Origin of the sequence: Metapseudomonas boanensis (genome assembly GCF_018704125.1) — a bacterium.
GTDB classification, from domain to species: Bacteria; Pseudomonadota; Gammaproteobacteria; order Pseudomonadales; family Pseudomonadaceae; genus Metapseudomonas; species Metapseudomonas boanensis.
Window position 1 is genome coordinate 55953 of record NZ_JAGTIS010000002.1, and the last position, 114106, is coordinate 170058.

Below are 114106 nucleotides of genomic sequence, written 5' to 3' on the forward strand. Positions count from 1 at the left end.
CGCGGTCATACAGGTGGAGGATGAACACCGGGGTGTCCGGCGCCGCGCGGTTGATCTCTTCCAGGGTCGGCATGCGCTTCTCGGCGAACTGGAATTCGTTCCAGCCGCCTACCACCCGTACCCATTGCGGGCTGGGGGTGCGCTCGGCCTGGTCTTTCAGCATGCGCAGGGCATCGGCAAGGGAGGGCACGCCTTCCCAGCGCAGCTCCAGGTTGTAGTTGAGGCCACCGCGGATCAGGTGCAGGTGCGAGTCGTTGAGGCCGGGAATGACGGTGCGCTGCTTGAGGTCGATGAGCTGGGTGGCGTCGCCGCGCAGGGCCATGGCTTCGGCGTCGGTGCCGACGGCGAGGAACTTGCCGTCCTTGATGGCCACCGCACTGGCGGTGGGCTTCTCGCGGTCGACCGTGTGCAGGCGGCCGTTGAACAGAATCAGGTCAGCGGTCATGGAACCCCCTTGGGTGCTGGCATGGGCGGAGCCGGTGCTACCGGCGAAAGGCAGTGCGGACCAGAGCGCGCCGGCGGCGCCGAGCACGCTGCTGGCGGCGAGGAACTGGCGGCGGCTGTTGCTGGATGGGTCTTCGCTCATGGCCCCTCCGTGGATCAGCGTTGACTGAGCCAGCCGGCGAAGAAGCGGGTCACCGGCGGCATGAAAAGATAGACAACCAGCAGCACGATGCTGGCGGTGATCACCGCGTTGCTCGGCACATAGCCACCCAGCCAGGGCAGCAGCCGAAACAGCGGCTGCCAGAGCAGCGGTACCAGCAGGGCCAGCGGCAGGATCACGAGAAAGGTGACGCAGGCCTGCTTCCAGCGCGGTGGTTGGAGTGTGTCGACCGGCGTAAACCAGAACTCCGCGTCGTCGTGGACCAGCGGGTGGTCACCCTCCTCCAGCAACGGCTGCACTTCCTCGATCAACACAGCACGTTCAGCCGAGTCAATCCACGCTTGCAACTGCGCGGCCTGGGCAAATCGCACCACAGTAGTGAACGTCACTCCCCCGCCGTCCGGACGGATCACATTCACACCCAGGTGACCAGGTTGGAGCCGTGCCGCCTTGACTGCCTTACGCAGCCAAGATTCGTACTTCGGCAGCGAACCGCCGCGAACCTTGTGCTGGATCACCAGAGTCACCACGCTGTTCAGGTCGATGGCTTCAGTGCTCATAGGCGCCCCATAGGCTTGTTCGTCGATGCCGCCAACTATGGCCCCCTCTGTCGCCCCAGGATTGGACGCATGTGCTGCAGCGGCACGCCCCATGTAAACACGCGTTAACCAGGATTAACCCGCATTAACTGGCCACCCGCGGCGCCTCCCCCAAAGATCTGCTCCAGGCAGTCGGAACCGGGAGAGAATGAGCATGCTGCAATCCAAGATCATGACCGCGATATCCGCTGCGGCACCAATCCAGCGGTATCTTGCGCCATGGCAACTTGAGCGTGCCCTGACGCTGTTGCTGGAGCATCTGGACAGCGGCATTGATGTGACCACCTTGGCCGCCGCGTGCCGTCTCTCGCGAAGCGACTTCAGCCGCAAATTCAAGGTCAGCACCGGGCATTCGCCGCAAGCCTGGCTGCGCGTGCAACGGGTCGAAAAAGCCAAACGCCTGCTGGCTGAGGCGCGTCTGCCGCTGGCAGAAATCGGATTGGAATGCGGGTTCTGCGACCAGGCCCACTTCTGCCGAATCTTCAGCCGCCTGGAAGGCATCACGCCACAGGGCTGGCGGCGCCTGGCGAGCTGAGCACATAAGCGCGGCAGGCGCAGCACGTGCTCACCCTCGGCGCGAAGCGGCTCGCGGCTGGAGGCCCACACGTCGCCACAACCGGCAGTGACGCTCTTGGAACAGATAGCGGCTAGTCACGGAGAGCACCTCCAACGGCCCCCGAAACATCAAGCGCCAGAACATCGAGATACGGCACTATCGCCGCCATTCTCATCGAATTGTCTTTCCTGCAATCACTCGCTTGCTGTCCCTGACCGGAATAGGCCACCCACTCCTGTCAAGCGCCAATCAACTCACCCCAGTCGAGGGTGAATAGAACGTTTGCACTCTTGTCTGTGAGGAGTGTCGAGCACATCTGTCCAAGAAATGCCTGGCCATAGGAATACATAGTTTCGGCGTACCGTCGGCCCTGCAGCCGGCGATCCCTCGCGCAAGAAATGCGCATATCACCCAAGGAGATACGCCCATGGCCACCGCTTCTGCCGTTCCCGGCAAGACCCTGTTGAATCCCACCGACCACACCCTGATCATGATCGACCATCAGTCGCAGATGTCCTTCGCGACCAAGTCGATCGACGCAGTGACCCTGCGCAACAACGCTGCGCTGGTATCCAAGGCAGCCAAGGAATTCGGTGTTTCCACCATCCTGACTACCGTCGCCGAGAAGAGCTTCTCGGGCCCGATCTTCGATGAGATCAAGTCGGTTTTCCCGGATCACCACATCATCGATCGCACCAGCATGAACACCTGGGAAGACCCGCGCATCGCCGTCGAAGTGAACCGTTTCGGCAAGCAGAAGATTGTGCTGGCCGGCCTGTGGACCTCCGTATGCATCGTCGGCCCGGCGCTTTCCGCCCTGGACCAGGGCTTCGAGGTCTACGTGATCGCCGACGCCTGCGGTGATGTTTCCACCGAAGCCCACGAGATGGCCATGCAGCGCATGATCCAGCTCGGCGCGCGCCCCATGACCTCGCTGCAATACCTGCTTGAGCTGCAACGCGACTGGGCCCGTGGCGAAACCTACGACCAGACTGTAAAGACCTCCATCGAGCACGGCGGCGCCTATGGTCTCGGCCTGATCTATGCCAAGGCCATGTTCAACGCCAGCGAAGGCCACTGAGCCCGAGCGGGGAGCGGCCTTGCCGCTCCCTAATTCGGCTGGCCTGCCCCAGTGGCCGTACGCCGTTCCGGCGATGCCTTCCACAGCCACGCCAGTTCCACCAGCAGCGCCAATCCAATCGCGCCGCCAGCAACTGCGAACAGCGGACCGTAGTACCCTTGGCTGGCGCTGAACATTGCCGAATAGGCGTAACCCGCGATGGCCTGGAAGCTGGCAAAGGCCACCGTGGCACGGCTCCAGGTGGTGTTCTCCACCACGTGCCCGGGGACCAGTTGATGTAGAGGAACCGGCCTGTCTGCGGGCCTCCATGGAAGATGGTCCGACTATCCTCGGACCAGCCCGCCGGCATCTCTTCAACGTCTGGGCTATGCCGGCGCACGCATGAACTGAATCATGCGTTCACGCAGCCAACGCTCGGCCGGATCGTTGTCATGAGCAGCACTCCAAACCATCGACAATTCTGCCGGCCTGATCTCCAAGGGTGCATCCTCGGCACGCAAGCAACTGTCCTCCACCAAGTTGCAGGCAGCGTAATCGGGCACCGTGGCGATCATTTCGGTATTGCGCAGCAGTGCACGCAAACTGCCGAACTGGGGCACGGCGAGCACCACGCGGCGGCAGCGGCCGATACGCTCCAGATCGAGGTCGATAGCGCCGTTCAGATCGCCGGAGAACGACACCATTACATGAGGCCGCGCGCAGTACTCCTCTAGGGTGAGCGGTCCGGGACGGTTGTCGGCGCGAAGTACCTTTACGTCGATATCACGCAATTTGCGGCGTTTGGCGTTGGCCGGCAGATCGGTGGTGTAGCTCACCCCGGCGGTGATCTCGCCTGAGGACAACAATGACGGCATCAGCAGGTAGTTGGCGCGGCGCACCACGACGACAATGTTCGGCGCCTCCTCCTGCAACTTCGCTAGCAGCGCCGGGAATAGACCGAACTCGGCATCGTCGGACAGACCGAGGCGGAAGATGTTGTTGCTGCTAGCCGGGTCGAAGGTCCTGGCCCGACTCACCGCACAGGAAATCACATCCATCGCCGGACGCAGTTCTTCCAGTATGTGCAGCGCCCGCGACGTAGGTTCCATGCTCCGCCCGCTGCGCACCAGCAACGGGTCGTCGAACAGATCGCGCAGGCGGCCCAGCGCGGCGCTGACGGTGGACTGGGTGATGAAGAGCTTCTCGCCGACGCGGGTCAGGTTCCGCTCGATCATCAGCGACTCGAAGATCACCAACAGGTTCATGTCCAGGCGACGCAGGTCATTTCGGTTCATGGTCCATCGCTCCCAAGGCTGACACATCAATCGAACACATTTGCGGCCGCCTTTCCTGTACAGGTGTGCTCGACCAACGCAGGTGCTCTTTGGGTCCTCCTACAGTGGGAGGGTGGCTTCGCCGCTTACTCAGCCATGCGCCGGGTAATCGGTGTAGCCACGATGGTCTCCACCGAAAAAGCTCGCTGGGTCTGACGTGTTGAGGGGCAAGCCCTCGCGCAGACGGCGGGGCAGGTCCGGGTTGGCGATGAACGGCCGGCCGAAGCGATCAGGTCCGCCCGACCACGAGTGAGCGTCTCTTCCGCGCTCTTTGCGTTGTAGCCGCTAGCCAGGGAGCCGCCGATGACCAGCGCGCGCCGTGCAGATCGCAGTGGAATGCTCAGGTCAGGCATGGTTTTGTTCTCCAGTTGGGAGGCAATCTATGCTTGACTCTGTCGAGTGATAATCCGGCCGGATTGGTTAATTTCGTTGCGAAGGACGCAAAGGTTAATCATGGACAGTTTTGCTGCGCTCAAAGCATTCGCCGCCACCGTGGAGGCAGGCGGCTTCGCGTCGGCCGGCCGGCAGATGGGCGTGGCGACCTCGTCCGTCACCCGGCAGGTGGATGCCCTGGAGCAACACTTGGGCACGCGGCTGCTCAATCGCTCGACTCGACGGGTCACGCTCACGGCCGCGGGGGAAAGCTATTACGAGCACGCGGTGCGTCTGCTGGCGGACCTGGAAAGCGCCAACCTGGAGGTCAGCGAGGCGGAAGGTCCGCCTCGCGGTCGACTCCGCGTCAGCCTGCCGGTTGCCTTCGGGCAGTTGCATATCGCACCCGGCCTGCACGCCTTCAATGAGCACTACCCCGGCATCACCCTGGACCTGGTGCTGTCTGACGATGTGGCTGACCTGGTGGAACAGCGGCTCGACCTCGCCATTCGCCTGGGCGGCGTGGACTCCCCCCATGTCGTGGCCCGGCGGATGGCACCCCATCGCCGCTTGCTCTGCGCCAGCCCGGAATACCTACGCCGCCATGGCTCTCCCAGTTCCCCGGCGGACCTCGCGCACCATGCCTGCCTGACATTTGCCTTCGCGCGCGGCAGCCGGCTGTGGCAGTTCAGCGGACACAGCGAAGAAAGCGTGCATGTGAGTGGCCCACTGCGGGCCAACAACTCGCAAGTGCTGCGCGAAGCTGCACTCAACGGCATGGGCCTGGTCCTGATGCCCAGTTGGCTCCTGGGGGAGGACATCGTGGCCGGCAGGCTGCAGGTGGTTCTTCCGCAATGGAAGGCCGGGCTCGACAGGGAAGATGGAGGCGTGCACGCCCTGTACCTGCCCAACCGGCGTAATTCGAAGAAAGTCCGCGCATTCATCGATTTCTTCACCGAACGCTTCGGCAATCCGCCCTACTGGGACCATTCAAGCCCCTGATAAAGCCCGCCGAGCCGCGGACTGAAGCGTCCTCGGCAATGCAGTGGTTGCCGGACAGAGCCACAGGCACCGACTTGTACTGCCCGCCTGGCATCCTCGATCCCGTCATTTTTCACCTCACCCAGTCATTGCTGCCCGCCCTGAGGATGCCCGATAAGGCGAACCAGCTTTTCGTCAACCAAGTGGGGCTCGCGTTGTGCACGCACATCAGTTCGCAACACGGAAATGTAGGCACCTGGCAGGAGCCGGTCAGGGAACTTTCCGCGGTGCAGGTGAAATGCGCCAAAGGGCTTATTGCCAACCGCTTGGCCGATAGCCTCTCGGTTGCCGAACTGGCGCAGGAATGCTCGCTCTCCCGCGGCTCCTTCACTCGCGCTTTCAAGCAAAGCACTGGAATGACACCTCCTGAATGGCTGCTGAAAATGCGCGTTGAAAAAGCCAGGCAATCGATGTTGCACACACGGCTCAACGTGTCGCAGATCGGCCTGGACTGCGGCTTTGCAAACCAGTCCCATTTCTCCAGAGTCTTCCAAGGAATTGCCCGCACCTCCCCGTCCAAGTGGAGGCGCTTTCACGGGTCGGGAGATCAGGACGGACAGTGGCACTGTTCGTTCAATCGAGCACACAGGTACAAGAAACGGACAGAGGCATGACTCATCGTGGTTCCTGCCCACCAACCTTGGAAGATCTCGCCATGTCCCTCTCCTCGACCGACTGGGCCCTGCTGTTCCTGCGCGTGTCCGGCTGCCTGCTTCTGCTCTGGGTTCATGGTCTGCCCAAACTGCTGAACTTCAGCCGGGAGCTGACTGTGATCGAAGACCCGCTCCACCTCGGCGCCTGGACAACGCTGGGCCTGGCGATCTTTGCCGAAGTGCTGTGCCCGCTGCCGATCATCCTCGGCGTGCTGACGCGACTGGCGTGCCTCCCGATCCTGGCAGTGCTGCTGGTTTCGCTGATCCTCGTGCATCCGGAATGGAGCCTAGCCGAAGGGCAGTTCGCCTGGTTGCTGTTGATCATATTCGTCACCGTGCTCATCGCCGGTCCGGGTAACTTGTCCCTCTACGGAAGGTTGCCAGGGCGGAGACCAGCGCCTGCATGGCTCACCTGAGTGCTCAGCCCATGGCCCGACTCGTGTTCCGGAGCCACTCTACCCCGCTGAAACACCTCGCACTGCTGGTGCCCTTGATGGGAATGGCCGATGTCGAAGCGGAGCCCGCCGCCGATGCACTGGCCGATCCGAGTTGGTCGCTGCTCGGTCGCAACTATTTCCTGCATAACGACTTCCGCAGCGATTCGTCCAGCGGTCAAAACTATCGGCAGGAGTGGGCGCAGGGATTCATCGGAGAGTTTCGCTCCGGCTATACGCCTGGCGCCATCGGGTTGGGAACCGATGTCCACGGCTTTCTCGGTATCAAGCTCGATGGCGGCCGCGGTCACGCCGGTACTGGGCTGCTGCCCCGTGGCGACGATGGCCGCAGCGCCGATGACTTCTCCAGCGCCGGCGCCAGCTTGAAGCTTCGGATGGGCAGAAGCCAGTTGAGATATGGCGAAATGACAGTCGAAACGCCGGTGTTCGACACGGGGGACAAGCGCTTGCAGCCCGAGTACGCCACAGGCTTTCTGCTAGACAGCGCCGAGGTGGAGGACCTGCACACCCAGGCCGGGCACTTCACCTCCTTCAAGAACCAGGATTCGAGCTCAGGGCATGGCGACTTCAGCGGCTACGGCGCGACCACGAGTGGCAGCAGCATCAGCCTGGCCGGCGTCGACTTCGCGCCGCCAGGCCGCTTCAGCGGCGCACTCTACGGGGCGCAACTGGACGACACTTGGCGCCAGGGCTACCTCAATCTGCGCCTGCAACAGTCCCCCCTGCTGCTCGACGCCAACCTGTATCGGACGCGCGACCAGGGCGCCGCAAACGCTGGCGCCATCGACACCCTGGCCTACAGCCTATCGGTCAAATACCTTGCCGGCGCCCAGGCCGTCACTCTCGCCTACCAACACATCGACGGAGACACGCCTTTCGATTTCGTCGGTGGCGACTCCATTTACCTGGCCAACTCTGTCAAGTATGCCGACTTCAACGGCCCCAACGAACGCTCCTGTCAGGTCCGTTACGATCTTGACATGGCCATGCTGGGCATCCCTGGCCTGACCTTCATGACCCGCTATGTCAGTGGCCGTGACATCGACGGCACCAGCGCCCCGGCCGGCGGCGCCTACAACCCCTTCGATCCGGTCACCGGCCGTTTCGTGCCCCAGCAAGGCCGCGATGGCAAACACTGGGAGAGGGACATCGACCTGCACTATCAAGTCATGTCCGGCGTGGCCAAGGACCTCTCGATCAAGCTGTCTCACGTCAGCCACCGGGGCAACTCGGCCCAGGCCGGCGACGACATTGACCGTCTGTACCTGATCCTGGAATACCCGCTCAAAGACTGGCTATAGCGGTTCGCGAATTGGAGTATTTAGCTGAATGACTCAACTGCAGCTTCCCTGAGCGCCCGCGCCACCTTTGCCGGCGGCCCCTGGACTACCACGACATCTTCGATCCGCTGATCGTCGAGAAGCACTAGACCCGTTGGGCCGGCCTGGTCGAGTCAGTGATGATGCGCTGCTGAAACTGTTCGGCAGCTCGCGGCCGGTAGCAGCACCGTCCAGGACAGATTGCGTGAAGTTGTCAGAATATATTGTCTGGAAAACGCGCTGTTTCAGCGGGGTTGAGCCGACATTGTCAGAATATATTTTGCGCACGTGTAAGCCGGACACGTCTGAAGCCCACGAAAATCAGCCCCTCGATTGTCAAAATGTATTGTTAACAACCACAGCGGCGATCATGCCGGGTCAGATCAGCGTCTTCAGGCTGGACTCCGGCTTGCAGAGCAGCCAATCGTGAAGCAGTGAGCGCAGTTCCTCGAACTTCACCGGCTTGGCCAGGTAGTCACTCATCCCGGCCGCCAGGCAGCGCTCGCGGTCGCCGCTATGACTATGGGCGGTAATCGCCAGCACGGGCATATCGGCGCCGCCAGGCAGGGCACGTAATGCCCGGCAGGTAGCGAATCCATCCATCACCGGCATCTGGCAATCCAGCAGCACGGCATCGATCTGTTCGTGGCGCAGCAGCTCGAGGGCTTCGGCACCGTTGTCGGCTGTGCGCACCTTGTAGCCGAGCTTGAGCAGCATGCCGCGGGTCACCAGCTGGTTGATGGCATTGTCTTCCACCACCAGAACGGTGCAGTCCTCGGGCCTGAGCAACGCCTGCCCACCACTACGACGCGCCAAAGCCCCTCGCAACTGAGCCGGCATCGCCAAGGTCAGCCCGACGAAGAAACGACTCCCCCAACCGGGCTGCGACTCGTGATCGAGTGTGCCGCCGAGCAGTTCCACCAGCTGCCGGCTGAGCGCCAGACCAATGCCCAGACCGCCGTATGCGCGGGTCATGGAACTGTCCAACTGGAAGAAGTGATGGTAAAGCAGACCATCGGGTGGGGTGGTGAAGCCGACGCCGGTATCCTGCACTTCGATACGCAGGGCCTGGCTACCGCCTTCCGCGGCAGGGCCGCCGATACGGAGCGTCACACTGCCGGAACGGGTGAACTTGATCGCGTTATCCAGCAGGTAGCCCAGTGCCTGGCTGAGTTTGCCGGCATCCCCCTCCAGCGTGTCGGGCAAGCTCTCGTCCAGGTCGAGGATGAAGGCCAGTCCCTTCTCTTCGGCGCGGGGCGCGTACTGGACATACAACCCTTCGGCCAGGCCGCGCAGGCTGAACGGTTCGCGCTTGGGATAGAGCTTGCCGGCCTGCAGCTCAGTCATCGCGAGAATGTCGTTGACCAGGCGCATCATGTCGCGCGCCGAACCTGCGGCGGTGCGCTGGTACTGCTCCAGCTCCGGGTCAAGGTCAACGGTCTGCATCAGTTCCAGGGAACCAATCACCCCGTTCATCGGCGTTCGCAGTTCATGGGTGACCGTTGCGAGGAACTCGTCCTTCAGGCGGTTGCTGTTTGCCAGTTCCTGGTTGAGCGCCTCGAGTTTGCGCCCTGCCTCCTGGAGGATGCGCGCGCGCTCCTCCTTCATGGCGTTGATGCGGTCGGCCAGTGCCAGGGAGAGCAGACCCACTTCGAGTGCAGAACCGATTTGACTCGCGTACATGGTGATGAAGACATTGGGCAGGTAGCCCAGGACCATCAGCGTGTTGATCGCCCCACCCAGCAGGAAGGCGCTCCAGGCGATGATGAAATAGCGCGCCACGCGCATGCCCCGCAGCCAGGCAAGGACACCGGCACTGAAGATCACCACGGTGAAGATCAGCGCGAGCGAGGTGGCCAGGCGCAGGGCCAAGGCGTAACTGGCGGTCAGGGACAGCAGCATGGCCAGCGCGCCGAGCAGCATGAGGCCGAGCAGGCTGCGATCCATCCAGGGACTGTGGTCGGAGGTATGCAGGAAGCTACGGGCGAACTGGCAGCCAAAAAGCACTGCGGAACCGATCAGGAAAGGCGTCGCCGCGTTGGCCCACCAGGGATTATCGGGCCAGAAGTACTCTATCCCGGCGCCATTCACCGAGACCTGGTAGAAGCCGAAGGAGGCGATGTAGAGGATGTAGTGGAGGTAGCTGGTATCGCGGACGCTGAGGTAGATGAACAGGTTGTAGATCATCATCACCAGCAGCACGCCGTAGATGATTCCCAGCACGTAGATGCGTCCGGGTTGCTCCTCCAGGTAGGCCTTGGGCGACCAGATCGCCAGCGGTGCCTGGATCGAGCCCTGGCTCTGCAGCCGCAGGTACACCCGCTGGACGTCATTGGGCTGGAGGCTCAGGCTGAACAGGTAGTTGTTCTGCAGGATCTGCCGACTCGAGAAGGGCAAGGCATCACCGGTCCGCTGGGCAAGCTTGAAACCGCCCTGGCCGTCAGGCAGGTAGAGATCAAGGTTGTCCAGCGGGGGATAGGCCAGTTCCAGCAACCAGGTCTGCTGGCCACCCTGGGTAATTGGGCGGTAGGCCAGGTCGATGCGCAGCCAGAAGACGGAGCGCGAATAGCCGGCATTGAGTACGGGTTTGTCGTGTCGGCGGAAGCTGCTTTCCAGGGCCGGCGACGAAATGTCGTCGATGCCCGCGTCACCGCGTACGTCCTCGAACACATCCATGTGCTGCCCCAGAGGCAGGTAACGCGTCTGCTCATCGAACTCGACCGCGCGGGCCAGGCTCGTGATCAGGCAAAAAAAAGCGAAGAGGACGATCCGCATGGGGCCCCACAGTGACCCAATGGCCCGCGTCGCGGAGTAGCCCCTCCCGAAATGACGCGCCTGCCCGAGTCAGATTGATCGAAATGCAGCCACTCTAGCACAGCCGGGCACAGCCGTGATGCGCATATTGCCATCATCAGAAACCGCTCTATCCAGGGCTTTACAGCCAAAACATGAGTCTTCCCAAGGGTCCGACAGGTGGCATGGCGCGGCCATCAGCAAGGGTCGCTGAGCAGTTCTCCGGGCCCGGATTAATGGTAAGCTCGGCGACCATGAAAACGTCCAATTCCCGCCCCGTTGTCCTCTGCCTTTCCGGTCACGATCCCAGTGGGGGTGCCGGCCTCCAGGCAGATATCGAAGCCCTGATCGCGCAAGGCTGTCACGCCGCCCCGACGGTGACCGCCCTGACTGTGCAGGACACCGTCAATGTCTCGGACTTTCGCGTGCTGGACCGTGACTGGGTGCTTGCCCAGGCCCGGGCCGTGATCGCCGATCTGCCGATCGCTGCCGTCAAGCTGGGCATGCTCGGCTCGGTGGAGATGGTCGAGACCGTTCTCGAGATCATGCAATCGCTGCCTGGCGTACCGCTGGTCTGCGACCCGGTGCTGCGTGCCGGCGGCGGCGGTGCACTGGGCAAGGACGAAGTGGGCTACGCGATCCGCGAGCGCCTGCTGCCGGTGGCGACCATCGCCACCCCCAACCTACCGGAAGCGCAGATCCTCGCCGAACTTCCCAACGGCACCGCCGACCAGTGCGCGGAAAAGCTCTTACCCTATTGCCGCAACCTGCTGATCACCGGCGGGCATGGTGATGAGGACGAAGTGCATAACCGCCTCTACTCGAGGGACGGCAGCCGCCACAGCTTCACCTGCCAGCGCCTGCCCGGCAGCTATCACGGCTCCGGCTGCACCCTGGCCAGCACCCTCGCCGGTCGCCTGGCCTTGGGCGAAGACCTGCCCAGCGCCGTTCGCTCCGCCCTGGATTACACTTGGCGCACCCTGCGCGATGCCGAACAACCCGGCCACGGCCAGTACGTGCCGCGCCGCCTCCCGCTGGACTTCTGCTCATGAAACTACGCGGTCTCTATGCCATCACCGATAGCCAACTGCTTGCAGGTGGCAGGTTGCTGCCGTACGTCGAAGCAGCCCTGAACGGAGGCGCACGCCTGCTGCAGTATCGCGACAAATCCAACGATGACGCCCGTCGCCTGCGTGAGGCAGAAGCCTTGAATGAACTCTGCACGCGCTATGGCGCTGCGCTGATCATCAATGACGATGCCGAACTCGCCGCGCGCCTGGGGGTGGGCCTGCACCTGGGCCAGAACGACGGCTCTCTCGCCGCAGCCCGGGCCCTGCTTGGACGCGAAGCGATCATCGGCGGAACCTGCCATGCCAGCCTTGAGCTTGCCACCGATGCCGTTCGCGAAGGCGCCAGCTATATCGCCTTCGGCCGCTTCTTCAATTCACTCACGAAACCGGGGGCGCCAGCCGCTACGCTCGACCTGCTGGAAGCCGCCAGGCTGCGTTTCCACCAGCCGATCGTCGCCATCGGCGGAGTGACCCTCGACAACGCCCCCGAACTGATCGCCCGCGGCGCCAGCATGATTGCTGTAATCCACGCCCTGTTCGGCGCCACCTCCCCTGCGGAGGTCGAACAACGCGCCCGCGCCTTCAGCGCCCTGTTCGACGCCGCCTGACTTTTCGTTTCTCAGTTTCAGATAGAGAGCCCTGCCATGTCCCGTTCCGAAACCCTGTTCGCCAACGCCCAGAAACATATCCCCGGCGGCGTAAACTCGCCGGTCCGCGCCTTCAAGAGCGTCGGCGGCACGCCGCTGTTCTTCAAGCACGCAGTTGGCGCCTACGTGACGGACGAGGACGACAAGCGCTATGTCGACTACGTCGGTTCCTGGGGTCCGATGATCCTCGGCCACAGCCACCCGGACGTCCTCGATGCAGTACGCAAGCAACTGGAACACGGCCTCTCCTACGGCGCGCCGACTGCCCTGGAAGTGGAAATGGCCGACCTGGTCTGCTCCCTGGTGCCCTCCATGGAAATGGTGCGCATGGTCAGCTCCGGCACCGAAGCCACCATGAGCGCCATCCGCCTGGCCCGTGGTTTCACCGGCCGAGACAGCATCATCAAGTTCGAGGGCTGCTACCACGGGCACTCCGACAGCCTGCTGGTGAAAGCCGGTTCCGGCGCGCTCACGCAGGGCATTCCGAGCTCCGCTGGCGTACCCGCCGCCTTTGCCAAGCACACCCTGACCCTACCGTTCAACGACATCGACGCAGTCGAGAAAATGCTCGGTGAAGTTGGGCATGACGTGGCCTGCATCATCGTCGAACCGGTTGCCGGCAACATGAATTGCGTCCCGCCGGCACCGGGATTCCTGGAGGGCCTGCGTCGCCTTTGCGACCAGCATGGCGTGGTGCTGATTTTCGACGAAGTGATGACTGGTTTCCGCGTCGCCCTCGGCGGTGCCCAAGCCCATTACAGCATCACCCCGGACCTCTCCACCTTCGGCAAGATCATCGGTGGCGGCATGCCGGTTGGCTGCTTCGGCGGCAAGCGCGAAATCATGTCGTGCATCGCCCCGCTGGGCCCGGTCTACCAGGCCGGCACCCTGTCGGGTAACCCGCTGGCCATGGCCGCCGGCCTGACCACCCTGAAGCTGATCAGCCGCCCCGGCTTCCATGCCGAGCTGACCGACTACACCACCCGCATGCTCGACGGCCTGCAGCAGCGCGCCGATGCCGCCGGCATCCCCTTCGTCACTACCCAGGCGGGCGGCATGTTCGGCCTCTACTTTAGCGGCGCCGATGATATCGTCACCTTCCAGGATGTGATGGCCAGCGATGCCGAACGCTTCAAGCGCTTCTTCCACCTGATGCTGGAAGGTGGCGTCTACCTGGCGCCGAGCGCCTATGAAGCCGGCTTCACTTCCATCGCCCACGGCGATACCGAGTTGGCAATCACCCTGGACGCCGCCGAACGTGCCTTCGCGAAATTGAAGCAAGCCTGATGCGATTCAGCACCACCCTGACCGGTGGTGCCTCTCCCGGGCCCGCGCGGCACGACACCTGGGACTGCTGGCCTGGCCGTTTGTGCATTTCAAGCGACAAGTTCCAGACGTGATGCATGTAAAGGCTTTGTAAGATCACCGTGCCTTATTTCATAATGTGACGGCCGGCGCGTTTCGCCGGTCGGGCTATTAGCCCGCACTGCTTCCGAGGCATCGTGACTTCCATGAACCGCACCGGCCGCGCCCTGATTCTGGGCTGCCTGTTGCCACTCCTGCCCCTGTCGGCGTTCGCCGGCGGCAACTCTCTGCTGATCCCCGCCACCGGACGCTGCAATCTGAACAGCCTGCCGGAAAACCTCTCGGAAGCCCTTACAGCCTGCCAACAGGCAGCCCGCGGGGGCGATGCAGAGGCACAGTTCGAACTCGGTGAGTTCTACTACGATGGCAAGCGCGCACCGCGCGACCTGGCCAAGTCCCTCCAGTGGTTCGAGCAAGCTTCCCTGCAAGGTCATGCCCAAGCCCAATTGCGTCTGGGCAGCATGTTCTTCCGGGGCGAAGGCGTGCCCGCCAACAATGTTCAGGCCTATATCGTGCTGAAAATGGCTTCAGTGAACGGGTCGGACGAAGCGATGGACGCCGCCGACCTGGTGGCCGCGCAGATGGGGACAGAGGAACTGGAAATCGCGACTCAGGTGCTTGGACAGATTTTCCGCAACTATCTGCTGGAACTGCAGGCCTCTGACGGTAGTTCGCCGTTCGCACCACTCCCCTGAATCGGCAAAGCACCTCCGCCTGACCGTCGGAGGGCGCTACTTCTCCGGCATCGGCATAGGGAAGGGCATGACATTGCTGCCGCCTTTCGCCTCGCTGATCTTCGGCGTACCGAGACGCTCGACTTCGTCGATCCGAATGATGGAATGCATCGGCAGGAAGCTGCGAATTACGCCCTCGAACTGCGCCTTGAGCTTTTCTTCGCTAGGGTCGACCACCACCTGGGTGCGCTCGCCAAAGACAAACTCCTCCACCTCCAGGAACCCCCACAGATCGCTCTGGTAGATCTGCTTGGCGTACATCTCGTACACCTGGCCCTGGTTCAGGAAGATCACCTTGTAGATCGGATCGGACTTGCTCATGGGTAGGCGATGACAGCAACAGACAATCGGGGGCGCGAATCATAGCACAGCCACTGGACAAGCAGCGCTAGGAACACCCCGGCGGGCCGACTATAATGCGCGGTTCTTCGAACCACCCGACGAAAGTGCATGGCCAAGAAGCTCTATATCGAAACCCACGGCTGCCAGATGAACGAGTACGACTCGTCCCGCATGGTCGACCTGCTCGGCGAGCACCAGGCGCTGGAAGTAACCGAACGCCCTGAAGAAGCCGACGTGATTCTGCTCAATACCTGCTCGATCCGCGAAAAAGCGCAGGAAAAGGTATTCTCGCAGCTGGGCCGCTGGCGTGAGCTGAAACAGCAGAACCCACAGCTGGTCATCGGTGTGGGGGGATGCGTGGCCAGCCAGGAAGGCGCTGCCATTCGCGATCGCGCGCCTTACGTCGATGTGGTGTTCGGCCCGCAAACCCTACACCGTCTTCCGGAAATGATCGACGCCGCGCGTAACACCCGCACGCCGCAGGTGGACATTTCCTTCCCCGAGATCGAGAAATTCGACCGCCTGCCCGAACCTCGCGTTGACGGCCCCAGCGCCTTCGTCTCGGTCATGGAAGGCTGCAGCAAGTACTGCACCTTCTGCGTGGTGCCCTACACCCGCGGCGAAGAAGTCAGCCGCCCCTTCGACGACGTGATCGCCGAAGTCATCCACCTGGCCGAGAACGGCGTGCGCGAAGTGACCCTGCTGGGGCAGAACGTCAACGGTTATCGCGGCCTGACCCATGACGGCCGAATCGCCGACTTCGCCGAACTGATCCGCGTGGTGGCTGCAGTCGACGGCATCGAGCGCATCCGCTACACGACGTCGCACCCGCTGGAGTTCTCCGACGCACTGATCCAGGCCCACGCCGAAGTGCCGGAGCTGGTCAAGTTCGTCCACCTGCCGGTGCAGGCGGGCTCTGACCGCATCCTGGCCGCAATGAAGCGCAACCACACCGCGCTGGAGTACAAGTCGCGTATCCGTAAGCTGAAAGCGGCGGTGCCCGATATCTGCATCAGCTCCGACTTCATCGTTGGTTTCCCCGGCGAGACTGACAAAGACTTCGAGCAGACGATGAAACTGGTGGAAGACGTCGGCTTCGACTTCTCCTTCTCCTTCGTCTACAGCTCGCGTCCCGGCACCCCGGCCGCCGACCTGCCCGACGACACGCCGGAAGAAGTGAAGAAGCAGCGCCTGCAGATCCTCCAGACCCGCATCCACCAGCAAGGCTTCGAAATCAGCCGACGAATGGTCGGCAGCATCCAGCGCATCCTCGTCAGCGACTTCTCCAAGAAGGACCCGGGCATGCTCCAGGGCCGCACCGAGAACAACCGCATCGTCAACTTCCGCAGCGCCAACCCGCGCCTGATCGGCCAGTTCGTCGACGTGCGCATCGACGACGCACTGCCGCATTCCCTGCGCGGCAGCCTGCTCGACGAAAATCCGTACTGATCTCCAGGGCCCAAGCTTTTACAGTTGGGCCCCTAGGGGTATTCTTGTCTTCATCCTTCCTGACGCCCAAGGGCGCACATACGACATTGAACGCCACCCTGGATCTGCATCGCTTTAACCTGGAACCCTTTGAAGCCCGCCGCTTCGCCAACCTTTGCGGGCAGTTCGATGAGCACCTGCGCCTGATCGAGCAGCGCATGAACATCGAAATCCGCAACCGTGGAAACCAGTTCGAACTGGTCGGCGATGCACAACATGCGCGCGCCACGGAAAACCTTCTGCGCCGCCTCTACCGTGAAACCGAAGCCATCGAACTGTCGCCCGATCTGGTGCACCTGTTCCTGCGCGAGACCGGCATGGACGAGGTCGCCAATCCGAAGACAGAGAGCATCACGCTGCGCACCCGCAAGGGCAACATCCGCCCACGCGGCGCCAACCAGCTGGGCTACGTGAAGTCGATCCTCGACCACGACATCAACTTCGGCATCGGCCCGGCGGGTACCGGCAAGACCTACCTGGCCGTCGCCTGCGCCGTCGACGCCCTGGAGCGCGAGCAAGTCCGCCGCATCCTTCTGGTACGCCCGGCGGTCGAGGCTGGCGAGAAGCTGGGCTTCCTCCCCGGCGACCTGTCGCAGAAGATCGATCCCTACCTGCGCCCGCTCTACGATGCGCTATACGAGATGCTCGGCTTCGAGCAGGTGGCCAAGCTGATCGAAAAGCAGGTCATCGAAGTCGCCCCGCTGGCCTACATGCGCGGTCGCACCCTTAACAACAGCTTCATTATTCTCGACGAAAGTCAGAACACCACCCTCGAGCAGATGAAGATGTTCCTGACCCGCATCGGTTTCGGCTCCACTGCCGTCATCACTGGCGACATCACTCAGATCGACCTGCCGCGCGGCACGCGCTCAGGCCTCACTCATGTGATCGACGTGCTGCGCGATGTGCCGGGCATCAGTTTCACCCACTTCAAGTCGCATGACGTCGTGCGCCACCCACTGGTGCAGCGCATCGTGGAAGCCTACGACCGCTTCGACAACCGCCAGCAGGCCGCCAAGGCCAAGCCGGCTGATAACGACCCTGGCGCGATCGACAACGATGCTTGAACTTGACCTGCAACTTGCCAGCGAGGCCCAGGGCCTGCCGAGCGAGGCGGACTTCCGTCGCTGGTGCGAATTGGCATTGCGCCAGCGCAGCGCCGACTCCGAACTTACCATCCGCCTGGTCGACGAACCCGAGGGGCGCGAGCTGAATCGCACCTGGCGGCACAAAGATTACGCAACCAACGTCCTATCCTTCCCCGCCGAGGTCCCCGAAGGGCCGGGCGGCGAACCGCTGCTGGATATCCCGCTACTGGGAGACCTTGTGATCTGCGCGCCTGTCGTGGCTCGCGAAGCCTCTGAACAAGGCAAGGCTCCGGAAGCTCACTGGGCGCACCTGGTGATCCACGGCTGCCTGCACCTGCTTGGCTATGACCACATCGAGGACGCGGAAGCCGAAGAAATGGAAGCACTGGAACGGGAATTGCTGGCAGAACTTGGCCACCCCGACCCTTACCGCGATGACGAAGACCAATAAGAAGTACCGAGCAAAGGACATATGAGCGAAGATCGATCGAGCAACGGGCACAGGTCCTGGCTGGAAAAGCTGACCCAGGCCTTTGCCCATGAGCCGAAGAATCGCCAGGAGCTCCTTGAGCTGCTGCGCGAAGCCCACCAGAACAAACTGCTCGACAGCGAGGCGCTGTCGATCGTCGAAGGGGCCATTCAGGTGGCTGACCTGCAAGTTCGCGACATCATGGTGCCGCGTTCCCAGATGATCAGCATCAAGGCCAACCAGACGCCGCGCGACTTCCTCCCCGCCATCATCGACGCCGCGCACTCCCGCTACCCGGTGGTCGGCGAAAGCCTCGACGACGTCATGGGCATCCTGCTGGCCAAGGACCTGCTGCCGCTGATCCTCCATGACGCCAACCACGCCTTCAACATCAAGGAACTGCTGCGCCCGGCCACATTCGTACCCGAGTCGAAGCGCCTCAATGTGCTGCTGCGCGAATTTCGCGCGAACCACAACCATATGGCCATCGTCATCGACGAGTACGGCGGCGTTGCCGGCCTGGTGACCATTGAAGACGTGCTCGAGCAGATCGTTGGCGATATTGAAGACGAACACGACGTCGAGGAAGACAGCTACATCAAGCCATTGCCCAGCGGCGACTTCATCGTCAAGGCACTGACCCCGGTGGATGCCTTCAACGAATTCTTCGAGACCGCATTCTCTGAAGACGAGTTCGACACTGTGGGCGGCCTGGTCATGGGGGCCTTCGGCCACCTGCCCAAGCGCAACGAAACCACACAGATCGGTGACTTCCGCTTTCGCGTACTGAACGCCGACAGCCGTCGTATCCACCTGCTGCGCATGTCCCCCCTGGCCCGGTGATCACTTGTTGCCCTGACCTTTCGCGTACCTGGCGACGCGAAAGGTAACAAGCAACCCCGGGCCCCTCCCCTGCAAAGGGTCAGCTGTGGATAATCGCAGCCCGGGCCGCGCACCAATCGCCCAACTGCCACGCTATACCAGCTCCCTATCCGCCCAAGGAACGAGCATGAACTGGATCACTCGCCCCGGCTGGCCCGGTAACCTCCTGGCCCTGGCCGCCGGCGCGCTGACGCCCCTGGCGTTCGCCCCCTTCGATATCTGGCCGCTGGCAATACTCTCCCTGGCCCTGTTCTACCTCGGCCTGCGCGACCTGGCGCCCAAGGCTGCCTTCTGGCGTGGCTGGTGCTACGGCTTCGGCCTGTTCCTTGCCGGCACCAGCTGGATTTACGTCAGCATCCACGACTACGGTGCCGCATCGGTACCACTGGCCACATTCCTGACCATCGGCTTCTGCGCGGGCGTCGCCCTGTTCTTTGCCCTGCCCGCCCTGCTCTGGGCACGCTGGCTGCGTCGTAGCGAAGCAGCACTGGCCGACACACTGGCTTTTGCCGCGCTGTGGCTGGCCCAGGAGGCATTCCGAGGCTGGTTCCTCACCGGCTTCCCCTGGCTATATTCCGGATATAGCCAACTGAATGGCCCACTCGCCGGCCTGGCCCCAATCGGCGGTGTCTGGTTGGTCTCATTCAGCCTGGCGCTGAGCGCCGCCCTGCTGGTGAACCTGGCACGGCTGCGTAGCCGTCCAGCCTTCCTCGCTGCGGGTATCGCCCTGCTGATCGGCCCCTGGGCCATTGGCCTGACACTGAAAGGACACGCCTGGACGCAGCCTATCGGTGCACCACTCAAGGTCGCAGCCATGCAAGGCAACGTCGAACAGAACCTCAAATGGGACCCAGAACAGCTCAATGCCCAGCTGGCCCTTTACCGCGACATGACCTTCAGCGCCGCCAAGGCCGACCTGATCGTCTGGCCGGAAACGGCAGTCCCGGTGCTCAAGGAGTTCGTCGACGGCTACCTCGGCGTCATGAGCCGCTTCGCCAATGATCGCCAAGCCGCCCTGATCACCGGCGTACCGATCCGGCAAAACAATGCGCAGGGTGAAAAGCGCTACTACAACGGCATTACGGTGATAGGCCAGGGTGAAGGGACCTACCTGAAGCAGAAGCTCGTACCGTTCGGCGAGTACGTACCGCTCCAGGAAGTGCTGCGTGGTCTGATCGCCTTCTTCGACCTGCCAATGTCCGATTTCGCGCGAGGTGACTCCAACCAGCCGCCCTTGATGGCCAAGGGCTACCGGATCGCCCCATACATCTGCTACGAAGTGGTGTACCCGGAATTCGCCGCAAACCTCGCCGCCAACAGCGACATCCTCCTGACCGTAAGCAACGACACCTGGTTCGGCACCTCCATCGGCCCCCTGCAGCACCTGCAGATGGCCCAGATGCGTGCACTGGAAGCCGGCCGCTGGATGATCCGAGCCACCAACAATGGCGTCACCGTGCTCATCGACCCGTTTGGCAAGATCACCGAAGGTATCCCGCAGTTCCAGCAAGGCGTGCTCTATGGCGAAGTGCTACCCATGCAGGGCCTTACACCTTACCTGCAATGGCGGGCATGGCCGTTGGTCATCCTCTGCAGCCTGCTGTTCGCATGGGCCCTGCTGGCCAGTCGCATCGCCAAGACGGTCTGAATCAGCACATGTGTTTCCTTGTCACCCCCACAAGGAAACATCGCCCAGCTCATTCATAGGCCAGCGGATAGGCGATCAAGCCAATCGCCTCGTTAAGCAATTGACCACTCTGCCAAACTGCCTTGCCCTCTGGCAGCCAGCCACCCAAAGGCCTGCCGTTAGGTACCCCCAGATAGCCCACGGGCGCTGCCACCACCTCAAATCCGGCACGCTCGAAACTCCATCGCGCCCTGGGCATATGCGCTGCCTGGGTCACCAACACCACTCTCCGAACCCCCTGCGGAAACAGGATTCGTGCCGACATCCCAGCATTCTCCCAAGTCGTGCGGCTTTCGCTTTCCTGCCAACGCACCTCGAGGCCATAGTCCCGCTTCAGAACCTCGGCCATGATCTGCGCCTCACTTGGCGGCTCACCAAAATGCAGCCCACCACTGGTCAATAAGGGCAAGCCGCTTACCCGCGCCAGGCGCGCCGCATAACGCAGCCGCTCCATTGCTGTCATGGACGGTTGATCGCCGCCCCATGCAGGATCGCCCCGCTCGCGACCGGCCCCGAGCACCACAATGGCATCCACACGCTTACGGAGCTCCGGCCACTGCCTTTCATCCAGAGGCGCCTCATGCTCGAGCGCTTGGGCAGCCCATTCCACAACCACTGGAAGGCTCATCAACCAAAGCCCGCCAATACCCAGCACGAAACACAGCAACGAGGCACGCGGCATTCGCCGGCGCAACCACCAGGCCAACAATAACAGCAGCAGAAAGCCGCCGGGCGGCAGGCACAGTTGTTTGAGGATGTAACGAATCGGCATGGGCACCTCCCAAGTGCCCGGAGCCTAGCGGGGATTGGATGTCCGGAAAAGCTGGGAGCCACAGGACAGGCAGGCCGGAATGCCTTGGCCACGTTGCCAGGTAGCCGGAGCACCGCACATGGCACAGCACAATTGCTGGCGATGTTTGAGCGCAACCCTGACCTTCGCCATCAGCGGCTTGGAGCCTTCCCGCTCAAGCTTGGCATTACGCCTTGGCAACGCCTCGATCTGCGCAATCTCCGCCGCTGCCGCGTGCCAGCCACGCAGCCAGTGCAGGTCCCGGTCCAGATAGGCCTGAATCAACTCCAGTTCGGCAGGAGTCAGCCCCCGGAGCTCCAACTCGTGCGGCTGCTCGTCGCGCAGGCGAATTGCCGTATCCGCCTCGTCCAACGCCAACGCCAAGCGATGCAACAGTCGTTCATACAACCCCTTCCCTGACTCACTACGCCGCAACTCAGCCATCCAGCACCTCGAATCACGCAAATACTTACCTTGCTTAGAAAAAGCTTAGCGTTCACGGCTTGGCCGGCGACCGCCTGCGACAAACGGCTCAGCCATTCGCCCGGCCAGCGTGGCGTGCAATCAGGGTTTCCCTCGGCAGACGGGGGTCATGTATGCTACGACGCTTGAATTTTCATTTCCGAGCAAGCCTGGAGGCTGCGTCAACCGCCCAGTCGGCCCAACTCCCAGGAACACTCCATCTCTTAGCGCCAGAGCCATGCACGAACAGTATCAGCCCCGCGAAATCGAAGCCGCCGCGCAAGCCCACTGGGATGCGCATAAATCCTTTGAAGTAAGCGAACAGCCCGGCAAGGACACTTTCTACTGCCTGTCGATGTTCCCCTACCCGAGCGGCAAGCTACACATGGGGCACGTGCGCAATTACACCATCGGTGACGTAATCGCCCGCTACCAGCGCATGCAGGGCAAGAACGTCCTGCAACCAATGGGCTGGGACGCTTTCGGCATGCCGGCTGAGAACGCAGCGATGAAGAACAACGTCGCGCCAGCCAAGTGGACCTACGAGAACATCGATTACATGAAGTCCCAGCTGAAAAGCCTGGGCCTGGCGATCGACTGGTCCCGCGAAGTCACCACGTGCAAGCCCGACTACTACCGCTGGGAACAATGGCTGTTCACCAAGCTGTTCGAGAAAGGCGTGATTTACCGTAAGAACGGCACCGTCAACTGGGACCCGGCAGACCAGACCGTACTGGCCAACGAGCAGGTCATCGACGGTCGCGGCTGGCGCTCCGGCGCGCTGGTAGAGAAGCGCGAGATCCCGATGTACTACTTCAAGATCACCGCTTATGCGGATGAGCTCTTGAGCAGCCTGGACGACCTGGACGGCTGGCCCGAGCAGGTCAAGACCATGCAGCGCAACTGGATCGGCAAATCCCGCGGCATGGAAGTCAGCTTCCCCTATGACCTGGGCAGCATCGGCCAGGCGGGCGCACTGAAGGTTTTCACCACCCGTCCGGACACCCTGCTGGGCGCCACCTATGTCGCGGTCGCAGCTGAGCATCCACTGGCCGCCCTGGCCGTGCAGCAACTGCCGACTGACAAGGCCGCCGAGCTGCAGACCTTCATCGACGAATGCAAACGCGGCGGCGTAGCCGAAGCCGACATCGCCACCCAGGAGAAGAAGGGCCTGCCCACTCCCTTGTTCGTCGAACACCCGCTGACTGGTGAAAAGCTGCCGGTATGGGTCGCCAACTACGTACTGATGAACTACGGCGAAGGCGCGGTGATGGCCGTACCGGCCCACGACGAGCGCGACTTCGCCTTCGCCCACAAATACGACCTGCCGATCAAACCCGTGATCCGCACCGCCGCAGGCGACGAAACCCCGGCCCCCTGGCAGGACGCCTATGGCGAGTACGGCCAGCTGATCAACTCCGGCGAATTCGACGGCCTGGACTTCCAGGGCGCCTTTGATGCCATCGAAGTGGCCCTGCAGAAGAAAGGCCTCGGCCAGGCCCGTACCCAGTTCCGACTGCGTGACTGGGGCATCAGCCGCCAGCGCTATTGGGGTTGCCCGATCCCGATCATCCACTGCCCGAGCTGCGGCGACGTACCGGTACCGGAAGACCAACTGCCGGTCATCCTGCCGGAAGACGTAGTCCCGGACGGTGCCGGCAGCCCGCTGGCGAAGATGCCCGAGTTCTACGAATGCCAATGCCCGAAATGCGGTACCGCGGCCAAGCGTGAAACCGACACCATGGACACCTTCGTCGAGTCGTCCTGGTACTTCGCCCGCTATGCCTCGCCGAACTACGACCAGGGCATGGTCGACCCGGCGGCGGCCAATCACTGGCTGCCGGTCGACCAGTACATCGGCGGCATCGAACACGCCATCCTGCACCTGCTATACGCGCGCTTCTTCCATAAGCTGATGCGTGACGAGGGACTGGTGAGCTCGGACGAACCCTTCAAGAACCTGCTGACCCAGGGAATGGTAGTCGCCGAGACTTACTACCGCACCGCCTCCAACGGCGGCAAGGATTGGTTCAACCCAGCCGATGTCGAAGTTGAGCGCGATGCCAAGGCCAAAGTGATTGGCGCACGCTTGAAGACCGACGGCCTGCCGGTGGAAATCGGCGGCACCGAGAAGATGTCCAAGTCGAAGAACAACGGCGTCGACCCGCAAGCCATGATCGATGCCTACGGTGCCGACACCTGCCGCCTGTTCATGATGTTCGCCTCGCCGCCGGACATGAGCCTGGAATGGTCCGACTCCGGCGTCGAAGGTGCGAGCCGCTTCCTGCGCCGGGTCTGGCGATTGGCCCAGGCCCACGTCAGTGCCGGTCTGCCAGGTGAGCTGGACCGCAGCGCCCTGGACGACGGCCAGAAGGCCGTCCACCGCGCGATCCACCTGGCCATCAAGCAGGCCAGCCAGGATATTGGCCAGCATCACAAGTTCAACACCGCCATCGCCGCAGTGATGACCCTGATGAACGTGTTGGAAAAAGCACCGCAGGCCAGCGCCGAAGACCGCGCCCTGCTGCAGGAAGGACTGGAAACCGTCGCCCTGCTGCTCGCCCCGATCACCCCGCACATCAGCCATGAACTGTGGCGTGAACTGGGCCATGCCGACGCGGTCATCGATGCCACCTGGCCTGCCGTCGACGAAGCCGCCCTGGTACAGGACAGCCTGCAACTGGTGGTTCAGGTCAACGGCAAGCTGCGTGGTCATATCGAAGTCCCGGCCGATGCCAACCGCGAAGCCGTCGAGGCCACAGCACGCGAGAACGAGAACGTACTGCGCTTCACCGAGGGACTGACCATTCGCAAGGTGATCGTGGTGCCCGGCAAACTGGTCAACATAGTCGCCAACTGATCGAAGCCGGCGTCCTCCTGGATGGGGTGGCGCCGGAATGCTCGCCAAGGGGAAAGCAAACGATGATGAAACGGAATCTGTTGGTCCTGGGCCTTGCCATGCTGCTGAGCGCCTGCGGCTTTCATTTGCGCGGCACCGGCGATGCCACGTTCGCTCTGCAAGAGCTGGATGTGACCGCGCGCAACCAGTATGGCGAAACCGTCAAGCAGGTCCGCGAGCAGCTGGAAAACAGCAACGTCAAGGTCCATGCCGGCGCGCCATACACCTTGGTATTGGCTCGCGAGGACCAAGGCCAACGCACCGCCTCCTATACCCAAAGCGTGCGCAGCGCAGAGTATGAGCTGACCCAGACGCTCGACTACGAAATCCGTGGCGCCAACAACCTACTGTTGATGAACGACCGACTGACCGTGCAGAAGTACTACGTGCACGATGGTAACAACCTGGTCGGTTCCGACCAGGAAGCCGCCCAGCTTCGTCAGGAAATGCGCCGCGAAGTGGTCCAGCAGCTGGTCATGCGCCTGCAGTTGGTCTCCCCCGCGCAGCTGGACCAGTTGCAACAGACAGCAGAAGCCAAGGCCAAGGCGGAAGCCGAAGCGATGGAAGCTGCGCGCCAGTCCCGACAGGTACAGCAACCGCAGCAATCGCCGCTGCAACTACCCATTCAATGAGTCCCAAGGGGCCGCACCAGCGGCCCCTATTGTTTCCAGCCTATGAAACTCAACGCCGCACAACTGGCTAAACATCTGCAAGGCCCGCTGGCACCGGTCTACGTGGTCAGCGGCGATGAACCGCTGCTCTGCCAGGAGGCCTGCGACGCGATCCGGGCCTGCGTCCGCGCGCGGGACTTCAGCGAACGGCAGGTGTTCAACGCCGAAACCAATTTCGACTGGGGCCTGCTCCTGGAAGCGGGAGCCAGCCTCTCGCTGTTCGCCGAGAAGCGGCTGCTGGAAGTCCGCCTACCCTCCGGCAAACCTGGTGACAAAGGCGCGACGGCCTTGCTGGAATACCTGTCGCGACCGCCCGAAGACACGGTGTTGCTGCTCAGTCTGCCCAAGCTCGATGGCAGCACGCAGAAGACCAAATGGGCCAAAGCGTTGATCGACAGCGCGGACGCTCAGTTCATCCAGGTCTGGCCGATTGAAACGCAGCAACTGCCCCAGTGGATCCGCCAGCGCCTGTCGCAGGCAGGCCTGGCCGCCAACCAGGAAGCGGTGGACCTGATCGCCGCGCGCGTCGAGGGCAACCTGCTGGCCGCAGCCCAGGAGATCGAAAAGCTCAAGCTGCTGGCCGAGGGTGGCCAGGTGGATGCCGCCACTGTACAGGCGGCGGTTGCCGACAGCGCTCGCTTCGACGTATTCGGGCTGATCGACGCCGCCATGAATGGCGAAGCGGCCCATACCTTGCGCACCCTTGAAGGGCTGCGTGGCGAAGGCGTCGAGCCGCCTGTCATCCTCTGGGCCCTGGCCCGCGAGCTTCGGCTGCTGGCCGGCCTTGCCCAGCAGTTCAGCCAAGGCGTGCCGCTGGAAAAGGCCTTCGCCTCCGCGCGTCCACCGGTCTGGGACAAGCGACGGCCCTTGGTGACTCGCGCGCTACAACGACACCCAGCGTCCCGCTGGAACCAGTTGCTGCAGGATGCCCAGCGGATCGACGCCCAGATCAAGGGCCAGGCACAGGGTGACCCTTGGAACGGCTTGGCGCGCCTAGCCCTGCTGCTGGCCGGGCAAAAATTGCCGCTGCCCCCTGAATAGCTGGACATTTTTTGATCAATCAATGAAGATGCGCACGCCTGCACCAACGCGGGCGTCGTTCGAGGAATCAACCATGGCCAAGAAACGCAAAGCCGCCTCCAACCGGGCGAAATCCCTGGTAGCCCAGCCACTCTTCCGCTGCCGCCAGGAAAAGCCACTCAAAGGCAAAGGCAGCTACCGCCGCGAAGCCTCCCACAGCTGGGAGGCTTCGTCGCTTCTGGCCGCCTAAAACTGGCCGGACGTGCTAAGGTCGCGGCTCACTGTGCCTGCTTTGAGACCTCCGCATGTTCGACGCCCCAGCCCCCGGCCCGATTCTCCGCAGCCTGGCCGCGGCCTCCGCCCTTACGCTGCTGTCCTCTTGCGCCGACGCCCCGACGCCTGCGCCATCCGCCGCCACCCCGGCCAGCCAACCGGCACCCACGCAACAACCGATCAAGGCTCCAGCAGCCACTGCCGCCAGTTTCGAAGAGTGGCGCTCCCGTTTCAGAAGTGAAGCACTTGCCGCCGGAGTCACCCCGACGACCTTCGATCGCGCGTTCGCTGGCGTAATCCCTGATCCTGCGGTAATCGCCGCCGACCGGAGCCAGCCAGAATTCACCCGTCCCGTCTGGGAGTACCTGGAAGGCGCCATGTCGCCATATCGGGTGCGCAAGGGTCAGTCACTGCTCGCAGAACACAGCACCACCCTCGATGGCATCGAGCAACGCTTCGGCGTCGATCGCGAAGTGCTGGTCGCCATCTGGGGCATGGAGAGCAGCTTTGGCCAGTTCATGGGCGACAAATCCGTGATCCGCTCGCTGGCGACCCTGGCCTACGAAGGTCGCCGACCAGCATTCGCCCACAGCCAGCTGCTGGCTGCGCTGCAAATCCTCCAGCATGGCGACATCCAGCCCATGGGCATGCTTGGCTCCTGGGCCGGCGCCATGGGCCAGACCCAGTTCATCCCCACCACCTACAACAGTCACGCCGTCGACTTCGACGGCGACGGCCGACGCGATATCTGGAACTCGTCGGCCGATGCTCTCGCCTCCGCAGCCCACTACCTGCAAGCTTCAGGCTGGCAGAAAGACCAGCCTTGGGGGATGCAGGTGCAATTGCCGCTGGGCTTCGACTATGCCCTGGCCGATGCGGACACCCGCAAACCGCTAGCACAATGGCAGGCCTTGGGCGTGCAGACTGGACCACTCGCACCTGGCCTCGGCGACGAGCCCGCCACCCTGCTGCTGCCCGCCGGCCACCGCGGCCCGGCGTTCCTGACGCTGAACAACTTCCGCGCCATCCTCAAGTACAACAACTCAACGTCCTACGCACTGGCAGTCAGCCTGCTCGGCGAACGTTTCGACGGTCGCGGCGAGCTGAAAGGCAGCTGGCCGCGAGATGAACGCCCGCTCAGCCGCAGTGAGCGCGTGGAGCTGCAGGAGTCGCTTACTTCCGCAGGCTTCGATCCGGGCGCAGCGGACGGCATTATCGGTGCCAATAGTCGCAGGGCGATCCGCGGTTACCAGCAGCGCCTCGGCTGGCCTGCGGACGGGTTCCCGACCCAGAAGCTGCTGGATCAGTTGCGCAGCGGCCACTGAGTCAGCGAGCGCGCATCACCGTAGGCGTGGATGGATAGGTTTGCGGCCGGTCACCCGGCCGCGCGTCACTCATAGCTGAGGACAAGGTTCGCTGTAGTGGAAAGGTTGCCGGAGGAAACGTGCTCGCCCAGCTTGTAGTAGCGAGCGATCAGGGGGATGTGCAAAGCCCCGTCCTGTGTCGAGACAGTGTGCAGGACTCGTTTGGACAGCGGCACGACCTCCATGCCCCCCGGGCCATCGCGATATAACCTGACACCGACATCGGTTGCCATGCCGGGCCCCGAGTCGTTTGCCATTACATCAGCAACCGCGCTTGGATGAAGCGCATCGATCTGGTAGCTGAGGCGGATACCGGGATCGCACTTCAAGGCAGCCTCGAACTGCTTGCCCGGCAGTTCCCTGCCGGAATGCAACTCCCCTACCGTAACGCTGGGTAGTTGCACCACCAGGTTCGGTGTTTCCAACTGGCAGGCCAGAGTGCCGGAATCGATGGTCCCGTGTACATTGAGCTCAGCAACATCCAGGTCGATGTAGCGTATGGTCACCGTCCCATTGAAGGTGTGGGTGCCCGGGTCCACAGGGCCGGTCTTTACCAGGCGTACCCACCAGCTGCTGGACTTCAAGTGATAGCTGAAGGCGTTGACCGTCCAGTTGATGCTGGTTGGCGGATCAAGGTCCATGTGATTGGTGGTGCAAACGCCCTCATTGCACCAGAGCGCCTGGATGCCGACCCCGGGCACATTGGTGGCGAGCACCGAACCCTCGCGATTACCAGGCACGCCCTGGACCACTGCGCCGAAGTTGCCTGAGTGACGTCCAGAAACGTTGCCGCCGCCACTGCATTTGATATGCGGGCCAGAAGCGATCTTCCAACCGCTGTCGAACAACTCGCTTCCCAAGGGGGCATCACGAGGCACCATCAGGGTATTGTCGATGGAGATGCTGGACTGCGACTTCGCATAGCCGTCCTCGAACTTGCAGCCTGCCCATGCAGCTGGCGCTCCCAGCAGCAACAGCAATGGCCAGAGAATCCTGTGCAATATGTACGCTCTCTCCCGGGCGCCCCGGCTGGTCAGAAAGTGGAGTTTGTGGCTCACAATGCTCGGCGGAACGCACAACCCGAACAAGGTAAAAAGAGCCACCAGGTGCGTAGGAATTTTCCCGGAGACAGCAGCCCTCCCAACAATCTGCATGAAGTTACCCTCGCCGGCGCAACAAGGCACTCACACACAAGCAGGGGTTGCGCAGATACCAATAAGCGGATTTTTGGGTTCAGGAGCAGGTGTCATGGCAGCGGCGTTGCACTGTGCTAGACCCTGTCAGAAACGCAATGGCCGCCAGTGAGGCCAGCCATTGTGTGGTGGTGTAACGCGATCAGTTGAACTTCTGGCCGTGAGGCTGCTGATCGACCCGCCAGGACGGGCGCACCAACTGGCTGGAGACAAGGTCATGGGTAGCCGGTCTCGGGGCGACCGCCCCAGGGCCGCAGCGAACGGGTTGAGCTGCAGGAATCCTTGACCGCGACTGGTTACAACCCGGACGCCCCGGACGGCATCATCGGTGCCAACCCCCACCAGGCGATCCGCAGTTACCAGCAGCGCCAACGCCTGCGGACCACGAATGGTCCGCAGCTCGGGGAAGACCAAGGACGTGCCGGGGCCGAGAACGTCGCCCGACCTCTTTGCAAGCGCCTGCCGCTCCCGCTCGCAGACCGCTGCCAGCTCGAGCAGACACCTTTTGTGATACACTGCGCCGCCCTCCCTTGCCCCTACGGCAGCCAACGAAGCCTCTAGCGGAGCCAGATTTCCGATGTCCGATACAGACTCGTCCAAACCCGTCGCCAGCGGCGAAAAGTTCCGTACTGCTCAGGGCATCACCGCGATCAAGGATGGCCAGAAGCGCCGCGCCTCTGCCGAACCCCAGGTATTTGAGCCCAAGCCCAAGTGGCTGCGGGTGAAGGCACCGGGAGGCAGCCGTTTCGACGCGGTCAAGCGCAATGTCGGCGAACATCGCCTGAGCACCGTGTGCCAGGAATCGCACTGCCCGAACATGGGGGAGTGTTGGTCCAACGGCACCGCCACCATCATGTTGATGGGCTCGGTATGCACCCGAGCCTGCCGCTTCTGCGCCGTGGACACTGGCAACCCCAACGGCTGGCTGGACCAAGAAGAACCGCAGAACACTGCCAAGTCGGTCGAGCTGATGGCGTTGCGCTATATCGTGCTGACATCGGTGGATCGCGACGACCTGGACGATGGCGGCGCTGGCCACTACGCCGCCTGTGTGCGCGCCATCAAGGAGCGTACGCCGCAGGTGGTTGTGGAAGCCCTGACTCCGGACTTCAACGGCGACCACGAGGCCATTGAACGGGTAGTGGACTCCGGACTGCAGGTGTTCGCTCAGAACGTGGAGACGGTCAAGCGCCTGACCCATGTGGTGCGCGACCCGCGCGCCGGCTACGAGAAGACCCTGCGCGTACTGGAGCATGCCAAGCGCCACCGCCCGGACGTGCTGACCAAGACCAGCCTGATGCTGGGGCTAGGCGAATCCGACGAGGAAGTCATCGAAACCATGGACGATCTGCGCGCCATCGGCGTGGACATCCTCACGCTCGGCCAGTACTTGCAGCCCACCCGCAACCACCTGCCAGTCAAGCGCTGGGTCAGCCCGGAGGAATTCAACCGCTTCCGCGATATCGGCCTGCAGAAAGGTTTCATGGAAGTCGCCGCCGGCCCGCTGGTACGCTCCAGCTACAGGGCCGACAGGGTGTTCGAGAAAAACAACCTGGGCCTAGCGGCACCCGTGCCGGTACCGGGCCAGCCCCTCGATCCAAGCATCATTCCGGCACTCAACCTGGGTTGAGCAGGTACCCCCTCTCCCGAAGGGAGAGGGGCAATCCCGCCGCCGCTTCCTCGGGAGCTCTACGCCTGACCTACTGCTCGTAGCCCAGCCGCCGGCGCAGGGCCTGCTCCAGAAGCTGCGCCACCTCATCGAGCCGCGGCGGTGTCTCGAGGAAGTCTTTGAGCTGCACCATCTTCAGCCCAGCGTAGCCGCAAGGGTTGATCCGCCAGAAGGGTGACATGTCCATATCCACGTTGAGCGCCAGCCCGTGGAAGGAGCAGCCCCGGCTGACCCGCAGCCCTAGCGAGGCGATCTTGTCGCCTTCGACATAGACGCCGGGAGCATCCGCCTTGGGCGCAGCCTTGACGCCATAGGCAGCCAGCACATCAACCAGGCTCTGCTCCATGGCCGTCACCAGCTCGCGCACGCCCAGCCCCAGGCGGCGCAGGTCCAGCATCAGATAGGCCACCAGCTGGCCGGGGCCATGGTAGGTAACCTGGCCGCCACGCTCGACCTGGATCACCGGGATGTCTCCCGGCGCCAGCAGATGCTCGGCCTTGCCGGCTTGGCCCTGGGTGAACACACGAGGGTGCTGCAGCAGCCAGATTTCGTCAGGCGTCTGTTGGTTGCGCTCGACGGTCAGGCGGCGCATCGCCTCTAGGGTCGGCAGGTAGTCCACCACCCCTAGATGACGCACGATGAGCTCGGCTGGCGCCACTAGAGCACCATGTGCACACGTCCGGTGGCGCGCAGGTCACTATGAATGGACTGCAATTGCTCGACACCGGTGGCGGTGATCAACACCTGGACGGAGAGGAACCGGCCATTGCGGCTGTCGCGCACCACCAGGGTGGTGGAGTCGAAATCCGGGGCATGGCGCTGGATCACCTCGATTACCAGGTCGGCAAAGCCGTCGCCGGCATCGCCGATCACCTTGATCGGGTAACGTTCGCAGGGAAATTCGATTTTCGGGGCTTGTACGTCGGAGCTATCGGTCATGGCGGCGGCGGACTCGTGATCCGCGATGCGGACGCCCCGCGCAGGATAAGGCGCAGGGCGTCGGCTCAGTAGGTCAATTGAACAGGCCGAAGAAGAACAGGCGAATGCTATCCCACAGACGCCGGAAGAAGCCACCCTCCTCAACGGTTTCCAATGCGATCAGGTCCGCGCTGTGCACAACCTGGTCATCCATCTTGACCTCGACCTTGCCGATCACGTCGCCTTGCTTGATGGGCGCGATGAGCTGCGGGGTGAGGGCCATGCTGGCTTGCAGCTTCTTGGCTTGACCTTTGGGCAGTGTCAGGGTCAGGTCCTGGGCCAAACCGGCCTTCACTTCGCGGTTCGCTCCCTTCCATACCTGGGCTTTGGCCAGTTCAGCGCCTTTCTGGTAGAAGGTCTGGGTTTCGAAGAAGCGGAAACCATAGGTCAGCAGCTTCTGGGTTTCCGCGGCGCGGGCTTGCTCGCTGTTGGTGCCGAACACCACGGCGATCAGACGCATGTTGTCGCGCACAGCAGAGGCCACCAGGCAATAGCCAGCCTCATCGGTATGGCCGGTTTTCAGGCCATCGACAGTCTTGTCACGCCACAGCAGCAGGTTGCGGTTCGGCTGCTTGATGTTGTTCCAGAAGAATTCCTTCTGCGAGTAGATGGCGTAGTGAGCCGGATCCTCATAGATGATCGCCCGACCGAGGCGAGCCATGTCGTGGGCACTGGAGTAGTGCTCCGGGTCTGGCAGGCCCGTGGCGTTCATGAAGTGGCTGTTGGTCATTCCGAGCTTTTCAGCCGTGGTGTTCATCATGTCGGCGAAGGCATCTTCGCTGCCGGCGATGTGCTCAGCCACCGCGACGCTGGCATCGTTGCCCGACTGGATGATGATGCCGTGCAGCAGGTCGCTCATGGAGACCTGAGTGTTGACTTGAACGAACATGCGCGAGCCACCGGTGCGCCAAGCGTGTTCGCTGATGGTGACCGGATCGTTCTCACCGACCTGGCCCTTGCGGATCTCGACGGTGGCGATGTACGCAGTCATCAGCTTGGTCAGGCTGGCCGGCGGCAGACGCTGGTCACCGTTGTTCTCCACCAGCACCTGGCCACTCTGCGCATCCATCAGCACATAGGACTTGGCGGCCAGTTGTGGCGGCGAAGGGATAATCTGCTGGGCTGCCTGGGACACCGGCACGGCAATGAGCAGGGCGGCTGGCAGTAGAAGGCGTTTAGCGAAGCTGATGATGTTCATCCGTCTCTCTGAAGTTGCTAATGGTCTAACAGGCCCTTGCGGGCAAGGTTTGGGAAGCCGTCAGTCCGGCTTCACCAGGGTTGGCTGGCCAAGATTGGCCAGACGCACGCTGTCCTGAAGTTGCTTGGCCTCACCCTGAGTGCCGATCGGCCCCAGGCGAACCCGATGCAGGATCTGCTGGTTCCGCACGACCGAGCTGATGAACACCGGGGCACTCACCGTCTCGCTCAGCTTGGCCTTGAGGAGTTCCGCAGCGTCCGGATTGGCGAAGGCGCCCACTTGGAGAAACAGGCCAGACGCTGCGAGTGAATCGTTTTTTTTTGCATCGATCTGCACCGGCAGCACGGCGGCGGCATGCTGCTGCGGGGGCGGCGTGTACTGCTCGATTGCCGCGGTGGCCAGCGGTTGCACCGCCGGTTGCGGCTGCGCCTTGGCAACGGTCTTGGGCTGTGCCAGCACCATGGGGACCGGACGCCCCTGCTGAGCCCACCACTGGTGGGGATCGATGCCTTCGACCTTGACCCGTGCCGTGCCGGTTTCGGCATAGCCGAGTTTCTTCGCCGCAGCGAAGGAAAGGTCGATGATGCGATCGGAGTAGAACGGACCGCGATCGTTGACCCGCAGGATCACGTTGCGGCCATTGTCCAGGTTGGTGACGCGGACATAACTCGGCAGCGGCAGGGTCTTGTGTGCCGCCGTCATCCCATAGAGGTCGTACGACTCGCCGTTGGCGGTTGCCTGGCCATGGAACTTGGTGCCGTACCAAGACGCGGTACCGACTGCCTGGTAGCGGCGCGCGTCGTTCATCGGGTAGTAGGTCTTACCGAGCACGGTATAGGGGTTGGCCTTGACCGCGCCATAGTGCGGCATGGGCACAGCATCGGGAATGCGCGAGACGTCGACATCCCACCAGGGCGCTCCGTCCCTGTGCGGTCGTGAATAGTCGCCGGGACCGGAAATCGGTCCGCCGGGTTGCACAGGTTGCGGCGCACGGCTGCTGGAACAACTGGCCAGCAGCATCACCAGCGCGCCGTAGACGGCAACTTTTATTGGTTGTGGCATCGGTTAACGCCCGCCCCTTGCGTTGACCAGCAATTCAGAAAGTTGATGCACGGCCATGGCGTACATCACGCTGCGATTGTAGCGGGTGATGACGTAGAAGTTCGGCAATCCCATCCAATACTCCGCCCCCTCGTCGCCTTCCAGCTTGAAGGCCGTAACCGGCACATCATCGCGCACGGCATCGCCACTTGCCCAGCCCAGCGCCCTAAGATCGCCGACGTCCTTCACCGGGTCCAGCCCTTGGGTCAACCCCTCGTCGACTCGTTCGCCCCGAACCTGGGCGCGGCTGACGACCGGTCCACCGGCCACCCAGCCGTGCTGCTTGAAATAGCTGGCGACGCTGCCGATGGCATCCACCGGGTTCTTCCAGATGTCGATGTGGCCATCGCCATCGAAATCCACTGCGTAGGCGCGAAAACTGCTCGGCATGAACTGCGGCAGGCCCATGGCTCCGGCATAAGACCCCTTGAGCAGCAATGGATCGACCTGCTCTTCGCGGGCCAGCAGGAGGAACTCCTTGAGCTGCTTGCGGAAGAAATCTGCGCGCGGCGGGTAATCGAAACCCAGCGTGGATAGAGCATCGATCACCCGGAAGCTGCCGGTATTGCCGCCATAAAAGGTTTCGACGCCAATGATGGCGACGATCACCTGGGCCGGCACGCCGTACTCCCTCTCGGCTCGAGCCAGCGCCTCGGCATGCTGGCTCCAGAAGGCCACGCCTTTCTGGATGCGCGCCTCGGTGATGAAGATCGGCCGGTATTCCTTCCAGGGCTTGACCCGTTCAGCGGGGCGCGAGATGGCGTCGAGGATCGACTGCTTGCGCTCTACTTCACGGAACAGGTCCATCAGTTGCTCACCAGCGAAGCCGTAGTCGCGCGTCATCTCAGCGACGAACTCGGCCACTTGCGGGGCTCCCTCGTAATCCCCCGACAGCGCTGGCGCAGCAGCGCCTAGTAGACTGGCCAAAGTGGCCCCGGAAACAACTCGCTGCATCCACTTTTGCAGTGCGTTCAAATCATTCACTCGTATCAAACCTGGGCGATCCACTTGCGATGGGTATGGATCGCCATCAAAACCCCAAACCCTGACAGCAGCGTCACCAGGTGAGTTCCGCCGTAACTGATAAAGGGAAGGGGCACCCCCACCACCGGCAGCAGGCCGCTGACCATGCCGATATTGACGAACACGTACACGAAAAAGGTCATGGTCAGGCTTCCTGCCATCAGCTTGCCGAACAGGGTCTGGGCCTGGGCAGTAATCACCAGGCCACGGCCGATAAGCAGCAGGTAAACCAGGAGCAGCAGGCAGACGCCCACCAAGCCGAACTCTTCGCTGAGGACGGCAATGATAAAGTCCGTGTGGCTTTCGGGCAAAAAATCCAGATGCGACTGGGTGCCCAGCAGCCAACCCTTGCCAAATACGCCGCCGGAACCGATCGCTGCCTTGGACTGAATGATGTTCCAGCCGGTGCCCAGCGGGTCACTCTCCGGATCGAGGAACGTCAACACCCGCTGCTTCTGGTAGTCATGCAGGACGAAGTACCACATCCCCACGGCCACGGGCACCAGGGCAGCCACCGCGCCGGCGATCCAGCGCCACTGCAACCCGGCCATGAACAACACGAAGGCCCCCGAGGCGAGGATCAGCAGGGCGGTACCCAGGTCAGGCTGCTTGAGGATCAGGACGAAGGGCACGAGGATCAGCACCAGGCTGACCGCGATATGCTTTAGCTTGGGCGGCAGATTGTGCCTGGACAGGTACCAGGCGATGGTCGCCGGCATGATGATCTTCATGAACTCGGACGGCTGGAAGCGGATCACGCCGGGGATATTGATCCAGCGAGTGGCTCCCATCGCCGTATGGCCCATGATCTCGACCACCAGCAGCAGACTGACGCCCACAGCGTAGGCAAGCGGCACCCAGCGCGCCATGAAGCGTGGTTCGAACTGGGCGATCACGATCATCGCGGCCAAGCCAAGGCCGAATGAACTGGCCTGCTTGGCCAGTAGGTCCCAATGCTTGCCACTGGCAGAGTACAGGACGAACAGGCTGCCAGAGGCAAGCACCAGCAGGATCAACAACAGCCAGCCATCGATATGCAGGCGCTGCAGGAGGGTGGCGCGCCGTTTGAGAACGTCCTCCTGGGAAATGGTGCGATCGAAATTGCTGTTCATCGATTGACGCTCTGCTGGTCCGCCAACGGCTGCGGCGGGCGGAACTCGGGTTTCAACTGGCCATCCTCACCCAGCAACCAGGCGTCCATCACTTGCTTGACCACCGGCGCGGCAACGCCCGAACCGGACTCGCCATTCTCGACCATCACAGCTACGGCGATCTTCGGGTCCTCGGCTGGCGCGAATGCCACGAACAAGGCATGGTCGCGATGTCGCTCCTGGAGTTTGTTGCGATCGTACTTCTCGCCCTGCTTGATCGCCACCACCTGGGCTGTGCCACTCTTGCCGGCGATGCGGTACACCGACGTTGCGCCGACCTTGTGCGCCGTGCCGCGCGCGCCATGCACCACCTGCTCCATGCCGACGCGCCCGTAATCCCAGTATTTCGGATCACGCAGGGTGATGTCGGGCATTGGACTCGGGTCCACGGGCGGCTGGCCCTCGATGGTCTTGGCCAGGTGCGGACGGATCCACTTGCCACGATTGGCCATCAGCGCAGCAGCCTGAGCCAGTTGCAGCGGTGTGGACTGCATGTAGCCCTGGCCGATGCCGAGGATCAGCGTCTCGCCGGGGTACCAGGCCTGACGATAGCGCGCACGCTTCCACTCGCGGGAGGGCATCAAGCCACTGGACTCCTCGAACATGTCCAGGGCGACCCTCTGGCCAAAGCCAAAGCGACTCATGTAATCATGCAGGCGATCAATGCCCATCTTGTGGGCAAGATCGTAGAAATAGGTGTCATTGGAACGCATGATCGCCGTCTCCATGTTCACCCAGCCGTCCCCGGAACGGTTCCAGTTCCGGTATTTGTGCTTGTAGTTGGGCAATTGGTAGAAGCCTGGGTCGAACACCCTCGTGGACGGAGTGACGACACCTGCATCCAGACCGGCAACCGCCACCATAGGTTTGATGGTGGAGCCTGGCGGATAGAGCCCCCGCAGAACGCGGTTATAGAGCGGACGATCGATGGAATCACGTAGCTCGGCATAGGCCTTGAAGCTGATGCCGGTGACAAAGGGGTTCGGATCAAAGCTAGGCTGGCTGACCATGGCCAGTACATCGCCGGTAGCCGGTTCGATGGCAACGATGGCGCCACGACGCCCGCCCAAGGCCTGTTCGGCGGCCTCCTGCAGGCGCACGTCCATGGTCAGCACCAGATCCTTGCCGGGCTTCGGGTCAGTGCGCTTGAGTACCCGCAGCACGCGACCACGCGCATTGGTCTCGACCTCTTCGTAGCCCACCTCGCCGTGCAGCACATCTTCGTAGAAGCGCTCGATCCCGGTCTTGCCGATGTGGTGAGTGCCGCTGTAGTTGACCGGATCGAGCTGCTTCAACTCTTTTTCGTTGATCCGTCCGACATAGCCCACTGAATGGGCGAAGTGCTCGCCTTGCGGGTAATGGCGCACCAGTTGCGCCACCACCTCGACGCCCGGCAGTCGGAACTGGTTCACCGCAACCCGGGCGATCTGCTCCTCCGACAACTCGAAGAGGATCGGCACCGGCTCGAACGGCCGGCGCCCTTGGCGCATGCGCTTCTCGAAGAGCGCGCGATCATCCGGCGTCAGCTCCAGCACTTCCACGATCACGTCCAGCGTCTTCTGCCAGTCGCCAGACCGTTCCCGGGTGACACTAAGACTGAAGCTTGGCCGGTTATCGGCGACGATCACTCCATTTCTGTCGAAGATCAGTCCGCGCGTCGGCGGAATCGGCTGTACATGGACGCGATTATTCTCTGATAGCGTCGAGTGGTACTCGTACTGAATCACCTGCAGGTAATACATGCGAGCAATCAGGACGCACGTCAACAGCAACACCGCCACCGCGCCCACGATCACACGCTGACGCACCAGGCGGGCGTCCTTTTCGTGGTCTTTCAGACGGATCGGTTGCGGCATGGGGACTGCTTACTTGTGGTAAGGGTGGCCAGACAACACGGTCCAGGCACGGTAGATCTGCTCGCCAATGAGGATTCGCACCAACGGATGCGGCAAGGTCAGCGGCGACAGCGACCAGCGCTGCTCGCTGCGCGCACAAACCTCCGGCGCCAGCCCCTCGGGGCCGCCGACCATCAGGTTGACGGTGCGCGCATCCAGGCGCCAGCGATCCAGCTCCGCCGCCAACTGCTCAGTGCTCCAGGGTCGACCTTCGACCTCCAGGGTCACCACGCGTTCCCCCGGCTGCACCTTGGACAGCATCGCCTCGCCCTCCTGGCGAATCAGGCGGGCCACGTCGGCGTTCTTGCCACGGGTACCCAATGGAATTTCGACCAGCTCAAGGGACAGTTCGGACGGCAGGCGCTTGACGTACTCTTGCCAGCCTTCTTCGACCCAACGCGGCATGCGCGTGCCGACGGCAATCAGTCGTAGACGCAAGGGAAGCCCCGCTTATTCGTGGCTGTGATGGGCCCGGCTCTGCTCGGCGCCCTGCCAGAGGCGCTCCAGATCGTAGAACTGGCGAGTGGCCACCTGCATCACGTGAACCACGACATCACCCAGGTCCAGCAGTGCCCACTCACCGCCGTCCAGACCTTCGCTGCCCAGCGGACGCACGCCCTGCTCCTTGACCTTTTCCAGCACGCTTTCGGCCAGGGATTTCACATGACGACTGGAAGTACCGCTGGCGATCACCATGAAATCGGTGATGCTGGTCTTGCCACGCACGTCGATGGTGGTGATTTCTTGCCCTTTCAGGTCTTCCAGGGCCGCGATGGCGACCTTGACGAGTTCTTCATTTTGCATCGGTTCACTACCTCATGAATCAGTTCGGCGCACGGTAAAGGCCGTGCGCATGGATATAGGCCAACACGGAATCGGGCACGAGGAAACGCACCGAGCGTCCCTCCGCCAGAGATTGGCGAATCTGGGTGGCGGACACCGCCAGCGGTGTCTGCCAGACAAAGGCGATCTGTCCGGATGCGCCCTGGATGGATTGCGGATCGGCCGCACTGCGAGCAGCCAAGAGGTCGCGCAGCGCTTCAGGGGCCTCACTGTCGGCATCCGGACGCTGCAGGACCAGGATGTGGCAGTACTCCAGCAGCTCGTTCCAGCGGTGCCAGGTCGGCAGGCCACAGAACGCGTCCCAGCCCACCAGCAGGAAGAGCTGGTCATCGGCCGCCAGTTCCGAACGCACGGACTCCAGCGTGTCGATGGTCCAGGAAGGGCGATCACGCTTGAGCTCGCGGTCGTCGACCAGCAACGGCGGGACACCCTCAACGGCCAGTCGCACCATTTCCAGGCGATCCTTTGCCGAGACCTGCGGTGTATCTCGGTGTGGCGGCCGCGCGCTGGGCACCAGGCGCAACTCGTCGAAGGCAAATTGCTCGGCCACTTCAAGGGCACCTCGCAGGTGACCTATGTGCACGGGATCGAATGTGCCGCCGAAGAGGCCAATGCGCTTGCCCATCAGGTGCGTACGTGACCGTCGCCGAAGACCACGTACTTCTCGCTGGTCAGCCCGTCCAGGCCAACCGGTCCACGGGCGTGCAGCTTGTCGGTGGAGATGCCGATCTCCGCACCCAGGCCGTACTCGAAACCATCGGCGAAGCGGGTCGAGGCGTTCACCATCACGGAACTGGAGTCCACTTCGGTAAGGAATCGCCGCGCATCGCTGAAGTTCTCAGTGATGATCGCGTCGGTATGCTGCGAGCCGTAGGTATTGATGTGCAAGATGGCCTCGTCGAGACTGTCGACGATCTTGATCGACAGGATCGGCGCATTGTACTCGGTGCGCCAATCTTCTTCGGTGGCTTCCAGCACCGCATTGCCCAGCAGCGCACGGGTGCGCGGGCAGCCACGCAATTCCACGTTCTTGTCACGGTAGATAGCGGCCAGCGGCGGCAGTACGCGCTCGGCAATACCTGCGTGCACCAGCAGGGTTTCCATGGTGTTGCACGGGGCGTAGCGCTGGGTCTTGGCGTTGTCCGCAACACGGATGGCCTTGTCGAGGTCGGCGGCGACGTCGATGTAGACGTGGCAGATGCCATCCAGGTGCTTGATCACCGGCACCTTGGCCTCGCGGCTGATACGCTCGATCAGGCCCTTGCCGCCACGCGGTACGATCACGTCAACGAACTCCGGCATGCTGATCAGCGCACCAACCGCAGCACGGTCGGTGGTTTCCACCACCTGGACCAGCTCCGCCGGCAGACCGGCATCCGCCAAGCCCTTCTGGATGCAGCGGGCGATAGCCTGATTGGAGTGAATAGCCTCGGAGCCACCGCGCAGGATGGTGGCGTTGCCGGACTTCAGACAGAGGCTCGCCGCGTCGATGGTCACATTGGGACGCGACTCGTAGATGATCCCGATCACGCCCAGCGGCACGCGCATCTTGCCGACCTGGATGCCGGACGGCAGGTACCGCATGTCGCGGATTTCACCGATGGGATCCGGCAAGCTGGCGACCTGGCGCAGACCCTCGATCATGTCGTCGATGCGCGCAGGGGTCAGGGCCAGGCGGTCAAGCATGGCTGGCTCAAGGCCATTAGTGCGGCCATTGGCCAGATCCTGCTCGTTGGCGGAGGTCAGCTCGGCACGAGCGCTGTCCAGGGCATCGGCGGCCGCCAGCAGGGCGCGATTCTTCTGGGCAGTGCTGGCGCGTGCGGCCACGCGCGAGGCGGCGCGCGCAGCGCGGCCCAGGCGGGTCATGTAATCGAGAACGGACTCGGTCATGGTCTCGGGATTCTGAAAGACAGGAAAGCGGCCGATTATAGCTGTCGCGCCGCCCCACGCCCAGCGGCGTCGGGCAGATGGTCGATGAGCCGTCGTCGCCCCCCCCCCTGGCCGGCGAGCGCCGGGCGGAACGGTGACAGGACGCCATGGACCCAACGGCCGAACGTCGTGGCAAAGGGCCGCTCGGCCAGTTGGTGGCGATACCAGACGTAGCCGGTGTAATGCGCACTGGGCGTGATGTGAGCGCTGTCGGCGCGGACCGTTCGGGACATGGAAGCGGGCTCTTGTTGTTTTGCCTGATGTTTCCGAAACGTGGCGTCAGCTTCGGATCAGCATGGCTTCCGTATAATCGCCAGCCTATGCCTACCAGGAACCCTGCGACAGCCCCATGCCCCGCGATCCCATCCTAAGTTTGCCTTGGCCCGGCGCCCGCCCGCTGCCGGATGCCTTCTTCGACCGTGACGCGCAACAGGTCGCTCGCGAGCTTTTGGGCAAGGTCATCCGCCACCGTGTCGATGGCTGGTGGCTAAGCGCACGCATCATCGAAACCGAAGCCTATTACCTGGTAGACAAGGGCAGCCACGCCTCCCTTGGCTACACCAATAAACGGCGCGCATTGTTCCTCGATGGCGGCCACATCTACATGTACTACGCACGCGGTGGCGACTCCCTGAACTTCAGCGCCCACGGCGCCGGCAACGCCGTACTGATCAAATCCGCCCATCCATGGGTAGATGACGTAGCCCCTGGCGAAGCCCTGGCCGCCATGCAGCGCAATAATCCAGATGCCCGCGGCCTGCCGCGCTCGCCCCAACGCCTGTGCGCCGGACAGACGCTGCTTTGCAAGGCCATGGCCCTGAAGGTGCCAGACTGGGATGGCCAGCGGTTCGATTGGCAACGGCTGTTCGTCGAAGATGTCGGCGAACGCCCTGCCCGGATCATCCAAACCGCTCGCCTGGGTATCCCCCATGGGCGCGACGAGCACCTGCCTTACCGATTCGTCGATGCCGACTATGCTCGCCACTGCACGCGAAACCCGCTGCGCCGTGGCCAGGTCGAAGGACGCGACTTTCATCTGATCGAGGACATGTCCCCATGACCCAATGGTACGACCAGGTCACCGCCTGGCTAGGCGCCAATCCGGAGTGGCTCGGCTTGGCCATCTTCCTGATCGCTTGCATCGAATGTCTGGCCGTGGCCGGCATCGTGGTGCCTGGCGTCGCCCTGCTCTTCGCCGTCGGGGTGATGGCCGGCAGCGGTGCACTGGAACTCTGGGAGACGCTGCTACTGGCCTACACCGGCGGCCTGGTGGGTGACCTGATTTCCTATGGCATCGGCCGGCGCTTCCATCAGAACATCCGGGGCCTGCCACTGCTGCGCGACCACCCGGAATGGATCGGCAGCGCCGAAACCTACTTCCAGCGCTATGGCGTTGCCAGCCTCCTGCTGGGCCGCTACATCGGCCCACTTCGCCCGATGCTGCCCATGGTGGCGGGGATGCTGGACATGCCCCTGCCACGCTTCATCGCTGTGAGTATGCTCGCTGCCGCCGGATGGGCCGTGGCATACCTGCTGCCGGGCTGGGCTACTGGCGCAGCATTGCGGCTGCCGCTGCCCGAGGGTTTCTGGGGCGAAGCCGCCGTAGTGCTGGCGGCAATGGCCATCGTGCTTGGCCTGATCATCCAGGCCACCCTGCTGGAGAGACGCTGGGCCAACCCGATGGCGGCTGGCCTCTGCCTCGCGGCACTGGCCGCCCTGCTGCTCGGTTGGCCACACCTGCAAGGCTTCGACCAAGGACTCATGGCCCTTGTCCAGGATCAACGAACCGCCAAGCTCGACCATTTCATGGTGCTGATTACCCGACTCGGCGATTTCCAGACCCAATTGCTGGTCGGCGCCGCATTGGGCGCGCTCCTGCTGATTGCCCGCCAGTGGCGCGCGGCCGGTTTCGCGATTGCCACGCTGGCCGCAACCGGCTTGGCCAACTCGGCGCTCAAGCACTTTTTCGCCCGCGCCCGCCCGGACATCCTCATGGAACCGCTGACCAGCTACAGCTTTCCGAGCGGCCACAGTTCGGCGGCCTTCGCCTTCTTCCTGGTGCTGGGCATCCTGGCTGGCCGTGGCCAGCCAGGGCGCTTGCGGCTGACCTGGCTGTTGCTGGCCTGCCTGCCGGCGCTGGCGATTGCGCTCTCGCGGGTGTACCTCGGAGTGCATTGGCCGAGCGACGTTCTCGCTGGCAGCTTACTGGCTGCCTGCATCTGTGCCGCCTGTCTGGTGGTGATGCAGCGTGCAGCCCCACTTTCGGCGATGGCGCCGCAAGTCTGGCTGCTGGTGTTGTCAGCATGCCTGGCATTGTTTGGGGGCATTGCCACCTGGGCGTTGCCGACGGCCATTGCGCGGTATAGCTACTGAGAGTTTTTTTGCGGAACATGGGGCCCGTGCGGGACAGGCAAGCCTGTCCGCTGCCCCTCTGTCAGCTGAGGGACTGGAGCCGCGGAGCCCTAGGCAATCGACTCCCCTTGCAGCTCATCGAGCATCCCCTGCAAAAACGCCAGGCGCTGCAACGGATCGCCCATCCCCAACAACTGCAGCTTCTCCTTGAGGCTGAACGGCAGCAGGTAGGCCAACTGGTTGGCCAGCGCCTGCTGCCCCTGCACCACCCCACCCATACCCAGGCTCTGCACCATCGGATGCTCGGCCAGAACATCGAGCAACGCCGCAAGGTCGGCATGCTCCGGCAAGAGCGACTGCTCACCGCTGTCCTCCAACCACTCAACCTCGGCCAGCGTCAGTTGATCACGCAGCACCTGGGCCGAATTGACATGAAAGCGCCGGCCGCCCTCCACGCGAATACCCAACAAGCCATTGGGCTGCTGCTGCCAGTCACGGATCAGCGCCTCACAGCCGATGGCGGCGAAACGGCTGGCCGCATCGCCCACCTCCTGGCCTTCGAGGATGGCCACCACGCCAAACCCCTCCCCCTGCTTCATGCAGCGCCCAATCATGTCGAGGTAGCGCGCCTCGAATATCTGCAGGTCCAGAGTGCAACCCGGAAAGAGCACGGTATTGAGCGGAAACAACGGCAGCTTCATTCACGAACCTCAAGCAATCAGCGCCACGGCGAGTGGCAACAACACCGCAGTGGCCACACCCATCAAGCTCATGGCCAATGCTGCAAACGCCCCACACTCCTCACCGACCTGCAAGGCCCGGGCGGTGCCCACCGCGTGGGCGGTGAGCCCTAGGGCCATGCCCTGCGCGGCGGGATGGTGCACGCCGAAGCGGCGCAACAGCTCGGGCCCGAGGATGGCGCCGAAAACGCCCGTGATCAGCACGAATACCGCCGCCAGCGCGGCCACACCACCCAGTTGTTCGGCCACCAGCATGGCAATGGGCGAGGTCACCGATTTCGGCAGCAGCGTCATCAGTACCATGTGTTCGGCGCCGAACCACCAGCCCAACAGTGCTACCGACAGCGTAGCGAACAGCCCGCCGAACACCAATGTCAGGAGTGTCGGCCAGAACAGCTGGCGAATTCTCCGCAGGTTGAGATAAAGCGGTACAGCCAGGGCGACCGTGGCCGGCCCCAGGAACAGGGTCAGCAATTCGGTGCTCTTGCGGTATTCCTGGTAGCTGATGCCGCAGGCCAGCAGTACACCAATCAGCAGCAACATCGACAGCAGCACCGGCTGCAGAAACACCCAGCGAGTCTTCTCATAGGCCGCCAGCGCCAGTTGGTAGGCGCCAAGGGTGATGCCGAAGCCAAACAGCGGGTGCTGCACCACCGCCTGGATGGCTGCTTGCCAATCGAATGTCATGCCTCCTCCTTGCGCCGAGCCTGCCGGTCGATGAGTTTCTGCATCAACCAACCACAAAAGATGAAGGCCAGCAGCAACGACAGCACCAAGGTACCGACGATCGCCCAGAAATCGGCCCAGATGGCTCCGGCATATGCCATCACGCCTACCGCTGGCGGCACCAGCAGCAAGGGCAGGTAGCGCAGCAGGCTGCTGGCGGCGACACTGAGCGGTTCGCCGACTTCACCGCGCGCAAGCAGGTAGAGGAACAGCAGCACCAGGCCGATGATCGGCCCCGGCAGCATGTGCAGGAACAGGGCATTGAGCCCGCTACCGATCAGCTGGAACAGCACCAGCCAGGTCAGTCCGCGCAACAGCATGACAATCTCCAGGAGTCAGGCCCGGCCGAGACAGGCGTGACCGGGGCAGCGCCATTATAGGCGCGCAACCCCGCGCTATAACCCGTCATTCGCAAGGGACATGGCCGCTTGACCAGCCTGATGAGCCGTGATGATGTAGGCTCCCTACACGCGTTACACCCAAAAAGAACTAAAACAACGCATCCATGGAGGATGATGTATGCCGCTTGTACCTGTCGCAGAATTGAAGACCTACATTGGCAAGGACCTGGGCCACTCCGAATGGGTGACCATCGACCAGCAGCGCATCAACCAGTTCGCCGAATGCACCGGTGACCACCAGTTCATCCACGTCGACCCCGAACGCGCCAAGCAAACGCCTTTCGGCTCTACCATCGCCCATGGCTTTCTCAGCCTCTCGCTTATCCCCATGCTGATCGAGAACCTGCTGGTCATGCCGGAAGGCCTGAAGATGGCTGTGAACTATGGTCTGGACAGTGTGCGATTCATCCAGCCGGTGAAGGTCGACTCCCGGGTCCGCCTCTCGTTGAAAGTGATCGACGTGAATGAAAAGAATCCGGGGCAATGGCTGATCAAGGCCCTCGCCACCCTGGAGATCGAAGGGCAGCAGAAGCCTGCCTATATTGCAGAGTCCCTCAGCCTCTGCTTTGTCTGATGCCGTGCGGCCGAGAGCATGGCGATTGCCCTCGGCCCAGACGCTCCCTGACGATGGGACGCCCTTGTCTCATCGCCCCCTGTTCCAGCTTCAGGCTGACCCCTCTCCTTTTGGGAGGCGCAAGGGTGAATGAAGGCGGGCAAACGTGCCGCCCGCCAAGCAGATGAAATTGCTCCCACCGGTTTCGTGCGCCCCATAGCACTTCTCGCAGCCTCGTGGCCCTCCTCCAAAAATCCCCGCAATCGCCCGCTTTTTTGCGCCACACTGATACCAGACTCTCCAACAAGGCTCCTAAATGAAGCATCTGCTCCCCCTATCCCTCGCCCTGCTGCTGGCGGCTTGCGGCGAAGGGGAACCCCTGACCCCTCCGGATGCCCGTCTGCCGGATGGCTCGCACTACCGCGGGGAGCTGGTCGACGGTCTGCTGCAAGGTCCTGGCCGCCTGGACTACAGTAATGGCACCTGGTTCCAGGGCCAGTTCAAGGATGGCCAACCCGAAGGCCAGGGCGAGTGGCACGGCCCCAATGGCATGGTCTATGTCGGTGAGTTCAAGGCCGGACTGTTCCATGGTCGCGGGCTGCTGACCTATGGCGATGGCACCAGCTACAAAGGCCGCTTCAAGGGTAACCAGTTCAATGGCGAGGGCACGCTGCACCAAGGCGGCATGACCTACCGCGGCGAGTTCCGCAACGACAAGTACCACGGGCTGGGCATGCTCGAATGGCCAGACGGCAGCCTCTATCAGGGCGGCTTCGCAGCCGGCCAGCCGGACGGCGAAGGTGTACGTACCGACAGCGCCGGCAACCGCTTCAGCGGCCAGTTCCGCAAAGGTCAACTGCAGGGCCCAGGCAGCTATCAGGGCGAAGACGGCTCCCACTACGTGGGCGGGTTCAAGGACAGCGTGTTCGACGGCAAGGGACGCTTCTCCAGCGCCGAAGGCGATGTCTGGAGCGGTACGTTCAGGCAGGGCGCGCTGGCCGGCGAAGGGGAGTTCCTGGGGGCCGACGGCAGCCACTACCAGGGCCAGTTCAAGGACTGGCGCTATCAGGGCAAAGGCCAGCTTCGAGAGGCTGACGGTAGCCACTATCAAGGCCATTTCAGCGGCGGACTGTACGCCGGCCGCGGCAACCTGACCCTGCCCGACGGCCGCAGCGAAGCCGGCATCTGGCACGAGGGCGTGAGAATCCGTGATGATCAGGGCAAGGCGCTGCCGACTCCACTGGAAGTGGGTCTCCTCACCCAGGGCATGCTGCTCGACCAGGCCATCGCCAGCCTGCCCGCCTCCACTCCGGAGGTCGAGCTCTATTCCCTGAGCCTGGCCGGCGACGGTCGCCAGAGCGTGTTCCTACGCGAGGCGGACTACGTTTCCCGGCTGCTTGCCGAGCGTTTCGGCGCCCATGGCCAAATCACCCTCGTCAACCACCGCGAGCACATGGCCGACCGCCCCCTGGCCACCCGTGAGAGCCTGACCCGCGCCGTGCAGGCGATAGCCGAACGCAGCGGGCCGGAAGACCTGGTGTTCATCTACCTCACCAGCCATGGCTCGCCACAACATGAACTGGCCCTGGAACAGCCTGGCCTCGAGCTCGCCCCACTGCCGGCCCACGAGCTGGCCAACCTGCTGGCGCCACTGCGCGAGCGGACCAAGGTGCTGGTGATTTCCGCCTGCTACTCCGGTGGCTTCATCCCCGCAGTGAAGGATGACAACACCCTGGTAATGACTGCCGCCCGTGCCGACCGTGTCTCCTTCGGCTGCTCCGAGGAGAACGACTTCACCTACTTCGGCCGCGCCCTGTTCGCCGAAGCCTTCAAGGAAACCGATGACCTTGAACGGGCCTTCGACATCGCCAAAGCGAAAGTGGCCGAGCGCGAGCAGGCCGATGACTTCGAGGCCTCGGAGCCGCAGATCTGGGCGCCCAAGTCCGTGATCACCCGTTGGCGCACGCTTCGCGAGCATCAGGCCAAGGCCGCACTGACTGCGCAACGCAACGTGAATTCCGACAAAACCGAGCACAGCCACTAAGCTGGAATTGTATCAGCGGAGAAACAGCATGCATTTGACGCCCCAGCACATCCTGCTCGCCGGCGCCACTGGTCTCACTGGCGAACACCTGCTCGACCGCCTGCTCAGCGAACCCACGGTAGTGCGGGTGGTGGCGCCGACGCGTCGGCCGCTGGCCGAACACCCGCACCTGACCAATCCCGTGGGTCCGATCCCCGAGCTGCTCACGCAACTCCACGGCCCACTGGACACTGCCTTCTGCTGCCTCGGCAGCACGATTCGCCAGGCTGGGTCACAGGAAGCCTTCCGTGCCGTCGACCATGACCTGGTCCTGGCCGTCGCCCAACGCGCCCGCGAACTGGGTGCGCGGCACTTCATCGTGGTCAGCGCCCTGGGCGCCAACCCAAAGTCCCAAGTGTTCTACAACCGGGTCAAGGGCGAGATGGAAGAAGGGCTGAAGGCCCAGGACTGGCCACAACTGACCATTGCCCGCCCCTCGCTGCTGCTCGGCCCGCGCAGTGATTTCCGCGTCAGCGAACGCCTGGCAGCGCCGCTGATGCGCTGGGTACCAGGCAAATACCGCGGCATCTATGCCTGCACCCTTGCCCGCGCGCTCTGGCGGCTGGCACTGGAAGAGGACAGCGGGGTACGCATCGTCGAATCCGATGACTTGCGCCGGCTCGGTCGCTGACCGCCCAGCTTCGCGGCGACACCCGGGGCTGGGCAGGCAGAAGTTCAGCGGTTAGCCTTACCGACCTTCCAGTCGATGCGAAGCTTCTGCCATGCGTACCCTCACCACCCTCTTGGGCAACAGCCAGAAACTCGACGGCGGCGCCATGTTCGGCAATGCTCCCCGCGCCCTCTGGGAGCGCTGGATGGCGCCGGACGCCGAACACCGCATCGACCTCGGCTGCCGTGCCCTGCTGGTACAGGACGGCGGGCGAAACATACTTGTGGAAACTGGTATCGGCGCCTTCTTCTCCCCGGAGCTGAAGCAACGCTTCGGTGTCCAGGAGGAGCACCATGTGCTCCTCGACAGCCTCGCGCAATTGGGCCTCAGTGATGCCGACATCGACGTCGTGCTGCTCACCCACCTGCATTTCGACCATGCAGGCGGCCTGCTCGCCCCCTGGGCGCCCGGCCAACCGCCGCGCCTGCTGTTCCCCAACGCCTGTTTCGTCACTGGCCGTCGCCAATGGCAGCGCGCCTGCCAGCCTCACGCGCGTGATCGTGCCTCCTACATCCCGGAATTACTGGAGCTGCTCGAAGCCAGCGGTCGCCTCGAACTGGTGGATGAAGGCTCCAGCAGCCCAAGCCTTGGTGACGGCTGGCGCCTGCACTGGAGCGACGGCCACACCCCCGGCCAGTTGCTTCCGGAGGTCGACATGCCCGACGGCCCGGTGCTGTTCAGCGGTGACCTCATCCCCGGCTCACCCTGGGTGCACTTGCCCATCACCATGGGCTACGACCGCTTCCCCGAAGGCCTGATCGAAGAGAAGGAAGCCCTGCTCGCCGATCTGCTGGCACGCAACGGCCGACTCGTCTTCACCCACGACCCGGCCATCGCCATGGGCCGTGTGGTGCGCGATGCCAAGGGCCGCTATGGCCTGGTCGACAATTTTGCCGACGTGCGCGGGCTGACCGGCTGAACAGCTTGACGCACAGTGCCGGGTAAACAAGGATTCCGCTTTTGCCAAGGAGACCGACAGCATGAGCCTCGAATCGGTGCGCACCTTCTTCGCCCGGAAGGCCCCGGAAATCGACATCATCGAACTGCAGACCAGCACCGCCACCGTGGCCCTCGCCGCCGAGGCGCATGGTGTCGAGCCCGGTCGCATTGCCAAGACGCTGGCCTTCCGCGTCGGCGAACAGGCGGTACTAGTGGTGGCCCGGGGCGACGCGCGAATCGACAACCGCAAGTTCAAGGAAGCCTTTGGCGGCAAGGCCAAGATGCTCGATGCCGAGACGGTGGAGGCGCTGACCAGCCATCCGGTTGGCGGGGTATGCCCCTTCGGACTGGCAACGCCGCTGCCGGTGTATTGCGATCGATCCTTGCAGGCTTTTGACGAGGTGGTGCCCGCTGCCGGTGCCGTCCACAGTGCTGTGCGCATCACACCGCAGCACATGGCCGAGCTGGTCGAGGCGCAGTGGGTGGATGTGTGTCAGGAGCCTGGTTGACGTAGGCGACACAAGCCACAGCACTCAGAGCTCAAGGCCAACGAGCAGTCCGCAGGATGGCCGGGCGGCGCCAGGCTTGGTCAACGATTTTGCCCCCGCCGGACAAACGCACCGCGGCAAGGTCCAGCACCCAGCTTCCCCCAGCGCCAGCCCCCCGAACCTGGAGAATTTCCCCACTAACGGGCCCGTTTGGCACTGGCCTGCAAGCGCTCGTAATGCTTCAGCACGCTGGGCACATAGCGCTGGGTTTCCGGATAGGGCGGAATCGCACGGCCAGCGCTGTGAACCGCCGCAGGCCCCGCGTTGTAAGCCGCCAGGGCAAGAGACAGATCGTTGTTGAACTGTCTCATCAGGCGTTTGAGGTAGCGTGCACCGCCCCGTATGTTCTGCGCGGGGTCGAAAACATTTTTCACACCCATGTTGCGCGCGGTATCCGGCATCAACTGCATCAACCCGGCAGCACCGCGCGGCGAGACGGCTGAGGGATTGTAGTTGGATTCGGTCTTGATCACCGCATGCAGCAGGTCCGCAGGCAGACCGTACTCGAAGGCGGCCTGGGCCACCATCAGCCTGTAGCGCCGCCCCGATACCGCCGCGCGTGGCTGCGAGACCTTCCTGGCGGGCTCGCGAGCGACCCGCGCAGGGTTCAGGCCAGATCGGTGGATGGTGGTCAGCGTGACCCGGCCGCCCACCGTATCCACGCGATAGATGTCTGCCTGAGTGGCCAGTGGTGCCAGCATGGCAAACAGGCACAACGCCCTCGTAGCGAAGGTTTGCATGGTCGACCCTCCCCTTTCGGGTCCGCAGTCCCATGAATGCTTCGGTGCAACTCAATAAGCAAAGCACATGCCGGATCACCGGCCAGCCCTTGATCGGGCAGCAAGCCCGGGTCCTGCCTGGACGGCACCAGACGCCCGCTGAATGGATGCTCGAGCATCCAGTAGCAGCGAAGTGCACTGACCAAAGCTAGCCTTGGATCAAGGGGACGTAGCTCAGCTGGGAGAGCGCGGCGTTCGCATCGCCGAGGTCGGGAGTTCGATCCTCCTCGTCTCCACCAGATTCACGCTGTCGAGCAGCGCTCAATAGCCGCCGGAAACACCCAGATTGACGCCCAGCTCGGCCGCCACGGCGAACGGCAACAGCAGGGTATCCAGCAGCGCACTGGCGGGCAGGTCCAGACCCGGATAGCGGGGGGGCTCGACGCCGAAGCGGTCCATCGGGCAGCAACCGCCATTCAGCGAATACCAATCCAGCCGGGTGCCGGAATAGATAATCGGTGCACCCGGCTTAGCCGCATTCAAAGTGGTGACGCTGGCGCAGCCCTGAACGACGAGCGCCAGCAGCAAGGCCAGCAGCGGCCTATTCATCAATGCCCAGATGGTGCTCGCCCCAACGCGGCAGCATGTCCTGCGGGATGTCCAGCAGGTTGAGGATTCGCGCCACCACGAAGTCCACCAAGTCATCGATGGTCTGCGGCTGGTGATAGAAACCGGGCGACGCCGGCACGATCACTGCCCCCAGGTTCGACAGCTTCAACATGTTCTCCAGATGGATGCTGGAGTACGGCGCCTCGCGCGGCACCAGGATCAACTGGCGGCGCTCCTTCAGCGCCACGTCGGCGGCACGCTCGATCAGGTTGTTGCAGGCACCGGTCGCGATGGCCGAGAGAGTCCCGGTAGAACAGGGCACGACGACCATCGCACCCGGCGCACCGGAGCCGGAGGCAACCGGGGCCATCCAGTCCTCCTTGCCGTAGACGCGGATCTGCCCTGGTGCGGCGCCCGTGTATTCGCTCAGGAATACCTGCATCGCCTGGGGCTTGGCCGGCAGGGTGACATCTGTCTCGGTGGCCATCACCAACTGGGCGGCCTTGGAGATCATGAAGTGCACCTCGCGGTCCTCCTGCACCAGACAGTCCAGCAGGCGCAGGCCATATTGCGCGCCCGAGGCGCCGGTCATCGCCAGGGTGACGCGTGCGGGTCCGCTCATCGGCCGTCTCCTCAGTCTTCCAGGGCCTTGGCCAGTTTGCCGTGCAGGCCGCCGAAGCCGCCGTTGCTCATGATCACCACCTGGGTCCCTGGGCGGGCCAGCACCTTCACTTCGTTAATGATGCTTTCCAGCGAGGTGCAGACCTGCGACGGCACCGGGCAGGCCATTGCCGTGGCGGCCAGGTCCCAGCCGAGGTTCGGAGGCGCATACCAGAACACCTGATCGGCCAGCTTCACCGACTCCGGCAGGCCATCCCGGTGGGCGCCAAGTTTCATGGAGTTGGAGCGCGGCTCGATCACTGCGATAACCGGCGCATCGCCTACGCGCTTGCGCAGCCCGTCAAGGGTCGTGGCGATGGCAGTCGGGTGATGAGCGAAGTCGTCGTAGATGGTTATGCCCTTCACTTCGGCAACCTTCTCCATGCGCCGCTTCACGCTTTTGAAGGCGCTCAGGGCGGCGACACCCAGCTCCGGCACCACCCCCACATGGCGAGCGGCGGCCAGGGTCGCCAGGGCATTGGCGACGTTGTGCTGGCCGGTCAGCTCCCACTCGACTGTCCCGGCCGAGGCGCCCTCGAACGACACTTCGAAACGCGAGCCGTCTTCAGCAAGCAGGCGCGCCTGCCACTGGCCGCCTTCGCCGGTAGTTTGCACGGGGGTCCAGCAGCCCATTTCCAGCACCCGCGCAATAGCGGTCTCGGAGGTAGGATGGATGATCAGGCCTTGGCCCGGAATGGTGCGCACCAGATGGTGGAACTGCCGCTCGATGGCCGCGAGATCGGGGAAGATATCTGCGTGGTCGAACTCGAGATTGTTGAGGATCGCAGTGCGTGGGCGGTAATGGACGAACTTCGAACGCTTGTCGAAGAAGGCGCTGTCGTATTCATCAGCCTCGACTACGAAGAACGGCGTGCCGCCCAGGCGTGCCGACACCCCGAAGTTCTGTGGCACACCGCCAATGAGGAAGCCCGGGCTCATGCCCGCATGCTCCAGCACCCAGGCCAGCATGCTCGTGGTAGTGGTCTTGCCGTGGGTGCCGGCAACGGCCAGCACCCAGCGGCCTTGCAAAACGTGGTCGGCCAGCCATTGCGGGCCGGAAACGTAAGGCAGACCTTTATTCAGCACATATTCCACCGCCGGGTTGCCGCGAGACAGGGCGTTGCCGATCACCACCAGGTCGGGTGCCGGCGTGAGCTGTGCCGGATCATAGCCCTGCATCAACTCGATGCCCTGAGCCTCCAGCTGGGTGCTCATGGGCGGGTAGACGTTGGCGTCGGAACCGGTGACGCGATGGCCAAGCTCTTTGGCCAGCACCGCCAGCGACCCCATGAAGGTGCCGCAGATGCCGAGGATATGGATATGCATGAATGACCTCTGAATCGGGCCACCAGGCCCGTAAAAAACTTGTCGCAGGTTAGCACAGCGGCCTGCCTGGCCCTATTGCCCCGTACGCAACCGGGTTTGCTTGCCGAGGGTGCGAATTCATTCGAAAACCGGGCCGAAGGGCCATCCTTTTGGGGGGCGCGGCGAGTCCCTTGGCGAATGATTTCGTCCCCACAGTCGAATGCCACGGCATCGGAGCCGTGGAGCGAGAACCTGGTTTGACAATCAGGACGCAGGGAGTTCGCCCAAGGTCAATCTCGCCAGGATCAAGATGACTCAGGGCCACGAAACCATGACTGCCTCATGCCACTTTCCGTTCGCTCTGGAGGGTGGTTCGAAGCGATGCATCCGAGGACCGCTGATACGCATAAAACGATGCTATCTGATCATTTTTTGCGCACCCGCTATGCGGCAACATGGAATGGCATACCGTATTACGGAACCCCTAAACACCTTCATCTAGAGAATCCCATGAGCTTCGAAATTCGCAAAATCGTCACCTGTATCGAAGAGACCTTCATTGAAGGTGGCAAGGCTGCTGCAAAGCCGGTAACCATGACTGGCGTGGCTGTGGTGCTCCGCAATCCATGGCATGGAAGAGGATTCGTCGAGGACCTCAAACCTGAAGTCAGGGCACACTGCTCCGAACTTGGCGCCCTGATGGTCGAGCGTCTCTGCGCTGCCATCGGTGGTGCTGGCCGGATTGAGGCTTATGGAAAGGCCGCAGTAGTCGGCGAAGAGGGCGAAATCGAACATGCCTCGGCGGTGATCCATACCCTACGCTTCGGCAATCACTATCGTGAAGCTGTCGATGCCAAAAGCTATCTGGTTTTCACCAACAAGCGCGGCGGCGCTGGGACGTCGATCCAGATTCCAATGATGCACAAGGATGACGAAGGCCTTCGCTCGCACTACCTGACCCTGGAAATGCAGATAGAAGATGCGCCCCGGGCGAACGAGATTGTCGCTGTCCTCGGCGCGGCCAATGGAGGACGCATGCATTCGCGCATCGGCAACCGCTACCTGGACCTGCAAGAAATTCAGGCGGAGCAGGCACACAAGTAGTTCTGCCTGGCGACACCCAGGTTATGACTTTCTCCCCCTCGAGCGTCGAGTCACTACCATTCACGGACATTCTGCAGCGCCGACACCAGCCGGTGTTGCCTCCCGTGCAGTCCGCAACTGATTGGGATGCCAGGGCGACTCACTCGATTCAAACAAGGTGCCTGCGTCGAGTCATGGTTGAATGGAAATGCCAGATGAAGGGGACATTCCGCTCATTTCGCGCTCCTCATCTGATGGCTAGACGCGAATTGACGAAAACGCTCGGTGGGCAAGCCTTCGAATACCTCCGCGGGAGTGCCTTGGGCATCGATGCGACCGTCCTGCATAAAGATCACTCGATTGGAAACGTGCCGGGCAAATCCCATCTCATGGGTGACAACCAACATGGTGCAGCCCTCGGACAATCGCACGTGGCTTCCACAGTGCAGACGCTGATCGCTACTACCTCGCCCAGACCTTCCTGTTCGCAGGTGATGATCCCTACGCGGATGGGTAGGCGCGTGTTGATCGGGGGGGTTAAACTGGCGCCTGTCTCACCCTGCTAGCTTCGTTAGGAATCCTTGTGTCCCACTCTGCCGACGACCACTCATCCCTGGCCGCCTTTGCCCTTGAAAGCCCGTCCCCTCTGTATGCAAGAGTCAAAGAGATCATCCTGCAGCAGATCCGGACCGGCGTCTGGGGCCCCAATTCCAAGCTGCCTTCCGAGAGCGAGTTGCTCAATCTGCTCGGGGTGAGTCGGATGACCATCAACCGGGCCCTGCGCGAGCTGACCATCGAAGGCGTGCTAGTACGCCTGCAAGGAGTGGGTACCTTCGTCGCAGAACCGAAAGGCCACGCAGCACTTTTCGAAATCCACAACATCGCTGAAGAGATTGCCGCCCGAGGCCACACGCATCGTTGCCAGGTGATACTGCTCGAAGCCTTGCCGGAAAACTCGCAGCCGGCGATGCCGTTCACTCTGGAAGGCGTCAAGCAGATCTTCCATTCGCTGGTTGTGCACTACGAGAATGAAATCCCCGTGCAGATCGAGGAGCGGTTCGTCAACGCCGCAATCGCGCCCCAGTATCTGCAGCAGGACTTCACCCGTATTACCCCTTATGCCTACCTGGTCCAGCTTGCTCCGCTGACCGAAGGCGAGCATGTGGTGGAGGCGATCCATGCCACGCCCGCCGAATGCAAACTGCTGCGGATCAAGCGCAATGAGCCGTGCCTGCTGATTCGCCGACGCAGCTGGTCAGCTAAAGGTCAAGTCGGCAGCGCACGGCTGGTATACCCAGGTTCGCGCTATCGCCTTGAAGGCCGCTTCGGCCAGTAACAGTCCGTCGGCGCCCCTGGATGAGGGCACCTGAACCATGAGCCGGTAGCCGCCGTCAGACAGCGTGCTTGTCCTCACCAAGCTGTTACCGGCGCGTTACTCAACGCGCAAGACTGTTACTTTTTTTCGACCCCATTTCCCTCGTTGTCCTTTCCTGCCTTGAAAGGCGCGCTCTCCGGCGCCTGCTCTTTCTATTCGCAACCATTTGAAATTATGTGGGTTTACCGCTCATAGCGGAACTCTTCGCAGAGCATTGCTTAGGGATTGGCTCTTTTTTTGCCTCTACTTGTCTATACAGGTTGATATATGGTTATCTGTATAAGACATGACATACCGAGGCGAGCTGACTGGAAGCCCGACCGGACGTTGTCGACATGAGTTCCCGGAACAACAACCCCAGCTTCCGGTAAGTCAGTGAGCGGCTTGAGCCCACGCCCTTGCCGCAGTGATCGCATGAAGGAGTCCACCTTGAACAAGCCAACCCGTTTCCGTGATGTCGAAATCCGCGCCCCGCGTGGCAACCAGCTGAACGCCAAAAGCTGGCTGACCGAAGCGCCGCTGCGCATGTTGATGAACAACCTCGACCCCGAGGTCGCGGAAAACCCGAAGGAACTGGTGGTCTACGGCGGCATCGGCCGTGCCGCGCGCAACTGGGAGTGCTACGACAAGATCGTCGAGACCCTGAAAGAACTGAACGAGGACGAGACCCTGCTGGTGCAGTCCGGCAAGCCGGTCGGTGTGTTCAAGACCCACGCCAACGCCCCGCGCGTGCTGATCGCCAACTCCAACCTGGTGCCGCACTGGGCCAACTGGGAACACTTCAACGAACTGGATGCCAAGGGCCTGGCCATGTACGGCCAAATGACCGCCGGCAGCTGGATCTACATCGGCAGCCAGGGCATCGTCCAGGGCACCTATGAAACCTTCGTCGAAGCCGGCCGCCAGCACTACGACGGCAACCTCAAGGGCAAGTGGGTGCTGACCGCCGGCCTCGGCGGTATGGGCGGCGCCCAGCCGCTGGCCGCGACCCTGGCCGGCGCCTGCTCGCTGAACATCGAATGCCAGCAGAGCCGTATCGATTTCCGCCTGAGCAGCCGCTACGTCGACGAGCAGGCCAAGGACCTGGACGACGCCCTGGCGCGCATCGAGAAGTACACCGCCGAAGGCAAGGCCATCTCCATCGCCCTGCTGGGCAACGCCGCGGAAATCCTGCCGGAGCTGATCAAGCGTGGCGTCCGCCCGGACATGGTCACCGACCAGACCAGCGCCCACGACCCGCTCAACGGCTACCTGCCGGCCGGCTGGACCTGGGAACAGTACCGCGACCGCGCGCAGACCGAGCCGGCGGCGGTGGTCAAGGCCGCCAAGCAGTCCATGGCCGTGCACGTGCAGGCCATGCTGGACTTCCAGAAGCAAGGCATCCCGACCTTCGACTACGGCAACAACATCCGTCAGATGGCCAAGGAAGAAGGCGTGGCCAATGCCTTCGACTTCCCCGGCTTCGTGCCAGCCTACATCCGCCCGCTGTTCTGCCGCGGCATCGGGCCGTTCCGCTGGGCCGCGCTGTCCGGCGACCCGCAGGACATCTACAAGACCGACGCCAAGGTCAAGGAACTGATCCCGGACGACGCCCACCTGCACAACTGGCTGGATATGGCGCGCGAGCGCATCAGCTTCCAGGGCCTGCCGGCACGCATCTGCTGGGTCGGCCTGGGCCAGCGCGCCAAGCTCGGCCTGGCCTTCAACGAAATGGTCCGCCGCGGCGAGCTGTCCGCACCCATCGTGATCGGTCGCGACCACCTGGACTCCGGCTCGGTCTCCAGCCCCAACCGCGAGACCGAAGCCATGCAGGACGGTTCCGATGCCGTCTCCGACTGGCCGCTGCTCAACGCCCTGCTGAACACCGCCAGCGGCGCCACCTGGGTCTCGCTGCACCACGGCGGCGGCGTGGGGATGGGCTTCTCCCAGCACTCCGGCATGGTGATCGTTTGTGACGGTACCGACGAAGCGGCTGAGCGAATCGCCCGCGTGCTGACCAACGACCCTGGCACCGGCGTGATGCGCCATGCCGACGCCGGATACCAGATCGCCATCGATTGCGCCAAGGAACAAGGCCTGAACCTGCCGATGATCACTGGCAAACGCTGAGACCTGACACCATGACAAACCCAAACAACAAATCCGCCGCGCAACCATTGCGCGGGGTTCGAGTGCTCGACCTCAGCCGTGTACTGGCTGGCCCGCATTGCACTGCGATGCTGGCCGACCTGGGCGCGGAGGTCATCAAGTTCGAGGTTCCCGGGCATGGCGACGACAGTCGCCACCTGGGCCCCTTCGGCGACGATGGCGAGAGCGTTTACTTCGGCCTGATCAATCGCGGTAAGCGCAGTGTGGAGCTGGACTTCAAGGCACCAGCCGATCTGGAGCGCTTCTATCAACTGGTGGCAGACGCCGACGTGGTCGTCGAGAACTTCCGCCCTGGCGTGACCCAGCGTCTGGGTATCGATTTCGAGTCCCTGAAAGCACACAACCCGAAGCTAATCTACGCCAGCATTTCCGGTTTCGGCCAGAATGGGCCGCTGTCCAATCGACCCGCCTATGACATCGTCGCCCAGGCCATGTCCGGGCTGATGAGCGTGACCGGCTTCCCGGAAACCGGCCCGACCCGCAGTGGCGAAGCTCTGGGCGATCTGTGCGCTGGTGTCTATGCCGCCTGGGCGATCAGCTCGGCGCTCTTTGCCCGAGAACGCCAAGGCGAAGGAGCCCAGTACATCGACGTTGCCATGTTCGATGTACTGGTCAGCCTGCAGATGACCGGTCTCTCCAACCTGTTCGCCAAGGGCACCGCACCCGGCCTGGTGGGTAATCGTCACCCGGTCTCGACCCCGTTCGACACCTACAAGGCCGCCGATGGCCTGGTCGTGATCGCCGTTGCAAGCGACAAGCTGTTCCGCCGTTTCTGCGAAAGCATGGAGCGCGCCGAACTGGCGGATGACCCTCGTTTCGCCGACGACACCTCACGCACTGTCAACGAATGCTCGTTGCGTGCGGAAATCGAGGATTGGACCAGTTCCCGCTCCGTCGAGCACATCTGCGATCTGCTGCTGGACGCCGGGGTGCCCTCATCCCCCGTCTGGAACCTCGCGCAAGCAACGGGTTGCGAACAGGCCAAATCCCGCCAGTTACTCGTCCAACCCAACGACGACCGTCCACCGCTCGTCCCCCAACCGGTCTTCTTCAACGGCACCAAGCCCAATGCCGCGTTGCGTGCACCTCGTCTTGGCGAGGCGAATTCCCTTTTTGGCCTGAACCATCACGGAGACACCCATGAAATTTGAGCTTGATTCTACTGAACTGGCCGTCGTCGAGTCCGCCGAGCGTGTCTCGCGCGACGTGCTCCAGGCTAACGCCCAACGCTATGACGAAGCCGAAGCGTTCTGCGGGGACAGTCTGAAAGCCTTGGGTGAGCTGGGCTTCATGGGCATCAACCTGCCCGAGACCTACGGTGGCTTTGGTGTTGGCAGCCTGGCGATGAGCCGGGTAGTCGAAGCAGTCGCGGCAGCTTGCGCCTCTACAGCATCGGCCCTCACCGCGCATTTCCTCGCCACCGACTCCATCCTCATCGGCGGCACCGAAGCGCAACGCCAGGAATGGCTGCCACGCGCCGCCACCGGCGAGCTGCTGGGCGCCTTCGGCCTCACCGAACCGGCCGCAGGTTCCAACCCCGCCGACATGCGTACCCGCGCAGTGCGCGAGAACAGCGGTTGGCGCATTCGCGGTAGTAAGCACTACATCACCAACGCTCGCGAAGCCGACTTCATCGTCCTGTACGCCAAGACCGACGCCGATGCCGGGCACCGTGGCATCAGCGCCTTCATGATCCCGAGAGGGACCGAGGGCGTGACCTTTTCCAACCCAGAGAAGACCATGGGTCTGCGCGCCAGCACGATCTATGAACTGGCGCTGGATTGCTGGCTGCCAGAGTCGGCGCTGCTGGGCGATGAGGGGCAAGGCTTCCGCACTGCCATGGAGGTTCTGGACCGCGGCCGGGTCGAGGTTGCAGCCATGTCCCTGGGCATCGCCCGCGCGGCCATGGAGTACAGCCTCAAGTGGGTCGACGAGCGTCAGATCGGTCCCAAACCGTTGTCGGCCTATCAGGGCACCCAATGGCGCCTGGCCGACATGTACACCCAGCTCGAAGCTGCGCGCCTGCTCACGATGCAGGCGGCAGCACGCCGTGACAGCGGTGAACGCTTCAGCCTCGAATCGGCCACCGCCAAACTCTTCGCGGCCGAAGCAGCCGGTTTCATCACCGACGCCGCACTCCAACTGCACGGCGGCTACGGCTACATCCGTGACCTGCCGCTGGAGCGCTTCGTTCGCGATGCCCGCATCCTGCGAATTTTCGAAGGCACCTCCGAGGTCCAGAAAATCATCATCTCTCGCGCCGTACTGGACGCCGCCCGCAAGTAAGCGGAGGCAACCTGGGCGGCTCGTGTCGTCCAGGTCTGTAGGGAATAGCTGTGCATAACAACAATACTGGCGCCATGAACAATGGCGCCGCACGAGGAGAACCTCATGGCTGGTAAGTCCCTTATAGAAACTCGCTCCATTGACTACATCCCCGAACGTGAGCGTCACGGTCGGTTATTCAGTCAGTTCACCCTGTGGTTCGGCGCCAACCTGCAAATCACCGCGATCGTGACAGGGGCCTTGGCGGTGGTGCTGGGCGGCGATGTGTTCTGGTCCCTGATTGGCCTGCTGATCGGCCAGGTATTCGGCGGTATCGTCATGGCCCTGCACGGCGCACAAGGGCCGAAACTCGGCCTGCCGCAGATGATCTCGAGTCGAGTGCAGTTCGGGGTGCTCGGCGCGGTGATACCCCTGGTGCTGGTTTGCCTCATGTACATCGGCTTCAACGCCACCGGCACTGTGCTCGCCGGCCAGGCGATCGGACAGATGGCCAACGTCAGTGATACGGCAGGCATCCTCATCTTTGCCGGCGTGATCGTCGTGCTAACGGTGTGCGGATATCGAGTGATCCACCTGCTAGGCCGCGCTGCCAGCATCCTCGGCATCGTAGCCTTCGCCTACCTGTTCGTGCGCCTGCTCTCGGTCAACGACATCGGTACCCTGCTGGATAACCGGCACTTCAGCTGGAGCACCTTCCTCCTGGCCGTGTCCCTATCGGCATCCTGGCAAATCGCCTTCGGGCCCTATGTTGCGGACTACTCGCGCTATCTGCCGAGCAACACTTCGCCGTTCAAGACCTTCCTCGCCGTAGGCCTGGGCTCAATCATCGGCTCCCAGACTTCGATGGTGCTCGGCGTCTTCGCCGCCGCGCTGGCCGGCAAGGAATTCTCCGGCCATGAAGTGGCCTACATCGTCGGTCTGGGTGCCAGTGGCGTGATGGCTGGTCTGCTGTTCTTCAGCGTGGTTTTCGGCAAGGTGACCATCTCCACCTTGAACGCCTATGGCAGCTTCATGTGCCTCGCCACCATCATCAGTGGCTTCCGCGGCAACCTGACCATCTCCCATGTCCAGCGCTTGCTCTTCGTGCTGTGCATCGTCGGGATATCCACAGCCCTGGCGCTAATCGGCCAGCACTCGTTTCTCAGCGCGTTCAAATCGTTTCTACTCTTCCTGCTGGCCTTCTTCACGCCTTGGAGTGCCATCAACCTGGTCGATTACTACTTCATCACCAAGGAACGCTATGACATTCCAGCGCTGTCGGACCCTGATGGTCGTTATGGTCGCTGGAACTGGATCGGCATTGGCGTCTACGTGTTCGGCGTGATCGTCCAGATGCCGTTCATCGCGACCGGATTCTATACCGGCCCGCTGGTGGCGCACCTGGGTGAAACCGACATCTCGTGGCTAGTGGGGCTGATCATTCCCGCGCTCGTCTACTACCCCCTGGCCCGTCACGGCTTTCGCGGCGCGCCAACACACCTGGTTTCCCCCGGCGATGCCCTCTCCCAGGGACATCGCTAGGGTCTGCGATCGAAATCAGGCAACCGGTGAATCACCTCAACGCCGCCCCGTTCCGGGGCGGCAAACCCTGCCCAGGTTCACAGCCCCATCAACCGGCGCGCCCCAATGAGTCCTGAGCGGGAGGCTATTGCGCACTCAAGAAGAGAAGCTGGACAAACTACACCGATCCCGCTCAACAGCCCTCTGGGCATCCGGCACTTCAATTGAGCGCATGCACTTTCACCTTTAGTACTTCACCGGCTCAACTGAAAATAGCGTAAAAAGCCATGAACCATACCCAGAACTCACACGATCGATTCAATACGCCAGATCGCCTGCGTAAAGCAGCGCTGGATCTATTCATCGACAATGGCTACCAATCGACAAGTTTGCGCGATCTGGCTGCGCACCTTGGCATTCATGCTGGCTCTCTATACCACCACATTGAAAGCAAGCAGAGTCTGTTGTTTGAAATCATAGAAGAATGCATGAGCGACTTGGTCAGTGCCATCAACTCCAATCTGAAACGAGCCAGGGACAACAAGACAAAGCTGCGAGCATTCATCAGAACTTTTATTGAATTTCAAATTAACGAAAAAAAGAAAGTACTCCTGATGCTTCGCGAAAGAAGCAACCTTTCTTTTGAACAACGACAGGTGGTCTCAGCACTAAGAAATGAATATACCAACTGCCTCAAGCACATAATTAAATTCGAGACCAAAGAGACGTCGCACAACGATATAGAATCGAAGTTTCTAGCAAACGGAATAATTGGAATGTTGGAAGGCATTCCGATGTGGGATGAAAGTGACCAGCCCCTACCAACCCAACAAATTGTGGAGCAACTGACCGAAATCATTGTGAGATCTGTTTTTAATCGCTCCTAGCTCAGCATCCACGTCCAGATTTGAACCAACCCTATATACTGCTGCCAAAATTATCGGCAGGAGGCTCTCCGATTCGGCGCTCCTTGCTGACGCAAAGCTCGAAAACCAGACCCTCGAAATACCCTTGAGGCCGTTCTTCACTGGCAACACCTTTTCCAGTCCGGAGCCCGTCACTTCAATAATGCGTGATGGCTACCGAGTCTTTTCCCTGGCGTACGTTGCCATCCAGGCGGCGATAGATGGCCAGGGCATTGTGTTGGGGCAATGCTCGATGATTGCGCATGACCTTGCTGCCGGGCGCCTGATAATGCCGTTTCCGCGGGCACTGCCGCTGCCAACATCGTACTTTCTCATTGGTTCGAAAAGCGCCTTCGGCAAGGAGCACTGCCGCGACTTCCATCGCTGGCTGGTAACCCGCGGACGCGAACAAACAGCCATCAATGCACGCCTATTGGGGTTGCCCAAGTGAATCGATAGCCACAAGCTTTACCTGGGCGGTCAGCTCCGATTCGACCGTACCATCTCGAAAAAGGTCTCGATAATCCGCCGCGAACCCTGCTCGCGCAGGCACACCAGCGTCTCGGTCATGCGCTGCAGGCAGTCGCGGATCGGAAGCACGTGGACGTTCGCACTGACACCTACTTCCGCGCCGGAGACGAACCCGACGCCCAGGCCAGCCGCCACCATCTCGAAGGTGGCCTCGCGCCCCTCCACTTCGATCGCCGGGCGAATCTGCAGGCCAGACCGCTGCATCTCCTCTTCGAGTATCTGTCGGGTCATGGAGCCCCGTTCGCGCAGCACCATGGGCATCTCGGCAAGGTCGGCCAGGACGATCGACTCGCGCTCCGCCCAAGGGTGCGAGCGGGCGACGAAGGCCACCATCGGGCTGCTGCTGAGCACATGAGTAATCAGGCTGTCGTCCTCCACTACCCGGCCCAGCAGGGCGAAGTCGGCCTTGTACTCCTGCAGCCGGCGCAGCGACTCGTCGCTGTTGCCCGTCACCAGGCTGACGCGGATGCCCGGATAGCGATCGCAGAAGCGCGCGATATGCGCCAACAGGTGCACGGGCGAGTCCACCGCCAGGGTCAGGGTGCCGGTTTCCAGCGCCCGGGAGGTCGTCAGCAGTTCCTGCGCCTCGGCCTCGGCGGCGAACAGACGCAGGGTGATGGTCAGGAGGCGTTCGCCCAAGTCGGTCAGCTGCACCGAACGCTTGTTGCGGTGGAACAGCAGGATGCCGAAACGCTCCTCCAGTTTGCGCACCTGGTCCGACACAGCCGGCTGGCTAAGGAACAGGCTTTCCGCCGCGCGGGTGAAGTTGCCGTGTAGCGCCACGGCGTGAAATGCCTTGAGCTGGGCCTGGGAAACCGCCATGACACCCCCAATAAATAAGCTCAACTTATTTTTGAAATACTATAAATCGATTTTTTTTATTTCTTCAAAATTGTTTTGATCGGCTTCACCGCAAAGCGCCCTCACCAGAACAACGCTGGAGACGATCATGACCAAAGCCGAATACCCCACCTCCCATCAGCCCTTGGCCGCTCCTGCCCTGGGTGAACCCTACCTGCTCACACCCGGCCCACTGACCACCTCCAAGGCCACCAAGGAAGCCATGCTGCGGGACTGGGGCTCCTGGGACGGTGCCTTCAACCTGGTGACCGCCGAAGTGCGCCAGGAACTGCTGGCCATGGCCGGCGTGCACGACGACAGTTTCGCCTGCGTCCCGCTGCAAGGCAGCGGCAGCTTCTCGGTGGAAGCGGCACTCGCCACCGCTATCCCACGTGACGGCAAGGCCCTGGTGCTGATGAACGGTGCCTACGGCCAGCGTGCCACCAAGACTCTCGACTACCTCAGCCGCGCCTACATCACCCTGGACAAGGGCGACTACCTGCCGCCGCAGCCTGAAGAAGTGGACGCCCTGCTCAAGGCCAACCCGGACGTCACCAACGTCTTCGTCGTCCACTGCGAAACCAGCTCCGGCATCCTCAATCCGCTGCGCGAAATCGCCGACGTGGTGAAGGCCCACGGCAAGAGCCTGATCGTCGACGCCATGAGCTCCTTCGGAGCGGTGCCACTGACAGTCAACGAGATCGCCTTCGACGTGCTGGTGTCCTCTGCCAACAAATGCATCGAGGGCATCCCGGGCTTCGGCTTCGTGATCATCCGCCGCTCCGTGCTGGAGGCCGCCAAAGGCCGCGCCCACTCCCTCTCCCTCGACCTCTACGAGCAGTGGATCTACATGGAGCGCACCGGCCAATGGCGTTTCACTCCACCGACCCACAGCGTGGTGGCGTTCCGTAAGGCCCTTGAGCAACACAGCGCCGAGGGTGGCGTGCAAGGCCGCCTGGCGCGCTACACGCGCAACCGCGACGTGCTGGTCGCCGGCATGCGCGAACTGGGCTTCAAGACCCTGCTGGAAGACCGCTGGCTATCGCCGATCATCACCACCTTCTTCAGCCCGGAACATCCGAACTTCGAGTTCAAGCGCTTCTACGAAGAACTCAAGGCCCGTCAATTCATCATCTACCCGGGCAAGCTGACCGTGGCCGAAAGCTTCCGCATCGGCTGCATCGGGCAGATCGACGAACCGATCGTCCGCCAGTTGCTGCGCGCCATTGCCGACTCGTTGGAAGCGATGGGTGTGCAAATGGATAAGCCGGCAGCCTGACCGAACCCTCCCTTTAAGGTCGTCCGCCGTCCTGAGAGCGACTGCGCTGCGGGTAGCGCGAGCGTGGCGCGACGACCTCTTTCTGAAACATCGACCTGGATAATCAGCCGCTCGGCGAGGCCGGGCAGGAGCCAAGACTAGCGCCAAACCTCAACCATCCGCCTGACGCCACGCCCACTGCCATCTGACCAAGGTCGTGCGTTTAGACAGCACAGCAGTACTGAAAACAAAAACAACCTCCCTATTTGCACTGTCCGGCAACCCATACGGGGTCAGAACACCATGAACAACACCGCAGGAGCCCTCGCAAGCGGCTGGAAGTCCCTCCAGCGCTGGCGCGTCCAGATCTTCCTTATCACCTGGCTGGCCTATGCCGCCTTCTACTTCACCCGCAAGGCGTTTTCCGTTGCCAAGCTCGGCATCGGCGAAGACCCGAGCTTCGAGCTCGACAAGGCCATGATGGCCAACCTGGATGCGCTCTACCTGGTGGCTTACGCCCTTGGCCAGTTCACCTGGGGCATCTTTGCCGACCGTTTCGGCCCACGCGTAGTGGTGCTGGGCGGCCTCATCGTCTCCTCTCTCGCCGCCCTGGCCATGGGCACCTTCGCCACCCTGCCGATCTTCGCCACCTGCATGCTGGTACAGGGCTTTGCCCAGTCCACGGGCTGGTCGGGGCTGTGCAAGAACATCGGTAGTTTCTTTGCAACCCGCGAACGCGGCCGCGTGCTTGGCTACTGGAGCACCTGCTACGCCTTCGGTGGGCTGGTAGCAACACCCTTCGCCGGCTGGTGGGCCTACGAGGTGTTCCACGACTGGCGCATGGCGTTCATGTCCAGTGCTGCGGTGGTAATGGCGGTGGCGATCCTGTTCTACTTCCTGCAGCGCAACCGGCCGCAGGATGTCGGCCTGCCCCCTGTCGAGATCGAACCCAACAGTACCGTTACGGGGCCGCGCGAAAGCCATTGGGCCAGCCTGCGCAAGATCATGAAGAACCGCACCGTGCTGGTCCTCGGCCTTGCCTACTTCCTGCTCAAGCCCGCGCGCTACGCCATCCTCCTGTGGGGGCCGGTGATCGTCTACGAACGCATGCCGGCAATTGGCAAGGTGGCATCCGCCATCGTCCCCACCGCCTTCGAGGTCGCCGGCCTGGTAGGCCCGATTCTCATCGGCTTCATGTCTGACAAACTCTTCGGTGCTCGCCGCATACCGGCGTGCGTACTGAACCTGCTGGCCCTGACCGTGTGCCTGGCGCTGTTCGTACCCGCCATGCAGAGCGGCAGTCTGTACCTGGTGGTCGGCCTGCTGTTCATGATGGGCATGACCCTCTACGGCCCGGACTCGATGATCAGCGGCTCGGCAGCCATCGACTTCGGCACCAACGAGGCCGCCGGCACCGCCGCAGGCTTCGTCAACGGTTGCGGCTCGGTCGGCGCCATCCTCGGCGGCCTGCTTCCAGGCTACTTCGACACCACCACCGTATTTCTCGTGTTCACCGCCGCCGCGCTGCTGGCCAGCCTGATGCTGGTGCCCTTCTGGAACAGCCGCCCTCAAACCCTGGAAGTCAGCAGCCCCCTCACGGCCAACGGACAACCGGAACTGGCCGGTGCCAGGTCCTGATCCCTCCTCCCTTACGCACAACCTCGCTGGAGCAATCACCATGCAATACAAGCAACCTACCCACCTTCAAGCCGCCATCCTCGACTGGGCCGGTACCGTCGTAGACTTCGGCTCCTTCGCACCGACACAGATCTTCGTCGAAGCCTTTGCCGAGTTCGGTGTCGCCGTCTCCCTGGAAGAAGCTCGCGGCCCGATGGGCATGGGCAAATGGGATCATATCCGTACCCTCTGCGACCTGCCGCAGATCGCCGAGCGCTACCGCGCCGCCTTCGGCCGCCTGCCGACCGATGACGACGTCACCGCCATCTACGAACGTTTCATGCCGCTGCAGATCGAGAAGATCGCCCTGCACTCGGCGCTGATTCCCGGTGCCCTCAACGCCATCGCTACCCTGCGCGGCAAGGGCCTGAAGATAGGCTCCTGCTCCGGCTATCCGGCGGTGGTGATGGAGAAGGTCGTGGAGTTGGCCCGCCAGAACGGCTACGTCGCGGATCACGTGGTCGCCACCGACGAAGTCCCCAACGGTCGCCCGCACCCGGCCCAGGCTCTGGCCAATGTGGTTGCCCTCGGCATCGATGACGTGGCCGCATGCGTCAAGGTCGACGACACCTGGCCAGGCATCCTCGAAGGCCGCAGCGCCGGCATGTGGACTGTCGCCCTGACCTGCTCGGGCAACGCCCTTGGCCTGACGTATGACCAGTTCAAGGCCCTGTCGGCTGAGAAGCTGGCCCAGGAGCGTGCGCGCATCGGCCAGATGTTCGAAGGCTCCCGCCCGCACTACATGATCGACACCATCGCCGAACTGCCGGCAGTGATCGATGACATCAACGCCCGCCTCAAGCGCGGCGAGACCCCGCAAGGGGCCTGATAAGGAAAAGGGGGCACGCGTCAGCCCCTCCCCCGGCGGGCAAGGATGCCCGCCACCTGCCCCCTGGGTTTATCCCTCCCCAGCCAAAGTAATGGCTATGTCTGGCTGCATTCTCCTACAAGACTCTCTGCTCACGGTCGATACCTGGAGACAGCGCGGCCCTGAAACAAAAATGGCGCCGATCAGCGGCGCCATTGGCGGGAGAGCGTCCGTCAGCCGAGGGCTATCACAGCCTTGAGCATCACCTTGAACGCCTCCACCTGTTCATCGCTGAACTGGGCGAAGACTTTCTCCTGTTGTTCCCGTGCGATACGCCAGAGCGCTTCGGCCTGGTCCTGGCCGGCAGGCGTGAGGATGTAGCCGTCCTCGGCATCGGCGACCATGCCCTTGCGCTTGAGGATCGCCACCGCCTCCTCGATCTCGCGCCTGGGCATCGCCACTTCGCGCTGCAAGCTGCAGAGGCTCAGCCCCGCGTCGGTCTCCAGAACCATCAGCATGCGCGCCTCGCTGGTGCGCAGCCCGGTAGACAGTTGCTTCGGTTGGTAGTCGGCCTGATAGCTGCGTACTGCCTGGGTCATCAGGTAGTAGAGGTTGTGGCTAAGGCGCCCCTGGAAGGCGCTGAAGGGTGCCTGACCTTCGACTTTCTGGGTCATGCGGGTATGCGGCAGGACCATCGAGTAAGCGCCCTGGTGGTAGAGCAGCGGCGAGCGGCCGAAGTCGTCGAAGGCGACGACCTTGCCGATCAGGATCCAGTGGTCGCCACCATCGACCTGTTGGTGCATCTCACACTGGAAGCGCGCGGCGCAGTCGGCGAACAGCGGCGCGCCGCCGACACCCTTTTCATAAATGATGCCGTCGAACTTGTCCTCCCGCGGGCGGGCGAACTGGTTGGACAGGTCGATCTGGTCGGCGGCCAGGATGTTCACGGCAAAATGCGAGGCCTGTTCGAACACTTCCAGGCTGCTGGAACGTTTGTCGATGCTCCAGAGCACCAACGGCGGTTCGAGGGAGACCGAGTTGAAACTGTTGGCGGTGACGCCCGCCTTGGCACCGGCGGGCGTGGCAGCGGTGACGACGGTCACGCCGGTGGCGAAATTGCCCAGGGCACGGCGAAAGGCTCGGGAGTCGAAAGAGGGTTCAACGGCAGTCATGGCACAACTCCTGGCTGCCGCCTCATTGGGCGGCAGCGCGATGGTTCTGGGGTCGGGGCCAGGGGATTGGCCGGCCCGCACGCAAGCAGGCTGGTGCAAGTGTCAAACCATGCTGGGATCGGGTTCCAGGCCCATCAGCTCGCGACCGAGGATCTGTGCACAAACGTCGTAGTCGGTGTAGGCGTGGGCGCCGGTCATGTGCGAGTCACGGAACAGGCGCTGCATCTCGTTGCTCTCAAACCAGCTGGTGCCGCCCGCCGCCCCGAAGAGGCGATCCACGGACTGGATGCACATCTTCACCGCATAGGCCTGATTGGTGCGCCAGAACGCCAGGGTTTCGCGGCTCGGGTATTGGTGTCGCTCACCATGTTCGGCGTGCTCCTGCCAGGTCTTTTCCAGGAAGGCACGGGCGGCCGCGACCTGATGGGTGGACTCGGCCAGGCGCATCAGCGCCGGGGTGGCGGTGCCAACGTTGACCCCGGTGTAGGCGCGGACGCGATTCCTGGTCTTCTCCTTGTATGCTTCGAGCATGCGCTCGGCGATGCCCAGGCTGATTGCGGCGAAGCCGCTGGCGAAGTACGGGCGGTACGGGGAGTAGAAGATCTTGCTGTCCGGGTACAGGCCAAAGCCGTCCGACCGGCCTTCCATCATGTCCTTGGCCGCCTGGATGCGGTAATTGGGGACAAAGGCATCCTTGATGATCAGGGTCTTGGTGCCGCTGCCCTTCATGCCGGCGGCGAACCAGTCGTCACGGATTTCGTAGTCGCTGCGCGGCAGCACGGCGAAGCAGTAAACCTGTTCACCCTCGGCATTCTTGCGACGGCAACCGACGATGGCCCACTCTGCGTGGTCACTGCCACTGCTCCAGCCCATCTCGCCGTTGAACAGCACGCCGCCCTCGACCTCTTCCACCTTGCCGAACGGCGCGATGCTGCTGCTCGCCGTAGCATCAGGGTTTTCGCCCCAGACTTCGTCCTGCAAGCGGGAAGAGAACATCGCCAGTTGGTGGCTATGGGTGCATAGCAGGCTGAAGGCCCAGGCAGTGCTGGCGCAGGCGCCGGCCAAAGCCACGACGCAATCGGCGAACTCGGGCAGGGAAACCTCCATGCCGCCGTACTTTTTCGGCTGCAGCGCGCGGTGCATGCCGATGCCTTTGAGCAGGGTGATGTTTTCCCCAGGGACCATCCTGACCTGCTCCGCCCTGGACGCATTGGCGGCGATGGCCGGGAGGATGGCTTTGAGATCTTCGAGGAGAGGGTTTGGCTTTTTCATGTCGTGGCCCTGCTTATTGTTAGTACTTGGATGAGGCCAGGCAGGCAGTTGAACGCAACCGTGACTGTTGCGAAACACCAGAGCCTGTGTAGTAAACCCAAGTGGGTGCAGGGGGATTATGGAGCGGGGGCAGGAGGCCAAAAATGCACGTTACGCACTCCAGATTGTACTTTTCATGAAGCGCTGTGCATCCCTTTAGCATCCGGCGCACTGGCGAACGGTGCTGACACTGAAGCCGGCCTCGTTCGCGAGCAAGCTCGCTCCTACAGAGGGAGCTGACGACCGAGCGCGGCCCAGGCGATCAGGGTTTGATTTGCTTCAACTCATTGAGAAGATCGAGGAGTTGCTTGAGCTTCTCCTCGCCGAACTGTTCCTGGATCTTCTGGTAGTTACTTTCCATGCCTTCGCTCATGGAGACGAAACACTGCTGTCCTTTCTCGGTGAGGTTCACCAGCACACGGCGCTGGTCCTGCGGCGCCTTGCGTCGCACCACCATGCCATCGCGCTCCAGACGCGCCAGTACACCGGTCATGCTCGGTTTGAGGATGCAGGCCAGGTCGGCAAGCTGATAGCTCTCCAGTTCGCCATGCTGGCGAAGCAGGCGGATGACCCGCCATTGCTGTTCGGTCAGGTCGTGCTGGTTGAGTAGGGGACGGAAGAAGCTCATGGCCGCTTCACGAGCTTGCAACAGGGTCAGGGTAAGCGAGGGTCTGGGGCTGGGCATGGTTGGCGGGGACCGGGACAGTATTCGTGAAGATTTTAACGAAAAAAAGGCTCGACGCTAGCGATCTCCACGGTGGGCCGTCATACCGGCCCCAGCCAGGGGCCGACGCAAGGATCGCCTCAATCGACGCGGCGTATCTCAAAATGGCGCTTCTTGCCCAGACTGAGCCGCCACGTCGAACCCTCCGTTGGTAGATGCGCGTCGGCATCCTTCACGCCCGCGTCATCGAGGCGGATTCCACCTCCCGCGGCCAGTCGTCGTACTGCGCTGCGTGACGGCTGCAGCCCCGCCGCCAACAAGACGTCGGCCAGTGAAATACCCCGCGCAAGCTCGGCCCCGGTGACCATCAGCCGGGTCAAGCCATCAGCCGCAGAATTCTGTTCGAACACGCCACGCGCAGCAGCTTCGGCCACCCGCGCCGCAGCCTCGCCATGAGCCAGGGTGGTGGCGGCATTGGCCAAGATGACCTTGGCCTGGTTCAGCTCGGCGCCTTGCAAGGCACCCAGGCGCCGTACCTCGTCCAACGGCAGCTCGCTGAAAAGGGCGAGGAAGCGCCCGACATCGCGATCGTCGCAGTTGCGCCAGAACTGCCAGAAGTCGAAGGCCGACAGTCGATCGCCATTGAGCCACACCGCGCCGTTGGCGGACTTACCCATCTTGCGCCCGTCGCTGGTGGTCAGCAGCGGCATGGTCAGGCCGAAGAGCCGGGCACCGCCCTGACGACGCGACAGTTCCACGCCGTTGATGATGTTCGCCCACTGGTCGGCACCGCCCAGTTGCAGGGTGCAGCCATGCCGGCGGTCCAATTCGGTGAAGTCATGGGCCTGCAGCAGCGTGTAGCCGAATTCCTGGAAGGACAGCGAGTGCTCGCGATCCAGGCGCTGGCGCACGGCATCGAAGGTCAGCAGGCGGTTGACCGAGAAGTGCCGGCCCACCTGATTGAGAAACTGCAGGTAACCGATGCCATCCAGCCAGCCGGCGTTGTCTACCACCAGGCCGGCGCCCTCCCCCAGGTCCAGGTAGCGCGCGAAGCAACCGGTGATACCGGCGATGTTCCGCTGGATCTGAGCCTCATCGAGCATGGGGCGGCTTTCGTCGCGGAAGCTGGGGTCGCCAATACGCGTGGTTGCGCCACCGATCAGCAGAATTGGGCGGTGCCCGGCCTTTTGCAGCCAGCGCATCAGCATCAGGCCCTGCAGGTGGCCGACGTGCAAGCTGTCGGCAGTGGCGTCGAAACCCAGGTAGGCGGTGACCGGGCTGTCGGCCAGATGCTCGCGCAGGCCGTCGAGGTCGGTGCACTGATGCACGAAGCCACGCGCCTGGAGCAGCTCGAGAAGGTCGGAATCGAGATTATTCATAGCAGTCTCCTGAAGGGTTGAAGGCCCGAGGAGACAGGGAGAAGGTAGGTTCCGAGCCGCCTCAGGCGGATCGGCATGCGCGTAGCATCTACCGCCTCGTATGAGTGGGCAGATAACGGTAATACGCGTTGAGGTAATTCATTAACTTATTCATGATTGCGCACTCTACCGGTTTAAGAGATCAGGTCAAGCCATGAGTGCAATGATTCGCCAACAGCCCAACATGACCTTGGCACTGGCTATGCCGGCGCTACAAGCCACGCTGGAGCAGGCCATTGAGTCGCAGGTGCGCATCAGCATTGCGCTGGTAGACGCGGCCGGCCAGCTGATCCACATGGCGCAAATGGACGGGGCACCGCTCCAATGCCGCGACATCGCACTGAACAAGGCTCTCACGGCCGCCGGCTTCGGTATCGCCACTTCGGAGTGGGGTGCACGTCTGGAGAAATGCTCGCCTGCCGTGCAGCAGGGATTACCGCTACAGCCCAGGCTGGCGCTGTTCGGCGGCGGTGAGCCGGTGCGCTGGCGCGGTGATGTGATTGGGGCAATCGGCGTCTCGGGAGCCTCCGAGCAGGTGGACACCCGCTGCACCCAGGCGGGCGTGCAGCGGGCGCTGGCAATGCTGAAAGGTTGAACGCCTCAGGGCCGCAGTGGAATCACCGGGCCGAGGTAGTTGTTCGCTTGCTCGATATCGTCCTGACCAAGGGCACCGACGGAGGCGCTCAAGCGCAAGCGGGCCAACAGGTAGCGCAGCTTGGCTTCGAGCAGGTCGCGACGGGTGATGAAGGCCTGTTCCTCGGCATTGAGGATGTCGAGGTTGGTGCTGGTACCGGCCTGGAAGCCCTTGCGCGCCGAATCCTGGGCGCGCTCACTGGAGACCACCGCCAACTCCAGAGCTCGCACCCGCGCCTCGCCACTTTGAACACCACGAAACTCGCGGGTGGTACCGGACAGCACGTCCTCACGGGTGGCATTCAGCTCTTCCCGAACGCGTTCGCGGTTGGCCGCTGCCTGGCGAACCTGGGCACTGGTTGATCCGCCCAGGTAGAGCGGCATGCGGAACTCGACGCCCACCGAGCCGTATTCGTTTTTCTGGTTTTGGGTGGAAACCGAGTCGCTCTCGGAATCGTTGTAGGCAGCAACGAAGTCCAGGGTTGGCCAGTGCCCGGCGCTGGCGCGCTTGACTTCTTCCTCGGCGATCTGCACACCCAGCGTGCGTGCCTGGATCGTCGGGTTATTGGCCCGGGCGTCGTTGATCCAGTCCTGTAGATTGGGCGGGTCGAGCGGTGGTGTGGGGAACTCGGTGCGCAAAGTAGTGACTTCTTCCGGTACCACGCCCAGCAGCTCCTGCAACAGCCGGCGGGCGACCAGCAGATTATCCTCGGCCTCGATCAGCTCGGCCTGGGCCAAGTCGCGGCGAGCGGTGGCCTGGTCGACGTCCGTGACGGTGCCGTCACCCAGTTCGAAGCGGCGTTTGGCTGCAGCCACCTGCTGCTCGAATGCCTTCAGCCGCACCTTGGCCAATTCGATCGTTTCCAGCGCCAGCAACACAGCGAAATAGCGGCTGCTCAGGCTGAGGGCCGATTCCTGGGTCTTGGTATCGAACACATAGTCGCTAAACAGGGTGCGCTGCTTGCCCTGGCGATACTCGGCCATCTTCTGCTTGTTGAAGATCGGTTGCCGCAGCTCCACCACTGCTCCTTTGGAGTCGTACTCGAGGTCGGTCTCGACGGTTCGGCCGAGGACGGTGTCCTGCTCGCTGGTCCCATCGATGCGTCTCCAGAAGGCGGTGGAGTTGATCTGCGGCAGCACACCCGCCTTGCCCAGTTCCTTGTACTCCTGCCCGGCCTCACGCTCATGGACCGAGGCGAGATAGGTGGGCCCCTGATTCTGGAAGGTATTCCAGGCTTCCGTGAGATCCATGGCCGACACTGACGTGGTGTAGACGCCCAGCAAAGCGGCAATGGCCATCCGGCTGGTCATATCACTGCTCCTTGAATGCGGTGTCGACACGTCCCATGAGGGGCTTCATCAAATAGCTCATCAGGCTGCGTTCACCGGTCTTGATGGTGACCGTAGCCGGCATGCCCGCGCGGATGTTGTTCACCCCAAGGAGTTTCATGCCCTCATCGGTGACCTCCACCTGGGCGAGGTAATACGGTTGCTTGCTCGCCTCATCCACCAGACGATCGGCTGCAACAGTAAGGACGCGTCCCGGGATGTTCGGCGTCTGCGCATGGTTGAAGGCCGGGAAGGTGATGTCCACCGGCAGCCCCGGGGCCATTTTGTCGATGGCCTGGACCGGGACCTGGGCATCGACTTGCAGGGGCTCCTTGTCCGGAATCACATCCATGATCCTTGCGCCAGGCTGGATGACGCCGCCGATGGTGGCGATGTTGAGCCCCAGGACAATGCCGTCGATGGGCGAACGGATCACCGTGTTGTCCACTTGGTAGTCGATGGAGCGGAGCTTCTCGGACAGCGAGGTCGCCTCCTTCTGCACATCGGTAAGTTGCGACTCGACCTCCTTCTGGAAGTCCTGCTCGCGCTGCAGTATGCGCAGCTTGAGTTCGGCAATCTGGTTTCTGGTGCGGCCTATGTCAGCGATGTTCTGGGCCATTGAGCCATTCAGCTCGGAGGCATTGCGCTCCAGCTCGAGCATTCGGTTGCGCGGTATGTAGCCTTCGGCCGCCAGGCTGCGAACGCCATCCAGCTCCTGCTTCAGGAAATTCGACTGATTGACCCGGGTGTTCTGAACCTGGCGCAGCCCGTTGAGCTGTTCCTCCGCGCCGTTCAGGTTCTCGTGGAGGATGCTGATTTCACCGACCAACGCCTTGCGGCGCGTATGGAACAGGCGCTGTTGCAGGGCGATGGCCTCCATCAGGCGCGGATCGCCACTGAATCGCTCCAGCAGCTCCGGCGAGAAGATCACCTGCTCGGCGCCATCGCGTTCAGCAGACAGCCGGTCCTCCACTGTCTTGGCGACGATGTACTGGGAGCTCAGGGCGCCCTGTTCGGCGATCGCCTGGGTCGGGTCCAGCAGGACCAGCTCCTGGCCGGCCTTCACGATGTCACCCTCACGCACCAGGATTGCATCGACGGTGCCGCCAGTGAGGTGCTGGATGGTCTTGCGTGCATTGGTCACGTTGACCGTCGCATTGGCGACCACACCCGCATCCAGCGGAGCCAGTACCGCCCAGGCGAGGAAACCGCCAAACCCGGCGAGGACCAGCCACACACCCCAGCGCGCCGGGCGCGCATCGTCGGTATCGACCTCTGGCGGATTGTCGACCAGCACCAGAGCCTTGCTTTCACTTAACGCTTGCATGATCTGTCACTCCTTCGCCCGGACCGACGACAGGTTCGGTGTCCCCACCGAAGGCATGACGCTGGCTTGGCGCAAGGCCGCAAAGACCTCCTCACGCGGACCGAACAACTGCATGCCGCCGTCGCGCAGCAGCAGGACCTTGTCCACCGTGCCCAGCACGCTCGGTCGGTGGGAAATGAGCACGAGTGTCTTGCCTCGCTTCTTCAGATCGAGGATCGCCTCGACCAGTGCAGCCTCTCCCACGTCGTCGAGGTTGGCATTGGGCTCATCCAGGACGATCAACGAGGGGTCTCCATAAATGGCGCGGGCCAGCGCAATGCGCTGTTTCTGCCCACCCGAGAGCGGGCTGCCATCGACCCCGAGAACCGTGTCGTAGCCCCGCTCGAAGCGCAGGACCATTTCATGGACCCCGGCACGCTTGGCGGCCAGGATCACCTCTTCGCTGTTCACCTCGCCGAACCGGGCGATGTTGTCGGCAATCGTCCCCTCGAACAGTTCCACGTCCTGCGGCAGGTAGCCAATCCAGGGCCCCAACTCTTCCTTGTTCCATTGAAAGATGTCGGCGCCGTCCAGCCTCACCTTGCCCGACTGGGCCGGCCACACCCCCACCAGCAGGCGGGCGAGCGTCGACTTGCCGGCCGCGGACGGACCGATGATCCCCAAGGCCTCGCCCGGGGCCAGGCTGAAGTTGATACCGCGCAAGATAGTGGTGACGCCGCCGGGAGCCGCCGTCATGGCCTGCTCTACCGAGAGCAGGCCGGCTGGTTTGGGCAACGACATGGGGTTGGGCCGCGCGGGGAAGTCCTGCAGCAACTTCGACAGCCGATCCCAGGACGATCGCGTCGTGAGCAGTTGCTTCCAGACTGAAATGGCCTGCTCGACCGGCGCCATCGCCCGGCCGCTGAGGATGGAGCTGGCGATCATCATGCCGGCAGTGATATCGCCCTTGATCGCCAGCCACGCGCCGGCACCAAGGATCGTCGATTGCAGGGTAATGCGCACGAACCGGCTGGCGCCATTGATGTAGGCAGCGCGGTCGGAGGCCAGGGTCTGCATCTCCAGGATGCGTTTGTGGTTGCCGTACCAGCGTTTGCGGATCGAAGGCAGCATCCCCATCGCCTCGATCACTTCGGTATTGCGCAAGTTGTTGTTGGCAAAGCTCCCTGATGCCATCGACGCCTGATTGGCCTCTGCCAGCGGGCCGCGAGTCACCACCTCGGTGAGGTAGGCAAGGCAGAACAGCAGCATCGACCCCAGCAGCGTGATGAAGCCCAGCAGTGGGTGAACAAGGAAAATCACCAACAGGTAGATGGGCGTCCAGGGGGCATCGAAGAACGCGAACAGCCCGTTACCCGTCAGGAACTGGCGCACCTGGGAAAGGTCCGCGAGCGCCTGTGCAGGGTTGCCACCGGCACGCCGCAGGTTGCGCTCGAACGAAGCCGTGAAGATCCGTTGGTTCAAGCCCATGTCCAGGCGGTTGCCAAGGCGGATCAGCACGGTCGAGCGCACCACCTCGATCAGCCCCATGAGCACGTAGAGCCCGACCATCAGGACGGTGAGCATGACCAGGGTGGTCACGTTGGCGCTTGCCAGCACCCGATCGTAGACCTGCAGCATGTAGAGCGCCGGGGCCAGCATCAGCATGTTGATCACGCCACTGAATGCGCCAACCACGTAGAAGGTATGGCGCAGCCTGTGGAACACTTCGGACAGTTCGGAACGGGGCTTGGAGGAAGCCTTCATATCGGCGCTCCACGAGCAAAATGGTGGGCTCGGTCACGACCGACCGCCCTCTTGTAATTGGCGCCTCGGAGGCAATAACCCCATTGCCCACACAGAAGCCTACCCACATGCTTAGCCAAGACTTGTCCACTGCGCCAGTCAGGAAGGCGACGGACTGACAGCTGTCGGCTTAACTCCGACCAGCGTCATGCAGAATCAAACAAGAACTTCTCTCGAATGTTGCGCAAGTCCCGATCCAGAACGCCTCCGACCAGTAGTCACAGGGACTGAAAGGGTATTCGAAGGGGAAAAACGATCAGCTTGACGCCAATTTTCCGGCGACCCCTATGCGCGCAGGCGCAATGCCAGGCTGTGGCGCAGCATGTCCAGCAGAGCCTCCACCAACACCACCGCCTCGCTGGCCAGGGAATAACTGCCCGGAACCATCAGCCAGTTGGTCTGCAGGCCTTCCACATAGGCATGCACGCTGACCGCCGCGCGGTGGCAGTCCAGGTCGGCGGGCAGCTGGCCACGCCTCACAGCATTGCCCAACGCCCTGGCGATACGCACATCGCATTCGGCACTGGTCGCTTCCAGACGCTGGCGAAGATCTCCCAGCTCATCGATGTACTCACATTTATGCCGGAGGATCTCGTTGATCCTGCGGCTCTGGGGCTCCAACTCCACACGTTGGAGCAAATGCACCAGCAGTTCGCGCATTCGCCCGAGCGGGTCCGGCTCATCCTCGCTCTCGCTGGCACGCGCCAGGTCTTCCAACGGGAGGCGCATGCGCTCAAGCATGGCGTGGAACAGATCGGCCTTGTTCTCGAAATGCCAATAGATCGCCCCACGGCTGACCCCGGCTGCCGCTGCAACCTCGGCCAGAGAGGCTCGGGAGACCCCGCGCTCGTGGAAAACCCGCTCGGCCGCGTCAACGATTTGCGCGCGGGTTTCCTCTGCTTCCTCTTTCGTGCGTCTGGCCATCAGCCTGCCGACCTTCCTAATTGACTGAGCGAAAACTCCTCAGCTCACTGACACAAAATCTGACAGTGGTTGAGAAAGATTCCGTTTACAAACATTCATGCACGTAAGTATATTCAACAGCCTCCAAATGAATCCAGAACTCCCCGTCTAGAGCGCGTCCCGACCAAGGGGCCGCCGTCAGTACCAACGAGGTCCCAGCAAAATGCATATGAAGCCAGCCTTGGCCGCATTGGTCTCCGCCGTCGCACTGGCCGTGCTCAGCCTGAGCGGCTGCCAGGAAGCCTCTGCCCCACCGCCCAGCCAGACGCCCAAGGTCGGCGTCGTGACCCTGCAGGCCCAGCCCTTCACGCTGACTACCGAACTCCCCGGCCGCACTAGCGCCTACCGCATCGCAGAAGTACGCCCGCAGGTCGACGGCATCATCCAGAAGCGCCTGTTCACCGAGGGCAGCGAGGTCAAGGCCGGGCAGCAGCTCTACCAGATCGACCCGGCGGTCTACTCGGCCAGCTACAAGAGCGCCCAGGCCAGCCTGGCCTCGGCCAAATCGCTTGCTGAGCGCTACAGGGATCTGGTCAGCGACCAGGCAGTGAGCAAGCAGGCCTTCGATGAATCCCAAGCTGCACGCCTGCAAGCCGAAGCTGCGCTGGAAAAGGCCCGCATCGATCTGCGCTACACCAAGGTGCTAGCGCCTATTTCCGGTCGCGTCGGGCGCTCCGCCGTCACCGAGGGGGCGCTGGTGAGCAACGGCCAGACACTGGCTATGGCCACCATCCAGCAGCTCGATCCGATCTATGTGGACGTCACCCAGTCGACCAGCGACCTGCTCCGCCTGCGCCGCGAGATGGCCGAAGGGCAGCTGCAGAAGGCCGGCCAGAATGGCGCCCGCGTCACCCTGACCTTGGAAGACGGCAGCCTGTACCCCCATGAGGGCACCCTGGAGTTCTCCGAGGTTTCTGTGGACGAGGGCACCGGTTCGGTGACCTTGCGCGCCGTGTTCCCCAACCCCGAGCACGACCTGCTGCCCGGCATGTTCGTCCATGCGAGCCTGAGCTCTGCGGTCAAGCAACAGGCCATCCTCGCGCCACAGCAGGGCATCACGCGCGACCTCAAGGGCCAGGCCACCGCCCTGGTGGTGAACGAAGAGAACAAGGTGGAGCTGCGCCACCTCAAGGCCGATCGCACCGCCGGCGACCGCTGGCTGGTTAGCGAAGGGCTCAACCCCGGCGACCGACTGATCACCGAAGGCCTGCAGTTCGTTCGCCCCGGGGCTGAAGTGCAAGCTGCCCCCGCAACCAACGTCGCCAGCCAGCAAGCGGCAGGCGACGGCCTGGCCAAGCGCCCCTGAGGAGCCTGCTAGATGTCTAAGTTCTTCATCGATCGCCCGATCTTCGCCTGGGTGATCGCGCTGGTGATCATGCTCGCCGGCGCCTTGTCCATTCTCAAATTGCCGGTAAACCAATATCCCAGCATCGCCGCGCCGGCAGTGGGTATCTCGGTCAGCTATCCGGGCGCTTCCGCACAGACGGTGCAGGACACCGTGGTGCAGGTCATCGAGCAGCAGCTCAACGGCATCGACGGTCTGCGCTACATCTCCTCGGAGAGCAACTCCGACGGCAGCATGACCATCACTGCCACCTTCGAGCAGGGCACCAACCCTGACATCGCCCAGGTGCAGGTGCAGAACAAGCTGCAACTGGCCACTCCGTTGCTTCCGCAAGAAGTGCAGCAGCAGGGCATCCGCGTGACCAAGGCAGTGAAGAACTTCCTGCTGGTCATCGGCGTCGTCTCCGAAGACGGCAGCATGGACAAGAACGACCTGGCCAACTACATCGTCTCCAACATCCAGGACCCGATCTCGCGGACCAAGGGCGTCGGCGACTTCCAGGTGTTCGGTGCGCAGTATGCGATGCGCATCTGGCTCGACCCGGCGCGACTGAACAACTACCAACTGACGCCAGTCGACGTGAAGAGCGCCATCCAGGCGCAGAACGTACAGATCTCCTCCGGCCAGCTCGGTGGTCTGCCCGCCTCCCCGGGTACCCAGCTGAATGCCACCATCATCGGCAAGACCCGCCTGCAGACTCCGGAACAGTTCGGCGCCATCCTGCTCAAGGTCAATCGCGACGGTTCCCAGGTGCGCCTGAGCGACGTCGCCAAGATCGAGTTGGGCGGCGAGAACTACAGCATCAGCGCCCAGTTCAACGGCAAGCCAGCCTCCGGCATGGCAATCAAACTGGCGACTGGTGCCAACGCTCTGGACACGGCCAAGGCCATCCGCGCCACCATTTCCGATCTGGAACCTTTCTTCCCTGCAGGGATGAAAGTGGTGTTCCCCTATGACACCACCCCGGTAGTCTCCGCCTCCATCGAAGGTGTGATTCACACCCTGGGCGAGGCCATCGTGCTGGTGTTCCTGGTGATGTTCCTGTTCCTGCAGAACTTCCGCGCCACCATCATCCCCACCCTGGCGGTGCCGGTGGTGCTGCTGGGCACCTTCGGTGTGCTGGCGATGTTCGGTTTCACCATCAACACCCTGACCATGTTCGCCATGGTCCTGGCCATCGGTTTGCTCGTGGACGACGCCATTGTCGTGGTCGAGAACGTCGAGCGGGTGATGGCCGAGGAAGGTCTGTCGCCGCTGGAAGCCACACGCAAATCCATGGGCCAGATCCAGGGTGCCCTGGTGGGTATCGCCCTGGTGCTCTCGGCGGTGTTTCTGCCGATGGCCTTCTTCGGTGGCTCCACCGGGGTGATCTACCGGCAGTTCTCCATCACCATCGTCGCAGCCATGTCGCTCTCGGTGCTGGTGGCACTGATCTTCACCCCGGCCCTCTGCGCCACCCTGCTCAAGCCGGTCGCCCATGGCGACCACGGCCCCAAGCGTGGCTTCTTCGGCTGGTTCAATCGCACCTTCGAGCGCGGCGTGCACAGCTACGAGCGCGGCGTGCGCAACATCCTCAAGCGCAAGGCTCCTTACCTGGTGATGTACCTGGTGATCCTCGCGATCATGGCTTGGCTGTTCACCCGCATCCCTACCGCTTTCCTCCCCGACGAAGACCAGGGCGTGCTCTTCGCCCAGGTCCAGACTCCGGCCGGCGCCAGTGCAGAGCGTACCCTGGCGGTCGTCGACCAGATGCGCGAATACCTACTCACCGAAGAGACTGAAACGGTCAAGTCAGTGTTCACCGTCACCGGCTTCAACTTCGCCGGCCGCGGCCAGAGCTCGGGCATGGCCTTCATCATGCTCAAGCCGTGGGAAGAGCGTCAGGCTGAGGGCCAGAGCGTGTTCGACCTGGCCCAGCGCGCGCAGCAGCACTTCTTCAGCTTCCGCGATGCCATGGTCTTCGCCTTCGCTCCGCCGGCAGTGATGGAGCTGGGTAACGCCACCGGCTTCAACTTCTTCCTGCAAGACCGCGCCGGCGTCGGTCACGAAGCACTGAATGCCGCGCGTGATCAGTTCCTCGAACTGGCCGCGAAGAACCCGGTGCTCACCCGCGTGCGCGCCAACGGCCTGCGCGACGAGCCGCAGTACCAGTTGCTGATCGACGACGAGAAGGCCCGCGCCCATGGCGTGTCCCTTTCCGACATCAACAACACCGTGTCCATCGCCTGGGGCGCCAGCTACGTCAACGACTTCATCGACCGTGGCCGGGTGAAGAAGGTTTACCTGCAAGGTGAACCCGAAGCGCGCATGAACCCCGAGGACCTCAGCAAGTGGTACGTGCGCAACGACCAGGGCCAGATGGTGCCTTTCAGCGCCTTTGCCAGCGGCGAATGGATTTACGGCCCCCCCAAGCTGTCGCGCTACAACGGCGTGCCGGCAGTGGAAATCCTGGGTGAGGCTGCCCCAGGCTACAGCTCGGGTGAAGCCATGGCCGCGGTGGAAGAGATCGCCGCCGAACTTCCGACTGGCGTCGGCTACTCCTGGACCGGCCTCTCGTACGAGGAACGCCTATCCGGCGCCCAGGCACCGGCGCTCTACGCACTGTCGCTGCTGGTGGTATTCCTTTGCCTGGCGGCGCTCTACGAGAGCTGGTCGATCCCGTTCTCGGTGATGCTGGTGGTTCCGCTCGGGGTGATCGGCGCGCTGCTGTTCACCAGCATGCGCGGCCTCTCCAATGACGTGTTCTTCCAGGTCGGCCTGCTCACCACCATCGGCCTGTCGGCGAAGAACGCGATCCTCATCGTCGAGTTCGCCAAAGAACTGCACGAGCAGGGCAAAAGCCTGTTCGAAGCCGCCGTGGAAGCCTGCCGCATGCGCCTGCGCCCAATCATCATGACCTCGCTGGCGTTCATCCTCGGCGTGGTGCCCCTGGCCATTTCCAATGGCGCCGGCTCCGGTAGCCAGCATGCCATCGGCACAGGGGTGATCGGCGGCATGCTCACCGCCACCGTACTGGCGGTCTTCTGGGTGCCGTTGTTCTACGTGCTGGTCTGCTCGCTGTTCAAGGACAAGGCGAGCAAGGCCGCAATCAAGAAGGAGGTGCTGCAGTGAAGCAGTCCCTGTTGTCCCTCGCCGTTGCCGCCACCCTGCTCGGCGGCTGCTCGATGATCCCCGAGTACCAGCGCCCCGAAGCGCCGGTGGATGCTGCCTGGCCCGAGGGCCAGGCCTATGAGATGGGCACTGCGCAAGTCACCACGCCCGCCGCCGACCTCGACTGGCGCGAATTCTTCCAGGACCCGGCCCTTCGCCAGCTGGTGCAAACCGCCCTGGAGAACAACCGCGATCTGCGCACTGCTGCGCTCAATGTCCAGGCTTATCAATCGCTGTACCGCATCCAGCGCTCCGAGCTGTTCCCGGGCATTTCCGCCGACGGTGGCGCCACCCGCCAGCGTACGCCGGGCATCATGAGCCAGAGCGGCCAGGCCGATACCAGCAGCACCTACAGCGCCACCCTCGGTACCAGTGCCTGGGAGCTGGACTTCTTCGGTCGCCTGCGCAGCCTCAACCAGCAAGCGCTGGAGCAGTATTTCGCCACCGAACAGGCCCGCCGCAGCACCCAGATCAGCCTGGTCGCCTCGGTCGCGACCGCCTATCTCGACTGGCAGGCTGACCAGGCCCTGCTGAAGCTGACCCAGGAGACTCTCAAGACCTACGAGCAAAGCTACGCCCTCACCCAGCGCAGCTTCGACGTCGGCGTCGCCGATGCGCTCGCCCTGAGCCAGGCCCGCACCGCCGTGGAAAGTGCCCAGGTCAGCCTGGCGCAATACACCCGCTTGGTGGCCCAGGACCGCAACGCGCTGGTCCAACTCGTCGGCACCGGCCTGCCGGCCGACCTACCCACGGGCCTGGCACTGGATGCCGACCTGCTGGCGGAAGTGCCCGCCGGGCTGCCCTCTGACCTGCTGCAACGGCGGCCCGACCTGCTTCAGGCCGAACACCTGCTCAAGGGCGCCAATGCCAATATCGGTGCGGCGCGTGCAGCGTTCTTCCCCAGCGTCAGTCTGACCGCCAACGCCGGCAGCATGAGCAACGAGCTGTCCGGGCTGTTCGACGCCGGCTCCGGCAGCTGGTTGTTCCAGCCGCAGATCAGCCTGCCGATCTTCACCGCCGGACGCCTCGAGGCGAACCTCGACTACGCCGAGCTGCAGAAGGACATCCAGGTGGCGCAGTACGAAAAGGCCATCCAGGTGGCCTTCCAGGAGGTCGCCGACGGCCTCGCCGCCCGCACCACTTACCAACAGCAGCTCGGCGCCCAGCGCGCGCTGGTCAGCACCACTGCCGAGTACTACCGCTTGGCCGAGCGTCGCTATCGCACTGGCGTCGACAGCTACCTGACCCTGCTCGATGCCCAGCGCCAGCTGTTCAGCGCCCGTCAGCAGCTGATCAGCGATCGACTCAACCAGCTCGCCAGCGAAGTGAACCTGTACAAGGCACTGGGTGGCGGCTGGAAGGAGCCGGAGGGCAAGGCTCCGCAGGCTTGACTTGAAAGCCTCGGTGTTAATGCCGAGGCTCCTTTGTGGGTGCGAATTCATTCGCAAAGCAGACCACTGGCCTGCCCTTGGACCCCATGGGGCAGCCACGCTGCCCTTTGCGAATGAATTCGCACCCACACCCCCAATCAAAACTGTTCGCCTGGTCAGTTTTTCACCCGATTCCGCGCAGCCTCCTGGCTCCAGCAATCGCTGAATCTCGGCAAAATTCGCATAACCGCTTGAAAAACCTTGTCTTCCCCCGATAATCGCGCGCCCGTTCGAAGCGCTGCGAAACGTGGTGCCGTCATTGCCCTGGCAGAACATTCTGACCAAAAAGACAAGATCTGCACCGATAGACACCAAGACACTTGGAGCCCATTTGATGAACCGCCCCCTCTCCTCCCTGATGCTTGCTGGCAGCCTGCTGGTCAGCGGTCAGGCTGCGGCCGATGACCTGCTGCTGTGGCAGGACAACAGCCTCACCTACCTCTATGGCAAGGATTTCACGATCAATCCGGAAATCCAGCAGACCGTCACCTTCGAGCATGCCAGCGGTTGGAGTTTCGGCGACCTGTTCATCTTCGTTGACCAGATCAACTACAACGGCGAGGAGGACCCGAACCTCGGCAAGAACACCTATTACGGCGAAATCTCGCCGCGCCTGTCCTTCGGCAAGGTCTTCGATCAGAAGCTCGAATTTGGCCCCATCAGCGACGTGCTGCTGGCCGCCACTTACGAACGCGGCGAAAACCACAACCAGAATTACTTGCTAGGCCCGGGGTTCGATCTGAAGGTCCCTGGCTTCGACTACTTCCAGCTGAACTTCTACTACCGCAAGCCCGACGGCATCACCAACAACCCGTCCGGCCAGTGGCAGGTCACCCCGGCGTGGTCCTACACCATTCCGGTGGGCAACTCGGAGCTGGTCATCGACGGCTTCATGGACTGGGTGTGGAACAACAAGGACGCCACTTCCAGCCGTCCCAACGATCTTCATGCCAACCTGCACTTCAACCCGCAGATCAAGTACGACCTGGGCAAGGCCATGGGCTGGAGCGCGGTCAAACACTTCTATGTCGGCATCGAGTACGACTACTGGAAGAACAAGTACGCCATCGACGACAACAGCTTCCTCGGCGACGAAATTCTCGGCGGCAGCGACCAGAACACCTTCAGCCTTCTGGCCAAGGTGCACTTCTGATCCAATCGGCCCGGCACCCGCCGGGCCCTCTGTCTTGCGCCTTTCGCGAGCGACGTGAAAAAATGCGCGCCAGCCCCCCTCCCTGCAAGACAAGGAACCGCCCGATGGCCCGCGTCGATCCCCAAGCCTCTCGGCGTCCTTTGGGTGAGCGCCTGGTATCTGCCGGCTGGGCCGCTATCGGCCTCGCCATCCTGGTGAGCTTTGCGCTCTCCGACGAGCCGTTCAATTTCTCATACTTTCTCGCTCTGCTGTCCCTGTTGACACTGTGCGCAGGCTTTGCCTGCTGGCCGAGACTGTTCCTATCCCCCATCAGGTACCGCGGTTTTGCCGACAGCATGCCCCGCCCCACTCTGATCGCCATGGGCACCTTCGTCGGCCTCACCGTGCTCCGCGCCATGGTCGAACTGGTGGCCTGAAGGGCCGACGCCCTCTTTGCGCGCACGAAAAAAAAGGTTCTTCGCAGAATCTGGGGGAAGAGCGAGTTGACAGTCGGGGAAGTGGGTAAATTGGCAATCGCCAAACATCCCAACCCCCCCTGCTGTCGCCGTGCACCCTATTGATCTGGCCGCTTTCTGGCCAGGCTACGAGGTCGTCGCCTGTCGCCAATCCACTCACGACACCCTGCTGATCAGTCTTGAACCCCAAACCGAGCGCTTCCCGATTTGCGGCCGGTGGGCCAAACCCAACCTGTTGATCCACGAGCAGCAGCACATCCGCCAGGTGCGGGATCGTGACCTGCAGGATCAGCGCGTCCTGCTGCAACTGCCGGTGCGTCGCGTCGACTGCCTGTACTGCGGACGCGTATCCGAGCGGATCGACTGGCTGGCGCCGGCTTCCCGCCTTCCCCGGAAAGCAGCCTGCAACACCTCCTTGGCGGACTTGCCGGGCGGAGTGACACATCGAAGGCGCGCGAAACCTTGTAGGAGCCAGCTTGCTGGCGAATGGCGCATGTTCGCCAGCAAGCTGGCTCCTACAGAGAGAGTACCGGCTATCCGGCTGTCAACTCACATCGCCCCCAGATTCCGCGATGAACCAAAAAAAAGGGCGGCCCCGACATTGCGGGCCGCCCTAAATCACGGAGTTGCTTACATCGCGTGGCCACGATGACTTGTAGCCACAGGTATTGGATTACTTTTCCAGGATCGCGGTCACACCTTGACCGCCCGCCGCGCAAATCGAGATCAGCCCGCGCCCTTCCCCCGCCACCGACAGCAGCTTGGCCAGGTTGGCGACAATGCGTCCGCCGGTGGCGGCGAAGGGGTGGCCGGCCGCCAGCGAGTACCCTTGACGTTCATCCGGCTGCGGTCGATTGCGCCCAGCGGCTTGTCCAGACCGAGACGGGTCTTGCAGTACTCGGCGTCGTCCCATGCCTTGAGGGTACAGAGCACCTGGTCGGCGAAAGCCTCGTGAATCTCGTAATAATCAAAGTCCTGCAGGCTCAGGTTGTTGCGCGCCAACAGCCGCGGCACGGCGTAGACCGGCGCCCTGCGCTGACCGCGTGCAGGACTGGACCCGCCCCCTGGCTGGCAAGCGCGCGCTGGTCGCCGGCGCTTCACGCGGGATCGGCGCCGCCATCGCGGAAACCCTGGCACGCGACGGCGCCGACGTAGTGCCGCTGGACGTCCCCCAGGCCAAGGAGGCCCTGCCCGAGGGCGTAGACATCCTTGTGCACAAGCTGGCATCACCCGTGACAAGACCCTCGCCAAGATGAGCGACAACTTCTGGAACTCAGTGATCAACGTCAACCTGCGCGCCCCGCAGGTGCTCACCCAGTCACGACTGGACGCCGGCAAACTGCACGACAACAGCCGCGTGGTGCTGATCGCCTCGATCAGTGGCATCGCGGGCAACATGGGCCAGACCAACTACCCAGTCAGCAAGGCCGGAGTGATTGGCCTGGTCCAGGCCTGGGCGCCGGTCCTGGCCAAGCGAGGGATCAGCATCAACGCCGTCGCGCCGGATTTCATCGAAACTCAGATGACCGCCGTCATTCCCTTTACCATCCGCGAAGCCAGCCGCCGCATGAACTCCATGAACCAGGGTGGCCTGCCGCAGGACGTGGCCGAAGCCGTGGCCTGGTTCGCCCAGCCGAAATCCGGCGCCCTGACCGGCCAGGTGCTGCGGGTGTGTGGGCAGAGTCTGATCGGGGCTTAAATGGCCGCCTTCCCGCGCCGCCGAAACTCGACCGGCGTCTCCCCCATCCAGCGCTTGAACGCACGGTAGAAGGTGCTCGGCTCGGAAAAGCCGGTGCGTTCGACGATGACCTCGATGCGTTCGTCGGTCTTCAACAACAGCTCCTTGGCCAGGCGACAGCGGTAGTCGGTCACCAGGTCGTTGAAGCGCACGCCGGCCACGGTCAGGCGCTCGCGCAAGCGCCGCGCCGGCATGTTCAGGCGCGTCGCCACCTGTTCCAGGGTCGCGCCGCCATCCACCAGCAGCTCACCGATCAGCTCGCGCACCTGGCGCACCAGGTCCAGGCGCTCCACCTCCGCGAGTTGTCGCCGTGCCTGGGATTCGTGCATGCGCAGCAGGTCCGACGCGGCGTGGCGGGAAGGTTCGTCGAGCACGGCAGCATCGAAGATCAGCGCAAAACGCTCAGCCCCCAGGCGCGCCGGGCAGCCATAGACGGCCTGATAACGCTCAGCAGGGGCGCCCTCGGCATGCATCAATTGCACCTCCTGCGGCTTGAAGGCACCTTCGGTCAGGGCATGGAACAGGCGGATAGCTGCACCGGCGAGCATCTCCGGAAAGTGTCGGTTGCTTCCCGGATGCTGGCCGAGAGCGAGCACGGCGCGGCCACCCTCGATTTCCAAGCCGGCATCGAGGGTGTCGGAGAGCAGGCGCACATAACGCAGTGCATGGCGCAGGCCTTCGCCGAAAGTGCTGCTGGAGAGGAACAGGTATTCCAGCAGCAGGCCGTGGAAGGCAGACAGGTGGCCGGCCAGATAAAGGCCCACATGCTCTTCGCCGCACTCATCGGCTGCGGCCTTCCAGAACTGGGTTTGGGCAGCATGGGGAAAACGCCCGGCCGGCAAGCCGCCTGGCGGCAGGCCCACGCGCCCGAGCACTTTGTCAGGGTCAGTGCCGCTGGCACGCAGGGCGTCGATCACCGGTCGCATCAGCGTCACGTCGTCGGTCAGATCACGCATCATTTTCGTAGTTTTCTTGTTATCTGCGAGGCGCGGCCATCTTATGCAGCTTTCTCCCCGCCACTCAAGGCTGCAACGCAGGCGGCAGAGCGATTGACTGCCCTGCCAGGGTCTTGGGCCGGGCGGCCAATATGCCGCCCCTACTACTGGCTATGCTGGCTCCATTCGCTTACAGGAGACTGACCATGGCCACCGACTGGCTCGACCTGCCCGCGCGCCCTGCCCGCCGCCGGTTATGAAGTGGAGGTGCGCTTCCAGAAACCCATGCTGCTCCCCAGCGAAGTGTCGTTGCTGGCCAGCGATCCAGCGCCCAGCGGCCCGCTCGCCCTGTGCGGCAAAGATGACGTGCCGCATATGACAGGCAGTTGGAAGCCGATCAGCTAAGGCTTGCGCCAGTACACCTTCAGCAGGAAGCTATGCGGTTCCAAGGAGAGCCGCATGAACCTCGACGAACTCACCGCCCGCTTGCACGCCATCCGCGATCGCAACGACTGGCGGCAATTCCACAGCCCGAAGAACCTGGCCATGGCCGCCAGCGTCGAAATGGCCGAGCTGGTGGAAATCTTCCAATGGCTGACTGAAGAGCAGTCCCGCCAACTGCCCCCGGAAAAGCTCGAACACGCAGGCCAGGAAGTGGGCGACATCGTTCTCTACCTGCTGCTGCTCTGCGCCGAACTCGGCCTGGACATGGAGCAAGTGGTACGCGCCAAACTGGCCGACAGCGAACGGCGATTCAGCTCATGACTGATAGGCACTTCGATGATTTGGCGACGCGTTTCGCCGAGAAAATCTACGGTGGAGCCAAAGGCGCCATTCGCCTCGCGGTGCTCCAGGCCGACCTGGCCGAAGCCCTGCCCGATCGTCCCCTGCGTGTGCTCGATGTAGGCGCCGGTCTCGGCCACATGTCGCTCTGGCTGGCCGAACGAGGTCATCAGGTAACCGTCGCCGAGCCCGCCGAACCAATGCTTGAAGGCGCCCGCCAGCGCTTTGCCGGGGCGGGCCAGCCGGCCACCTTCCTCCAGGCCCCCTGGCAGGAACTGCTGGGCCAACTGACCGAGCCTTACGACCTGGTGCTATGCCACGCCGTGCTGGAATGGCTGGCCGAGCCCCACGCGATCCTGCCCGTGCTGCACCAGCTCACAGCAAAGGGCGGCATGCTATCTCTGGCCTTCTACAACAAGGACGCGCTGATCTACCGCAACCTGCTCAAGGGGCACTTCCGCAAGCTGCGCAAGGAGAAGTTTTCCGGCGAAGGCCAGAGCCTGACCCCGCAGCGGCCGCTCGACCCTCGTGAGCTGGCCACGCAACTCGACGGACTCTGGCAGGTCGAACAACAGAGCGGTGTGCGCGTATTCCACGACTACATGCCGCAGGAATTCCAGGCCAAGGCCGAACTGGTGGATCTGTTGGAAATGGAACTCGCCTATCGGCGCCACCCCAGTTTCATGGGCCTGGGCCGCTACCTGCACTGGATCTGCCGGCCGCTTTGAAGGGAGGCCCCATGAAACGCCTCGGACTATTGGCCGCCGCCGCCATCCTTGGCGCCTGCCAGAGCTCCAATCCATACATCGCCGTATCCAACCCGCTGCCGCCCGCCCCACCGGGCGCGGCGACCATCTTCGATGCCAGCGCCTACCCCGCCGCACCGCGCGACTACGGCCGTTATCGCGACTGGACCTGGCTCGACGGCCGCCTGCCGGCCGGCAACAACTGGGCAACGCCCGAGCAAATGGCCGAGATGGTCAATTCCGGTCTCGACCAGCACGGCCTGCGCCAGGCCCGCCATGTCGCCGATGCCGACCTCCTGGTGGCCGCCGACCTGCGCTTCGAGCGGCGCCTGCGGCAGTATGATGACTACGGCGGAGCCTACTATGGCAGCGGCCCCTGGCGTGACCAGTACGGTGCCTGGGCCAGCGTGCCCATCGTGCGCACTTATGAACAGGAAGTCGCGGTGGTCTATCTGGAGTTCTTCGACGCCCACGACAATCAACGCGTATGGAGCGGCAGCGCGGAAACTGACGCCATCGGCAGCCGCACCGACTGGGCCAATGCGCTGCGTCAGGCGGTGCGGGAAGCGCTGGATGACTATCCACCGCGTTGAAGTCCGAGCCGGCTCGACCGTCACTCATCTTCACTTCGGGGAGAGGGACGGGGGTGACGGCAGCGCCTCCTGACATTCCCCTTGCCCCCTGCCCAGCCTTGCGCTTCGATAAAGGCAATGGCACTGGAGAACGCACCATGATCCGCCATACGCTGCTGCTTCCCCTCCTCCTGTTGCTGGCCGCGTGCCAGACCTACCAGGTCAATCGCGACTACGACAGCAGCCGTGATTTCGCCGCCTACCACACCTGGAGCTGGAAGGAGCCCGCTGTGCAATACAGCCCGGACGACCCTCGCATCAAGAGCGACCTCACCGGACAACGCATCCGCGAAGCCGTTGGCGAGCAACTGGACCAGCGCGGCCTCCGGCCCGCCACCGATAAACCTGATCTGATGGTGCAATCCTGGCTGATCGTCGACGAACGACAGCAACAATCCAACTACAACTATGGCGGTTACTGGGGCGGTGGATGGAATGGGTATTGGGGCGGACCGGCCTACACCGAAACCCGCATCTACACCTACAAGGTCGCCACCATTCAGGTAGATTTCTTCGACGGCAAGGACGGCAAACTGGTCTGGCGCGGTAGCGCAGAGCAGATCATGAAAGCCTCGCCGCCAAACCCTGCCGAGCGTGAAGCCGCGATCCGCGAGACGGTCGCCAAGGTGATCGCACAGTACCCGCCACAATGAGGACGTGATGACCCAGAACCCCCTGCAATTCCAGCACCGCCCCGCTAGCGCTCAGGACCTGGACGAGGTGGTGCGCTTCCCGCAGGACGCGGACGAGTTGTTCTTCGCCTACCCGAAAGCCAGCTGGCCGCTCACTGTCGGTCAACTCGCCGCTGCCATGGCCGAACGTCGTGGCAGCACCGTCGCGCTGCTGGATGGCCGAGTGGCCGGCTTCGCCAACTTCTACCAATGGCAGCACGGCGACTACTGTGCCCTCGGCAACGTGATGGTGGCACCCTGGGCACGCCGCCAGGGCGTAGCCCAGTACCTGATCGAAGCCATGGAGCGCTTGGCCATCGAACAGTACAAGGCCCGCCTGATGAAGGTTTCCTGCTTCAATGCCAATGCCGGCGGCCTGCTGCTCTACAGCCGGCTCGGCTACCAACCGAGCGGCATTGTCGAACGCCTGGGCCCGGATGGGCGGCGTGTAGCGCTGGTGCAACTGGACAAGTCCCTTGAGCCGGCCCAGTAAGGCACAGCGCGTCCTCATTGTGGTCAGCAGCGGCCCCAGCACGCCCGCCCGTTGCGCCGCGCCCTTCCATACCGCCACCTTGCTGGCCTGCATGGACGCCGAGGTAACCCTTTTCCTCAGCGGCGAAGCCACCCAGTTGGCCCGCAGCGACGTGGCCGAACATCTCTGCGCCATTCCGGGGGGTGAGCCGATACGCTACTTCATCCAGCAGGCCAAGCTGGCCGGCGCGCGCCTGCTGATGTGCCGCGCACCTGGGGTTTCGATCGACGAGGGCGCATTGATTCCCGAACTGGACGAGATCGCCAGCGGCGGCGAACTGGCGCAAATGATCCTGGAATACGACCGGGTGCTAACGCTATGAACATCCATGGACTCGACTTCCCCGACCATCTTCTTTATGCGCCCGACTACAACCTCTGGCTGCACGAGGAAGCCAATGGCAGCCTGACTCTCGGGCTCACAGCCTACGGCTGCGCGATCTACGGGCAAATATTCGCCTTCACCCCCAAGCGGGATGGCCAGCATATCGACAAGGACCGCAGCTTCGGCGTGGTGGAGTTCGCCAAGGCCGCCTGTTCGGCACGCAGTCCCCTGGCGGGCGTCATTCAGGTCAGCAACGAAGCGGTAGTTCGCCGCCCGGCCCTGATCAATCAGGACTGTTATGGCGCTGGCTGGATGGTGCGGATTCAACCAGACGACTGGGCCAGCGCCAGAGCCGACTTTCTTAGCGGCGACGACGCTCTTGCAGCCTTCGCCGAACGCATGCGTCTGGACGGTTACGACCCGGAAGATGAAGGGGTGCAGGCATTGGGGCGGGACTGAAACGGTGCCCTGGAGTTAACACGCATCAGGCCGATGCTGATGCTTGCCGAAGCCCGACGCGAGTGCGTGGGCTCCGGTTGCAAATGCACGATCGCTTAGTAGTCGTCGTGGTCGTTCCGGTCGTCGTTTTTCATCGAAGAAGTCGTGGCGTTGCGCAAGCCCTTCTCATTGTGGTCACCGGGCGTTGAGGTCGAGATCGAGCGCGCCTTGGAAAGACCGGTGGTATCCCGGGACTTGGCCAGGCCCGAAGTGACCGAGCCGTGGCCGTTATCATCGTCGCTGTCGCGTCCATAGTGGTGGCCGCCGTCATCGCGACTGTCGCGACCGTAGTGGTTGCCACTCTCACCACGATCCCGCGACGCCTTGTCCGCGTGGTCGCCGCTCCGGCCATAACCATGACCGCTACCAAGCCCACCGCCGAAGCCACCACCATGGCCACCACCGTAACCGCCACCATGGCCGCCGCCGTGGCCACCGCCACCGCCGCCACCGCCGCCACCGCCACCGCCACCGCCACCGCCATTACCACGGGCATAGACGGAACCGAAGAACGACAGCTCACTAGGCAGCATCGCCGCCGAGCCAAGCATGAACGCGCATGCGGCAAGGGCGATGAGAGACTTCTTGTGTTTAGACATGGTGCCTCCACAGGCAATACGACGAGACAGTCTTAGGACAAGTCCTACTGGCCTTGGTTCTCGATTAGCCGACGAAACGACGTGAACTGGGCGACAGTTGGCAAAAGAGTGAAGGCACTGGGGCCCTCAAGCAGGACTGGCCATCCTTGGCAGGTGCGAAATCATTCGCAAAAGGCCGCAAAGAGGCCTCAATCTATAGGTCAAGCAGCAGACCCCCGGTCTGCGTGGCGGATGAATTCGACCCTACACTTACAAGAGGCATCGCCTTCGGCTGGTGCCGGGCGGGGAGCGGGAGGCTCCTCCTTGTGTGCCGGAAACGCCGGCTGGCTGGGAGCGACAAACCGGCGTCCTGGCTGGAGGTGTCTCATGACCATGGTCACCCAGTTGCAAAGCTGCCTCACGCAGCATAATTCCCGCTATGACGTGCTGTCCCATGCCGCATCCGTGACCACCCGCGAAGCCGCGCGCCGTGCCGGTGTACCGCCCCAGCAGATGGCCAAGCCGGTAATCCTCGACGACTTCCAGGGCCACTGGCTGATGGCAGTGGTGCCTGCTACGCGTCACGTCGACCTGGAGAAAGTCCACAAACTGACCCACCGCCACTGGCGACTGGCCCGTGAGGGCGATTTCAGCAAACGCTTCGGCGACTGCGAATTGGGCGCCATCCCTGCAGTCGGCAACATCTTCGGCCTGGAAACCCTGATCGACCAATCCCTGACCGAACAGCCGGACATCTACTTCGAGGCCGGCGATCACAACGAACTGGTGCACATGAGCGGACAGCAGTATCTGGAGCTGATGCCCGAGGCCAAACGCGGCCGCTTCTGTGAGTGATTGAGGCCAGGTACGAAGGGGAAGCAGGCATTTGGCCCGGGGGGTGGTTTGGCCCTGATGTCTGCTTCGCCTCTGAACCTACCCACAGGAACAAGTAGCTTGAAATGGACGGAAGGCAGTGGGAGTCGCCCCCAGTAAATTGCCTGCCCGTTGCGCCGCAATCCTTGCTATTGCCGGGTTTCCAGCAAACCCGGCAAATCGTTCTAGGGGTATTCGTGTCTTTGATGTCGACACTTTCCCGACACGGGCTCAGGGGTTGTAACGGCTCTGAGCAACGCACCACTTGCTGGACTTGTCGTTCGACTGTTTGCAGTGGTTGCGGAACATCACCTGGGCGTGCCGTTGGCAGTTGCGGAACTGCGTTGACCCCTTTTCATTCTTGCTGCAGACGCTGTCGAGGGCAATTTCACCGTTCCGTTCCTGCCAGTTCAGGTAGTAATTATCGCTATCCGCCTGTGTGACATTGGATTTAGGTGTTGCGGCAAACGCCATGCTTGCCATGAGAACCAGTGCGCTGCCCAGTGCGAATCGGATGACCATATCAGCTCCTAACTAGATGCTCGTGCGTGATGGCGCCTTCTGGAGGCGCCTTTCTCATTTGGTCGGGCCAGGCTCCCTGGCGGGTACGCTCGGCGTGGTGACTCATTTCCCGAAAAACCGACGCGAATAGTGCGCAGCGGCCATAGACGCCGCAAGGGCTCGATACCCACTTGAGGTGACCGCCCGTCGCCACGCCCAAGGTACGGACGATCGAGCTCCCAACGACTGGTCGGGCGACATAAGGGGCATGGGGATCGGAAGTCTTCGTCATCGTTTGCCTGACGTCTCTTCCTTCAGTCCCGGGGCAGGCAAATAAACCGCCCCCTGTTTCACTTTTTTCTCTCCGCGGTCCCTCAAACGTGACTCAGCGTACGTTCCGACTCTTCCACGTGCTCCAGCAGCACCGCCCTCGCCGCATCCCGCAGACTGATCGCCGCCGACCAGCCCGGCCCCTCCGCCACCAATGGCGCGCACAGGTTGACGTGGATCGCGCCCCGCAGCGGGAACCACTGACCATCACGCAACACCGTGCGAGTGCCACGGATGGCGACTGGGACCAGGGGAACCCCGGCGTTCGCGGCAAGCACGAAGGCGCCCATGTGGAAGGCGCGCAGACCCTGCTCGCGACTGAAGGTCCCTTCCGGGAAGAACACCAGGGACTGGCCAGTCCGCAGCGCTTCGGCCAAGGCCTCGCTGTCCGCGACACTGCGTTGCAGGTCGAAGCGCTCGACGAACCGCGCGCCGAGCTTGCGCAGAAACAGACCGGCGAGCCATTGGCTGGCCAGCTCACGCTTGGCGACGAAGGCGAACCGCGGCGGCAGCGCCGCGCAGAGGATGACACCGTCGAGGTAGCTGGAATGGTTGGCGGCCAGCACGCTCGGCCCGCCCTTCCGCATATGCTCCACGCCCTCGACACTGAACGGCACCCCGGCCAGTCGAACGAACAGCCGCGCGGCCCGCCGGGCGAAAGCGCGGCACCAGCGCTGACGCGGCAGGATCGCCACGCCAAGCCAGGTCAACGGCGCGACCAGCCAGAAAAGCAGCCAGATATAGACGGCATAGCGCAGGGTGCAGACTGACCGCCAGCCGCGTCCGAGATAGCTGTGGATGGCCTGCCCCAACAGCCGCAGCACCTGACGCCATGGAGCCAGGCCAGGCCGCCCCACTTCATCACGCTGGTACAGCTCGCGGCAGGCGGCCCGACGGATCTTGCCGCTGGAAGTCTTGAGCACGCTCCGGGGCGGCGCCAGAACGATGTCGTCGGGCGGCACACCGGTGATGTCGACCACGACTCGATTGATTGCCTGGCGCAAACCCTGCCGTGTGGACTTATCCTTCTCCGCACTTTCCGCCATCACCACCAGGCGATCGGTGCCCGTGGCCGGGTCGGGGCTACCGAACACCGCGATGCATCCCTTGCGCAAGCCCGGGAGGCTGCCGATCGCTGCCTCGACGTCGTAGGGATAGATATTGCGCCCGGCTCGTATGATCAGGTCCTTGGCCCGACCGCTGATGTAAAGTTCACCAGCGGTCATGTAGGCGAGGTCGAGCGAGTCCATCCAGCCGTCACGCAACACCCGTCGGGTCTCCTCCGGGGCGCGGTAATAACCGGCGCTGGTCGACGGCCCGCTGAATTGCAGCCGGCCTTCCCGGCGCTCGGGCAGTTCGATGCCATTGCCATCGACGATGCGCACCTGATGCCCCGGCAATGGACGGCCGCAGGAAACGAAGCTCAGGGTGGCGCCGTCATCAGCTTCAGCGGGAATGGCCTGGCCCCGGGCCTGGAAGGCCTCGCGCTGTACCCGGTCGATCAACGGCCCCCGGCCGAGCGGCGGAAATGCCACGCCCAGGGTGCCCTCGGCCAGACCGTAGACCGGTGACAACGCACGGGGATCAAGGCCATAACGTGCGAAACGCTCGGCAAAGCGCTGCAGCGTATTCGGACTCACCGGCTCGGCACCATTGAAGGCCAGGCGCCAACTGCTCAGGTCCAGGCCCTCTAGCTCAGCATCGGAGATTTTCCCCAAGCACAGTTCGTAGGCAAAATTGGGGGCTGCCGACAGGGTGCCGCGGAAGCGGTGGATCGCCCACAGCCAGCGTCCCGGCCTGGCCAGGAAGGCCAACGGCGACATCAGCACCAGGCTGAAGCCGTAGTACAGGCTGCCCAGCCAGGCGCCTATCAGCCCCATGTCGTGGTACATGGGCAACCAACTGACGAACACATCCCGAGGCTCCACCTGAAGCGTCGTCCCCATGGCGCGCAAGTTGGCCAGCAGGTTGGCATGGCTCACCATCACCCCTTTGGGTTGGCCGGTGCTGCCTGAGGTGTACTGGAGGAAAGCAATATCCTCCGGCTGCCGCGTCGGCGTCATGCAGTCCTGTCCCTCGCCACCCAACTCAGCCACGCTGGCGATGCGCACAAGGCTCGGGACCTGGGACCGGAGCAACTGGGCGAGAAACTTCGCCTCCGCCACCGTGATCAGTACCCTTGCCTCGGCATTGCACAGGATGCCGGCCTGGCGCCGCAGGTGATCCTCTACCTGTGACAGGCGCAGCGGCGGGTAGATGGGAACCGGGATGCCGCCAGCCAGCAGAATGCCGAAAAAGCCCCGCAGAAAGTCACGGCCGGTCGGCAACATCAGGGCCACGGTCTGTCCGGTGCGCAAACCACCCTTTTGCAACCCCGCCGCCACGCCCTGGGCTTCACGCTGCAGATCGCCGTAGCTGATGTCCTCCGGCCGGTCGTCTTCACCCAACAGCCGCACGTGGGTATGCCCAGGCTGATAGTGCGCATGCCAGCTCAATACATCGACCAAAGTGCGTGCAGTATCCGGCACCTGCCGCTCCAAGCTGCCGGGCGCGACTGGATCTACCACCCAGGCAGGCTGTTCCGATCGGTCGGCGCCGCCGCGGAGCACGCGCAGCACATCAGCGGGTGTGCTGGCCGAAGCGAACAATTCTTGCGGCAAACGCACCCCGAACTCGCGCTCGATCTGCGACCAGAGCTCGACCCGAGCCAGACTGTCCACGCCCAGGTCCTCGTCCAGCACGCTTTGCAGGGTCACTCGCAATCCTGGCGCCGCCTGTGGCCGCAACTCGGCCACAGAGCGCCGGACGACTCGGAGCAGTTTTTCCGCGTCCTCATCAAAGCCAGCAACGGTGCGAGTTTCCGGAGGCGGATGAGACATCGCAGGCCCTCGCCGGGAAAATTCCTCATCTGTTCCGATTATGCGCCCATACACGCGTTTTCGGGCCTTGCGGTTCAGCCTTGCCCTATCGCCGTTTTATGACACTTGGCTGGCCCGAAAAAGCAAAAGCCCCCGCATCTCCAAGGGCTTGGGCTTGGATTTGGCGGGAAGATAGGAATTTGAACGCTGAATAACGCCCGCTCGATTCGTCGAAAGCCTCTCATTGCAAGGCCTCCGGCCAGCCGACCATTTCGTTTCGCGGCCAGCTAGTACCGGGAATTCTCGACACTTCTTCGACACCGAAGCCAAACCGACCTCGACCGAGACGCTGTAAGCCCCGTAAACCAAGGCCTACAGAGGGGGAAATGGCGGAAGGCAGTGGGAGTCGAACCCACCCAGGAACGGCTGCCGTCCCCCACCGGGTTTGAAGCCCGGCCACGCCACCGGGCGTGCTTGCCTTCCGTATTCGGGGTGATCAGTCAGGTGGTCGTTGGGCCAGCGCCGAGTCCTCCCTGATCTTGCGTGCGTTGCCCATGCGGCGGGTGAGGCCGATGCGGTCGAAGTATTCCAGCAACTGGATGCTGCGCTTGCGGCCGATGCCGATGCAGTCGCGCCAGGCGGCAGCGGCGATCAGGCCGTTTTCATCCTGCAGCTGCTGGGCCAGTGTAGCCAGTTGTCTGATGGTCGCATCTGGATAGAACAGGTCTTTTACCACCTGGTGCAGCAGTCCGAGCCGGGCCAGTTTGCGCAGCAGCAGGCGCATCGCGCCTTCGTCCACCGCCAGTTCGCCGGCAAGGTCGCGTACCCAGGGTGGGTCGAATTGGCCGGCCAGCAACAGCGGCCAGAGGCGCGTGCGCATGGCTTCGTCCTGTTCGCTCAATTGCACCTGATGGTCGGGCAGGTGGAGCCAGGGGCCGCTGGCCTGCACGGTACCGCCGGCCAGGGCCTGCTCCAGCAGGGTGATGAATACCGGGCGCTCCAGATCGGGCAGGGCGTAACGGCGCAGGCGGTCGCGGTCCGGCCCGAGTTCATCCGGCTGTTCTGCATGGAAGCGCGCCAATCCATCGAGCAGGGTCTGGCCGAGTGCCTGCCAACGAGCCTCATCGAACAGGCGCGGGCCGAGCTTGGTGGCGATTTCGACAATGCTGTCGGGCAGCGCCCAACCCGCACGCGGGCGGTTGAACTGGCGCTCCAGCACCTGCGGGTCGAGGCCGTTGCCGGCACTGGCGAGCAGGGTCCCCAAGGCGGTCTCCAGGCTGCTCCCGCGCAGGGCGTCGAGCTGGGCCAGGCGCTCGGGGGTGCGGCGGTTGCGTGCCGGGGCGAAGGGGTCGAGGACACGGCCGCCGCCGAGGGTGCGCTGGGCGGACTGGTCGCGCAGTACGAGATGGTCGCCGTGCACAGCGTGGGCCGGAGCGTTGAGCAGCAGTTGGGCGAAACCACGCTGGCCTGGCGCGAGGCTGGTGCCTTCAAGCAATGCGACCCGGCCAGTGACGTCCTGAGCGCCGAGGTGAACGTGCACCGGTGTCCAGTGGGTCAGTTCGTGTCGCTCGCTGGGCAGCAGCTGCAGGTCGATGTCGAGGCGGATGCTGGGCGCAAACAATGCGCTCGACAGGAGCCAGTCGCCGCGATGCAGTTGATCCAGGGCCAAGCGTTCGCCGGCTATGTTGAGGGCGACGCGCTGACCAGCCTGGGCGTTTTCCGCCTCTCGGTTACTCGCTTGCAGGCCACGCACGCGCACGTTGCGGCCGGAGGGGCTGAGGAACAGTTCATCCCCCACCCGCACGCGCCCGGCGAAAACGGTGCCGGTGACCACCACGCCCGCGCCGGGCACGTTGAAGGCGCGGTCGATGGGCAGGCGGAAGTAGCCTTCGCTGCTGCGCGCCGCCACCGCTACCGATTCCGCCAGCAAGGCCTGGCGCAGGGCTGCGATGCCTTCCCCGCTTGGGCTGGCCACGGGGTAAATGGCTGCGCCGGCCAAAGGGCCGGAGGCCAATAGTGCAGTTACTTCGGCGCGCACCTCCTCGATGCGCTCAGGGCTCACCCGATCGATTTTGGTCAGGGCAACGATGGCGCGGCGGATGCCGAGGAGCTCGGCGATGGCAAGGTGTTCGCGGGTTTGCGTCATCACGCCATCGTCGACGGCTACCACCAGCAGCAGCAGGTCGATGCCGCAGGCGCCGGCGAGCATGTTGTGGACGAATCGTTCGTGGCCCGGCACATCGATGAACGCGGTGGTTTGGCCATCGCCAAGATCGGCGTGCAGGTACCCCAGGTCGATGGTGATGCCGCGCTCGCGTTCGGCCGGCCGGCGGTCGCCCTGGAGCCCGGTCAGAGCTTGCAGCAGGGCGGTCTTGCCGTGGTCGATGTGGCCGGCGGTGCCTACGATCACTCGACCTCCGCGCTCAGGTGGGACAGCTGGGCAAGGAATGCCGGCTCGTCGTCGAGCTGGCGCAGGTCGAGCCAGAGGGCGTCGTCGTCGAGCCGGCCGATCACCGGAATCGGCAGGGTACGCAGCGCTTCTTCAAGGGTGCGCAGGGCTCGTCCGCGCAGGCGTTTTGGCTGTTGTGGACGCAGGCACAGGGCAGCGCTGGGCAGACGCGCCACGGGTTGGGCGCCACTGCCGATCATGCCGAGAGCGGGCTCGGCGCGTACCTGCCAAGTAGCGCCGAGTTGCGCGGCCAGCAACGGTGCCAGGCGCTCGGCCTGGGCCCGGATCTCAGTCTGCGGTCGGCTGAGCAGGCGCAGGGTAGTGAGTCGCTCGCCAAGGCGCTCCGGATCCCGGTAAAGGCCGAGTACGGCTTCCAGCGCGGCAAGAGTCAGCTTGTCCACGCGCAGGGCACGCTTGAGCGGGTTTTTCTTGATACGTGTGATGAGTTCGCGGCTGCCGACGATCAGGCCGGCCTGCGGTCCGCCGAGCAGTTTGTCGCCGCTGAAGGTGACGATGTCGGCGCCGTCGCGCAGCGCTTCCTGCACGGTCGGTTCCTTGGGCAGGCCCCAGCGGGTCAGGTCCACCAACGTGCCGCTGCCGAGGTCCTCCAGCAACGGTAAGCCATGGTTGTGGGCAATGGCCGCCAACTCCGCCGTGGGTACGCTGGCGGTGAAGCCTTGGACGCTGTAGTTGCTGGTGTGCACGCGCATGAGCAGGCCACTGCGCGGCCCGATGGCGGCTTCGTAGTCGCGGGGATGGGTGCGGTTGGTGGTGCCGACTTCCACGAGTTTGACGCCGGCGCGGGCCATGATATCGGGGATACGGAAAGCGCCGCCGATCTCGATCAGCTCGCCCCGGGAGATGATGCCTTCCTTGCGCGCGCCCAGGCTGTTCAAGGCCAGCAGCACAGCGGCGGCATTGTTGTTGACGACGGTGACGGCCTCGGCACCGGTGAGCTCGCGGATCATGCCGGTGATGAGATCGTCGCGGTCGCCGCGTTTGCCGCTGGCCAGGTCGAATTCAAGGTTGAGCGGGTAGCGCGCCGCGAGGGTGATGGCGTCGATGGCCTCTTGTGGCAGCAAGGCGCGGCCAAGGTTGGTGTGCAGCACAGTGCCGGTGAGGTTGAAGACGCGCCGCACGCGGTTGGAGTGCCAGGCCGCGAGGCGCTCGCCGGCTCGGCCGGCGAGTACGGCGTCGGTCAGTTCGACGGCCGCAAGACGGCCCTCGCGCGCCGGCTCGCGGAGTTCATCGAGCAGGTCGCGCAGGGTCTTCAAAAGTGCGTCGCGGCCATAGCGCTGCTGCAACGGCGCGCAGGCACGGCTGCGCAGCAGCTTGTCGATGGACGGCAGGCGAGCAGCCGACATGGGCAGTCCTTAGCACAAGGCAGTTCGATCCTTAGATGAGTCTAGGCGCTCATTCGCCTCCGGGGGCCAGTAGCAGGTTGGGCGCGCGGCGAAGGTAGCCTTCCTCGCTCAGGCGCAGGTCCAGGTCCAGGCTGGCCAGGTCATCGGCCTGGGCTTCGGCCTCGGCGCCGTACTCCAGATAGCACTGCTTGAGGTAGCCCTGGCAATTGGGGCAGGCCTCGGCGCGGATGGCCGCCTGCTCGGCTTTGGCGTCATCGCGCTCCAGGGAGAGGTAGGCAAGATGCTTGCTCTCCTGGCAATGGCTGCATTTCAACCGCACGTAGTGCCACTCGCAGGAGCAGAGCGAGCAGGCCAGATAGCGCAGGCCGTTCTGCTTGCCCCGGTGGCGGATCATGCCAACTACCGGCGGCGAACCGCAGGCTGGGCAGAAGGTCTGGGTATCGGTTTCAACCACAGTGTCTTCCGGCAGGGCCAGTAGCCAGTGGCTGAAGGCGACTTGCAGGGCAGCACCGAGGAACGGCGCCAGCGCTGCCGGAAGCAGGTCGAACTGGCCATTGAGCAGACCGACGCCCCAGGCCTTGCGCTGGCCCTCGTCGGCTTCGGCAAGTTGCCGGAGGGCGACGGCTACGGAGGGGTTGGTCGGAGTTTTGAAATGGGCAAGCAGCGCGTCGAGAGCGGCCAACCAGCCGTCGGCGCGCACCAGGGTTTCGAAGGCCAGCGGCGGCATCCGGTGTTCGCGGCTGCGGGCCAGGGCCTCCGGTGTTGGGCCGGGCAGTTTGGGCGGGTTGTCCAACACCTGCTGCTGCGCCTCGCAGAGGCTGGCGATCAGCAGCAAATAGCCAGCCAGCGGGTGCCCCTCGGCAAGCCGGCGCAGGCGCTCCGCGCGATGCTGGAAGAGATCACGCTCGGGCAGGTTGAGGAAGGTTGGAATGTTCGCCGCGGCTTCTATCTGGCCCGGCTCAAGTATTTGGCCTGCCACGCAGGACTCCTTGTCGGTGAGGCTGTTTGTAGGGTGGGTTGAGCAACGCGATACCCACCGTTGGCGCAGGTTGATGGGTATCGCTGCGCTCGACCCATCCTACAGTGCTGGTTGGTACCGGTAAGGCGATTCGTACATCCGTAGGTTTAGCGTTTGCCGCCCTCCCCTTTGCTGACTTCCTTGTACCAAGCCGCGTGGTGTTTACGCGCCCAACCTTTGCTGACCCAGCCGGTGAGCATCGCGCTGACTGAGCCTTTGACCCAGATGCCCGCGTAGATGTGGACGATGATGCTGAGGATCAGCACCCAGGCGGCGAAGGCATGCAGCAGGACGGAGAGGCGGATCAGTCCGATGCCGAACAGCTGGCTGAAGTATTCGCGCCAGATGACGAACCCCGTAGCCAGCAGCACCAGCATGCACAGCAGCAGCACCCAGAACAGCAGCTTCTGCCCCGCGTTGTAGCGGCCGACTTCCGGCAGCCTGTCCTCGCGGTTGGCGACCACGTCGCGCCATTGCCGCAGCCATTGGCCATCGGCCTTGTCGAGGCGATTGTGGTGGGCGAAGCGCATGGCCAGCCAGATGAAGAAGACGAACATGGCAACGCCCAGGAAGGGGTGAAGGATGCGCGTCCACGGCCCGCCGCCGAAGAAACTGGTCAACCAGAATAGCGCCGGATGGAACAGCGCCAGGCCCGAGAGCCCGGCAAGTACGAAGAGGATGGCCACCATCCAGTGGTTGCTGCGTTCGGAGGGGGTGTAGCGTTCAATGTCTTTGTTCATGTCTGGGGGCTCCTCGACGGGGCGGACTTCCCTCAACCCGGCCCTCTCCCGTTGGGAGAGGGGGCGATAGGCTCAACTCGGCGCCTTGGGGTCGAATTTGTGCACGGACGGGTCGACCTTTTGCACCGTTGCCTCGGCCGACGGCGCTTCGTCCTCCACCACTCGGTTGGGGCCAACGCGCACGTAGTGGAAGAAGCCGAACAGCGCCACTACGCCCATGGCCAGCAGGCCCAGGGGCTTGGTCACGCCTTTCCACAGGCTGACCATGGGGCTGATGCCCGGATCATCCGGCAAGCCGGCGTAGATCGAGGGCTTGTCGGCATGGTGCAGCACATACATGACGTGGGTGCCGCCAACGCCCGGCGGGTCGTAGAGACCAGCGTGCTCGAAGCCGCGGGACTTCAGGTCGACTATGCGTTCGGCCGCGTGCTCCTTCATGTCCTCCTTGGTGCCGAAGACAATGGCCCCGGTCGGGCAGGTTTTCACGCAGGCCGGCTCCAGGCCAACGGAAACGCGGTCGGAACAGAGCGTGCACTTGTAGGCCTTGTGGTCCTTCTGCGAGATTCGCGGGATGTCGAAGGGGCAGCCGGTGATGCAGTAGCCGCAGCCGATGCACTTGTCCTGGTTGAAGTCGACGATGCCGTTGGCGTACTTCACGATGGCGCCGGGGCTCGGGCAGGCCGCGAGGCAACCCGGCTCGTCACAGTGCATGCAGCCGTCCTTGCGGATCAGCCACTCCAGCTTGCCGCTTTCGTCCTCGTGCTCGGTGAAGCGCATCAGGGTCCAGGACTCGGCCGTGAGGTCCGCTGGGTTGTCGTAGGTGCCGACGTTGTGGCCGATGTCGTCACGCAGGTCGTTCCATTCGGAACAGGCCACCTGACAGGCCTTGCAGCCTATGCACTTGGAGACGTCGATGAGTTTCGCCACTTCGTCCATCTCGCGCACGGACGGCATGGGCGTGGTGGTGGCGGAGCGGGCGACGATGTCTTGTGAGGCCATGGCTCAGCTCCTCATGCCTTTTCCACCTTGACCAGGAACGACTTGAACTCCGGCGTCTGCGTATTACCGTCGCCGACGAAGGGGGTCAGTGTGTTGGTCAGGTAGCCGTTGCGCGCCACGCCGGAGAAGCCCCAGTGCAGCGGGATGCCGACCTGGTGCACGGTCTTGCCGTCCACGGTCAGCGGTTTCAGGCGCTTGGTCACCACCGCCACCGCCTTGATGAAGCCACGGTTGGAGGAGACCTGGACCCGTTCGCCAGGAGCGATGCCCAGCTCCTTGGCCAGCACTTCGCCGATCTCGACGAACTGCTCCGGCTGCGTGATTGCGGCCAGCCGGCAGTGCTTGGTCCAGAAGTGGAAGTGCTCGGTCAGGCGGTAGGTTGTTGCCGCGTAAGGGAACTCGTCTGCCGTGCCGAACACCTCCATGTCGTTCTTGAACACCCGCGCGGCCGGGTTGCTGGTGGCCTTCGGGTTTTCCGGATGCAGCGGGTTGCGCCCGATGGGCGTCTCGAAGGGTTCGTAGTGTTCCGGGAAGGGGCCCTCGTTCATCTTGTCCACGGCGAAGAACCGGGCAACGCCCTCGGGATTCATGATGAACGGGCTCAGGCCCTGCTCCGGAGCGGCGTCGACCTTGTAGTCGGGCACGTCAGTGCCGGTCCAGGCCTTGCCGTTCCACCACACCAGGCGTTTCTTCGCCGGATCCCAAGGCTGGCCCATGGGGTCGGACGAAGCGCGGTTGTAAAGGATGCGCCGGTTCGCCGGCCAGGCCCAGGCCCAGCCGAGGGTCTGGCCCATGCCATAGGGGTCAGCGTTGTCGCGCCGAGCCATCTGGTTGCCCAGGGCCGTCCAGGAGCCGGCGAAGATCCAGCAACCGCTCGCCGTGCTGCCATCGTCACGCAGCAGACCAAAGCCCGGCAGTTGCTCGCCGGCCTTGAGCAGCACGGCGCCGGTCGCCGGGTCGGTGAGATCGGCCAGGGCCTTGCCGTTGAACTCGCGAGCAAGCTCATCCGGACCGGGTTCGTCGGGGCGCAGGTAACTCCAGTCGAGGCCGAGGATGGGGTCGGGGAACGCCCCGCCTTCCTTCGCATACAGGTTGCGCAGGCGATGGTACAGGCCGGCCATGATGGCGATGTCGGTGCGTCCCTGACCGGGCGGCTCGGCGCCCTTCCAGTGCCATTGCAGCCAGCGTCCGCTGTTGACCAGGGAGCCGTCCTCCTCGGCGAAGCAGGTGGTCGGAAGCCGGAACACCGTGGTCTGGATACCGGCAGTGTCGACGTCGTTGAACTCACCAGCGTTACGCCAGAACTCGGAGGTGTCGGTAGCCAGCGGGTCCATGATCACCAGGAACTTCAACCGCGCCAGTGCAGCGCTGACCTTGGCCTTGTTGGGGAATGAGCCGATCGGGTTAAAGCCTTGGCAGAAGTAGCCGTTGACCTTGCCCTGGTACATCAGGTCGAAGTAACGCAGCACGTCGTAGGCGGGTACGTCGAGCTTGGGCAGCCAGTCGTAGCACCAGTTGTTCTCAGCGGTGGCCGACTTGCCGAACCAGGACTTCATCAGGCTCACGTGGAACTTGCCGTAGTTCTGCCAGTAGGACATCTGACCCGGCCGCAACGGCTTGGACGCCCGCTTGTCGATGTAGGCGGCATAGTCCTGCTCGGCATCGCCCGCCAGGGTGAGATAGCCAGGCAGCGAGTTGGACAGCAGGCCGAGGTCGGTCAGGCCCTGGATGTTGGAGTGGCCGCGCAGGGCGTTCATGCCGCCTCCGGGCATGCCGATATTGCCCAGCAGTAACTGCACCATGGCACCGGTGCGGATCATCTGCGAGCCCACGGAGTGCTGTGTCCAGCCCAGGGCATACATGATGGTCATGGTCTTGCCAGGCGCCGAGGTTTCGGCAATCTGCTCCCAGACCTTGAGCATCTGGTCCTGCGGCGTGCCACAGATGCTGCTGACCAATTCCGGCGTATAGCGGCTGTAGTGCTGCTTCATCAGCTGGAAGACGCAGCGCGGGTCCTGCATCGTCGGGTCGACGCGCGCAAAGCCGTCTTCACCCTTGGCATAGGCCCAGGTCGCCTTGGCCATATAGCTGCGCTTCTGCTCGTCGTAGCCGTTGAACAACCCTTCGCTGAAAGCGAAAGCGTCGTCGACGATGAACGAGGCATCGGTGTAGTGACTCACGTATTCGTGCTGGATCTTGTCGTGGCTGATCAGGTAGTTGATCAAGCCGCCCAGGAAGGCGATGTCCGTACCGGCGCGGATGGGCGCGTAGTAATCCGCCACCGAGGCCGAGCGGGTGAAACGCGGATCGACCACGATCAGTCGGGCGTTGTTATGTGCCTTGGCTTCGGTAACCCACTTGAAGCCACAGGGGTGGGCTTCGGCGGCGTTGCCACCCATGATCAGGACCAGATCGGCATTCTTGATGTCGGTCCAGTGGTTCGTCATGGCTCCACGGCCAAACGTCGGGGCAAGACCTGCCACCGTCGGGGCGTGTCAGACACGTGCCTGGTTATCGAACCCCAGCATGCCGAGGGAACGCACCACCTTGTGGGTGATGTAGCCGGCCTCGTTGCTTGATGCGGACGCCGCGAGGAAGCCCGTCGTCAGCCAGCGGTTCACTGTCTGGCCTTGGGCATTCGTCTGGATGAAGTTGGCGTCGCGGTCGGCCTTCATCAACTTGGCAATGCGATCGAGGGCGTCATCCCATTCGATGCGCTTCCACTCGTTGGTGCCGGCCTCGCGCACTTCGGGATACTTCAGGCGATTGGGGCTGTGAATGAAGTCCAGCAGGCCCGCGCCTTTCGGGCAGAGGGTGCCGCGGTTGACCGGGTGGTCGGCGTCGCCCTCGATGTGGATGATGTTCTGCGCGACGTTCTTCGCAGCATCGCCCTGGCTGTACATGATCAGGCCGCAGCCGACCGAGCAGTATGGGCAGGTATTGCGCGTCTCGATGGTGCGCGCCAGCTTGAAGTGACGCACCTGGTCGGCAAAGGCCTTCGGGGGCGCTACCCCCAAGGCCGCCAGGCTCGATCCTCCAAGGCCCACCGCGCAGACCTTGAAGAATTGTCGACGGTTCATATCCATCGTGGTTATCCCTCGTGAGGCTATGCATACCGGGTGCTTGGCCGGGCATATCCTTTACAAGGGTAGTCAGCTTCGGGGGATGTGCCAGCCACGGCGGCTGCGGCCAGCCTCCACCAAGACCAGCACCAAATCCACGTATGGAGCGCCGACGCGTAAAGCGCCAAGACTCGTCAAGTCTGGATCGCCTCGCTCGGCCAGTTCGAGGCGCTGAAACCGGAAAAGCTGATGCCCGGCCATTACATGGGGCGCGACCACCTGCGCGCCCGCGAGCAGGGAATGCCCAAGGCCGGCCGATGTGGCAAGGACTGTCTGCAAGCGCGGGCCCAGCGACTCAGCCGGGACAGTTCCGATTAGTCCGAAAAAGAAAATACGGCATACTGGCGCCCCCTCGAAATTGCCATGGAGATCGCCATGCCACAGGCCTGGTGGCTGCTTGCCTTGCCCTTTGTCGCCGGTGCTTTCCTGCCCTTGCAGGCCGGCATCAATGGCCAGTTGGCCAAACAGATTTCAAGCGTGATGAGCGCGGCTCTGGTGTCCTTCGTGGTGGGCACCATCGCCTTGCTGGCCGTCGTGCTTGTGCAGCGCGAAATGCCCAGCCTCGCCGCCCTCAAGGGGCTGAGCTGGTGGCATTGGAGTGGTGGCCTGCTGGGTGCAGTGTTCATCGCCACAGCCGCATTCGCAGGCCCGCGTATTGGCGCCCTGCTATTCATGGCGCTGGTCCTGGCGGGCCAGTTGGGCATGGCGCTGATGCTCGACCACTTCGGCTGGGCCGGCTACCGCGAAGCGCCGATCAGTATTGGCAAGCTGGCCGGCCTGGCGCTGATCATCGGTGGGATCTGGCTGATTCGCAGAGGCTGAATGCCGGCGCGGTGACGTGGTGGCATGGCCGCCGGGAGCGACCATGCTGGACGAGCAGTGGCACCTCGAGGGCTTATAGCCTGAAGCGCCCCACCTGCTGAGCCAGATCACCGGCCAGTCGACTCAGTATCTGGCACTCTTCCCGACAACCACGCACCTCGCTGGCGGTGGCGTGGGCCAGATCGGCAATGCCCTGGACGTTGCGGTTGATCTCCTCGGTCACCGACGACTGCTCCTCCGTGGCCGCAGCAACCTGATGGTTCATGTCGCTGATGCGCTCCACCTGATCGGTGATTGCCCCCAACGACAAGCCCGTGCGCTGGCTGGCTTCCACTCCGGTGCCGGTGGCCGACTGACCTGCACGCATGGAATGCACGGCGGTTTCGGCCCCCAGCTTGAGCCGCTGGATCATCTGCTGGATTTCGTCGGTGGAAGACTGGGTACGGCTTGCCAGTGTCCGCACCTCGTCAGCCACCACGGCGAAACCTCGGCCCATCTCGCCAGCGCGAGCAGCTTCGATGGCAGCGTTGAGCGCCAGCAGGTTGGTCTGTTCGGAAATGCCGCGAATCACCGCCAACACCTGATCGATGGATGCCACCTGGCTGGCCAGTTCGCCGACAGCCGTGGCCGCCACACCAATCTCGTTGGACATGCGTTCGATATGCCCGACCGAATCGCCGACTACCTGACGCGCCTGCAAGGACTCATCGCGCGCTTGCTGCGAAGCCTGGGCGGCGGTGCCCGCATTGCGAGCGATCTCCTGCACCGTCAGCCCCATCTCGTGCACGGCGGTGGCCACCATGTCGGTCATTTCCTGTTGCTGCACCGCGCGCCCAGCGGTGTTGTCCACCACCTGCGTGACCTGACCCACCACCTTGTGCAGGCGCTGGCTGGTCTCCAGGACTTCGCCGATCAGACTTCGCTGACTCTCCAGGAAGCGGTTGAAGCCACGCGCCAGATCGCCAAGTTCGTCAGCACGGCGTTCGTCGAGTCGACGAGTCAGGTCACCGCCACCGCCACCGATCTCGACCAGCGCCGAGGTCACCTGGCGAATCGGCCGCACCAGCCCACGGGCCAGCAACACTACCAGCAACAGGCAAAGCAGCAGCACGCCCAGGCCGGCTAGACTGCTGGTCAACGCCGCCTGCCGTGCCTCGGCATAGATCTCCGCTTCCGGTACCTCGCTCACCAGTAACCAGCCCGCTGTCTCCAATGGGCGGGCCAACGCCAGGAAGGCCTCGCCCTCTCGGCTGAAGTGCACCGCCTTGCCATTGGATACCAGCAGCTCGCCGGCCGGCCCGGCCCCCAGCACATCTGCCAGGCGTCCGCTGCCATTCAACTCGGCTTGCGGGTGTACCTTGATGCTGCCCATACGGTCGACCAGGAATACTCGACCACGCTCGCCGAACCTGAAGTCGCGAATCATCTCCGACATCGCCTGCAGGCTATAACCCAGGCCCGACACGCCCAGAGTCTTGCCGTCACGGGTAATGCGCTGGTTGATGAACAGCGTGGGCAGCCGCGTGCCCTTGTCGATGTCGATCTCCACCGCCCGATCACGGTCGCTGTCCACCAGCCTGTAAAACCATTGGTTCTCCGGCTGGCTGCGGGAGAGGGTCCGGCTCAGGCCCTTGCCGGTGTGGTAATGCCCACTTTCAAGCACCGCGATCGAGGTCGTGAGGGCGTTTTGCTGGGCGCGCACGCCTTCCAGGTAGCGGGCGAAATTCTCCGCCCGGGCCGGGTCCTCGCCGGCGGCCAACCAGTCCTGTACCTGCACGTTCGTGGCGATGGCCGCGTTCGCCGTGATGGGCGCTGTCAGCGCACGCTCCAGGTCATTGCCAATGGCCTCTACCCGAGCCGGCAGGGCCTCATCGAGCAGGAAGCGCTCGGTCAGGCGGTTCATTAGCACCGAATAGATGCCGACCACGATGAGGATGCCAGCGAGCAGGGCTGCGCCCATGCTGAAAATCAGCTGCCACTGAATACTGCGTCGCCAGAGGCGCATGAGTGGTCTCCTTGGATACCCGGAAGCATGAGGAATCTGACCGGAAGATCAGACCCCGATAAATTGTATACAGAATGGTCGATTTATGAATCACGAATTGCCGACAATCCGTATCGGCAGGCATGGGGCAAGGCTTGAAGAGGAATCAGTCGGTAATGCCGAACTCCAGACGAGCGGTCTGACCGGTCTCGTCCAACACGCTCAATTGATGGCGCCCCGCTTGCCGAAACGCCTGGCTGAAGCCGTCCTCGGCAGCCGTGGTAGCCACCGGCGCGCCATCCAGGAACCACCAGCGCCGGCCTCCGCCGCCTAGGGTCGACAGCCACAAACGCAGTGGCTCGGCGCTGCCCGCAGGCCGGCGCAGCTGGTCACCCTCGCGAACGCCGACGATAGACAGCGGCGCAGCAGCCGGTGGCAATGGTGGCGGGCAGGCCGGGTCGACCGCCGGCAGGCGCGCGCTGCGCCGCTCACGCTTCGGCAGCCAAGGCTCCAGAGGGGCCGGCCAAAACATCAGTTCCCGAGGGCTTGCGCCTGGGCAGCCAGGGGCGACCTGTCGTCCCTCCGGACCAAGCCAGATTGTTTGCCGAAGCCCCAGTCCCAATGGTTGATCGCCCGCCAGCAGGGTCGGAGGCGTGGTGCCGTCCAGGATCCAGGCGAAGCGTTGGCGACGGCAGCTGGGGTCGCCCTTGGTCATGATCTGGCCCAGGGGCCAGCAGATGGCGGCAACATCCACCTCCGCCGGCTGTGGCTCGACGGGCTGGGCGATGCCGCGCTGGGCGTCGCGGTTCACCAGCAGGTCATGCACCTGCAGCAATAGCGGTGCGGCCGATGCCAAGCCGAACTGGCCGGACACAGGCGTACCGTCCGGGCGGCCGATCCAGATGCCGATCAGGTGACGCGGCCCCACACCGATGGCCCAGGCGTCGCGGAAGCCGTAGCTGGTGCCGGTCTTCCAGGCCAGCACAGGACGCTCAGTCAGCCGTGCGCGCGGGGCACGGTCTGGCCGTGCCTGACCGGCCAGAATGCGCCGCACGATCCAGGCTGCGCCGGGCGACAGCAGACGGCGCTCCTGCAAGGCGTCCTGCGGTTGCAGGCGCAAGCGGGCGACACGCCCCTGCCGGGCAAAGACGCTGTAACCACTGACGAGCTCCTCCAGACGGCTGCCAGCACCTCCGAGTATCAGCGCCAGATTCGGCTCGGCCGCCGCCGGCAGTGCCAGCGGCACACCGACGTTGCGCAACTCCCCGGCGAAACGCTTCGGCCCGTAGGCTTCCAGCAACTGCACCGCTGGCAGATTGAGGGACAAGCCCAGGGCCTCGCTGGCCGACACGGGTCCGGTGAAACCAGCGGCAAAGTTACCTGGGCGGTAATCGCCATAACGCCTGGGCACGTCCTGCAGGAGCGATTCGGAATGAATCAGGCCGGCATCCAGCGCCAGGCCATAAAGAAAAGGTTTCAGGGTGGAGCCGGGCGAACGCAGCGAACTGATCATGTCGACGTGACCAAAGCGGCGCTCGTCCGCGATATCCACCGAACCGAGATAAGCGCGCACCGCCATCGTCTCGTGCTCCACCACCAGGACCGCAGCGGAGGTGCGCTCCGGCAGGCGCGCACGCCAGCCGAGCAACAAGTCTTCCAGACGGCGCTGTAACGCGGCATCCAGCGTAGTGCGGATCAGCGGCGGGCTGTCCGCACGATTCAACCGCCGCGCCAGCAACGGCGCCAGGCTCGGCTCCTGACGCGGGGCCAACAGCACCGGCTCCTCCAGGGCTTCGGCCACGGCACCCTGGGGCCAGACACCGAATTGCGCCAAGCGCCGCAGCACTTTGTCACGGGCAGCCTGAGCCTGCTCCGGGTGGCGGTCCGGGCGAAGCCGGCTCGGTGCCTGGGGCAGCACGGCAAGCAGCGCGGCCTCCGCCCGGGTCAACTGCGACGGTGGCTTGCCGAGGTAGGCCCAGCTCGCCGCCGCCACGCCCTGCAGGGTGCCGCCGAAGGGCGCGCGATTCAGATAGAGGCCGAGGATTTCTGCCTTCGACAGGTGCCACTCCAGCTGCGCGGTGCGCCAGAGCTGGCGCAGCTTCCCCCCCAGGCTGCGCGGGTGCGGGTCGAGCAGGCGCGCCACCTGCATCGACAGGGTGCTGCCGCCGGACAGCACACGCCTACCGCGCAGGTTCATCCACGCGGCCCGCGTCAGGGCCAGCGGGTTGACCCCGGGGTGCTGGTAGAAATAGCGGTCCTCATAGGTGAGCAGGGCCTGCAGGTAATACGGCGATACTTCGTCCTCGCTTACCGGATAACGCCAAACGCCTTCAGCATCGGCGAAACGCCAGAGCGGCGTGCCATCTTCGGCCAACACCACTCGCGCCAGATCATCCTCCGGCAAGGGCAGCGGCCAGAAGAGGTCGGCCGCCCAGAGCAGCGCCACGAGCAGCAAGGGCACGGCGAGCCAGGCGTGACGCAAGCGGATGAGGATGGAGTGGGCGCGAGGCAATGCCATGGTCTCCGAGTAGGCAGAAACGCAGGATAAGCGCGACAAGGGAAAGTGGGGAGTGGAGCAGACCTCTTATCCCCCGACTGCGGAGAAGCGAAGACAAGGAGCAGTCAATAATCCGACAGCCAAACAATTGACTAAAAAATAACCGTTCGTCGCGTTTTTTACCGCCGACTCGGCCCGACTGTTTCCCCACCTTTACAGGTCCTCCAGCCGCTCCTAAACGACTATCAAACTGACATGACAGTGCTTTGGCCGTCGCTGTAGTCAGTCCTTCCCGAAGACACGGCCCCCGTCATCACTCCCAGGAGACCCACATGGGTACTCGCAGATTACTGCGTGCCACGCTCAGGCCGGCCACCGTCCAGGGTCCTCTCATGGCAATGACGACGCTCTAGTTCAGTCCCAATTCCAGAAACCTTTCTGCAAGAGGAATGCAGCATGGCCATATCTACTACCTCGTTCAGCAACACACCCCAGGCCACCGGGGACTCCTTTGTCTTTGACAGCCTGGTGTCCGAGGGAGTCGATTACGTCTACCTGGATGTAATGGCCAACGATCTGGGCGGCAAGGCCAAGACACTCTACGCGCTGAGCGACGGAACCAGCGCCGATGGCAGCACCGCGACCAGCGCTGAAATCCAGGCCGACCTGCTAGCCCATGCCACCTCGTGCTTGAGCGCCTATGGTGCTGAGATACGGATCGCCCAAGACTTGGATGGGAAAATCAAGGTCCTCTACGATGCCGGCCTCCTTTACCAGAGTGAGGCCTACCAGCGTCTGTCGGCGACTGAATACCTGACGGACACTTTTACCTACGCCATTCGCCTCGGCAACGGCACACTCAGCTGGGCCACTGCAACGGTCACGATCTTCGGCGCCAACGATGCGCCGGAGTCTTCGGAAGGCTATGGCGCCACCGATGAGGACACCGCGATCCTCGGCAGGGCCCTGCCCACCGCCAGCGATATCGATGGCGACAGCGTGAGCTATGCCCTCGGCGCAACCACCGCCGCCCACGGCAGCGTCACCGTGCATGCCGATGGCACCTTCGACTACATCCCCGACGCCAACTTCAACGGCACCGACAGCTTCTCCTTCATCGTCGACGACGGCCACGGCGGGACCAATGAATACACCTACGAGCTGACCGTCAACCCGGTCAACGATGCCCCGGAATCCGCCAACGGCAGCGGCGCCACCGACGAGGACACCCCTCTCACCGGCGCGCT

The 114106-nt window shown here is 63.2% G+C and carries 104 protein-coding genes, 2 tRNA genes and 6 pseudogenes (2 of these 112 only partly in view); 60 read left to right on the plus strand and 52 right to left on the minus strand.

The window, feature by feature from the left end; all coding sequences use genetic code 11:
* Both J7302_RS04375 and J7302_RS04380 read right to left on the minus strand, forming a co-directional pair.
* Positions 1-586, minus strand: partial view of an amidohydrolase gene (locus J7302_RS04375; RefSeq protein WP_394359071.1) — the beginning only. Its footprint begins 1394 nt before the window's first position; the window shows 586 of its 1980 coding nt (coding positions 1-586); it begins with the start codon at positions 584-586; its stop codon lies beyond the left edge, outside the window.
* A gap of 14 nt (positions 587-600) precedes the next feature.
* A complete protein-coding gene (locus J7302_RS04380) occupies positions 601-1164 on the minus strand; it encodes an antibiotic biosynthesis monooxygenase (protein ID WP_215371008.1) in 564 nt (187 codons plus the stop codon).
* 193 nt (positions 1165-1357) lie between these two features.
* Here J7302_RS04380 and J7302_RS04385 point away from each other — a divergent pair, with 193 nt between their 5' ends.
* Complete coding sequence (locus tag J7302_RS04385) at positions 1358-1738, plus strand: helix-turn-helix domain-containing protein (protein ID WP_215371011.1); 381 nt, start codon at positions 1358-1360, stop codon at positions 1736-1738.
* Between the two features lie 448 nt (positions 1739-2186).
* Positions 2187-2840: a hydrolase gene (locus J7302_RS04390; protein WP_215371014.1), complete on the plus strand. Its 654-nt coding sequence runs from the start codon at positions 2187-2189 to the stop codon at positions 2838-2840.
* Between the two features lie 29 nt (positions 2841-2869).
* On the opposite strand, the gene J7302_RS04395 is transcribed toward J7302_RS04390, so the two are convergent.
* The 3 genes and pseudogenes from J7302_RS04395 to J7302_RS26385 all read right to left on the minus strand — a co-directional run.
* Positions 2870-3097 carry a hypothetical protein gene (locus J7302_RS04395; RefSeq protein ID WP_349814423.1) on the minus strand — a complete coding sequence of 76 codons (228 nt, stop codon included), beginning with the start codon at positions 3095-3097 and terminating at the stop codon, positions 2870-2872.
* Positions 3098-3205: 108 nt separating this feature from the next.
* Positions 3206-4114 (minus strand): LysR family transcriptional regulator, encoded by a 909-nt coding sequence (locus J7302_RS04400; protein WP_215371017.1) that lies wholly within the window; start codon positions 4112-4114, stop codon positions 3206-3208.
* A 129-nt stretch (positions 4115-4243) separates the two neighbouring features.
* A pseudogene (locus tag J7302_RS26385) lies at positions 4244-4446 on the minus strand (oxidoreductase); the annotation flags it as partial.
* A gap of 160 nt (positions 4447-4606) precedes the next feature.
* Here J7302_RS26385 and J7302_RS04405 point away from each other — a divergent pair.
* The 4 genes from J7302_RS04405 to J7302_RS04420 all read left to right on the plus strand — a co-directional run bounded on the left by J7302_RS04405 (position 4607) and on the right by J7302_RS04420 (position 7975).
* A complete protein-coding gene (locus tag J7302_RS04405) occupies positions 4607-5527 on the plus strand; it encodes a LysR family transcriptional regulator (RefSeq protein WP_215371020.1) in 921 nt (306 codons plus the stop codon).
* Positions 5528-5565: 38 nt separating this feature from the next.
* Positions 5566-6180: a helix-turn-helix domain-containing protein gene (locus J7302_RS04410; protein WP_215371023.1), complete on the plus strand. Its 615-nt coding sequence runs from the start codon at positions 5566-5568 to the stop codon at positions 6178-6180.
* Positions 6181-6221: 41 nt separating this feature from the next.
* Positions 6222-6635 carry a DoxX family protein gene (locus J7302_RS04415; RefSeq protein ID WP_215371026.1) on the plus strand — a complete coding sequence of 138 codons (414 nt, stop codon included), beginning with the start codon at positions 6222-6224 and terminating at the stop codon, positions 6633-6635.
* A gap of 77 nt (positions 6636-6712) precedes the next feature.
* Positions 6713-7975 (plus strand): OprD family porin, encoded by a 1263-nt coding sequence (locus J7302_RS04420; protein WP_215372440.1) that lies wholly within the window; start codon positions 6713-6715, stop codon positions 7973-7975.
* Between the two features lie 396 nt (positions 7976-8371).
* Here J7302_RS04420 and J7302_RS04425 read toward each other — a convergent pair whose 3' ends face one another.
* Positions 8372-10768 (minus strand): hybrid sensor histidine kinase/response regulator, encoded by a 2397-nt coding sequence (locus J7302_RS04425; protein WP_215371031.1) that lies wholly within the window; start codon positions 10766-10768, stop codon positions 8372-8374.
* Positions 10769-11040: 272 nt separating this feature from the next.
* On the opposite strand from J7302_RS04425, the gene J7302_RS04430 reads away from it, so the two are divergent.
* From J7302_RS04430 to J7302_RS04445, 4 genes are all read left to right on the plus strand, one after another.
* Positions 11041-11838 carry a hydroxymethylpyrimidine/phosphomethylpyrimidine kinase gene (locus J7302_RS04430; protein ID WP_215371034.1) on the plus strand — a complete coding sequence of 266 codons (798 nt, stop codon included), beginning with the start codon at positions 11041-11043 and terminating at the stop codon, positions 11836-11838.
* Positions 11835-12464 carry a thiamine phosphate synthase gene (gene thiE / locus J7302_RS04435; RefSeq protein WP_215371038.1) on the plus strand — a complete coding sequence of 210 codons (630 nt, stop codon included), beginning with the start codon at positions 11835-11837 and terminating at the stop codon, positions 12462-12464. Before J7302_RS04430 ends, thiE begins: the two co-directional genes overlap by 4 nt.
* Before the next feature lie 36 nt (positions 12465-12500).
* Complete coding sequence (hemL, locus tag J7302_RS04440; RefSeq protein WP_215371042.1) at positions 12501-13790, plus strand: glutamate-1-semialdehyde 2,1-aminomutase; 1290 nt, start codon at positions 12501-12503, stop codon at positions 13788-13790.
* Between the two features lie 224 nt (positions 13791-14014).
* The gene (locus tag J7302_RS04445; RefSeq protein WP_215371045.1) at positions 14015-14563 is read left to right on the plus strand and encodes a tetratricopeptide repeat protein; all 549 of its coding nucleotides are present in this window, start codon (positions 14015-14017) and stop codon (positions 14561-14563) included.
* Between the two features lie 36 nt (positions 14564-14599).
* On the opposite strand, the gene J7302_RS04450 is transcribed toward J7302_RS04445, so the two are convergent.
* Positions 14600-14923, minus strand: coding sequence for a DUF1820 family protein (locus J7302_RS04450; RefSeq protein WP_215371048.1), 324 nt, complete (start codon positions 14921-14923; stop codon positions 14600-14602).
* 129 nt (positions 14924-15052) lie between these two features.
* Here J7302_RS04450 and miaB point away from each other — a divergent pair, with 129 nt between their 5' ends.
* From miaB to lnt, 5 genes are all read left to right on the plus strand, one after another.
* The gene (gene miaB, locus J7302_RS04455; RefSeq protein WP_215371051.1) at positions 15053-16393 is read left to right on the plus strand and encodes a tRNA (N6-isopentenyl adenosine(37)-C2)-methylthiotransferase MiaB; all 1341 of its coding nucleotides are present in this window, start codon (positions 15053-15055) and stop codon (positions 16391-16393) included.
* A gap of 44 nt (positions 16394-16437) precedes the next feature.
* Positions 16438-17499 carry a PhoH family protein gene (locus J7302_RS04460; protein WP_394359072.1) on the plus strand — a complete coding sequence of 354 codons (1062 nt, stop codon included), beginning with the start codon at positions 16438-16440 and terminating at the stop codon, positions 17497-17499.
* The gene (gene ybeY / locus J7302_RS04465; RefSeq protein ID WP_215371054.1) at positions 17492-17971 is read left to right on the plus strand and encodes an rRNA maturation RNase YbeY; all 480 of its coding nucleotides are present in this window, start codon (positions 17492-17494) and stop codon (positions 17969-17971) included. The genes J7302_RS04460 and ybeY overlap by 8 nt, the downstream gene beginning before the upstream one ends.
* 21 nt (positions 17972-17992) lie before the next feature.
* On the plus strand, positions 17993-18832 hold the full coding sequence (locus J7302_RS04470) for an HlyC/CorC family transporter (RefSeq protein WP_215371057.1): 840 nt from the start codon (positions 17993-17995) through the stop codon (positions 18830-18832).
* 166 nt (positions 18833-18998) lie between these two features.
* Positions 18999-20519 carry an apolipoprotein N-acyltransferase gene (lnt, locus tag J7302_RS04475; RefSeq protein WP_215371060.1) on the plus strand — a complete coding sequence of 507 codons (1521 nt, stop codon included), beginning with the start codon at positions 18999-19001 and terminating at the stop codon, positions 20517-20519.
* Positions 20520-20568: 49 nt separating this feature from the next.
* Here lnt and J7302_RS04480 read toward each other — a convergent pair whose 3' ends face one another.
* The gene (locus tag J7302_RS04480; RefSeq protein WP_215371063.1) at positions 20569-21330 is read right to left on the minus strand and encodes a YdcF family protein; all 762 of its coding nucleotides are present in this window, start codon (positions 21328-21330) and stop codon (positions 20569-20571) included.
* Positions 21331-21354: 24 nt separating this feature from the next.
* A complete protein-coding gene (locus tag J7302_RS04485; protein ID WP_215371066.1) occupies positions 21355-21792 on the minus strand; it encodes a hypothetical protein in 438 nt (145 codons plus the stop codon).
* A 256-nt stretch (positions 21793-22048) separates the two neighbouring features.
* Here J7302_RS04485 and leuS point away from each other — a divergent pair, with 256 nt between their 5' ends.
* From leuS to J7302_RS04510, 5 genes are all read left to right on the plus strand, one after another.
* Entirely contained in the window at positions 22049-24670 is a 2622-nt protein-coding gene (gene leuS, locus J7302_RS04490) for a leucine--tRNA ligase (protein WP_215371069.1), read from the plus strand.
* A 62-nt stretch (positions 24671-24732) separates the two neighbouring features.
* Positions 24733-25341 carry an LPS-assembly lipoprotein LptE gene (locus tag J7302_RS04495; protein WP_215371072.1) on the plus strand — a complete coding sequence of 203 codons (609 nt, stop codon included), beginning with the start codon at positions 24733-24735 and terminating at the stop codon, positions 25339-25341.
* A 42-nt stretch (positions 25342-25383) separates the two neighbouring features.
* Entirely contained in the window at positions 25384-26421 is a 1038-nt protein-coding gene (gene holA, locus J7302_RS04500) for a DNA polymerase III subunit delta (RefSeq protein ID WP_215371075.1), read from the plus strand.
* 73 nt (positions 26422-26494) lie between these two features.
* On the plus strand, positions 26495-26650 hold the full coding sequence (gene arfA / locus J7302_RS04505) for an alternative ribosome rescue factor ArfA (RefSeq protein WP_215371080.1): 156 nt from the start codon (positions 26495-26497) through the stop codon (positions 26648-26650).
* Positions 26651-26705: 55 nt separating this feature from the next.
* On the plus strand, positions 26706-27998 hold the full coding sequence (locus J7302_RS04510) for a lytic murein transglycosylase (RefSeq protein ID WP_215371083.1): 1293 nt from the start codon (positions 26706-26708) through the stop codon (positions 27996-27998).
* Between the two features lie 65 nt (positions 27999-28063).
* Here J7302_RS04510 and J7302_RS04515 read toward each other — a convergent pair whose 3' ends face one another.
* Entirely contained in the window at positions 28064-29038 is a 975-nt protein-coding gene (locus J7302_RS04515; protein ID WP_215371086.1) for a fimbrial protein, read from the minus strand.
* A gap of 474 nt (positions 29039-29512) precedes the next feature.
* Between J7302_RS04515 and J7302_RS04520 the strand changes: the two genes are divergently transcribed.
* Positions 29513-29791: a peptidoglycan-binding domain-containing protein gene (locus J7302_RS04520; RefSeq protein ID WP_251701878.1), complete on the plus strand. Its 279-nt coding sequence runs from the start codon at positions 29513-29515 to the stop codon at positions 29789-29791.
* 16 nt (positions 29792-29807) lie between these two features.
* On the plus strand, positions 29808-30860 hold the full coding sequence (gene lipA, locus J7302_RS04525) for a lipoyl synthase (RefSeq protein ID WP_215371090.1): 1053 nt from the start codon (positions 29808-29810) through the stop codon (positions 30858-30860).
* A gap of 70 nt (positions 30861-30930) precedes the next feature.
* Here lipA and lipB read toward each other — a convergent pair whose 3' ends face one another.
* From lipB to J7302_RS04585, 12 genes and pseudogenes are all read right to left on the minus strand, one after another.
* Positions 30931-31557, minus strand: a complete 627-nt coding sequence (gene lipB / locus J7302_RS04530) for a lipoyl(octanoyl) transferase LipB (RefSeq protein ID WP_215371093.1) — start codon at positions 31555-31557, stop codon at positions 30931-30933.
* Positions 31557-31838, minus strand: a complete 282-nt coding sequence (locus J7302_RS04535; RefSeq protein WP_215371096.1) for a DUF493 domain-containing protein — start codon at positions 31836-31838, stop codon at positions 31557-31559. The genes lipB and J7302_RS04535 overlap by 1 nt, the downstream gene beginning before the upstream one ends.
* 73 nt (positions 31839-31911) lie before the next feature.
* Positions 31912-33075, minus strand: coding sequence for a D-alanyl-D-alanine carboxypeptidase family protein (locus tag J7302_RS04540; RefSeq protein WP_215371099.1), 1164 nt, complete (start codon positions 33073-33075; stop codon positions 31912-31914).
* Positions 33076-33135: 60 nt separating this feature from the next.
* Positions 33136-34137, minus strand: coding sequence for a septal ring lytic transglycosylase RlpA family protein (locus tag J7302_RS04545; RefSeq protein WP_215371102.1), 1002 nt, complete (start codon positions 34135-34137; stop codon positions 33136-33138).
* Positions 34138-34140: 3 nt separating this feature from the next.
* Positions 34141-35130: a lytic murein transglycosylase B gene (gene mltB / locus J7302_RS04550; protein ID WP_215372445.1), complete on the minus strand. Its 990-nt coding sequence runs from the start codon at positions 35128-35130 to the stop codon at positions 34141-34143.
* A gap of 35 nt (positions 35131-35165) precedes the next feature.
* Positions 35166-36311, minus strand: a complete 1146-nt coding sequence (rodA, locus tag J7302_RS04555) for a rod shape-determining protein RodA (protein ID WP_215371105.1) — start codon at positions 36309-36311, stop codon at positions 35166-35168.
* The gene (gene mrdA / locus J7302_RS04560) at positions 36308-38206 is read right to left on the minus strand and encodes a penicillin-binding protein 2 (RefSeq protein WP_215371108.1); all 1899 of its coding nucleotides are present in this window, start codon (positions 38204-38206) and stop codon (positions 36308-36310) included. The genes rodA and mrdA overlap by 4 nt, the downstream gene beginning before the upstream one ends.
* A gap of 9 nt (positions 38207-38215) precedes the next feature.
* The gene (rlmH, locus tag J7302_RS04565) at positions 38216-38683 is read right to left on the minus strand and encodes a 23S rRNA (pseudouridine(1915)-N(3))-methyltransferase RlmH (protein ID WP_215371111.1); all 468 of its coding nucleotides are present in this window, start codon (positions 38681-38683) and stop codon (positions 38216-38218) included.
* A 12-nt stretch (positions 38684-38695) separates the two neighbouring features.
* Positions 38696-39049: a ribosome silencing factor gene (gene rsfS / locus J7302_RS04570; protein WP_215371114.1), complete on the minus strand. Its 354-nt coding sequence runs from the start codon at positions 39047-39049 to the stop codon at positions 38696-38698.
* 19 nt (positions 39050-39068) lie between these two features.
* The gene (nadD, locus tag J7302_RS04575) at positions 39069-39713 is read right to left on the minus strand and encodes a nicotinate-nucleotide adenylyltransferase (protein ID WP_215371117.1); all 645 of its coding nucleotides are present in this window, start codon (positions 39711-39713) and stop codon (positions 39069-39071) included.
* On the minus strand, positions 39713-40978 hold the full coding sequence (locus tag J7302_RS04580) for a glutamate-5-semialdehyde dehydrogenase (RefSeq protein WP_215371120.1): 1266 nt from the start codon (positions 40976-40978) through the stop codon (positions 39713-39715). Before J7302_RS04580 ends, nadD begins: the two co-directional genes overlap by 1 nt.
* A 131-nt stretch (positions 40979-41109) precedes the next feature.
* Positions 41110-41250: pseudogene (locus tag J7302_RS04585) on the minus strand (class I SAM-dependent methyltransferase); the annotation flags it as partial.
* A gap of 116 nt (positions 41251-41366) precedes the next feature.
* On the opposite strand from J7302_RS04585, the gene J7302_RS04590 reads away from it, so the two are divergent.
* Positions 41367-42077, plus strand: coding sequence for a DNA-3-methyladenine glycosylase (locus J7302_RS04590; RefSeq protein WP_215371123.1), 711 nt, complete (start codon positions 41367-41369; stop codon positions 42075-42077).
* Entirely contained in the window at positions 42074-43390 is a 1317-nt protein-coding gene (locus tag J7302_RS04595; RefSeq protein ID WP_215371126.1) for a bifunctional DedA family/phosphatase PAP2 family protein, read from the plus strand. The genes J7302_RS04590 and J7302_RS04595 overlap by 4 nt, the downstream gene beginning before the upstream one ends.
* Positions 43391-43479: 89 nt before the next feature.
* Here J7302_RS04595 and J7302_RS04600 read toward each other — a convergent pair whose 3' ends face one another.
* From J7302_RS04600 to J7302_RS04610, 3 genes are read right to left on the minus strand one after another with little or no spacing between them, the layout of a single operon-like run.
* On the minus strand, positions 43480-44070 hold the full coding sequence (locus J7302_RS04600) for an LON peptidase substrate-binding domain-containing protein (protein WP_215371129.1): 591 nt from the start codon (positions 44068-44070) through the stop codon (positions 43480-43482).
* A gap of 9 nt (positions 44071-44079) precedes the next feature.
* Positions 44080-44796 carry an LrgB family protein gene (locus tag J7302_RS04605; protein ID WP_215371134.1) on the minus strand — a complete coding sequence of 239 codons (717 nt, stop codon included), beginning with the start codon at positions 44794-44796 and terminating at the stop codon, positions 44080-44082.
* Positions 44793-45155, minus strand: a complete 363-nt coding sequence (locus tag J7302_RS04610; protein WP_215371139.1) for a CidA/LrgA family protein — start codon at positions 45153-45155, stop codon at positions 44793-44795. Before J7302_RS04610 ends, J7302_RS04605 begins: the two co-directional genes overlap by 4 nt.
* A gap of 199 nt (positions 45156-45354) precedes the next feature.
* Here J7302_RS04610 and J7302_RS04615 point away from each other — a divergent pair, with 199 nt between their 5' ends.
* From J7302_RS04615 to J7302_RS04635, 5 genes are all read left to right on the plus strand, one after another.
* Positions 45355-45810: a MaoC family dehydratase gene (locus J7302_RS04615; protein ID WP_215371145.1), complete on the plus strand. Its 456-nt coding sequence runs from the start codon at positions 45355-45357 to the stop codon at positions 45808-45810.
* Positions 45811-46105: 295 nt separating this feature from the next.
* Positions 46106-47833, plus strand: coding sequence for a C13 family peptidase (locus tag J7302_RS04620; RefSeq protein WP_215371150.1), 1728 nt, complete (start codon positions 46106-46108; stop codon positions 47831-47833).
* A gap of 28 nt (positions 47834-47861) precedes the next feature.
* Positions 47862-48503, plus strand: a complete 642-nt coding sequence (locus tag J7302_RS04625; RefSeq protein ID WP_215371155.1) for an oxidoreductase — start codon at positions 47862-47864, stop codon at positions 48501-48503.
* Between the two features lie 91 nt (positions 48504-48594).
* Positions 48595-49461, plus strand: coding sequence for an MBL fold metallo-hydrolase (locus tag J7302_RS04630; protein WP_215371159.1), 867 nt, complete (start codon positions 48595-48597; stop codon positions 49459-49461).
* Between the two features lie 61 nt (positions 49462-49522).
* Positions 49523-49990 carry a YbaK/EbsC family protein gene (locus J7302_RS04635; protein WP_215371164.1) on the plus strand — a complete coding sequence of 156 codons (468 nt, stop codon included), beginning with the start codon at positions 49523-49525 and terminating at the stop codon, positions 49988-49990.
* A 176-nt stretch (positions 49991-50166) separates the two neighbouring features.
* Here the strand turns inward: J7302_RS04635 and J7302_RS04640 are convergent, their stop codons facing one another.
* Positions 50167-50769, minus strand: a complete 603-nt coding sequence (locus J7302_RS04640; RefSeq protein ID WP_215371169.1) for a lytic transglycosylase domain-containing protein — start codon at positions 50767-50769, stop codon at positions 50167-50169.
* 202 nt (positions 50770-50971) lie between these two features.
* Between J7302_RS04640 and J7302_RS04645 the strand changes: the two genes are divergently transcribed.
* Positions 50972-51047, plus strand: a tRNA-Ala gene (locus J7302_RS04645).
* A gap of 22 nt (positions 51048-51069) precedes the next feature.
* On the opposite strand, the gene J7302_RS04650 is transcribed toward J7302_RS04645, so the two are convergent.
* The 3 genes from J7302_RS04650 to mpl are packed head-to-tail and all read right to left on the minus strand — an operon-like array spanning position 51070 to position 53343.
* Complete coding sequence (locus J7302_RS04650; RefSeq protein WP_394359073.1) at positions 51070-51360, minus strand: YceK/YidQ family lipoprotein; 291 nt, start codon at positions 51358-51360, stop codon at positions 51070-51072.
* Positions 51350-51979 (minus strand): flavin prenyltransferase UbiX, encoded by a 630-nt coding sequence (gene ubiX, locus J7302_RS04655; protein WP_215371175.1) that lies wholly within the window; start codon positions 51977-51979, stop codon positions 51350-51352. Before ubiX ends, J7302_RS04650 begins: the two co-directional genes overlap by 11 nt.
* Positions 51980-51990: 11 nt before the next feature.
* Positions 51991-53343, minus strand: coding sequence for a UDP-N-acetylmuramate:L-alanyl-gamma-D-glutamyl-meso-diaminopimelate ligase (gene mpl, locus J7302_RS04660; protein ID WP_215371178.1), 1353 nt, complete (start codon positions 53341-53343; stop codon positions 51991-51993).
* A gap of 489 nt (positions 53344-53832) precedes the next feature.
* Between mpl and J7302_RS04665 the strand changes: the two genes are divergently transcribed.
* The 8 genes from J7302_RS04665 (at position 53833) to J7302_RS04705 (ending at position 63070) form a co-directional block, all read left to right on the plus strand.
* On the plus strand, positions 53833-54426 hold the full coding sequence (locus J7302_RS04665) for an amino acid synthesis family protein (RefSeq protein WP_215372447.1): 594 nt from the start codon (positions 53833-53835) through the stop codon (positions 54424-54426).
* A 562-nt stretch (positions 54427-54988) separates the two neighbouring features.
* Positions 54989-55741: a histidine utilization repressor gene (hutC, locus tag J7302_RS04675; protein ID WP_215371182.1), complete on the plus strand. Its 753-nt coding sequence runs from the start codon at positions 54989-54991 to the stop codon at positions 55739-55741.
* A gap of 453 nt (positions 55742-56194) precedes the next feature.
* Positions 56195-57889, plus strand: coding sequence for a urocanate hydratase (gene hutU / locus J7302_RS04680; protein WP_394359074.1), 1695 nt, complete (start codon positions 56195-56197; stop codon positions 57887-57889).
* Between the two features lie 11 nt (positions 57890-57900).
* Positions 57901-59079, plus strand: a complete 1179-nt coding sequence (locus J7302_RS04685; protein ID WP_215371188.1) for a CaiB/BaiF CoA transferase family protein — start codon at positions 57901-57903, stop codon at positions 59077-59079.
* The gene (locus J7302_RS04690) at positions 59069-60214 is read left to right on the plus strand and encodes an acyl-CoA dehydrogenase family protein (protein ID WP_215371191.1); all 1146 of its coding nucleotides are present in this window, start codon (positions 59069-59071) and stop codon (positions 60212-60214) included. Before J7302_RS04685 ends, J7302_RS04690 begins: the two co-directional genes overlap by 11 nt.
* Positions 60215-60319: 105 nt before the next feature.
* Entirely contained in the window at positions 60320-61735 is a 1416-nt protein-coding gene (locus J7302_RS04695; protein ID WP_215371194.1) for a purine-cytosine permease family protein, read from the plus strand.
* Between the two features lie 266 nt (positions 61736-62001).
* On the plus strand, positions 62002-62601 hold the full coding sequence (locus J7302_RS04700) for a TetR/AcrR family transcriptional regulator (RefSeq protein ID WP_215371197.1): 600 nt from the start codon (positions 62002-62004) through the stop codon (positions 62599-62601).
* Between the two features lie 124 nt (positions 62602-62725).
* On the plus strand, positions 62726-63070 hold the full coding sequence (locus J7302_RS04705; protein ID WP_215371201.1) for a hypothetical protein: 345 nt from the start codon (positions 62726-62728) through the stop codon (positions 63068-63070).
* A 29-nt stretch (positions 63071-63099) separates the two neighbouring features.
* On the opposite strand, the gene J7302_RS04710 is transcribed toward J7302_RS04705, so the two are convergent.
* On the minus strand, positions 63100-63972 hold the full coding sequence (locus J7302_RS04710) for a LysR substrate-binding domain-containing protein (protein WP_215371204.1): 873 nt from the start codon (positions 63970-63972) through the stop codon (positions 63100-63102).
* A 127-nt stretch (positions 63973-64099) separates the two neighbouring features.
* On the opposite strand from J7302_RS04710, the gene J7302_RS04715 reads away from it, so the two are divergent.
* The 3 genes from J7302_RS04715 to phnX all read left to right on the plus strand — a co-directional run bounded on the left by J7302_RS04715 (position 64100) and on the right by phnX (position 67754).
* Complete coding sequence (locus tag J7302_RS04715; protein ID WP_215371208.1) at positions 64100-65269, plus strand: 2-aminoethylphosphonate--pyruvate transaminase; 1170 nt, start codon at positions 64100-64102, stop codon at positions 65267-65269.
* A 282-nt stretch (positions 65270-65551) separates the two neighbouring features.
* The gene (locus tag J7302_RS04720) at positions 65552-66886 is read left to right on the plus strand and encodes an MFS transporter (protein ID WP_215371211.1); all 1335 of its coding nucleotides are present in this window, start codon (positions 65552-65554) and stop codon (positions 66884-66886) included.
* Between the two features lie 40 nt (positions 66887-66926).
* Positions 66927-67754 carry a phosphonoacetaldehyde hydrolase gene (phnX, locus tag J7302_RS04725; RefSeq protein ID WP_215371214.1) on the plus strand — a complete coding sequence of 276 codons (828 nt, stop codon included), beginning with the start codon at positions 66927-66929 and terminating at the stop codon, positions 67752-67754.
* Positions 67755-67966: 212 nt separating this feature from the next.
* On the opposite strand, the gene J7302_RS04730 is transcribed toward phnX, so the two are convergent.
* The 4 genes from J7302_RS04730 to tyrS form a co-directional block, all read right to left on the minus strand.
* Positions 67967-68905: a p-hydroxyphenylacetate 3-hydroxylase reductase component gene (locus J7302_RS04730; protein WP_215371216.1), complete on the minus strand. Its 939-nt coding sequence runs from the start codon at positions 68903-68905 to the stop codon at positions 67967-67969.
* Positions 68906-69007: 102 nt separating this feature from the next.
* The gene (locus J7302_RS04735; protein ID WP_215371219.1) at positions 69008-70177 is read right to left on the minus strand and encodes a p-hydroxyphenylacetate 3-hydroxylase oxygenase component; all 1170 of its coding nucleotides are present in this window, start codon (positions 70175-70177) and stop codon (positions 69008-69010) included.
* A 301-nt stretch (positions 70178-70478) separates the two neighbouring features.
* Positions 70479-70901 carry a homoprotocatechuate degradation operon regulator HpaR gene (hpaR, locus tag J7302_RS04740; RefSeq protein WP_215371222.1) on the minus strand — a complete coding sequence of 141 codons (423 nt, stop codon included), beginning with the start codon at positions 70899-70901 and terminating at the stop codon, positions 70479-70481.
* A gap of 119 nt (positions 70902-71020) precedes the next feature.
* Positions 71021-72259, minus strand: a complete 1239-nt coding sequence (gene tyrS, locus J7302_RS04745) for a tyrosine--tRNA ligase (protein ID WP_215371226.1) — start codon at positions 72257-72259, stop codon at positions 71021-71023.
* Positions 72260-72452: 193 nt separating this feature from the next.
* Between tyrS and J7302_RS04750 the strand changes: the two genes are divergently transcribed.
* Positions 72453-72893: a GlcG/HbpS family heme-binding protein gene (locus tag J7302_RS04750; RefSeq protein WP_215371229.1), complete on the plus strand. Its 441-nt coding sequence runs from the start codon at positions 72453-72455 to the stop codon at positions 72891-72893.
* A gap of 5 nt (positions 72894-72898) precedes the next feature.
* On the opposite strand, the gene J7302_RS04755 is transcribed toward J7302_RS04750, so the two are convergent.
* From J7302_RS04755 to J7302_RS04770, 4 genes are all read right to left on the minus strand, one after another.
* The gene (locus J7302_RS04755) at positions 72899-74242 is read right to left on the minus strand and encodes a TolC family outer membrane protein (RefSeq protein ID WP_215371233.1); all 1344 of its coding nucleotides are present in this window, start codon (positions 74240-74242) and stop codon (positions 72899-72901) included.
* A gap of 1 nt (position 74243) precedes the next feature.
* Positions 74244-75587: an HlyD family type I secretion periplasmic adaptor subunit gene (locus J7302_RS04760; protein WP_215371236.1), complete on the minus strand. Its 1344-nt coding sequence runs from the start codon at positions 75585-75587 to the stop codon at positions 74244-74246.
* Positions 75588-75593: 6 nt separating this feature from the next.
* Entirely contained in the window at positions 75594-77330 is a 1737-nt protein-coding gene (locus J7302_RS04765) for a type I secretion system permease/ATPase (protein ID WP_215371241.1), read from the minus strand.
* A 324-nt stretch (positions 77331-77654) separates the two neighbouring features.
* A complete protein-coding gene (locus J7302_RS04770; RefSeq protein WP_215371244.1) occupies positions 77655-78293 on the minus strand; it encodes a TetR family transcriptional regulator in 639 nt (212 codons plus the stop codon).
* 202 nt (positions 78294-78495) lie between these two features.
* On the opposite strand from J7302_RS04770, the gene J7302_RS04775 reads away from it, so the two are divergent.
* The 6 genes and pseudogenes from J7302_RS04775 to J7302_RS27100 form a co-directional block, all read left to right on the plus strand.
* Complete coding sequence (locus J7302_RS04775; RefSeq protein ID WP_215371247.1) at positions 78496-79638, plus strand: efflux RND transporter periplasmic adaptor subunit; 1143 nt, start codon at positions 78496-78498, stop codon at positions 79636-79638.
* 12 nt (positions 79639-79650) lie between these two features.
* Positions 79651-82788: an efflux RND transporter permease subunit gene (locus J7302_RS04780; protein ID WP_215371250.1), complete on the plus strand. Its 3138-nt coding sequence runs from the start codon at positions 79651-79653 to the stop codon at positions 82786-82788.
* Positions 82785-84218 (plus strand): AdeC/AdeK/OprM family multidrug efflux complex outer membrane factor, encoded by a 1434-nt coding sequence (gene adeC / locus J7302_RS04785; protein ID WP_215371253.1) that lies wholly within the window; start codon positions 82785-82787, stop codon positions 84216-84218. Before J7302_RS04780 ends, adeC begins: the two co-directional genes overlap by 4 nt.
* Positions 84219-84591: 373 nt before the next feature.
* Positions 84592-85410, plus strand: a complete 819-nt coding sequence (locus J7302_RS04790) for an outer membrane protein OmpK (RefSeq protein WP_215371256.1) — start codon at positions 84592-84594, stop codon at positions 85408-85410.
* Positions 85411-85514: 104 nt separating this feature from the next.
* A complete protein-coding gene (locus J7302_RS04795; protein WP_215371259.1) occupies positions 85515-85826 on the plus strand; it encodes a hypothetical protein in 312 nt (103 codons plus the stop codon).
* 130 nt (positions 85827-85956) lie between these two features.
* Positions 85957-86262: pseudogene (locus J7302_RS27100) on the plus strand (ISL3 family transposase); the annotation flags it as partial.
* 276 nt (positions 86263-86538) lie between these two features.
* Here the strand turns inward: J7302_RS27100 and J7302_RS04800 are convergent.
* A pseudogene (locus J7302_RS04800) lies at positions 86539-86906 on the minus strand (acetyl-CoA C-acetyltransferase); the annotation flags it as partial.
* 2 nt (positions 86907-86908) lie between these two features.
* On the opposite strand from J7302_RS04800, the pseudogene J7302_RS04805 reads away from it, so the two are divergent.
* Positions 86909-87564 (plus strand): annotated as a pseudogene (locus J7302_RS04805) (SDR family oxidoreductase); the annotation flags it as partial.
* On the opposite strand, the gene J7302_RS04810 reads toward J7302_RS04805, so the two are convergent.
* Positions 87561-88559, minus strand: a complete 999-nt coding sequence (locus J7302_RS04810) for an AraC family transcriptional regulator (RefSeq protein WP_215372449.1) — start codon at positions 88557-88559, stop codon at positions 87561-87563. The pseudogene J7302_RS04805 and the gene J7302_RS04810 sit on opposite strands and share 4 nt — an antisense overlap.
* A gap of 219 nt (positions 88560-88778) precedes the next feature.
* On the opposite strand from J7302_RS04810, the pseudogene J7302_RS26390 reads away from it, so the two are divergent.
* The 8 genes and pseudogenes from J7302_RS26390 to J7302_RS04845 form a co-directional block, all read left to right on the plus strand.
* A pseudogene (locus tag J7302_RS26390) lies at positions 88779-88943 on the plus strand (acyl dehydratase); the annotation flags it as partial.
* 54 nt (positions 88944-88997) lie between these two features.
* Positions 88998-89303, plus strand: coding sequence for a MazG-like family protein (locus J7302_RS04815; protein ID WP_215371262.1), 306 nt, complete (start codon positions 88998-89000; stop codon positions 89301-89303).
* A complete protein-coding gene (locus tag J7302_RS04820; RefSeq protein WP_215371266.1) occupies positions 89300-90049 on the plus strand; it encodes a methyltransferase domain-containing protein in 750 nt (249 codons plus the stop codon). Before J7302_RS04815 ends, J7302_RS04820 begins: the two co-directional genes overlap by 4 nt.
* 11 nt (positions 90050-90060) lie before the next feature.
* The gene (locus J7302_RS04825; protein WP_215371270.1) at positions 90061-90660 is read left to right on the plus strand and encodes a DUF4136 domain-containing protein; all 600 of its coding nucleotides are present in this window, start codon (positions 90061-90063) and stop codon (positions 90658-90660) included.
* A gap of 137 nt (positions 90661-90797) precedes the next feature.
* Positions 90798-91352 carry a DUF4136 domain-containing protein gene (locus tag J7302_RS04830; RefSeq protein ID WP_215371272.1) on the plus strand — a complete coding sequence of 185 codons (555 nt, stop codon included), beginning with the start codon at positions 90798-90800 and terminating at the stop codon, positions 91350-91352.
* 22 nt (positions 91353-91374) lie between these two features.
* Positions 91375-91863: a GNAT family N-acetyltransferase gene (locus tag J7302_RS04835; RefSeq protein ID WP_251701900.1), complete on the plus strand. Its 489-nt coding sequence runs from the start codon at positions 91375-91377 to the stop codon at positions 91861-91863.
* Positions 91847-92224, plus strand: a complete 378-nt coding sequence (locus J7302_RS04840) for a DsrE family protein (protein WP_215371279.1) — start codon at positions 91847-91849, stop codon at positions 92222-92224. Before J7302_RS04835 ends, J7302_RS04840 begins: the two co-directional genes overlap by 17 nt.
* The gene (locus tag J7302_RS04845; RefSeq protein ID WP_215371282.1) at positions 92221-92685 is read left to right on the plus strand and encodes a glycine cleavage system protein H; all 465 of its coding nucleotides are present in this window, start codon (positions 92221-92223) and stop codon (positions 92683-92685) included. Before J7302_RS04840 ends, J7302_RS04845 begins: the two co-directional genes overlap by 4 nt.
* A gap of 95 nt (positions 92686-92780) precedes the next feature.
* On the opposite strand, the gene J7302_RS04850 is transcribed toward J7302_RS04845, so the two are convergent.
* The gene (locus J7302_RS04850; RefSeq protein ID WP_215372523.1) at positions 92781-93323 is read right to left on the minus strand and encodes a hypothetical protein; all 543 of its coding nucleotides are present in this window, start codon (positions 93321-93323) and stop codon (positions 92781-92783) included.
* A 366-nt stretch (positions 93324-93689) separates the two neighbouring features.
* On the opposite strand from J7302_RS04850, the gene J7302_RS04855 reads away from it, so the two are divergent.
* The gene (locus J7302_RS04855; RefSeq protein WP_215371286.1) at positions 93690-94157 is read left to right on the plus strand and encodes an aminoacyl-tRNA deacylase; all 468 of its coding nucleotides are present in this window, start codon (positions 93690-93692) and stop codon (positions 94155-94157) included.
* A 249-nt stretch (positions 94158-94406) separates the two neighbouring features.
* Here J7302_RS04855 and J7302_RS04860 read toward each other — a convergent pair whose 3' ends face one another.
* The 9 genes from J7302_RS04860 to fdnG form a co-directional block, all read right to left on the minus strand.
* Positions 94407-94697: a hypothetical protein gene (locus J7302_RS04860; RefSeq protein ID WP_215371291.1), complete on the minus strand. Its 291-nt coding sequence runs from the start codon at positions 94695-94697 to the stop codon at positions 94407-94409.
* A gap of 353 nt (positions 94698-95050) precedes the next feature.
* Complete coding sequence (locus tag J7302_RS04865; RefSeq protein WP_349814424.1) at positions 95051-97762, minus strand: AMP-binding protein; 2712 nt, start codon at positions 97760-97762, stop codon at positions 95051-95053.
* Between the two features lie 489 nt (positions 97763-98251).
* Positions 98252-98347: transfer RNA gene (locus J7302_RS04870), tRNA-Sec, on the minus strand.
* Between the two features lie 13 nt (positions 98348-98360).
* On the minus strand, positions 98361-100274 hold the full coding sequence (selB, locus tag J7302_RS04875) for a selenocysteine-specific translation elongation factor (RefSeq protein ID WP_215371295.1): 1914 nt from the start codon (positions 100272-100274) through the stop codon (positions 98361-98363).
* Complete coding sequence (gene selA, locus J7302_RS04880) at positions 100271-101677, minus strand: L-seryl-tRNA(Sec) selenium transferase (protein WP_215371297.1); 1407 nt, start codon at positions 101675-101677, stop codon at positions 100271-100273. Before selA ends, selB begins: the two co-directional genes overlap by 4 nt.
* A gap of 49 nt (positions 101678-101726) precedes the next feature.
* Entirely contained in the window at positions 101727-102656 is a 930-nt protein-coding gene (gene fdhE, locus J7302_RS04885; RefSeq protein WP_215371300.1) for a formate dehydrogenase accessory protein FdhE, read from the minus strand.
* A gap of 146 nt (positions 102657-102802) precedes the next feature.
* Positions 102803-103435, minus strand: a complete 633-nt coding sequence (locus J7302_RS04890) for a formate dehydrogenase subunit gamma (RefSeq protein ID WP_215371302.1) — start codon at positions 103433-103435, stop codon at positions 102803-102805.
* A gap of 72 nt (positions 103436-103507) precedes the next feature.
* Positions 103508-104434, minus strand: a complete 927-nt coding sequence (gene fdxH, locus J7302_RS04895; RefSeq protein WP_215371304.1) for a formate dehydrogenase subunit beta — start codon at positions 104432-104434, stop codon at positions 103508-103510.
* An 11-nt stretch (positions 104435-104445) separates the two neighbouring features.
* Positions 104446-107520: a formate dehydrogenase-N subunit alpha gene (gene fdnG, locus J7302_RS04900; RefSeq protein WP_215371306.1), complete on the minus strand. Its 3075-nt coding sequence runs from the start codon at positions 107518-107520 to the stop codon at positions 104446-104448.
* 411 nt (positions 107521-107931) lie between these two features.
* On the opposite strand from fdnG, the gene J7302_RS04905 reads away from it, so the two are divergent.
* Entirely contained in the window at positions 107932-108378 is a 447-nt protein-coding gene (locus J7302_RS04905; protein ID WP_215371308.1) for a DMT family transporter, read from the plus strand.
* A gap of 73 nt (positions 108379-108451) precedes the next feature.
* On the opposite strand, the gene J7302_RS04910 is transcribed toward J7302_RS04905, so the two are convergent.
* Together J7302_RS04910 and pbpC are read right to left on the minus strand one after the other, a co-directional pair.
* The gene (locus tag J7302_RS04910; RefSeq protein ID WP_215371310.1) at positions 108452-110383 is read right to left on the minus strand and encodes a methyl-accepting chemotaxis protein; all 1932 of its coding nucleotides are present in this window, start codon (positions 110381-110383) and stop codon (positions 108452-108454) included.
* Between the two features lie 145 nt (positions 110384-110528).
* Positions 110529-112880 (minus strand): peptidoglycan glycosyltransferase PbpC, encoded by a 2352-nt coding sequence (gene pbpC / locus J7302_RS04915; RefSeq protein WP_215371312.1) that lies wholly within the window; start codon positions 112878-112880, stop codon positions 110529-110531.
* Positions 112881-113315: 435 nt separating this feature from the next.
* Between pbpC and J7302_RS04920 the strand changes: the two genes are divergently transcribed.
* Positions 113316-114106, plus strand: the 5' end (the start) of a protein-coding gene (locus tag J7302_RS04920; RefSeq protein ID WP_215371314.1) for a tandem-95 repeat protein. The gene runs 3004 nt beyond the window's last position; only the first 791 of its 3795 coding nucleotides appear in the window; its start codon is at positions 113316-113318; its stop codon lies beyond the right edge, outside the window.

Excerpts from the sequence above, each read along its gene's own strand:
- J7302_RS04380 (WP_215371008.1), bottom strand. The coding sequence starts at position 1,164 with ATGAGCACTGAAGCCATCGACCTGAACAGCGTGGTGACTCTGGTGATC.
- J7302_RS04385 (WP_215371011.1), top strand. The coding sequence starts at position 1,358 with ATGCTGCAATCCAAGATCATGACCGCGATATCCGCTGCGGCACCAATC.
- J7302_RS04390 (WP_215371014.1), top strand. The coding sequence starts at position 2,187 with ATGGCCACCGCTTCTGCCGTTCCCGGCAAGACCCTGTTGAATCCCACC.
- J7302_RS04400 (WP_215371017.1), bottom strand. The coding sequence starts at position 4,114 with ATGAACCGAAATGACCTGCGTCGCCTGGACATGAACCTGTTGGTGATC.
- J7302_RS04405 (WP_215371020.1), top strand. The coding sequence starts at position 4,607 with ATGGACAGTTTTGCTGCGCTCAAAGCATTCGCCGCCACCGTGGAGGCA.
- J7302_RS04410 (WP_215371023.1), top strand. The coding sequence starts at position 5,566 with ATGCAGTGGTTGCCGGACAGAGCCACAGGCACCGACTTGTACTGCCCG.
- J7302_RS04415 (WP_215371026.1), top strand. The coding sequence starts at position 6,222 with ATGTCCCTCTCCTCGACCGACTGGGCCCTGCTGTTCCTGCGCGTGTCC.
- J7302_RS04420 (WP_215372440.1), top strand. The coding sequence starts at position 6,713 with ATGGGAATGGCCGATGTCGAAGCGGAGCCCGCCGCCGATGCACTGGCC.
- J7302_RS04425 (WP_215371031.1), bottom strand. The coding sequence starts at position 10,768 with ATGCGGATCGTCCTCTTCGCTTTTTTTTGCCTGATCACGAGCCTGGCC.
- J7302_RS04430 (WP_215371034.1), top strand. The coding sequence starts at position 11,041 with ATGAAAACGTCCAATTCCCGCCCCGTTGTCCTCTGCCTTTCCGGTCAC.
- thiE (WP_215371038.1), top strand. The coding sequence starts at position 11,835 with ATGAAACTACGCGGTCTCTATGCCATCACCGATAGCCAACTGCTTGCA.
- hemL (WP_215371042.1), top strand. The coding sequence starts at position 12,501 with ATGTCCCGTTCCGAAACCCTGTTCGCCAACGCCCAGAAACATATCCCC.
- J7302_RS04445 (WP_215371045.1), top strand. The coding sequence starts at position 14,015 with ATGAACCGCACCGGCCGCGCCCTGATTCTGGGCTGCCTGTTGCCACTC.
- J7302_RS04450 (WP_215371048.1), bottom strand. The coding sequence starts at position 14,923 with ATGAGCAAGTCCGATCCGATCTACAAGGTGATCTTCCTGAACCAGGGC.
- miaB (WP_215371051.1), top strand. The coding sequence starts at position 15,053 with ATGGCCAAGAAGCTCTATATCGAAACCCACGGCTGCCAGATGAACGAG.
- ybeY (WP_215371054.1), top strand. The coding sequence starts at position 17,492 with ATGCTTGAACTTGACCTGCAACTTGCCAGCGAGGCCCAGGGCCTGCCG.
- J7302_RS04470 (WP_215371057.1), top strand. The coding sequence starts at position 17,993 with ATGAGCGAAGATCGATCGAGCAACGGGCACAGGTCCTGGCTGGAAAAG.
- lnt (WP_215371060.1), top strand. The coding sequence starts at position 18,999 with ATGAACTGGATCACTCGCCCCGGCTGGCCCGGTAACCTCCTGGCCCTG.
- J7302_RS04480 (WP_215371063.1), bottom strand. The coding sequence starts at position 21,330 with ATGCCGATTCGTTACATCCTCAAACAACTGTGCCTGCCGCCCGGCGGC.
- J7302_RS04485 (WP_215371066.1), bottom strand. The coding sequence starts at position 21,792 with ATGGCTGAGTTGCGGCGTAGTGAGTCAGGGAAGGGGTTGTATGAACGA.
- leuS (WP_215371069.1), top strand. The coding sequence starts at position 22,049 with ATGCACGAACAGTATCAGCCCCGCGAAATCGAAGCCGCCGCGCAAGCC.
- J7302_RS04495 (WP_215371072.1), top strand. The coding sequence starts at position 24,733 with ATGATGAAACGGAATCTGTTGGTCCTGGGCCTTGCCATGCTGCTGAGC.
- holA (WP_215371075.1), top strand. The coding sequence starts at position 25,384 with ATGAAACTCAACGCCGCACAACTGGCTAAACATCTGCAAGGCCCGCTG.
- arfA (WP_215371080.1), top strand. The coding sequence starts at position 26,495 with ATGGCCAAGAAACGCAAAGCCGCCTCCAACCGGGCGAAATCCCTGGTA.
- J7302_RS04510 (WP_215371083.1), top strand. The coding sequence starts at position 26,706 with ATGTTCGACGCCCCAGCCCCCGGCCCGATTCTCCGCAGCCTGGCCGCG.
- lipA (WP_215371090.1), top strand. The coding sequence starts at position 29,808 with ATGTCCGATACAGACTCGTCCAAACCCGTCGCCAGCGGCGAAAAGTTC.
- J7302_RS04535 (WP_215371096.1), bottom strand. The coding sequence starts at position 31,838 with ATGACCGATAGCTCCGACGTACAAGCCCCGAAAATCGAATTTCCCTGC.
- J7302_RS04540 (WP_215371099.1), bottom strand. The coding sequence starts at position 33,075 with ATGAACATCATCAGCTTCGCTAAACGCCTTCTACTGCCAGCCGCCCTG.
- J7302_RS04545 (WP_215371102.1), bottom strand. The coding sequence starts at position 34,137 with ATGCCACAACCAATAAAAGTTGCCGTCTACGGCGCGCTGGTGATGCTG.
- mltB (WP_215372445.1), bottom strand. The coding sequence starts at position 35,130 with ATGCAGCGAGTTGTTTCCGGGGCCACTTTGGCCAGTCTACTAGGCGCT.
- rodA (WP_215371105.1), bottom strand. The coding sequence starts at position 36,311 with ATGAACAGCAATTTCGATCGCACCATTTCCCAGGAGGACGTTCTCAAA.
- mrdA (WP_215371108.1), bottom strand. The coding sequence starts at position 38,206 with ATGCCGCAACCGATCCGTCTGAAAGACCACGAAAAGGACGCCCGCCTG.
- rsfS (WP_215371114.1), bottom strand. The coding sequence starts at position 39,049 with ATGCAAAATGAAGAACTCGTCAAGGTCGCCATCGCGGCCCTGGAAGAC.
- nadD (WP_215371117.1), bottom strand. The coding sequence starts at position 39,713 with ATGGGCAAGCGCATTGGCCTCTTCGGCGGCACATTCGATCCCGTGCAC.
- J7302_RS04580 (WP_215371120.1), bottom strand. The coding sequence starts at position 40,978 with ATGACCGAGTCCGTTCTCGATTACATGACCCGCCTGGGCCGCGCTGCG.
- J7302_RS04590 (WP_215371123.1), top strand. The coding sequence starts at position 41,367 with ATGCCCCGCGATCCCATCCTAAGTTTGCCTTGGCCCGGCGCCCGCCCG.
- J7302_RS04595 (WP_215371126.1), top strand. The coding sequence starts at position 42,074 with ATGACCCAATGGTACGACCAGGTCACCGCCTGGCTAGGCGCCAATCCG.
- J7302_RS04600 (WP_215371129.1), bottom strand. The coding sequence starts at position 44,070 with ATGAAGCTGCCGTTGTTTCCGCTCAATACCGTGCTCTTTCCGGGTTGC.
- J7302_RS04605 (WP_215371134.1), bottom strand. The coding sequence starts at position 44,796 with ATGACATTCGATTGGCAAGCAGCCATCCAGGCGGTGGTGCAGCACCCG.
- J7302_RS04610 (WP_215371139.1), bottom strand. The coding sequence starts at position 45,155 with ATGCTGTTGCGCGGACTGACCTGGCTGGTGCTGTTCCAGCTGATCGGT.
- J7302_RS04615 (WP_215371145.1), top strand. The coding sequence starts at position 45,355 with ATGCCGCTTGTACCTGTCGCAGAATTGAAGACCTACATTGGCAAGGAC.
- J7302_RS04620 (WP_215371150.1), top strand. The coding sequence starts at position 46,106 with ATGAAGCATCTGCTCCCCCTATCCCTCGCCCTGCTGCTGGCGGCTTGC.
- J7302_RS04625 (WP_215371155.1), top strand. The coding sequence starts at position 47,862 with ATGCATTTGACGCCCCAGCACATCCTGCTCGCCGGCGCCACTGGTCTC.
- J7302_RS04630 (WP_215371159.1), top strand. The coding sequence starts at position 48,595 with ATGCGTACCCTCACCACCCTCTTGGGCAACAGCCAGAAACTCGACGGC.
- J7302_RS04635 (WP_215371164.1), top strand. The coding sequence starts at position 49,523 with ATGAGCCTCGAATCGGTGCGCACCTTCTTCGCCCGGAAGGCCCCGGAA.
- J7302_RS04640 (WP_215371169.1), bottom strand. The coding sequence starts at position 50,769 with ATGCAAACCTTCGCTACGAGGGCGTTGTGCCTGTTTGCCATGCTGGCA.
- ubiX (WP_215371175.1), bottom strand. The coding sequence starts at position 51,979 with ATGAGCGGACCCGCACGCGTCACCCTGGCGATGACCGGCGCCTCGGGC.
- mpl (WP_215371178.1), bottom strand. The coding sequence starts at position 53,343 with ATGCATATCCATATCCTCGGCATCTGCGGCACCTTCATGGGGTCGCTG.
- J7302_RS04665 (WP_215372447.1), top strand. The coding sequence starts at position 53,833 with ATGAGCTTCGAAATTCGCAAAATCGTCACCTGTATCGAAGAGACCTTC.
- hutU (WP_394359074.1), top strand. The coding sequence starts at position 56,195 with ATGAAGGAGTCCACCTTGAACAAGCCAACCCGTTTCCGTGATGTCGAA.
- J7302_RS04685 (WP_215371188.1), top strand. The coding sequence starts at position 57,901 with ATGACAAACCCAAACAACAAATCCGCCGCGCAACCATTGCGCGGGGTT.
- J7302_RS04690 (WP_215371191.1), top strand. The coding sequence starts at position 59,069 with ATGAAATTTGAGCTTGATTCTACTGAACTGGCCGTCGTCGAGTCCGCC.
- J7302_RS04695 (WP_215371194.1), top strand. The coding sequence starts at position 60,320 with ATGGCTGGTAAGTCCCTTATAGAAACTCGCTCCATTGACTACATCCCC.
- J7302_RS04700 (WP_215371197.1), top strand. The coding sequence starts at position 62,002 with ATGAACCATACCCAGAACTCACACGATCGATTCAATACGCCAGATCGC.
- J7302_RS04710 (WP_215371204.1), bottom strand. The coding sequence starts at position 63,972 with ATGGCGGTTTCCCAGGCCCAGCTCAAGGCATTTCACGCCGTGGCGCTA.
- J7302_RS04715 (WP_215371208.1), top strand. The coding sequence starts at position 64,100 with ATGACCAAAGCCGAATACCCCACCTCCCATCAGCCCTTGGCCGCTCCT.
- J7302_RS04720 (WP_215371211.1), top strand. The coding sequence starts at position 65,552 with ATGAACAACACCGCAGGAGCCCTCGCAAGCGGCTGGAAGTCCCTCCAG.
- phnX (WP_215371214.1), top strand. The coding sequence starts at position 66,927 with ATGCAATACAAGCAACCTACCCACCTTCAAGCCGCCATCCTCGACTGG.
- J7302_RS04730 (WP_215371216.1), bottom strand. The coding sequence starts at position 68,905 with ATGACTGCCGTTGAACCCTCTTTCGACTCCCGAGCCTTTCGCCGTGCC.
- J7302_RS04735 (WP_215371219.1), bottom strand. The coding sequence starts at position 70,177 with ATGAAAAAGCCAAACCCTCTCCTCGAAGATCTCAAAGCCATCCTCCCG.
- hpaR (WP_215371222.1), bottom strand. The coding sequence starts at position 70,901 with ATGCCCAGCCCCAGACCCTCGCTTACCCTGACCCTGTTGCAAGCTCGT.
- tyrS (WP_215371226.1), bottom strand. The coding sequence starts at position 72,259 with ATGAATAATCTCGATTCCGACCTTCTCGAGCTGCTCCAGGCGCGTGGC.
- J7302_RS04750 (WP_215371229.1), top strand. The coding sequence starts at position 72,453 with ATGAGTGCAATGATTCGCCAACAGCCCAACATGACCTTGGCACTGGCT.
- J7302_RS04755 (WP_215371233.1), bottom strand. The coding sequence starts at position 74,242 with ATGACCAGCCGGATGGCCATTGCCGCTTTGCTGGGCGTCTACACCACG.
- J7302_RS04760 (WP_215371236.1), bottom strand. The coding sequence starts at position 75,587 with ATGCAAGCGTTAAGTGAAAGCAAGGCTCTGGTGCTGGTCGACAATCCG.
- J7302_RS04765 (WP_215371241.1), bottom strand. The coding sequence starts at position 77,330 with ATGAAGGCTTCCTCCAAGCCCCGTTCCGAACTGTCCGAAGTGTTCCAC.
- J7302_RS04770 (WP_215371244.1), bottom strand. The coding sequence starts at position 78,293 with ATGGCCAGACGCACGAAAGAGGAAGCAGAGGAAACCCGCGCGCAAATC.
- J7302_RS04775 (WP_215371247.1), top strand. The coding sequence starts at position 78,496 with ATGCATATGAAGCCAGCCTTGGCCGCATTGGTCTCCGCCGTCGCACTG.
- J7302_RS04780 (WP_215371250.1), top strand. The coding sequence starts at position 79,651 with ATGTCTAAGTTCTTCATCGATCGCCCGATCTTCGCCTGGGTGATCGCG.
- J7302_RS04790 (WP_215371256.1), top strand. The coding sequence starts at position 84,592 with ATGAACCGCCCCCTCTCCTCCCTGATGCTTGCTGGCAGCCTGCTGGTC.
- J7302_RS04795 (WP_215371259.1), top strand. The coding sequence starts at position 85,515 with ATGGCCCGCGTCGATCCCCAAGCCTCTCGGCGTCCTTTGGGTGAGCGC.
- J7302_RS04810 (WP_215372449.1), bottom strand. The coding sequence starts at position 88,559 with ATGCGTGATCTGACCGACGACGTGACGCTGATGCGACCGGTGATCGAC.
- J7302_RS04815 (WP_215371262.1), top strand. The coding sequence starts at position 88,998 with ATGAACCTCGACGAACTCACCGCCCGCTTGCACGCCATCCGCGATCGC.
- J7302_RS04820 (WP_215371266.1), top strand. The coding sequence starts at position 89,300 with ATGACTGATAGGCACTTCGATGATTTGGCGACGCGTTTCGCCGAGAAA.
- J7302_RS04825 (WP_215371270.1), top strand. The coding sequence starts at position 90,061 with ATGAAACGCCTCGGACTATTGGCCGCCGCCGCCATCCTTGGCGCCTGC.
- J7302_RS04830 (WP_215371272.1), top strand. The coding sequence starts at position 90,798 with ATGATCCGCCATACGCTGCTGCTTCCCCTCCTCCTGTTGCTGGCCGCG.
- J7302_RS04845 (WP_215371282.1), top strand. The coding sequence starts at position 92,221 with ATGAACATCCATGGACTCGACTTCCCCGACCATCTTCTTTATGCGCCC.
- J7302_RS04850 (WP_215372523.1), bottom strand. The coding sequence starts at position 93,323 with ATGTCTAAACACAAGAAGTCTCTCATCGCCCTTGCCGCATGCGCGTTC.
- J7302_RS04855 (WP_215371286.1), top strand. The coding sequence starts at position 93,690 with ATGACCATGGTCACCCAGTTGCAAAGCTGCCTCACGCAGCATAATTCC.
- J7302_RS04860 (WP_215371291.1), bottom strand. The coding sequence starts at position 94,697 with ATGGTCATCCGATTCGCACTGGGCAGCGCACTGGTTCTCATGGCAAGC.
- selA (WP_215371297.1), bottom strand. The coding sequence starts at position 101,677 with ATGTCGGCTGCTCGCCTGCCGTCCATCGACAAGCTGCTGCGCAGCCGT.
- J7302_RS04890 (WP_215371302.1), bottom strand. The coding sequence starts at position 103,435 with ATGAACAAAGACATTGAACGCTACACCCCCTCCGAACGCAGCAACCAC.
- fdxH (WP_215371304.1), bottom strand. The coding sequence starts at position 104,434 with ATGGCCTCACAAGACATCGTCGCCCGCTCCGCCACCACCACGCCCATG.
- J7302_RS04905 (WP_215371308.1), top strand. The coding sequence starts at position 107,932 with ATGCCACAGGCCTGGTGGCTGCTTGCCTTGCCCTTTGTCGCCGGTGCT.
- J7302_RS04910 (WP_215371310.1), bottom strand. The coding sequence starts at position 110,383 with ATGCGCCTCTGGCGACGCAGTATTCAGTGGCAGCTGATTTTCAGCATG.
- pbpC (WP_215371312.1), bottom strand. The coding sequence starts at position 112,880 with ATGGCATTGCCTCGCGCCCACTCCATCCTCATCCGCTTGCGTCACGCC.